73 protein-coding genes and 12 pseudogenes (1 of these 85 cut by a window edge) are annotated in these 96,186 nt (G+C 49.4%); 63 read left to right on the forward strand and 22 right to left on the reverse strand.

Going from position 1 to position 96,186, the window contains the following annotated elements; genetic code table 11:
- The 4 genes and pseudogenes from JCM10914_RS13680 to tetB(58) form a co-directional block, all read left to right on the forward strand.
- A protein-coding gene (locus JCM10914_RS13680; RefSeq protein WP_023961808.1) for a family 43 glycosylhydrolase crosses the window boundary here: on the forward strand, positions 1–852 show its 3' portion. 546 nt of this gene lie to the left of the window's left edge; the window shows 852 of its 1,398 coding nt (coding positions 547–1,398); its start codon lies off the left edge, out of view; the stop codon is at positions 850–852.
- A gap of 183 nt (positions 853–1,035) precedes the next feature.
- Positions 1,036–1,982 (forward strand): annotated as a pseudogene (locus tag JCM10914_RS13685) (ArsR/SmtB family transcription factor).
- Between the two features lie 155 nt (positions 1,983–2,137).
- A complete protein-coding gene (locus JCM10914_RS13690) occupies positions 2,138–3,169 on the forward strand; it encodes a daunorubicin resistance protein DrrA family ABC transporter ATP-binding protein (RefSeq protein WP_023961812.1) in 1,032 nt (343 codons plus the stop codon).
- A complete protein-coding gene (gene tetB(58) / locus JCM10914_RS13695) occupies positions 3,166–3,978 on the forward strand; it encodes a tetracycline efflux ABC transporter Tet(58) subunit B (protein ID WP_023961814.1) in 813 nt (270 codons plus the stop codon). Before JCM10914_RS13690 ends, tetB(58) begins: the two co-directional genes overlap by 4 nt.
- A gap of 315 nt (positions 3,979–4,293) precedes the next feature.
- On the opposite strand, the gene JCM10914_RS13700 is transcribed toward tetB(58), so the two are convergent.
- The 4 genes from JCM10914_RS13700 to JCM10914_RS13710 form a co-directional block, all read right to left on the reverse strand.
- Positions 4,294–4,941: a hypothetical protein gene (locus JCM10914_RS13700; protein WP_023961816.1), complete on the reverse strand. Its 648-nt coding sequence runs from the start codon at positions 4,939–4,941 to the stop codon at positions 4,294–4,296.
- 436 nt (positions 4,942–5,377) lie between these two features.
- Positions 5,378–5,446 carry a helix-turn-helix domain-containing protein gene (locus tag JCM10914_RS30305; protein ID WP_370570249.1) on the reverse strand — a complete coding sequence of 23 codons (69 nt, stop codon included), beginning with the start codon at positions 5,444–5,446 and terminating at the stop codon, positions 5,378–5,380.
- 2 nt (positions 5,447–5,448) lie between these two features.
- Complete coding sequence (locus JCM10914_RS13705) at positions 5,449–7,131, reverse strand: sigma-54-dependent Fis family transcriptional regulator (RefSeq protein WP_023961818.1); 1,683 nt, start codon at positions 7,129–7,131, stop codon at positions 5,449–5,451.
- A gap of 91 nt (positions 7,132–7,222) precedes the next feature.
- Positions 7,223–8,143: a proline dehydrogenase family protein gene (locus tag JCM10914_RS13710; RefSeq protein WP_023961820.1), complete on the reverse strand. Its 921-nt coding sequence runs from the start codon at positions 8,141–8,143 to the stop codon at positions 7,223–7,225.
- A gap of 179 nt (positions 8,144–8,322) precedes the next feature.
- Here JCM10914_RS13710 and pruA point away from each other — a divergent pair, with 179 nt between their 5' ends.
- Together pruA and rpoN are read left to right on the forward strand one after the other, a co-directional pair.
- Complete coding sequence (gene pruA / locus JCM10914_RS13715) at positions 8,323–9,870, forward strand: L-glutamate gamma-semialdehyde dehydrogenase (RefSeq protein ID WP_023961822.1); 1,548 nt, start codon at positions 8,323–8,325, stop codon at positions 9,868–9,870.
- 114 nt (positions 9,871–9,984) lie between these two features.
- On the forward strand, positions 9,985–11,298 hold the full coding sequence (gene rpoN / locus JCM10914_RS13720) for an RNA polymerase factor sigma-54 (RefSeq protein ID WP_023961824.1): 1,314 nt from the start codon (positions 9,985–9,987) through the stop codon (positions 11,296–11,298).
- Positions 11,299–11,319: 21 nt separating this feature from the next.
- On the opposite strand, the gene JCM10914_RS13725 is transcribed toward rpoN, so the two are convergent.
- Positions 11,320–12,357, reverse strand: coding sequence for a lyase family protein (locus JCM10914_RS13725; protein ID WP_081739790.1), 1,038 nt, complete (start codon positions 12,355–12,357; stop codon positions 11,320–11,322).
- A 203-nt stretch (positions 12,358–12,560) separates the two neighbouring features.
- Here JCM10914_RS13725 and JCM10914_RS13730 point away from each other — a divergent pair, with 203 nt between their 5' ends.
- The 8 genes and pseudogenes from JCM10914_RS13730 to JCM10914_RS13770 all read left to right on the forward strand — a co-directional run bounded on the left by JCM10914_RS13730 (position 12,561) and on the right by JCM10914_RS13770 (position 21,296).
- A complete protein-coding gene (locus JCM10914_RS13730) occupies positions 12,561–12,779 on the forward strand; it encodes a hypothetical protein (protein WP_023961826.1) in 219 nt (72 codons plus the stop codon).
- A 105-nt stretch (positions 12,780–12,884) separates the two neighbouring features.
- Positions 12,885–13,652 (forward strand): peptidylprolyl isomerase, encoded by a 768-nt coding sequence (locus tag JCM10914_RS13735; protein WP_023961827.1) that lies wholly within the window; start codon positions 12,885–12,887, stop codon positions 13,650–13,652.
- 131 nt (positions 13,653–13,783) lie between these two features.
- Positions 13,784–16,764 (forward strand): annotated as a pseudogene (locus JCM10914_RS13740) (peptidase domain-containing ABC transporter).
- Between the two features lie 87 nt (positions 16,765–16,851).
- Complete coding sequence (locus JCM10914_RS13750; protein WP_023961831.1) at positions 16,852–17,373, forward strand: GNAT family N-acetyltransferase; 522 nt, start codon at positions 16,852–16,854, stop codon at positions 17,371–17,373.
- A 233-nt stretch (positions 17,374–17,606) separates the two neighbouring features.
- The gene (locus JCM10914_RS13755; RefSeq protein WP_023961833.1) at positions 17,607–20,006 is read left to right on the forward strand and encodes a tetratricopeptide repeat protein; all 2,400 of its coding nucleotides are present in this window, start codon (positions 17,607–17,609) and stop codon (positions 20,004–20,006) included.
- 31 nt (positions 20,007–20,037) lie between these two features.
- Complete coding sequence (locus JCM10914_RS29260; protein ID WP_158442470.1) at positions 20,038–20,223, forward strand: response regulator transcription factor; 186 nt, start codon at positions 20,038–20,040, stop codon at positions 20,221–20,223.
- A 160-nt stretch (positions 20,224–20,383) separates the two neighbouring features.
- Complete coding sequence (locus JCM10914_RS13765) at positions 20,384–20,668, forward strand: autorepressor SdpR family transcription factor (RefSeq protein WP_023961837.1); 285 nt, start codon at positions 20,384–20,386, stop codon at positions 20,666–20,668.
- On the forward strand, positions 20,652–21,296 hold the full coding sequence (locus tag JCM10914_RS13770) for an SdpI family protein (protein WP_023961838.1): 645 nt from the start codon (positions 20,652–20,654) through the stop codon (positions 21,294–21,296). The genes JCM10914_RS13765 and JCM10914_RS13770 overlap by 17 nt, the downstream gene beginning before the upstream one ends.
- A 1,033-nt stretch (positions 21,297–22,329) precedes the next feature.
- Here the strand turns inward: JCM10914_RS13770 and JCM10914_RS13775 are convergent.
- From JCM10914_RS13775 to mgtE, 5 genes are all read right to left on the reverse strand, one after another.
- Positions 22,330–23,004, reverse strand: coding sequence for a DUF559 domain-containing protein (locus JCM10914_RS13775; RefSeq protein ID WP_023961841.1), 675 nt, complete (start codon positions 23,002–23,004; stop codon positions 22,330–22,332).
- A gap of 145 nt (positions 23,005–23,149) precedes the next feature.
- Positions 23,150–23,821 carry a YitT family protein gene (locus JCM10914_RS13780; protein ID WP_023961843.1) on the reverse strand — a complete coding sequence of 224 codons (672 nt, stop codon included), beginning with the start codon at positions 23,819–23,821 and terminating at the stop codon, positions 23,150–23,152.
- A 166-nt stretch (positions 23,822–23,987) separates the two neighbouring features.
- Entirely contained in the window at positions 23,988–24,971 is a 984-nt protein-coding gene (locus JCM10914_RS13785) for a glycoside hydrolase family 43 protein (protein ID WP_023961844.1), read from the reverse strand.
- Positions 24,972–25,148: 177 nt separating this feature from the next.
- Complete coding sequence (locus JCM10914_RS13790; protein ID WP_023961845.1) at positions 25,149–25,679, reverse strand: hypothetical protein; 531 nt, start codon at positions 25,677–25,679, stop codon at positions 25,149–25,151.
- Between the two features lie 479 nt (positions 25,680–26,158).
- A complete protein-coding gene (gene mgtE, locus JCM10914_RS13795) occupies positions 26,159–27,514 on the reverse strand; it encodes a magnesium transporter (RefSeq protein ID WP_023961846.1) in 1,356 nt (451 codons plus the stop codon).
- 177 nt (positions 27,515–27,691) lie between these two features.
- On the opposite strand from mgtE, the gene JCM10914_RS13800 reads away from it, so the two are divergent.
- Together JCM10914_RS13800 and JCM10914_RS13805 are read left to right on the forward strand one after the other, a co-directional pair.
- Positions 27,692–28,606: an aldo/keto reductase gene (locus JCM10914_RS13800; protein ID WP_023961847.1), complete on the forward strand. Its 915-nt coding sequence runs from the start codon at positions 27,692–27,694 to the stop codon at positions 28,604–28,606.
- Positions 28,607–28,781: 175 nt separating this feature from the next.
- Positions 28,782–29,738, forward strand: coding sequence for a 3'-5' exoribonuclease YhaM family protein (locus tag JCM10914_RS13805; RefSeq protein WP_023961848.1), 957 nt, complete (start codon positions 28,782–28,784; stop codon positions 29,736–29,738).
- A gap of 47 nt (positions 29,739–29,785) precedes the next feature.
- Here JCM10914_RS13805 and JCM10914_RS13810 read toward each other — a convergent pair whose 3' ends face one another.
- Positions 29,786–31,285, reverse strand: coding sequence for a cell wall metabolism sensor histidine kinase WalK (locus JCM10914_RS13810; protein ID WP_052019781.1), 1,500 nt, complete (start codon positions 31,283–31,285; stop codon positions 29,786–29,788).
- Positions 31,282–31,971 carry a response regulator transcription factor gene (locus JCM10914_RS13815; protein ID WP_023961854.1) on the reverse strand — a complete coding sequence of 230 codons (690 nt, stop codon included), beginning with the start codon at positions 31,969–31,971 and terminating at the stop codon, positions 31,282–31,284. The genes JCM10914_RS13810 and JCM10914_RS13815 overlap by 4 nt, the downstream gene beginning before the upstream one ends.
- A 194-nt stretch (positions 31,972–32,165) precedes the next feature.
- Between JCM10914_RS13815 and JCM10914_RS13820 the strand changes: the two genes are divergently transcribed.
- The 6 genes and pseudogenes from JCM10914_RS13820 to JCM10914_RS13845 all read left to right on the forward strand — a co-directional run bounded on the left by JCM10914_RS13820 (position 32,166) and on the right by JCM10914_RS13845 (position 39,929).
- Entirely contained in the window at positions 32,166–33,371 is a 1,206-nt protein-coding gene (locus JCM10914_RS13820; RefSeq protein WP_023961856.1) for a DUF418 domain-containing protein, read from the forward strand.
- 439 nt (positions 33,372–33,810) lie between these two features.
- A pseudogene (locus tag JCM10914_RS13825) lies at positions 33,811–34,880 on the forward strand (bifunctional 3-deoxy-7-phosphoheptulonate synthase/chorismate mutase).
- Positions 34,881–34,950: 70 nt separating this feature from the next.
- Positions 34,951–35,823, forward strand: coding sequence for a LysR family transcriptional regulator (locus tag JCM10914_RS13830; protein ID WP_023961862.1), 873 nt, complete (start codon positions 34,951–34,953; stop codon positions 35,821–35,823).
- 104 nt (positions 35,824–35,927) lie between these two features.
- The gene (locus JCM10914_RS13835; RefSeq protein WP_023961863.1) at positions 35,928–36,827 is read left to right on the forward strand and encodes an NAD-dependent epimerase/dehydratase family protein; all 900 of its coding nucleotides are present in this window, start codon (positions 35,928–35,930) and stop codon (positions 36,825–36,827) included.
- A 309-nt stretch (positions 36,828–37,136) separates the two neighbouring features.
- Positions 37,137–38,695 (forward strand): annotated as a pseudogene (locus JCM10914_RS13840) (ABC transporter substrate-binding protein).
- Between the two features lie 28 nt (positions 38,696–38,723).
- Positions 38,724–39,929: a hypothetical protein gene (locus tag JCM10914_RS13845; protein WP_023961866.1), complete on the forward strand. Its 1,206-nt coding sequence runs from the start codon at positions 38,724–38,726 to the stop codon at positions 39,927–39,929.
- Between the two features lie 134 nt (positions 39,930–40,063).
- Here the strand turns inward: JCM10914_RS13845 and JCM10914_RS13850 are convergent, their stop codons facing one another.
- Complete coding sequence (locus tag JCM10914_RS13850; protein ID WP_023961867.1) at positions 40,064–40,540, reverse strand: hypothetical protein; 477 nt, start codon at positions 40,538–40,540, stop codon at positions 40,064–40,066.
- Between the two features lie 364 nt (positions 40,541–40,904).
- Between JCM10914_RS13850 and JCM10914_RS29265 the strand changes: the two are divergent.
- Positions 40,905–42,665, forward strand: a pseudogene (locus JCM10914_RS29265) (ABC transporter ATP-binding protein); the annotation flags it as partial.
- A 195-nt stretch (positions 42,666–42,860) separates the two neighbouring features.
- Positions 42,861–44,515, forward strand: a pseudogene (locus JCM10914_RS31850) (ABC transporter ATP-binding protein); the annotation flags it as partial.
- Between the two features lie 97 nt (positions 44,516–44,612).
- On the opposite strand, the pseudogene JCM10914_RS13865 reads toward JCM10914_RS31850, so the two are convergent.
- Positions 44,613–45,490 (reverse strand): annotated as a pseudogene (locus tag JCM10914_RS13865) (LysR family transcriptional regulator).
- Positions 45,491–45,616: 126 nt separating this feature from the next.
- On the opposite strand from JCM10914_RS13865, the gene JCM10914_RS13870 reads away from it, so the two are divergent.
- Both JCM10914_RS13870 and JCM10914_RS13875 read left to right on the forward strand, forming a co-directional pair.
- The gene (locus JCM10914_RS13870) at positions 45,617–46,312 is read left to right on the forward strand and encodes an ankyrin repeat domain-containing protein (protein ID WP_023961874.1); all 696 of its coding nucleotides are present in this window, start codon (positions 45,617–45,619) and stop codon (positions 46,310–46,312) included.
- Positions 46,309–47,538 carry an amidohydrolase gene (locus tag JCM10914_RS13875; RefSeq protein ID WP_023961875.1) on the forward strand — a complete coding sequence of 410 codons (1,230 nt, stop codon included), beginning with the start codon at positions 46,309–46,311 and terminating at the stop codon, positions 47,536–47,538. Before JCM10914_RS13870 ends, JCM10914_RS13875 begins: the two co-directional genes overlap by 4 nt.
- A 95-nt stretch (positions 47,539–47,633) precedes the next feature.
- On the opposite strand, the gene JCM10914_RS13880 is transcribed toward JCM10914_RS13875, so the two are convergent.
- A complete protein-coding gene (locus JCM10914_RS13880; protein ID WP_036718189.1) occupies positions 47,634–48,323 on the reverse strand; it encodes a G1 family glutamic endopeptidase in 690 nt (229 codons plus the stop codon).
- A 69-nt stretch (positions 48,324–48,392) separates the two neighbouring features.
- Positions 48,393–49,262: an Hsp33 family molecular chaperone HslO gene (locus JCM10914_RS13885; RefSeq protein WP_023961876.1), complete on the reverse strand. Its 870-nt coding sequence runs from the start codon at positions 49,260–49,262 to the stop codon at positions 48,393–48,395.
- 134 nt (positions 49,263–49,396) lie between these two features.
- Between JCM10914_RS13885 and JCM10914_RS13890 the strand changes: the two genes are divergently transcribed.
- Positions 49,397–50,161, forward strand: a complete 765-nt coding sequence (locus JCM10914_RS13890) for a MerR family transcriptional regulator (protein ID WP_052019785.1) — start codon at positions 49,397–49,399, stop codon at positions 50,159–50,161.
- 8 nt (positions 50,162–50,169) lie between these two features.
- Here the strand turns inward: JCM10914_RS13890 and JCM10914_RS13895 are convergent, their stop codons facing one another.
- A complete protein-coding gene (locus JCM10914_RS13895; protein ID WP_023961879.1) occupies positions 50,170–50,652 on the reverse strand; it encodes a DUF1772 domain-containing protein in 483 nt (160 codons plus the stop codon).
- A gap of 243 nt (positions 50,653–50,895) precedes the next feature.
- Here JCM10914_RS13895 and JCM10914_RS13900 point away from each other — a divergent pair, with 243 nt between their 5' ends.
- The 4 genes from JCM10914_RS13900 (at position 50,896) to JCM10914_RS13915 (ending at position 54,698) form a co-directional block, all read left to right on the forward strand.
- The gene (locus JCM10914_RS13900; protein WP_023961882.1) at positions 50,896–52,293 is read left to right on the forward strand and encodes an ABC transporter substrate-binding protein; all 1,398 of its coding nucleotides are present in this window, start codon (positions 50,896–50,898) and stop codon (positions 52,291–52,293) included.
- A gap of 98 nt (positions 52,294–52,391) precedes the next feature.
- Complete coding sequence (locus tag JCM10914_RS13905; RefSeq protein WP_023961884.1) at positions 52,392–53,282, forward strand: carbohydrate ABC transporter permease; 891 nt, start codon at positions 52,392–52,394, stop codon at positions 53,280–53,282.
- A gap of 22 nt (positions 53,283–53,304) precedes the next feature.
- Positions 53,305–54,138, forward strand: a complete 834-nt coding sequence (locus tag JCM10914_RS13910; RefSeq protein ID WP_023961886.1) for a carbohydrate ABC transporter permease — start codon at positions 53,305–53,307, stop codon at positions 54,136–54,138.
- Positions 54,139–54,338: 200 nt separating this feature from the next.
- The gene (locus JCM10914_RS13915) at positions 54,339–54,698 is read left to right on the forward strand and encodes a VOC family protein (protein ID WP_023961889.1); all 360 of its coding nucleotides are present in this window, start codon (positions 54,339–54,341) and stop codon (positions 54,696–54,698) included.
- 356 nt (positions 54,699–55,054) lie between these two features.
- Here the strand turns inward: JCM10914_RS13915 and JCM10914_RS13920 are convergent, their stop codons facing one another.
- Positions 55,055–56,404, reverse strand: a complete 1,350-nt coding sequence (locus JCM10914_RS13920) for an alpha-L-fucosidase (protein WP_023961891.1) — start codon at positions 56,402–56,404, stop codon at positions 55,055–55,057.
- Positions 56,405–56,521: 117 nt separating this feature from the next.
- Between JCM10914_RS13920 and JCM10914_RS13925 the strand changes: the two genes are divergently transcribed.
- The 9 genes and pseudogenes from JCM10914_RS13925 to JCM10914_RS13960 all read left to right on the forward strand — a co-directional run bounded on the left by JCM10914_RS13925 (position 56,522) and on the right by JCM10914_RS13960 (position 64,420).
- Complete coding sequence (locus JCM10914_RS13925) at positions 56,522–57,349, forward strand: AraC family transcriptional regulator (RefSeq protein WP_023961893.1); 828 nt, start codon at positions 56,522–56,524, stop codon at positions 57,347–57,349.
- Between the two features lie 429 nt (positions 57,350–57,778).
- Positions 57,779–58,210 (forward strand): phosphotransferase family protein, encoded by a 432-nt coding sequence (locus JCM10914_RS31855; RefSeq protein WP_370570250.1) that lies wholly within the window; start codon positions 57,779–57,781, stop codon positions 58,208–58,210.
- Positions 58,195–58,683 (forward strand): aminoglycoside phosphotransferase family protein, encoded by a 489-nt coding sequence (locus JCM10914_RS31860; protein ID WP_370570248.1) that lies wholly within the window; start codon positions 58,195–58,197, stop codon positions 58,681–58,683. The genes JCM10914_RS31855 and JCM10914_RS31860 overlap by 16 nt, the downstream gene beginning before the upstream one ends.
- A gap of 295 nt (positions 58,684–58,978) precedes the next feature.
- Positions 58,979–59,746, forward strand: a complete 768-nt coding sequence (locus JCM10914_RS13935; RefSeq protein ID WP_036718192.1) for an IclR family transcriptional regulator — start codon at positions 58,979–58,981, stop codon at positions 59,744–59,746.
- A gap of 207 nt (positions 59,747–59,953) precedes the next feature.
- Positions 59,954–60,744: pseudogene (locus tag JCM10914_RS13940) on the forward strand (tripartite tricarboxylate transporter substrate binding protein).
- Positions 60,745–60,811: 67 nt separating this feature from the next.
- Positions 60,812–61,258, forward strand: a complete 447-nt coding sequence (locus JCM10914_RS13945; RefSeq protein WP_023961906.1) for a tripartite tricarboxylate transporter TctB family protein — start codon at positions 60,812–60,814, stop codon at positions 61,256–61,258.
- Between the two features lie 36 nt (positions 61,259–61,294).
- Positions 61,295–62,775 (forward strand): annotated as a pseudogene (locus JCM10914_RS13950) (tripartite tricarboxylate transporter permease).
- 33 nt (positions 62,776–62,808) lie between these two features.
- Complete coding sequence (locus tag JCM10914_RS13955) at positions 62,809–63,768, forward strand: sugar kinase (protein ID WP_023961912.1); 960 nt, start codon at positions 62,809–62,811, stop codon at positions 63,766–63,768.
- Positions 63,769–63,778: 10 nt separating this feature from the next.
- The gene (locus JCM10914_RS13960; protein ID WP_023961914.1) at positions 63,779–64,420 is read left to right on the forward strand and encodes a bifunctional 4-hydroxy-2-oxoglutarate aldolase/2-dehydro-3-deoxy-phosphogluconate aldolase; all 642 of its coding nucleotides are present in this window, start codon (positions 63,779–63,781) and stop codon (positions 64,418–64,420) included.
- Between the two features lie 56 nt (positions 64,421–64,476).
- Here the strand turns inward: JCM10914_RS13960 and JCM10914_RS13965 are convergent, their stop codons facing one another.
- Complete coding sequence (locus JCM10914_RS13965; protein ID WP_023961916.1) at positions 64,477–65,052, reverse strand: GNAT family N-acetyltransferase; 576 nt, start codon at positions 65,050–65,052, stop codon at positions 64,477–64,479.
- A 187-nt stretch (positions 65,053–65,239) separates the two neighbouring features.
- Between JCM10914_RS13965 and JCM10914_RS13970 the strand changes: the two genes are divergently transcribed.
- From JCM10914_RS13970 to JCM10914_RS14035, 15 genes and pseudogenes are all read left to right on the forward strand, one after another.
- Positions 65,240–68,242 (forward strand): extracellular solute-binding protein, encoded by a 3,003-nt coding sequence (locus tag JCM10914_RS13970; RefSeq protein WP_052019787.1) that lies wholly within the window; start codon positions 65,240–65,242, stop codon positions 68,240–68,242.
- On the forward strand, positions 68,239–69,207 hold the full coding sequence (locus tag JCM10914_RS13975; protein WP_023961920.1) for a carbohydrate ABC transporter permease: 969 nt from the start codon (positions 68,239–68,241) through the stop codon (positions 69,205–69,207). The genes JCM10914_RS13970 and JCM10914_RS13975 overlap by 4 nt, the downstream gene beginning before the upstream one ends.
- 7 nt (positions 69,208–69,214) lie before the next feature.
- A complete protein-coding gene (locus JCM10914_RS13980; RefSeq protein ID WP_023961923.1) occupies positions 69,215–70,069 on the forward strand; it encodes a carbohydrate ABC transporter permease in 855 nt (284 codons plus the stop codon).
- 10 nt (positions 70,070–70,079) lie between these two features.
- Positions 70,080–70,262, forward strand: a complete 183-nt coding sequence (locus JCM10914_RS13985) for a hypothetical protein (RefSeq protein WP_023961925.1) — start codon at positions 70,080–70,082, stop codon at positions 70,260–70,262.
- Complete coding sequence (locus JCM10914_RS13990; protein ID WP_023961927.1) at positions 70,259–71,584, forward strand: hypothetical protein; 1,326 nt, start codon at positions 70,259–70,261, stop codon at positions 71,582–71,584. Before JCM10914_RS13985 ends, JCM10914_RS13990 begins: the two co-directional genes overlap by 4 nt.
- Positions 71,581–72,195 (forward strand): YIP1 family protein, encoded by a 615-nt coding sequence (locus JCM10914_RS13995; RefSeq protein WP_023961929.1) that lies wholly within the window; start codon positions 71,581–71,583, stop codon positions 72,193–72,195. Before JCM10914_RS13990 ends, JCM10914_RS13995 begins: the two co-directional genes overlap by 4 nt.
- Before the next feature lie 53 nt (positions 72,196–72,248).
- Positions 72,249–74,552 (forward strand): DUF5696 domain-containing protein, encoded by a 2,304-nt coding sequence (locus tag JCM10914_RS14000; RefSeq protein WP_023961931.1) that lies wholly within the window; start codon positions 72,249–72,251, stop codon positions 74,550–74,552.
- A complete protein-coding gene (locus JCM10914_RS14005; protein WP_023961933.1) occupies positions 74,549–75,427 on the forward strand; it encodes a carbohydrate ABC transporter permease in 879 nt (292 codons plus the stop codon). The genes JCM10914_RS14000 and JCM10914_RS14005 overlap by 4 nt, the downstream gene beginning before the upstream one ends.
- 7 nt (positions 75,428–75,434) lie before the next feature.
- Positions 75,435–76,424: a carbohydrate ABC transporter permease gene (locus JCM10914_RS14010; RefSeq protein WP_023961935.1), complete on the forward strand. Its 990-nt coding sequence runs from the start codon at positions 75,435–75,437 to the stop codon at positions 76,422–76,424.
- A gap of 132 nt (positions 76,425–76,556) precedes the next feature.
- Positions 76,557–77,948, forward strand: a complete 1,392-nt coding sequence (locus JCM10914_RS14015) for an ABC transporter substrate-binding protein (protein ID WP_023961937.1) — start codon at positions 76,557–76,559, stop codon at positions 77,946–77,948.
- Between the two features lie 369 nt (positions 77,949–78,317).
- A pseudogene (locus tag JCM10914_RS14020) lies at positions 78,318–79,802 on the forward strand (chitobiase/beta-hexosaminidase C-terminal domain-containing protein); the annotation flags it as partial.
- A gap of 83 nt (positions 79,803–79,885) precedes the next feature.
- Entirely contained in the window at positions 79,886–80,242 is a 357-nt protein-coding gene (locus JCM10914_RS31865; RefSeq protein ID WP_370570251.1) for a carbohydrate-binding protein, read from the forward strand.
- Between the two features lie 132 nt (positions 80,243–80,374).
- Positions 80,375–82,120, forward strand: coding sequence for a sensor histidine kinase (locus tag JCM10914_RS14025; protein WP_036718195.1), 1,746 nt, complete (start codon positions 80,375–80,377; stop codon positions 82,118–82,120).
- The gene (locus tag JCM10914_RS14030; RefSeq protein ID WP_023961943.1) at positions 82,113–83,762 is read left to right on the forward strand and encodes a response regulator; all 1,650 of its coding nucleotides are present in this window, start codon (positions 82,113–82,115) and stop codon (positions 83,760–83,762) included. Before JCM10914_RS14025 ends, JCM10914_RS14030 begins: the two co-directional genes overlap by 8 nt.
- A 6-nt stretch (positions 83,763–83,768) precedes the next feature.
- The gene (locus tag JCM10914_RS14035; protein WP_023961945.1) at positions 83,769–85,454 is read left to right on the forward strand and encodes an extracellular solute-binding protein; all 1,686 of its coding nucleotides are present in this window, start codon (positions 83,769–83,771) and stop codon (positions 85,452–85,454) included.
- 368 nt (positions 85,455–85,822) lie between these two features.
- Here JCM10914_RS14035 and JCM10914_RS14040 read toward each other — a convergent pair.
- Together JCM10914_RS14040 and JCM10914_RS14045 are read right to left on the reverse strand one after the other, a co-directional pair.
- Positions 85,823–87,177: pseudogene (locus JCM10914_RS14040) on the reverse strand (dipeptidase).
- A gap of 118 nt (positions 87,178–87,295) precedes the next feature.
- On the reverse strand, positions 87,296–88,204 hold the full coding sequence (locus JCM10914_RS14045) for a LysR family transcriptional regulator (protein WP_023961949.1): 909 nt from the start codon (positions 88,202–88,204) through the stop codon (positions 87,296–87,298).
- 163 nt (positions 88,205–88,367) lie between these two features.
- Between JCM10914_RS14045 and JCM10914_RS14050 the strand changes: the two genes are divergently transcribed.
- Genes JCM10914_RS14050 through JCM10914_RS14065 form a run of 6 tightly spaced genes read left to right on the forward strand, consistent with a single transcriptional unit; the run spans position 88,368 to position 93,011 of the window.
- Complete coding sequence (locus JCM10914_RS14050; RefSeq protein WP_023961951.1) at positions 88,368–89,492, forward strand: extracellular solute-binding protein; 1,125 nt, start codon at positions 88,368–88,370, stop codon at positions 89,490–89,492.
- Between the two features lie 10 nt (positions 89,493–89,502).
- The gene (locus JCM10914_RS30320; protein WP_231638647.1) at positions 89,503–90,039 is read left to right on the forward strand and encodes a hypothetical protein; all 537 of its coding nucleotides are present in this window, start codon (positions 89,503–89,505) and stop codon (positions 90,037–90,039) included.
- On the forward strand, positions 89,949–90,728 hold the full coding sequence (locus JCM10914_RS30325) for an iron ABC transporter permease (protein WP_231638648.1): 780 nt from the start codon (positions 89,949–89,951) through the stop codon (positions 90,726–90,728). Before JCM10914_RS30320 ends, JCM10914_RS30325 begins: the two co-directional genes overlap by 91 nt.
- Positions 90,677–91,213 (forward strand): ABC transporter permease subunit, encoded by a 537-nt coding sequence (locus tag JCM10914_RS30330; protein WP_231638649.1) that lies wholly within the window; start codon positions 90,677–90,679, stop codon positions 91,211–91,213. The genes JCM10914_RS30325 and JCM10914_RS30330 overlap by 52 nt, the downstream gene beginning before the upstream one ends.
- A 50-nt stretch (positions 91,214–91,263) precedes the next feature.
- Positions 91,264–92,343, forward strand: a complete 1,080-nt coding sequence (locus tag JCM10914_RS14060) for an ABC transporter ATP-binding protein (RefSeq protein WP_023961959.1) — start codon at positions 91,264–91,266, stop codon at positions 92,341–92,343.
- Complete coding sequence (locus JCM10914_RS14065; protein ID WP_023961961.1) at positions 92,340–93,011, forward strand: metallophosphoesterase; 672 nt, start codon at positions 92,340–92,342, stop codon at positions 93,009–93,011. The genes JCM10914_RS14060 and JCM10914_RS14065 overlap by 4 nt, the downstream gene beginning before the upstream one ends.
- 276 nt (positions 93,012–93,287) lie before the next feature.
- Here JCM10914_RS14065 and JCM10914_RS14070 read toward each other — a convergent pair whose 3' ends face one another.
- Positions 93,288–94,154 (reverse strand): cupin domain-containing protein, encoded by an 867-nt coding sequence (locus JCM10914_RS14070; RefSeq protein WP_036718201.1) that lies wholly within the window; start codon positions 94,152–94,154, stop codon positions 93,288–93,290.
- A 442-nt stretch (positions 94,155–94,596) separates the two neighbouring features.
- Between JCM10914_RS14070 and JCM10914_RS14075 the strand changes: the two genes are divergently transcribed.
- Positions 94,597–95,358: a DUF899 domain-containing protein gene (locus JCM10914_RS14075; RefSeq protein ID WP_023961965.1), complete on the forward strand. Its 762-nt coding sequence runs from the start codon at positions 94,597–94,599 to the stop codon at positions 95,356–95,358.
- 409 nt (positions 95,359–95,767) lie between these two features.
- A pseudogene (locus tag JCM10914_RS14080) lies at positions 95,768–96,186 on the forward strand (PD40 domain-containing protein); the annotation flags it as partial.

The following is a 96,186-nucleotide window of genomic DNA, read 5'->3' on the forward strand; positions in this document are numbered from 1 at the left end:
AGCAATCCATGGACGATCAGCTCGAATCGGGTGGAGATCGCCAGGCCGACTTTTGCCTGGGAGACGAATCACTCGCCTCACGTTAATGAAGGTCCTCAGGTGATTGTGCGAAACGGGGTCATTAGCCTCGTATACTCCGCTAGTGGTAGTTGGACCAATGACTACAGTCTGGGCTTGATCACAGCCAGCACGACCAGCGATTTGCTGAACCCGGCTTCTTGGAGCAAACGCAGCCAGCCGATATTCAAATCCGGCAACGGACTGTACGGGCCCGGCCACCATTCGTTTACGAAGTCTCCTGATGGGACCGAGGACTGGATGCTCTATCACGTTGCGAAATACAATAACGCCGGCTGGAATCGCGAAGTCCGCATGCAGAAGTTCACTTGGCATACGGATAATACACCGAATCTTGGCGTTCCGGTGAATCCCAATGCCCCGATAACCTTGCCTTCCGGTGAGCCGGCGCATACTCGATACGAAGGAGAAGAAGGAAGCTTTGGCGGTGCTGCTTATGCATCGGACAGCCCGAATGGATCGGGCGGCAAGAAAGCAGGGCATATCGACACACCGGAGAGCTATGTGCAATTCTCGGTTCATGCTCCCTCGACTGGGGAGTATACATTGCTGGCCAGGACAGCAAACGGAACGGCAGGAGGCAACTGGTCCCATCTGATGTTGAGCGTCAACGAAGGTACGCCAAGTCCATTCCATATCACGAATAAGGGATGGGAGAACTGGGGGTTGTCCACCGCGCGAATTCAGTTGAAGGCTGGCGCGAATACGATACGTTTCACCAAAGGCGAAGGCTACGGAGAGATTGATTTTTTCGACATCAAGCCGGCTACTTAAGTCCGAACTAAAGGTTGAAAATGAACAGATCGCTTGTAAATGGCTTCCGGGGCTCCGGGAGCCATTTCTGGCTCACAACCCAATGGGGTGAGATTGTAAGAAAGCCTTTACAAGGTTGATTGTTTTTCGTTTCGTGAAGAAGTAAGATGATGATAGTGAATATGTTAAAAGGGGAGCAGACTCGTGCTGGAACTTAGTTTTAACGACCCGGAAAGAATGGTCACGGTAACCCATGCCTTGTCAACACGTTCACGGTTGATATTCTAAGGCTCTTAAATTCCAAGAACTTAAATATTATTGAGATTGCCGAGAAGCTGAAACTTCCCGTATCTACCGTAGCCAGCAATATCAAGGTGCTGGAGGCTGCTGAATTAATCAATACGGAACTGCTCCCGGCGTCGCGCGGGGCGATGAAGGTCTGCAGCCGCAATTATGACGATATCCATATCGCTTTGAATCTGAAGAATTCCGTACCCAAAGGCGTAACGCATGTGTATGAGGTTGAGATGCCCATCGGTCATTATAGTGATTGTGAAGTAGCGCCTACGTGCGGAATGGCTAATGGCGAAGGTTATATTATTAAGGAAGACGAGCCGGCGAGCTTCTACCATCCGAAGCATGTCAACGCCCAGATCATATGGTTGCGCAAGGGATATTTGGAATATTTGCTGCCGATGGACATACCAGCTGGAGCTCGGATCGAATCGCTGGGCCTGTCGATGGAGATGTGTTCGGAAGCGCCGAACTATGATCATGATTGGCCATCCAATATCTCGGTCTGGATTAATGGTGTGGAAATCGGGATGTGGATGAGTCCGGGAGATTTCGGAGACCGCCGCGGCAAGTTGAATCCGAACTGGTGGTATGACTGGGCTACCCAATACGGTTTTCTCAAAATGTGGCGTGTGGACCATGAGAAGACGACGCTCGATATGGAGAAAGTATCTGATATCGCCTTGGATGATCTTCGTATTACGGAGAGCCCGAAGCTGCGCCTGCGCATCGGCATCAAACCTGATGCCGTCAACCAAGGAGGGCTGAACTTGTTCGGCCGCCAATTTGGTGACCATGAACAACATATTATGATGCAAATTAAATACACGATGGATCAAGACGGGGAAGACACGTAGAGGTTCTGTTCGTTGTGCAATCGTGTAATCCGGGAATGGCAGTGCAGAGATTTTTCTGCACTGCCATTTATTTTGGGCTGAGGTTGGTTTACATTCCGTTTAAATACGGATGTTACAATCCATTCATCACCCATACGGGATTGGAGGAAATCACAATGGAGCAATTATATAGAAAGCACAAAGAACCGAAGTCAGGCGAGTTGGCGGTTGAAGCACACGGCCTTATCAAGACGTTCGGGGATAACCGGGCCGTAGACGGCGTGAATCTGAACGTGCGCGCCGGGACGATTTACGGTGTATTGGGACCCAATGGTGCAGGCAAGACGACCACGATTCGGATGCTGGCTACCTTACTTCGGCCGGATGCTGGATCGGCTCGCATCTTTGGTCATGATGTAACGAAGGAATCACAGATCGTACGGCAATTGATCGGGGTTACCGGTCAATATGCCTCGGTTGACGAATCGCTTAGCGCGACTGAGAACCTGATCATCTTTTCTCGTCTGCTCGGGTTAGGCCGAGCAGAAGCACGACGTAAAGCAGAGGAATTGCTGGAAGAATTCGGGTTATCGGAAGCGGCCAAGCGGCCTTTGAAGCATTTCTCCGGCGGGATGCGCCGCCGACTGGATCTGGCGGCAAGTCTCATTGCTCAGCCACCGCTGATCTTTCTGGATGAACCGACGACCGGACTCGATCCGCGCACCCGTTCGCAGATGTGGGATACGATTCGTCGTTTGGTGGATACGGGTTCCACGGTATTGCTAACCACGCAGTATCTCGAAGAGGCGGATCAACTGGCTGACCGGATTGCCGTTATCGATTACGGCCGGGTTGTGGCGGAAGGAACGGCGGATGAACTGAAAATGTCGATCGGGACGTCATCGCTACATTTGACGGTAAAGCACCAGCAGGATATGGAGCGTGCCCGTCTCGCCATTGAACAGGTGCTGAAGGTGCAGGTTAACGTATCGGCTGAAGCGGGAAAGCTTACGGCACCGATGGCTGATGCCGACCTCGTGACAGACCTGCTCATTCAGCTTCGGTCGGCGGGGATTGCGCTGTCCGAGATGAGCGTACAGAAGCCCACCCTGGATGAGGTGTTTCTAACGATTACCGGTCATAACGTGAAGGAAGAGACGTCACGGACGTCGCATGAATCTAACAAAACCGAGGTGACAAGCGCATGAGCACTTTGATTAAACCCGCCAAGGAACGTCAGTTGAAGAACCATACGAGTATTGGTCAGACACTCCGCAACTCGCTGACGATGGCTTATCGGGGGCTGCTGAAACTTCGGCGCACACCTGAGCAATTATTTGACGTGACGTTTCAACCGATTATCTTCACGCTGATGTTTACTTATATATTCGGCGGAGCGATCTCAGGCGATGTCGTGAGTTATTTGCCGGTGATCATTCCGGGTATTCTTGTTCAGACGGTGATCACCACCTCGGTTGTCACCGGGGTCCAATTGCGGGAGGATATGGACAAAGGCGTGTTCGATCGCTTTAAATCCCTGCCGATTGCAAGGATTGCACCGCTTGCAGGCGCACTCCTCGCAGACACGGTTCGATACACGATTGCAACGGTGCTAACCTTTACGATGGGATATCTAATGGGGTATCGGCCGGAGGGTGGTTTAGGCTACGTGGCACTCGCAGGACTGATGGTCATTTTATGTTCGTGGGCGATTAGCTGGATATTCGCGTTCTTTGGTGTGATCGCGAGGTCTGCTTCCGGCGTACAGGGCATTTCGATGATTGTGTTGTTCCCACTGACGTTCCTCTCCAATGCGTTCGTGCCGGTGGATACGATGCCGGGCTGGCTGCAATGGTTCGTGAACATCAATCCGATCTCGCACCTCGTGACGGCTGTTCGCGATTTAACCAACTCCGGTACCGTCGGTTGGGATCTCATCATATCCCTGATTGGTGCCGCGGTGATCGTGGCTATCTTCGCTCCAATCACGGTGCGTGCCTACATGCGGCGTACGTAATGTTTGAACGAAATGAAACAACGTGCCAAGAGACATCGGGCGCGTTGTTATTTGTTATTTGTTATTTGTTATTTGAATTGCGCTGCACTTGGCCTGGGATGCGCTTTGGAGGACTGAGGTTCCGCTATGATGATGATAGTAGCAACATAAGGCCCGTTCGAGGACATCAGATCCGTTATTCCTAAGAAAATCGCGATAATTGGTAGTGTTTTAAGTAAATAAGTGATCCTGAGTCCGCAAATACGTATAAATAGGAAGGTTTTTCTGAAATAACGGATTCTGTGTCCGCTTAGGCAATATGGGGGTCAACCGCAGTCATAAACGGAGTTTATAAGTACGGACGCGCTGTTCTCCGCTTGCGATGTCTAGTATTTGGAGCTCGACTAGCTTATGCAATAATCTTCGCGTATGTCGATCACTCACCCGAAGATGGACTGCAAGTTCCAACGGTGTTATCGGACGCAGAAGTCTTCGCGCAAACCGGACAGTTTCCGCTTCGAGCCAAGACAACGATGCGGGCACATCTGAGGCAATAAATCGACCGACAAAAGACAGTACGAGCTGTTGACACTGTTTTGGCTCATCCACGATAGACGGGTAGGCAATCGGAAGAAAGGTCCAGCCATCCAACGCCAATAAGCAGTGACGGCGGCATAAATCCTTAAATCTTCTGACGTCAAGATCACGGGCATGCGGTCCATATCCTTGTATTTCAATTCCTCCTCTTGCACCGCCAGGCATATAAGCCAAATCCAAATAACGATAACCGTTGCTGAAATCTCGTACTTCCCATTCTGGGTGTAAATCGTTGAAATTACCGATTGCCGGAAACCAGACCGAGCGCAGAAATTCGATGGTTCCATGACCTAATCCTCTATTGAGAATTTCGAGTCGGCGTGGATTTTGTTCGTTAAGTATATTCGCCTCTACCCAAAGCTCATATTGCTGATCAAACCGTGACATGAATCGCTATACCTCCTCGTGACACCATGGCCGCTATAAACACAACATAAAACAACATAAAAAACCGCTCCAACGATGCAGCCCTTTGACTTTATCAGGGAAACATCGTATGGCAGCGGCGTGTTCTTCACGTCCACATTACGGGTATTATAAATCGTGATTTAGAGATTTAGCAACAGTTTTAGAGCTTCGGCTCAAAACTTCTCAAACTCAGTACGATGTGTGTCAACAATGCTGATAGTTGTTGGGCGAACTTATATATGACGTCATATACGACAAGGATAACTGATAATGGATGATGATTAACCGATTGTAACTAGCGTTGCAAATACATAAAGACAAGCCGCCCCCCCTGCAGGGACCGGCTTGTCTTTATGTAGAGAAGATAGTGTCTAATGATTTGGACATTGGGAAAGGGAGTGTCTAAATTGTTAGATTATGATAGGTTTAACCGCTTGAGTTTGTTGTACAGCGTTGCTCTTGAAATGCCAAGCTGCTTGGCCAGCGTTAGCTATTGCCGTTAACTGCAGCCAACGCTCTGGACAACATGTTGCGTTCGAAATTGTCGAGCTCTGTCTGAAACGCCGCACCGTCGATCGGGATATCGTTCTGCTTACAGAGATCGGAAGTATCCGCTGTTAATTGTTTGTCTCCCGAATAGATGTTATCCGGCAAATACTCGCGCTTAATCTCCCCATCCGTAGAGAAAATAACGAGCCGCTCAATCGTATTGCGAAGCTCTCTAATATTGCCCGGCCAGTCGTAATGCAGCAAGTCTTCCAGCACATCAGGTGCAATCGACTGAATATGACGGCCGTATATCAGTGCGAATTCATGCAGGAAGGATTGTATTAATTCATAGATATCTTCCTTGCGTTCGCGCAGGGAAGGAATCTCAAAGGAGACGACGTTTAAGCGATAATATAGATCCTCACGGAAGGTAGCCTCGGATATCATCTGCTCCAGATCTCGGTTGGTTGCCGCAATGATCCGGCAGTCTACCTTCTTCAATTGAGTACCGCCAACCGGAAAATAGCTTCGCTCCTCCAGTACGCGCAGCAGCTTGACTTGCATCTCAAGCGGCATTTCTCCGATCTCATCCAGAAAGAGTGTGCCTCCGCTGGCGAGCTCGAACTTTCCTTTTTTTCCTTTGGGGTCAGCCCCGGAGAATGCACCTCGCTCATAACCGAACAATTCGCTCTCGAACAAGGCAGCAGGGATAGCTCCGCAGTTAATGGCAATATACGGCGCGCCGCTCCCCTCACGGGCATCGTGGATCGCTTTGGCAAACAATTCCTTGCCGGTACCGCTTTTTCCTTGAATGAGGACGGTTGCTTTGGTTGTGCTGATCTTGCGAATGGTCTCGATGCTGTTCTTGATGCTGCGGCTGTTTCCTTTGATATGCTGATAAGGATCGCTGGAGGGACTAAGCATAGCGACTTCCTTCTGTAAGTGATGAACCTTGTTCGTCATCTGAAGCAGTTCTTGATGGAGTCTCATTTGTGTTGTCAGATCAGATTCGGCCGCAACGGCACCGATGATCTGGTGATCCAGTGAGATAGGGTTGGAGTTAATGAGGACAAACATGTCCTGGCGTGGGCGATGCTGCATACGGTGGGCGGATTCTCCGGTTTTGAGTGTGCGCAGCGACTGTAATCGGTCCACTTGAAAAAAATCCGAGGCAGGCTTACCCATAATCTCATCTTTCTGGATGGAGAAGATCTGCTCTGCGCCGGAAGTCCAGACCGCCACATGGCCTTCCTCGTTGATCAAGGTAATGGCTACGTCTGGGTTAAGCGTTTGCAAGGTTGTGGAGAAATACGCCTCCAGATGCCGGTGCGCCTGGATAGTCCCCTCAATTATCACCTGAGAGGTGACATAACCAACCGGGATGTCGTCACGTTTCACTAAGGCGTAGGGAGCAAGTGCGAATCCAGCAGCGACTTCAGTCAACGAAGATTCAATATCAACGATTGTGACTTCCAGAGCGTATGGTTGAACCGCCTGAGCGTGAAGATCGGAACCTGGAGGAGAACACAGCAAGTAATAACGTCCCTGGTCCGTGCATACAAAAATAGGCAGTTCGTCTTCGACAGCCGCGAGGTTGTTAAGGTCCGACAGGTCAGGCAGATGAAGCATATGGTAATCCGTACGGACAAGGCGTTCCAGACTAGGCAATACGTGTTTCATACCGGTGTGCCCCCTACTAGGATGAATGTAAACGCACAGACGCTTCTAATTATTAGGGCCATTATACCTAGCCTGTTTTGCCGTGTAAATATTATTTGAACATGTTGCTGAGTACCATCCACAGATTCGCGGGCTTTTCGGCTAGGCGACGAGTGTAGTATGGGTACCACATCGTACCATATGGCATATAACAACGAATACGAAATCCCTCTTTCGCCAGATCAGCCTGATCATTCATTCTTAAACCGTAAAGCATTTGGAATTCGAAGGCATCCTTCGTGATGCCGTTCTCCCCTGCATAAGATTTGACCCAATTGATGATGCGATCATCGTGAGATGCAATTGCTGTGTAGACGCCCTTATCCAGGTGCAGCTGGATCACGCGCTTATAGTTCTCGATGACTTCGCTCATCTGCTGGTATGCTACGGATGACGGTTCTTTATATGCCCCTTTGACCAATCGCAGATTGACCTGGGCTTCGATCAACTGCTTCACATCTTCTTCCGTGCGATGCAGGTAGGCCTGAATGACGGTGCCGACGTTGGTCAGACCTTCTGCATGAAGACGGAGCACGATATCGATCGTGGCCTGGGTGAAGGGAGAATCCTCCATATCGATCCGCACAAAATTGTGATGCTTCTGGGCCTGCACGACAATCGCGCGGATATTGTTATAGCAAACTTTCTTATCCAGCGCTAATCCCATCTGCGTAGGCTTCAGCGATACGTTGGAGCTGACTTTCCGTTCTGCGATCCCGTCAACGAGCCGGAGATATTCTTCCCGATATGCCGCAGCCTCATTTAAATGAAGAATGCCCTCTCCCAAATGATCCAGCGTAACCATAATTCCCTTATCATTCAGGCGCTCGATCTCGTCCAGTGCCTCATTTAGCGTGTGGCCTGCGATGAACTTGCCTGCAAATTTCTTGCCGTATTTAAGGGCAAGCTTCTCCACGATTTGATTACCTGAAATCGACAATAGCGTTTTGCGGTACAGTTCAATGTGATCCAAGTGGATTTCCCCTTTCAGAAGGCTTAATTATTGGAATGAAAGATACGCACGCAGCATATATTCTTTAGCAAAATTTGTGCCAACGACAATATCTTGTTGTCGTTGGCACGATAATTGCTACATATTTTGGGGAGATCACTGCACATTTAGAAATTAGATGAGAGGATGGTTGTTCGCACATGAGAACCGAGTTTAAGAATGAGGTGTTTGTGGACTTCAAACAGGAAAGCAATCACGAATTATATGAGCAGGCATTGAAAAAAGTCGAGACCGAGCTGGGCAAGCAGTTTCCGCTTATCATTGGCGGTGAGAGAATCATGACCGAGCACACCGCCGTTTCTATAAATCCAGCGAATCATGCACAAGTGATCGGCATTGTCGCACAAGCCGATGCGAAGCTGGCTGAGAAAGCGATTCAGGTAGCAGCCGCGACATTTGAGACGTGGAAGCATACCGATCCGAACGAGCGGGCTCGCTATTTGTACCGCGCTGCGGCTATTCTGCGCAGACGTAAGCATGAATTCTCGGCATTGATGACGTATGAGGCGGGCAAGACTCGCGTGGAAGCGGATGTTGAAACTGCGGAAGCGATTGATTTCCTGGAATTCTATGCGCGTGAAATGCAGCGGCTTAACCAGCCGCAACCGCTGACGGCAAGCGTTGAAGAAGAGAATGAGCTGTACTATATTCCGCTCGGGGTTGGCGTCGTGATTCCGCCGTGGAATTTTCCGTTGGCCATAATGGCAGGGATGACAACGGCTGCATTGGTCACCGGGAATACAGTTGTGTTGAAGCCAGCAAGCACAACCCCGATTATCGCAGCCCAATTCATGGCATTGCTCGAAGAGGTGGGACTACCGGCTGGCGTGGTTAATTTCCTTCCAGGTCCGGGTGGAGAAGTTGGTGATTATCTGGTTGATCATCCGCTCACTCGATTCATCAGCTTTACCGGCTCTCGCGATGTCGGTCTGCGTATCAACGAACGCGCGGCCAAGGCGAATCCGGGGCAGAAATGGATCAAGCGTGTCGTGGCCGAGATGGGCGGCAAAGACGCGATTGTGGTAGACCGTGAGGCCGATCTGGAGCTGGCAGCAGAGATGATTACCGTGTCTGCATTCGGATTCTCTGGTCAGAAGTGCTCTGCGTGCTCGCGGGCGATCATTCATGAAGATGTGTATGATACGGTGCTGGAGCGGGTTGTGGAGCGAACAAAACAGCTGCGCATGACGAGCCCGGCCGATGCATCGGCTAATCTAGGTCCAGTGATCGATGAGAAGGCATATCGTAAGATTCTCGAATATATTGAAATGGGTAAGCAAGAGGGCCGACTCGTGCTAGGTGGGGGGACGGGTGATTCGAACGGATATTTCATCGAGCCTACGATCTTCGCGGATGTCGATGCCAATGCGCGGATTTCCCAAGAGGAAATTTTCGGTCCGGTTGTAGCCTTTACGAAGGCATCGTCGTTTGACGAGGCGGTTCAGTTTGCGAACGGCACCGATTATGGTCTGACGGGGGCCGTCATCTCCAGCAATGGAGCCAATCTGGAGAAAGCCAGACGGGAATTCCATGTCGGGAATCTGTATTTTAACCGGAAGTGTACGGGGGCTTTGGTGGGAACGCATCCGTTCGGGGGCTTTAACATGTCGGGAACCGATTCCAAGGCAGGCGGCCGCGATTATCTGCTCCTGTTTACCCAAGGTAAGCTTGTATGCGAACGTTACTAAGGCGTTGAATCATCATTACAATGAGATGGTGTGCATCACCCTCATGATTAAGTATAGTAGGAGTAGATCGTAACACTCTAGGATCAGATAACCCGGGCGGAAGGGGGAGATCGGTTGATAGGTCATTATTTGGTGCAAGATCAACGCTCAACATTGACCATTACACCGGAATGGAAGCAGTCCATTCACATGTTATCCTTGTCAGGCTACGAGCTTGCGCAATATCTGCAGGAGCAGGCGTTGGAGAATCCGGTATTGGAGCTGGATTATAACTGGGGGCGTAAGGCCAACAGCAGGAAGTACCGAAGCGGCACTGATCGAAGCGATGTGACCCAAGACCCTATGTTGAATGTGAGAGCGATGCAAGATTCTCTCGAGGCTCAGCTGTTGCATCAGCTACGCCTTCTCTCCCTTCCGGCTGAAGTGTTCCGTATTAGTGCTTTTCTCGCTGGTAATCTTGACGATGCCGGTTATCTGGATATCGAATGTGCTGACGTTTGTGAAATGATGAATGTATCCGAACCAGTGGTCGACCATGCACTCAAGGTACTGCAGTCTCTGGAGCCGGCAGGCATTGGCTGTCGCGATTTGCGAGAATGCCTGCTGCTGCAGATTGCTAGGGACCGTGCCGCTGCTCGCTATGCATGCGATATCGTGGCAAATTATTTGCCGCTCTTGGCGAATGGATCGATAGATCGGATCGCGTATGCACTATGTGCACCAAGTGAAGGAGTAAGTCAGGCAGCTTCGTATATACGTAACCTGAACCCCCGACCAGGATTAGGTGTAACAGCTGCGGCTCGGCATTACATCATACCGGATGCTGTTGTACACATCTCTGGGGAGGACGTTACGGTTGCACTGCATTCAGCTAGTCATCCTTCGGTCATGGTGAACCAGGATTGCCGGGAATGGGTGAAGCTGCGCCAATCGAAGGAAGCCACCACGTATGTAAATGATTGCTTCCGATCGGCGCAATGGATCGTACGTTGCATGGAGATGCGGAGACTTACACTCTCAAGAGTCGTATCGGCTATGATGAATGAGCAGCGGGGCTTTCTGGAACGAGGAATTCAAGGACTCCGTCCGATGAACCTCTGCACGATAGCCAGTGTGCTGGATATGCATGAATCGACCGTCAGTCGGGCGATTCATCATAAGTTCGTACAGACACCACACGGTACGTTTCCCTTAAAGTTCTTCTTTGCAGCAAGTCTCCCGACAGCTGACGGCAGCGGCATATCCTCCAGGAGGGTAAAGACACGAATCAAGGAATTCGTGGTTGCCGAGGATCGGAACCGCCCGTACTCTGATCAACAACTCGTCAACCTGTTGCGGGCGGAGGGAGTGCGTCTGTCGCGGAGAACCGTTACGAAATATCGGGAAGAGCTGAGGATTCCCTCGTCCACAAGGCGTAAACACAATTAAACTACGAAGGGGCTACACCGACTATAAAGTCGTTGCAGCCCCTTCTTTGCTATGGCTGATGAAGGAGGAGACCCCTTGCACGAGCAAGTATAACGATTCCAGCAGATTGTAGGCGATTAGAGGCGGTGTAGTGGTTTGATCGTTTAATTCTGCTTCAGCAGCCAGGCTGATCCCATGGTTGAATCCGATGACCTGAAATGCGATTTGATTGAGGGCATTAATCTTTTCAGGTTTAGTATGGAGTGTCAAGCCTGAACGGGGTGTCGTACCATCTTGACGGACTTCCGTACATAATCTCGATAATGCTGTAGCGATGTTTTTCAGAGAAGAAGATAATTGGGTGAATATGCTCATATTGATTTGAGGATATTGATTTCGCTCCAGCTGCAGCTCCATTCCGGTTAGCTGGCTTAAGTAGAGAATCGTTCGTTCCGCAAACTCCGATTGCGTGTGCGCGTCGTCTTCAGCAGTTGCTTCAAGCCGAATGGTCTGCAGATTCGAGACGGCATGTCGGAGCTGCTTCATCTCATCCTTCATCGTTAAGAGCGCATCCGTTATGAATAGGGACATATTATGCATCAAAGCCTGTGCAAGCCGGCAGCATGCAATCTGCAGGGAAGCGGTAAAGATTGGGCCGGGGGATTGCGATAAGTTGACGTGATGATCCGGATGAATGACGGCGTAATTGCCCTTGTCCTCCAGCATCAGATCAAGCGAGCGATTGGCGAGCACTTCGTTCATATTGGTGTTTAAGGAATGGCTCGCCCCACCCTGGATATAATCCACGATGAAATGATGGCTGTGCTTGCCGCTGATTATCTCATCGGCTGCCTTGATGATAAACTTGCCGATCGGGGCCGGGATGAGGCCCCGATCTAGATTTGCATGGACGGCAGCCTGCTTAACCATCGCCATGGCGATAATCATCTCATCGTGGACGGGCGAACCTTTATAGTTCGGGAAGTTCTTGGTCACCCGCAAAGTTTGAATGCCGTAATAAGCGTACGAGGCACTTCGAGGGTGCCAATAGCGTCTTGTTCGATTCGATTCACTAAGAATCCCTCCAACCTATGGATATTAATCTACGATTTAGCGGTGACGTACTGATATACATTACTAGCAATTATCGTGCCAATATGAAATCATCCGTTCTCTATTGAGCTTAGCAATACAACGCAATACAACTTTAGTTGCTTGATCGATCGGTAGCGCTAATGTAGTCTAATAGAAATCATCAGAACAAAACCTTGGAGGTGAATGAGATGACTAAGAACAACCAAGTCCAACCCAAAGCGAAGCTTCGTCTGGAAGAATTGAAGGAAGAGGGCAAAGTACTGGCGGAGTGCGAAATGAAGCAAGTAACTGGCGGCGCAGGTCCGAACAGAACCAACGTTATCGCACCGCCGAACTTGAATCGGATTCAGAGCGGCAACGGAGCGGGCTCGAGCGTGCTTCAGAGCGGTAAAGGATTCAGTATGTGATGCATAGCCTTTGAATATTTGTCATGGCATCACCTCGGTGACCTGAACCATAGGTCATAGAGGTGATTCTTTCTATATAGCACACTGCAAAAGGGGTTAAGAGATATGTCCTTGCTAGAAGCAAATGCGCTGGTAATAGACGGTGAGGCGGTTGAGTTTCGGGAGGTGCTTCGTTTTGCCAAACATCCTCATCTAGCCCATATCCTGCAGCTGAAGGCCAGACAGAAGGTCATTGAGCGTTACGCTTTAGAAGCTGGAATAAGCGTTGCGGGGGAGGAACTCCAACTCGGTGTGGATCGGTTCCGGCGAGAGAACGATCTGCTCCGGGTTGCGGATGTAAACGAATGGCTGGAGCGGCATTACATGACGCTTGACGATCTGGCAGACCGTGTCCATGCTGAATTAATTGAAGCGAAAGTGGCGGCGCACGTCTCTTTGCCGCTGATCGAGCCTTATTTTTACGAGCATCGCTTGTCTTTCGATTCGGCCGTCATCTCCAGAATCGTGATGAAGGAGTACGGTGCGTCGAGAGAGTTGTTATTTCGAATCGAAGAGGGCGATGATTTCTACACGCTGGCGCGTCGTTATTCGGTGGAAGAAGAGACGAAAGCAGCCGGCGGTTACGTCGGAGAGGTCACGCGCGTGGATTTGACTCCGGCAGTCAGTGCCGCTGTATTCGGTGCAACGATGGGTGAGATTCTAGGCCCCATTGAGACCAAGCAAGGATTCCTGCTGGTTAAGGTCGAGGCTATTGCGAGCGCGCAGCTTAACGAATCGGTGCGGGAGCAGATTCAATCGATTGTATTTGAACAATGGGTCGATGCGAAGTGGACGGCTGCAGGTTTTGAATACCCGATCATGGAACAGATATAGATTCCGGATATCAATATTGATGGATGTGAAGCAGGTTGGAATCGCTATTAAACCGCGTAACGCTATTTGATGTGATGAACGAGCAGGAGCGGGCATTATTGTCATCAAGACTCGTTCCTGAGCAATATGAGATGGGGCAGACAATCGTTTGGTCAGGCAAGCCGATGGAAGCCTTTTATATTATCGCCGGCGGGAAGGCAAGAAGAATCATGGAACGGAAGGACGGCACCGAGAAAAATCTGGGGCTGCTTCAGCCCGGCGAGCATTTCGGCGAAAGTGGCTTGCTTGGGAAGAAGATCTCGGACATGACCATTCGCGCCTCGACCGAATTATGGTTGTGGAAGCTGTCCAAGGAGGACTTTTCCGAACTGCTGTTAACTCAGCCCAAGCTTGAAGGCTATATGAACAGCTATATTGCGGCAGATGCCAAGCTGACTTTTTTGCAGGCTACACCGATCGGTTCGCATGTGGAACCAAGCGTGCTTCATTCCCTGCTCGATCAATTCACCATGCACCGTTATGAGGCGGGAGTGAACGTCGTGACGGAAGGAGAAGCGGGCGATGCCTTCTATATCCTGCGTTCAGGAAAGGTCGAAGTTATATCGGTCATATCCGGGGAGACGATGAAGCAGCTGGATGAAGGTGACTTCTTTGGCGATATGGCACAGCTTACCGGTAAAGTATGGGGAGCGGCATACCGTACAACCGAAGAGGTTACGTTGTTTCGGCTTCCCAAGGAAGCGTTTGACGTCCTTCTCCGAACTTATCCTGCCATTCAAGACGAGATTGTCCAGATCGCTTCGACGTATCAACCTGGAGCTGATACATATGTCCGGGGCATGCTGGAGATGGTTGACGTTGAGGAACCTCGGGCTGAGCATGCGCCTTTCCATTTAGTAGAGAAGATCATGCAAGAAGAGGAACTGTTAACGGCGTCCACCGATTATACGGATCGGGTACCCAAGCGGCGTCGATTAAGAAAATTTCCGATGGTGCTGCAGCAAAGCGAGATGGATTGCGGTCCTGCTTGCTTGAGCATGATCAGCAGATTTTACGGCACCACTATTCCGATAAATGCGATTAAATCGATTGCGCGTACATCCCAATCTGGAACGACTCTTCAGCAACTGCTGGAGACCGCACAATGGATCGGATTCGAAGGGCAGGGGATTCGTACCGATCTAACGGATCTTTCCCGGGGGCAGCTGCCGGCGGTTGCCCATTGGAGGGGTAATCACTATGTCGTGGTGTATGAAGTGACAGATCAGCATGTCTACATTGCCGACCCTGCTATCGGGCTCGATAAATTGACCCGGGAGCAATTCGCCAGCGATTGGAACGGGCTGCTGCTTTTGTTAAATCCAACTTCGAATTTGAAGACGATGAGTTCGGGAGGCTCTACGCTCCAGCGTTATGCCTCATTCTTGAAACCCCACTCACGGATGCTGGCCCTCATTTTGACTTTATCGGTTGTGATCCAAGTTCTGTCCTTATCTTTGCCTGTATTTACGCAGACCGTGATTGATACGGTATTAGTTGAACGCAACGAGAGTCTCCTGCTTGTGCTGCTGCTCGGCATGCTTGCCATTTCCATGGCGAACACGTTATTCATCTTCATCAGGCAATGGATCGTGTCCCAAACCGCACTGAAGATCGATATGAACATGATCCATGCTTTTTACAAGCAAGTGCTTCGATTGCCGCTGTCCTTCTTTGACAATCGAACGGTCGGCGATATGCTGGCACGGGTTAATGAGAATGAGAAGATACGGAGTATCTTGACGAATAGCGCAGCCGGCTTGATTCTGGATATCATTACGATGATCGTTTACGGTTCGTTAATGCTGTATTATAACGCCAAGTTGTTCATGATTGCGGCGATTATTTTCCCCTTGTACGCGCTGGTGATTTATGTGATCTCCCCACGGATGCGGATGAACAGCCGCAAGCAGTTCCTGGCTCAAGCGGATTCGGACTCTACCATGGTGGAGGCTGTTCATCATATAGCTTCAGTCAAGGCGCTTACGGCTGAACAGAAAATGTTTAACCAGTTGCAGGGGAAATTCAAGAAGGCGATGGACTTGCGTTTAAAAGGCATCTTTCTCTGGGTATCCGCCGAGACGGCCGGGGAGTGGATCCGTACACTGGGCACGATCATCGTCTTATTCTTCGGCTCCCGGTATGTTCTTCAAGGCGAGATGAGTACTGGTGAGCTTGTCGCGTTCACCGTGCTGTTGACAACCGTCACGCAGTCGATCTCCTTTCTCATTCAAATGCTGGATGATCTTATGGAAGCGCGGATCTCCATGGAGCGGCTCGATGACGTATTTGAAGTAGCGCCTGAACAAACAAATGAGGGCACGTTGCGCAAGCTGGCTAAAGTAAAGGGGCATATGCTCTTCAAAAACGTGACGTTCCGTTATGAGGAGGAGGGACAGAACGTACTTCAGAACGTTCAGTTCGAGATGCGGCCGGGGCAGAGCGTGGCTTTGATCGGTCGGAGCGGGTCGGGCAAATCGACACTGGCTAATCTGATGATGAAGTTGTATCAGCCGGTCAATGGCATGATTACATTAGACGGATATGATCTGCGAGAGCTTGATGCTGGCTTCCTGCGGCGGCATATTGGGTGGTACAGCAGGAAACGGCCATGTTTCGCGGAACCATCCGTGATAATATCGGGTTCCGATTGCCGGAAGCTGCGGAAACTGATATCGAGTCGGCGGCGAGGCTGGCGGGGGCGCATGATTTTATCCATTCGCTTCCGCTCGGGTATGAGACGATGATTGGTGAGGGCGGCATGAAGCTGTCGGGGGGACAGAGTCAACGAATTGCCATCGCCAGAGCGATCCTCGGCAATCCGCCTGTGCTTATCTTTGATGAAGCAACGAGTGCGCTGGATACTGAGTCGGAACGGATCATTCAGCAGAATATGAAGGTTATCCTGAAGAACCGGACAACTCTCATTATCGCCCATCGGCTGAGCACGGTCCGTAATGCCGATTGCATCGTTGTACTAGACCAAGGCACCGTAGCGGAGATGGGAACGCATGATGAACTGATGCAGGTACGGGGATTGTATTATTACCTGGTAAACCAACAAATGGAGTAAGGGAAGTTACCGTATCGTCTGCTATCGAATTGCTATTTCCACAGTAGATTTAGTAAACTGGTCTAAAACATTATAGTAGGTGCAGCGATGAATATTGTCATTCGATCAGGACGAAGCGAGGAGCTTCCAGAAATTATGGAGATGATCGCCCGATGTGTTGCCGTAATGCAGGCAGGCGGCAGTGATCAATGGGATAGTCAATACCCGAATCGGGATGTCATTAGTGAGGATATAAAACAGGGGACGTTGTTTGTAGCCGAAAGCGAAGGTCGTATACGAGGAATGATCGTGCTGGACGAGAATCAGGATGATCAATATGAGACGATCCATTGGAAAGAAGACGATGGTCCTCATCTGATGATGCATCGACTCGCGGTTGATCCGGAAGCACAAGGCCAGGGCATTGCACGCAAAATGGTTGAATTCACAGAGGAAAAGGCTGTCTCCGACGGATACCGCAGTATTCGACTCGATACCTATGCCAAGAACGCAGCAGCGCTCAGATTGTATCATGGCTTAGGCTACGATCTGCGTGGCGAAGTGAATTTTCCAGGCAAGTTGGCCGCATTTCCCGTGTTCGAGAAAGTGATCAACGCAAATTCGTTATGAAGTGGTTTTACCTAAAGGCTATTAAGTTTCAAGCAAAATACCGATGATTACCTGTAAGGTGATTAATCGGTATTTTTTGCGTATCCGAAGATGCTGGTTGACGATCTACTGCATTAAAAAGGCAGGCATTGACACGAGGAAACTTAATTTATTAGGATTAAAGTACTAGAAAAGGGCATTTTGCCTTGCTCCTTTCTGTATAAATTAATGAATGAGTGAGGACTTTGTAAACTATGATGTCATCGTTAAGCGGTCCCATGTCGGAGAGTCACCACAAGTTCGTAATATCCACCAAAGCTTCGCTTCCACCGTTATCGGAGCATGACGTTATACGAAATCGCTTAATGGAGCGATTGGATGAAAGCGTTAACTCCAAACTCACATTAATCAGTGCACCGGCCGGTTTTGGCAAGACCACTCTGGCGAGCCACTGGATTCATCTTCGTCATGTTCGCGCGGCCTGGGTTTCCTTGGATGAAGGAGACAATCAGTTCCTCCGCTTCTGGGGTTATCTTATTGAGTCGGTAGGACGATGTCATTCCAGTTTTGACCAAGTCACTTCACGCGAATTGCTAGCGTCACCGGGTACTTCGATGGAAACGCTAATGTCTTTTATACTTAATGAATTAAGTCAAATATCTACGCCGGTCGTGATCGTATTGGATGATTACCATGTCATAACCGATGCGGCTGTCCATGATAGCCTGGCCTTTCTTTTGCAGCATCTTCCTTCAATGTCTCGATTGATGATTCTAAGTCGAACCCTTCCTCCCCTTCCTTTATCGCGATGGAGGGTGCGCAAGCAGCTGCTACAGATCGAAGCGAGCGAGTTGCGCTTTACGATGGATGAGATCGAAGCGCTTCAGGAAAAATCGTCTGAGCAGACGCTTTTGACAGAGGATCTGATCCTGCTGGAACAGAAGACGGAAGGATGGGTTGCCGGTCTGATTCTGGCATTCCTTTCGATAGATGATCGAGAGGACGTATCTTCATTCCTGAGTACATTTTCCGGTAGTCATCACTTCGTTTTTGATTATTTAATGGAAGAAGTATTACTTCGACAATCGGAAGAATTACAATCGTTTCTATTACAAACATCGATCCTGGATCGAATGAATGCGCCGCTGGCGGAGGCCGTTTCTGGCCATCTGAATGCCTCGGAAATGTTTCATATATTGGAGAAGTCGCATATGTTCCTTATTCCGCTGGATGATACACGTACCTGGTTCCGTTATCATCATCTGTTCTCCGATATGTTGAACAATCGTTTGACAACGAAGTCGAGTGCGGATGCAAGAGAAGAACTGCACCGGCGGGCCTATGTGTGGTATGAAGAGAACGGACTGATCATCGAAGCTATCGAACACATGATGCAGGCGGGTGATCATGATAAGGCTGCGGAGTGCATGGAACAGCATCTTTCTGAAATCATGAAGAATGGGCATGAGTCAGCTCTGAAGAATTGGCTTCAGAAGCTGCCGCTGCAGCGCTTGATCTGCCAACCGGATTTGTTTTATTATCGAGCGGGCTCCATGGCTTTATCGGGCCATGTTGAGGAAACTCAGAATTTATTGGAACGAACGCTAGAATTGGTCAATCATGATGAAAGCTTATTTCCCGCCGAGAAGCGTAATGAGCTAGAGATGAGAGTCGGATTGTATCGCGCCTCTATTGCTTTTTACCAAGGCGATATTGATACGTTTATTGAGTTGTTGGATACGCATCGCGAAGGCTTGCAGCGGTTTGCCACGATTGTGAAGGTAGTCAATCTTGGGGAAGCCTTGCTACACCGGGGACCGATTGGTTTTGGCGGGAGATTGAAGAAAATGGCTTACTTGGCCTCCAAGGTATCCGAGTCTCCAGAGAGGAGGGCCGCCGTTCAATATGCTCTTCAAGGTCACGGTTTTGTGTTCCTGGCAGATTTGCATTATGAATCGAATCGAGTGAACGAGGCACGAGCGATTCTGGAGGAAGCGATTGGTGTGCAGGGAGCCTCCCAAAATTTGGGCGTTCTTACTCCAGGAGTTATTTTACTGTCTAAAATTCAACAAGCTCAAGGAGATTGGGAAGCTGCGGTTACCACACTGGAGCAAGCGATCAAATATACGCAAAGTGTGAACTCTCCGCATTGGCAACAATTGCTGGAAGCCCGCCTGATTAGGCTCCAATTATTACAAGGAACCACGGCAGGAGCTTTGATATGGGCTGAACGTCGACATCTGCACGTAACCGATCGGACAAGTATTAGCCGAGAATACGAGAACCTGACTTTGGTCCGGTTGTTAATGAGTGTCAACGAAACAGAAGACGCCCTTTCATTGCTGAAAAACCTGGAGACGGATGCCTGGCAGGCAGACCGCCTTGGAAGCCAGATCGAAATTCAGTTATTGCTAGCGCTTGCCTGTCATGATCTGAAGAGACCTGTACAAGCGGTCCAGTCTTTGGAGAAAGCATTGTTCCTGGCTGAGTCGGAGGGATATGTTCGTATCTTTCTGGACGAAGGATCAAGATTATTCGAGCTGCTTACGAGTTATGTGACACAATGCTCCGATCCGGTACCAAATGAAGCAAGTTTCGCCTATGCCAAAGTGCTGCTTGCCTTATATGAGGGACGGGATTCATGCTCCAATTGATAAGGATTCACGGGAAACGTCTAACGTTACATTGACGAATCGTGAGCAGCAAATTCTGCAGTTGATAGCTGCGGGCCGATCCAATGAAGATATCGCCAAGCAGTTATTCTTATCCCAGGGCACAATTAAACGGTATACGCATAATCTGTACCAGAAGCTGGAGGTCAAGAGTCGGGTGCAAGCGGTAGCGCGAGCTCAGGAATTGAACTTATTGTAGCCGTGAAGAGGACCAGCAAAACCACATCTAGCTGGGTTGGATGTGGTTTTTTAAATCGGGTCTATTTAGAAATTCTTCAAAATAGGTCTTGCATAATATCCGTGTTATAGTGGATAATGTATTTAGATGAAATTCTAAATAGAAATTAGGTGGGGATAGATTGGGGTTTCCGGATACATTCAAGGCGTTATCAGATCCGGTAAGGCGGGAAATACTCGTTATGCTGAAGCGTGGGAGAATGTCGGCTGGCGAGATCGGACAACATTTTGATATGACGGGGGCTTCCATTTCGTATCATTTATCTCAATTGAAGAAGGCGGGCCTTATCTTCGAGAGCAAGTATAAGAACTTTATCTATTATGAGATTAATGTATCGGTGATGGAAGAAATCATGCTGTGGTTCACACAGTTTAACGGAGGGAAACAAGATGGAGACAAACAATAAGTCCAAATCAATCCTGATCATAACGACACTGGTGTGCTTATTGCCGATTATTCTATCATTGTCCATGTATGATCGGTTGCCTGATCAGGTCGCGGTCCATTGGGATATTGCCGGTAACCCGGACAATTTCATGCCTAAAGCGGTTGCCGCGTTTGTACTGCCGGTATCGATGGCCGTGTTAAATCTCGTCGTTTATGTGCTGATCAGCCTGGATCCCAAGAGAAACAATGCTGCGCCGGTACTCCGGATGATTGCTCATTGGGCGATTGCTGCCCTGTCGGTCGTAATTATGCCGATTACGCTGTTCAAGGCGACGGGGGCGGATATCCGGATTGAGACCGTGGTACCGGCGCTGGTGGGTGTGCTGATACTCGTGATAGGTAACTACTTACCGAAGAGCAAGCAGAATTACACGATCGGCATTAAACTGCCATGGACGCTCCACAGTGAAGACAACTGGAACAAGACGCATCGTTTTGCAGGTTATCTCTGGATGGTCGGAGGATTGCTTATGGTTATCCTTGCGTTCCTGAACACGCAGGCATTCTGGGGAATGATCATTATGATATTGGTGCTGGTCGCGGCGCCTACCATCTATTCGCTGTCCCTCTACAAAAAAGGTGTGTAATTACCCAAAGAAGCTGGCTCCATCGACGTGAGATGGGGTCAGCTTTTCTGTATGGGTTGGTTTAGATGACCTTGGAACTAAAGTTGGTGCAGGGAATCGTGAGGGGGATAGAGCTTGGGGGCATAGAGAGACACGAGTCCAGAAATGGGTGAACCACGAGCGTAGTTAAGGTGCGAAAGGAGCAACGAGCGCAGTTAAGGGCGTGAAGAGAGCCACGAGCGTAGAAAAGGACGCAAAGGTAGACCCAATGAAATACCTGCAAAAGTGCAGGTATTTCAGGGCTAGTGGCCGATATTTAGGAGAAGCCTGCAAAAATGCATCTTTTGATGCTCCAATTGCGCTGTTTGCGCTAAACTAGCGGAAAAAACTGCAGAAATGCATCTTTTTCCCCCTGAACGCGTAAATTTCGGCCGAAAGCCTGCATATATGCATCTTTTTGTTCCTTTAATGCTGTTGCTGGGGTAAGCCGTAAAGATTTTTTGGATGCAGCACTGAGGAAGCGCTGATTTGTTTAAAGTGGGTAGCATGGCGAGGTGCTAATCCAGCCAGGATCACCACGCCCTAAACGAGCCACGAGTTGTGGAAATACCTGCAAAAGTGCAGGTATTTCCATGCTTAGTACCCGATATTTAGGAAAAGCCTGCAAAAATGCATCTTTTGATGCTCCAATTGCGCTGTTTGCGCTAAACTAGCGAAAAAAACTGCAGAAATGCATCTTTTTCCACCTGAACGCGTAAATTTCGGCCGAAAGCCTGCATATATGCATTTTTTCTTGACTGAAGCCTCTGGTGCCTAACTAGTTCTACCATGCAACCTAAGCGCCCTTCGCAGCACCCGATGCTGCGGGCCCCAAAGCAGGTTCCCCTTGCGAAGTCAACACCATAAGAGAATGTCCGTCTATCGCATATTCCTCCAACACCGCGTCCCTACTGAATCCCTACTGCTCCTCAACCGCATCGCAACCGCATCCCAGCCATGTCGTAACCGCATCTCAGCCGTGTCGCAACCACATCTCAACCGCATCCCTACCCCCTTACCACAACCCCTGCGACGCTTGCGGACGGAGTGCGTATTTGACGACATGCTTATCTTCTGCGCCCGCAATCGGCAACAATATGCCTCGATCGCACAGTCCTTGCAGCAGGCGTACGGCCGTGCGGTGGTTGATGCTCAGGTGGGTTTTGACATCGATGGGCCGGATCGGCCGAGCCAGCGTATAGGCTAAGCGGAGAATTTCCCGCTCGCTAACCTTAAGCCGCGATTCCCCGGACAATTCATTCGGTTGGTAATGGTTCAGAACCATTCGTAGCAAGGTGATACACAGGTCAGCACGCTGAGAAACGTCGTCGTATGCAAAAGAGATTACCCGATAGCCCATTGCCGTAAGAAACGTCTCGCGATTTAATTCATTGCAATACTTCTGCCTGTCCATATCGGTCACATGCGGACCAAAACCTTTGATCTCGATCATCAACCTCAAATTCGGCGTCAGATAAGCGAAGTCGCAAAAATACGATCGTCCCCGCCAATCCAGCACTTCGAATTCCGGATGCAAATCGTCAAATTTCCCATTCAATGGCCACCAGACTTTCCGGCAAAAGAGTTTCTCGGCTTCCCGGTGCCCGCGTTCCAATCGTCCTCTACGCTCACCGCTCCTGCGATTCAGATGTAAATGGATAAACTCGTCATGTGCATGTTCGAATTCCATCGTCCATTGCCCCTCCTTCATGCAAAAAACGTCCCGACATCTCCCATCACGGGAGTTGCAGGACGTTCTTCGTCAGTATCTCTTCCATACGCATATTATAAGCCGAGGCTAGCCGCTTGGCCATACCATACCAATGGAGAACATATCAAGAAGAGTGGGTAGTCGCGGTCGCTGTTTGAGGTTCCTTTCTACTTCGCACGCGAAACACAATTCTGCGCAGCAGCTTGATGAAATAACCGACCAGAAATGCCGAGATGATCGTACCTTCGCGTACGCCCTCAATAGAATGAAAGGCGATCAGAGAGATCGCAACACCGATGGAAACCAGCGTCCAGTCGAACATAATCTTGATATTGCCGAAATCGCCGCCCAGCTTCTCGGCAATGACCTTCACGATGCCTTCACCGGGATTCAGAATGGTGTTGGCGACGATCTGAAGATATATGCCCACCGCCAGAATGAGGCATCCCGCCAATAAACCCAGGATCTTTATGAAATATTGCTCGATGTGAACAGAATCAATGATCCATGCACCCAAGTCGAGAAATATGCCGAACAACACGCCGACCAGCAACTGGAGGTACTGGATTTTGGGGAAGTGTTTGCCGAGGAGCAACACCTGAATGACCACGAACAGACAGCAGATCAAGATCGTCATGACACCCATGGATACAGGGAAAATCAAACTTAACACATAAGGCACGCTAGCAATGGGGGAGGTGCCGATATTAACTTTGGTTACGAGTGCAGTTCCCAGCCCCATGAGGAAAAGTCCCGCGATCAGAATCAGGTACCGTTTCAAAAGTTGCGTTGTCATGTATGCATTCCTTCTTTAACTATGATATATGTCGCTCAACCACTCATATTTATTAAATGATAGCTGCTATCATTATATCACTAATAAAAGCATGAGCTTATGTAAATTTTATGCTATCAAAAAAGACTGAATCCCATTTCTCATGGAATTCAGTCTGCTGATCATTTTATTTGCCGTACGGATCGATTGTCTGGATCGTACCATCCTCGTTGTATTTCAGCTCTGCGAACTTCACGCTGCGCTTGTTGTCGGCTCCGCCGGAGAGGGAGCTGTCATGATAGAACAGATACCATTTATCCTGGAATTCCACGATGGAATGATGCGTGGTCCATCCAAGAACAGGCGTCAGTATCGTGCCTTTATACGCGAATGGGCCGGTTGGGCTTTGGCTGGTTCCGTATACGATTTTGTGCGTGGAACCGGTGGAGTACGACAGATAGTACGTACTGTTATACTTATGAACCCATGGTCCTTCAAAATAGCGGCGTTCCTCGTCACCAGCTACGATCGGCTCTCCATGCTCGTCGACGATGGATATTTCCTGAGGCTGGTCCTTGAACGTCAACATGTCGTTGCTCAGTTCCGCCACGATCGGTCCGAGTGCTGGCGCGTTGTCTGCAGGTCCTTCGGCATCGGCTATGAAGCTGCCGGTCTGCCATTTCTCCAGTTGCCCACCCCAGAGTCCGCCGAAATAAATATAAGCCCGGTTATCGTCGTCGATAAATACTGCAGGATCGATGCTGAAGCTGCCCGGAATGTAATCGGGTTCTGCGGCGAAAGGTCCGGACGGTGAGGAACTGGTAGCCACACCGAGACGGAAGATGTCGTCATGATCTCTTGCCGGAAAGAAAAGATAGTATTTGCCGTTCTTGAAAGCAGCGTCGGGAGCCCACATCTGTTTTTTTGCCCAGGGTACATCTTTGACATGAAGCGCTTCTCCGTGGTCTACGCAAGATCCATCCACGCCATCCATGGAAAGAACGTGGTAATCTTCCATATCATATTGATCGCCGTTATCGTTCGAAGTATTCTCATGATCCAGGTCATGGGACGGATAGATATAAAGTTTCCCCTCAAATACGTGCGCAGAAGGATCTGCGGTATAGATGTGGGTCACGATAGGTTCATTGGGTTGCACCGGTTTGGTCATGATATATCCTCCTTGGTTTATTGCATTTGTAAGCGTTATATTTTTATTCTATCAAACGTCCACATCCCATAAAACCTAATAAAATTAGGGATTATACCTAAAAATTTTAGATATTTTCCCTTCGTTGCCCTATATACGATAAAAAAAGCCCCGATGAGGGACTTTTTCTGCGGCAATTCAAGCCAATAAGAATCGCAACAAACCGAGCACGGCAAAAGCAAATAACACGGTGCCAGAGCCGATCCCGGTAATGGCACTATTCGCTACCTGCAGCTTAGGCGCAACGAATAGGGAGATCACGGACACGGTTACCAGCAGGGCAGCCAGTACATACAGACTAGGATCTTCAAACACACCGGCGAGTCCAATAAAATGAATGCCGACGATAAAGGCAATCCATGGTGCTACATAGTCCTTGCGCTTTTTTCGAATCAAGACAAAAGCTCCAACACCTGCCAAGATAAATTCAACATATACCGAGATCAGATAATTGCTGAAGTTTGTCTGATCTGACAAAGCCGTTGGCGCATCCCAGTTCATCATGCTGAAATAGACGCCCAGCAAGCAGACCAATAGCGCGAAGCCCGATGCGATGCCCAGGTATTTGCGCCAAGGATCCCGGGGCCGCTCTTGCGCCCATCCGAACCAACTCATGCTGAACATACCGAATATGGCCGCATACATCGCATAATCCCGTATATATTCCATGCCGTCCCTCCAGTATTAAGGAAAAATTTCCATATCGACTGCTCTAATAATATATCATGGAGGATTCGAGGTAGAATCTTGCCTATACATAATATGGGGTAAACATGATTAGTGGAAGGAAATGAGTAGCTCCTATGGCAAGCTGCCGCTAGTTTTGCGCGGAATACGGGGCAGAGGAATCGGAATATTTTATATGACGCACAAACGGCAAGATTCAACTGCTCATCGTATGAGCAGCTCTGGCCGAACGTTGATGTGATACGGTCCAAGCCGCATCGGATGGTGCGTACACCATAGGTTTCGAAGTGAAGGATCATTATGACGGAAGTCTCCCTCTGGTCATCGATCCGGTCGTATTGTACTCGACTTTCCTGGGAGGCGGCAGTTTTGAGGTAAGACAGGGCTTGAAATTATAAGGGATCGCCAAATACCAGCAAGCAGCCGTCAACGGCGGGTGCTTGCTGGTATTCATAATCAAACTAAATATAAGACAGAAACAGGGTGGCGATTCCAAAGTAAATCACAAGCGACAGGATATCGTTAATTGTGGTGATCAGCGGTCCGGAGGCTACCGCGGGGTCGACCTTCAATCTGGATAGTACCAAGGGAATGATGGTGCCAGCCATCGTCCCGACAATGAGTGTAGCGATCAGGGATATGCCGACGACCAAGCCCAGATAGAGGTTACCTTGCCAGAAGTAGGCGATGAGTGAGATCAGGATGCCACAGACCACGCCGATGATGACCCCGACCTTTAATTCTCGGGCTAGAAGTCTGTATACTAATGATTTGTCCATCTGTTTGGTCGTTAATCCACGGACAATAACGGCAAGGGACTGCGTACCCGTATTACCGGTCATCCCTGCGATCATCGGCATGAAGAAGGCAAGCGCGACAACCTGTGCCAAGGTTTCTTCGAACTGGGAGATGATGCTCCCGGAGATGAGGCCGATGAACAGAAGCAGAATCAGCCACGGCAATCTGCGATAAGCTGCGACAGTTGCCTTCGTATTGAAATCAATCGTTTTGCCGCTGGTGGCATTCATTTTACGGAAATCCTCATCCGCTTCCTGGATGACGACATCGAGTATATCATCGACGGTAATGATGCCGACCAGCTTGTTGTCTTGTTCGACCACAGGAATCGCAACGAAATCGTATTGCTGAATGATCCGCGCGACTTCTTCCTGGTCTGCGTCCACCGGTACGGCATGGACCCGAGTATGCATGATGTCCACAATCGCAGCATCAGGCTCGGCCAGAATTAAACCGCGGAATGAGACAACGCCAATGAGTTGTTTGTCGTCATCAACGACATATAAATAGTTGATCGTCTCTGTGATGGACACATACGTCTTGAGTTTCTGGACAACCTCTGTAACGGTATAATGCTGCGGGATCCACACATATCGATTGGTCATGATCCGCCCGGCGGTTTCCGGAGGATATTTCATCATGTTCCGAATAAAACGAGACTCTTCCGCACTCATTCCTCTGATTAATGCATCCTTCTGTTCCGGTGACAATTCCTCCAGAAGAATAGCCAGATCATCATTGTCCATTAGGTTGATGATAACGGTGGTTCGGTCCTTGCTTAGCTTAGCGAGAATCTCGATCTGGAGCGGATAGTCCATTTCCTGCATCATATCGGCAAGCTGTTCGTCATTGAGCAGCTCAAGCAGTTGGTTTTGTTCGATATCGCTTAGGAGATTATGTATTCTTGCGAGATCATAAGGCTGAAATTCATCGATGACCAGTTGGAACTCGGAAGCATGATTCGTCTGCAGCGTTTTTTTAATATCCGGTAGTATTTGTTCCAAGGTTTGCGTCTTCAAGACAGAGCCTCCTTTCTGTGTTCGCGTTTCATGTAAATAGGTGTATTATAGGGTTCACCATAACTGCTGATTATTAAACAATCTTCACCGTCATACATCCAATTGCAAAAGATGGAAGTTTCCCATAAAATAAAGGCGCATTACATGATACATCATATCATGAATAGGGGTGAGCGTATGAAATATAGACGGCTTGGCAAAACGGATCTGAAAGTATCGGTTGTGGGCGTGGGAACATGGCAGTTCGGAGGGGACTGGGGCAAGGATTTCAATCAACCGGAAGTGGATCGAATTCTTAACCGTGCGAAGGAACTCGGCATCAATTTACTGGATACGGCCGAATGCTACGGGCCTCACCATATGTCTGAGAACTTCATTGGGAATTTCTTGTCTCGCGACCGCCGCGAAGATTGGATTATCGCCTCCAAGTTCGGACATCATTGGGAAGATCAATGGCAGAATGCCTGGGATACGAAGCAGGTGAGGCTGCAACTTGAAGAGTCGCTGAAGGCATTGCGGACGGACTACATTGATCTCTATCAATTCCATTCCGGCTCGGACGAAGTGTTCAACAATGACGATATGTGGACGATGCTGGACAAGCAGGTTCAAGCAGGAACCATACGCCATCTCGGTATTTCCATTGGAAGCAACAAGAATATATATCAGACGAATAGAGCTTCGGAATTGAATGCGAAGGCAATTCAGGTCGTGTACAATCGCTTGGAACAGGAGCCTGAAGCGGAAGTGCTCCCATCGTGCATGGAACAGGATCTGGGCGTGCTCGCAAGAGTGCCGCTGGCTAGCGGGTTCCTAAGCGGGAAGTACAAGCCCGGTACCGTATTCACGGACAACGTACGTAAAAATCGCGACCGCGAGGAGAATGAGGCAAAGCTGCGATTGGTGGAAGAAATTCAGCGGACTGAGGTTCCGGCGGGCGCCAATATGGCGGAATGGGCACTGGCCTGGTGCCTGCAGCATCCGGCCGTCAGCTGCGTTATTCCGGGCTGCAAATCCGTAGAACAGGTGGAGGCGAACGCTAAGGCGGTGGATCTCGTGCGCGTGGATCATCCTGGTACTTGGAGAAATTAATTCGATATTAGCAAAGAAACCGTTCTAAATCGTAAATGGTCTGGGCTTTACCTCCATTTTACCCAAGAACGGTTTTTTTGCGTCGAACAGCAGAGCTTCTGAGAAGCAAAATAATGATGCCAAGTCCAAAATATGATAGAGTCATTCTAGTAGAATCCATCATAGGAGGGATCAGATGAAGCCCATCAATAAACTGAACATCCAGGACGACTTCGTCGGCTTTTACTTGCTTAAAGAACTGAATATGAGACAGACCAGCAGCACCCCGCCCAAAGATTATTTCGATATTGTGCTCTCGGATGCGAGCGGTCAAATCTCCGCCAAGTACTGGGATGTGACCATTCATGATAAAGAAACGTTCTTACCCATGCAACTAGTCAAAATCCAGGGGACCGTGCTAAGCTACCGCGATCAGCCGCAAGTCAAAATCAGCCGAATGCGCAAAGCCACCGAAGAGGATGGCGTCTCCTTGACGGATTACGTCAGAGCCGCGCCGATTCGTCCCGTTGATCTGGTACATACGATCAAGCTCACGATGAACGAGATCGCAGATCCCGAAATCCGGAGCATCGTGCATTACTGCGTGTCGAAGGTTGAAGAGAAGCTGATGCATTATCCGGCAGCCAAAACCTATCATCATGCCTATTTCGCCGGGCTTGCCTATCATATCGTGCGCATGCTGGAGATTGGCGATTTCATCTGCAAGCAGCGGCCGTTTCTGAAGCCGGATTTGATCAAGGCGGGCATTATTCTGCACGATATAGCGAAGCCGGAAGAGATGATTGCGCAGATGGGGATCGTGACGGATTACAGCAATCAAGGAAAACTGATCGGACATATCGCCCTTGCGTCAGCCTGGATCGTCGAGGCAGCTCTTCAGAATGACATACCGCTCGAATCCGAAGTAGTTCTCGGGTTACAGCATATGGTCCTGTCCCATCATAATCTGGGAGAGTGGGGAAGTCCGGTCCAGCCGCAGACAGCGGAAGCTGTCGCACTGCATCATATCGACTTACTGGATGCCAAGCTGCAGATGGTCGAGGATGCGCTGGATACGACGCTTGAGACGGAACCGTGGACATCGATGATTCGCGGGCTTGATAATAAGGCGATATATCGATTGAAGGTATAATAATCGTTGTTCCTTTATATGAGCAAATAACAGAGGCATCTCCAGGATCAACAGGATCTTGGGGATGCCATTGTTATATTCTCGCAGCCTAATGTTTCTTGAATGGGGATGGTGAACTTCACCGTTGCCCCCACCTGGGGGTTGTTCGCGGCAGCAATCTTACCTCCATGGCGTTGAACCAGCAGTTGCGCAATGTACAAACCGAGACCCGAATGCCCTTTCTGTCGAACGGAACGGCTCCCTCCCTGATAAAACGGCTGAAATACTCGTTCGATGTGCGGTTTGTCAAAACCGCTCCCGTTGTCCTGTACAGCCATCATGACCTGCTGGTCAGTGATTTCAATGACCCATATTATTTGGCCAGCATCAGGCGTATAACGAATACTGTTGGAGACAAGGTTATCCAGAACCTGAATGATTCGATAAGGATCGAAGACAACGGGCTGGTCAGACACGCTGCGGTCATCTTTGTACTCGGTAAGAAAAGTTATACTCCGATCCCGGCACAGTGCTGTATACTCCATCGCCTTGTCTTCGATGAACTCTGCTATATCCACAGGAAGCGGCCGAAGGCGGAAGGATACTTTTTCAATCTCCGCGATCATGTTCATATCTTGGAGTAAGTTCGAGGCACGGGCGGTGTTGCGTTTGATTACCTGGAGATATTGGATATACTTACTCTCTGCATGATCCCCGTGCATGTGCTCCAGACCCTCTACGTGTCCTTGTATGATCGTCAGCGGTGTCCGCAGATCGTGAGCCAACGCCGCAAACATGGTGCTTCGTTCCTGCTCAAGCCCCCACTCCCGTTTCATCGAATGCTCCAGTTCCCGGCGCATGTCCTCAAAAGCATGCGTAAGTTGATCCACCTCCGCTATCGCGCCGCTCTCTGTGAGGGAGAACTGCAGATCCCGATCCTTAATCCGCTCGGCTCCATACAATAACTGCTGTAATGGGGCACTGATCTTCCGACTGAACCTTCTTCCAAACAGGAAAGTGAACAAGACGATATATAGAAACGGCGTCAGCAAAAAGGGAAGGAAGCCGTAGCTTACCCACGGGTCGAAAGCCGGGTTGGCGGATCTCACCTTCAGGTTATATCCTAACAACAGAGCTCCGAGCAGATCACCATCGCCAGAAATAACCGGAAGGTATTTAATAATTTGATTCATACCCGGATAGGATTGATTCAAGCGTTCCAGAATTTCAGCTTTGTTCGGAGGTGAGGGCAGCTCCAGATCCCCGTACAGTTTGTCGCCGGATAACGAGATAACGTGATAAGACATGCCCTCTGATGGGATCATCTTCTCAAGCGCTGCTTGTCCCCGATGGCTGATAACGGAATCCCCCTGCGTACGAACATACTCTGAGATGACAGGAATATGGCCTTCATAATGATTAGCCGGGAGCACAATATCCCGCTGCAGAAGATAGTTTAGCAGCATGAACAGAAGTCCCCAAGTGACGAGCGTCGCGAGTAAACTGCATACCAGAATCCAGACGAAGTGACGGGCAAAAGCGTTTTTGATCGAGCGCGGTTTGTTCATTTCACGTCCCATTTGTAGCCAATGCCCCAGACCGTCTGAATATAGGTGCGCTCTTGTACGAAGTCGCTCAATTTGGCCCGGATTTTCTTGATATGTTCGGTGATGGTAGCGTCGTCACCTTCCGCATCGAGCCCCCATAGTTTCTCGTAGATCTGTTCGCGTGAAAATACTTGACCCTGATGCAAAGCGAGTAGTTCAACGATCATAAACTCCTTGTTGGTCAATGAAATGTCCTGACCGTTAATGCTTACGGTACGTCCCTTGCAATCAATGGTCAGCGACTGGAAGCAAAGCTCGCCTCGTTCCCGCTGGGAGCGAATTCTCGTCTCTCGGCGCAGATGGGCGTGAATTCTGGCTTTTAACTCTTCCAGGCTGAAAGGCTTGAGCAAATAATCATCCCCACCCGCAGCCAACCCTCTAATCCGGTCTACCTCACTCTGACAAGCACTTAAGAACACAATGGGACACGGTGTCGATTCTCGCAACTGCTCACACACTTCAAATCCGCTCATTTCCGGCATCATCACATCAAGGATGATTAATGACGGCTGGTGCTTGCTCTGTGTTAATGCTTCCAGCCCACTTCGTGCGGTCAGCACACGGTAACCTTCAAGCTCCAGTGCATCTTGTATAAAAGCAATGATTTCTTCCTCATCATCAACCAATAGGATCGTTTCGTTTGCCATCTTACTCAAATCCTCCAGTCTAACAATTTAAACAGGTATATCCAGTAAGTGTACACGTCATTTCTAAAGAAAGGATAAAGTATACTCCTCCCCGCATGCGTCATGATGCTTAGGCCACGGTATTTTCAGCAAACTTTATACATTCTTTATTATTGTACCTTAACCTGTAGGCAACATGATAAGGAGGTACGGTTATGGCAAGTGATCCGCAGGCAAGAATAACGATGATTGATAGCTTAAGAGGATTTGCACTATTCGGCATTTTTCTAGTCAATATTAGTTTTTTTACAACATCGCTCCAGACCATTTCTTTCGGAGCTGAGTTATGGTCAGGCTGGCACAATGAATTACTAATGCTGTTGCGAGGAGTTCTGATCGATGGAAAATTCATTCTGATTTTTTCTTTTCTATTTGGTTTTGGGATGGTTCTGCTACAGGAGAGCAGTCTGGCCAAGGGGAGGAGTTTCACCCGCATCTATGTTCGAAGGCTAACCGCATTGCTTCTAATCGGATTGGTTCATGGCATCTTGATCTGGTTCGGGGATATTCTGATTCATTACGCTATACTTGGCTTGCTACTGCTATTATTTCAACGCTGCAAACCGCTAACACTCCTGATCTGGTCCATCATACTGTTGCTCCTTGTTCCGGTGCTATTTGCTGGTTTCAGTCTGCTCGGTCCTTCTGGATCAAATGCATATGAAGCACTAAGCAAAGAAGACGTTCACCAGATGGGCGTATTCTACCAGGAGCGGGATGCTGCTATTTACGGGGAGGGGACCATCGGTCAAATTATCGTCCAGCGACTGAATGATTTCATCAGCTCCTTGTTTAACATGCTGGTTTTTTATCCGCAAATATTGGGGATGTTCTTGCTGGGGGCTTATTTCTGCAAGCAACGTATGCTGCATGAGGTTCAGAAGAACCGCAAGCGCCTTGTGAGTCTTGTCCTGCTTGGGGGTAGCGTTGGTCTGGCACTTCAACTGGTGATGTCACTATCGGATGGACTTCCATCCTGGGCGGAGGCGGTTACCTTGTTCGTAGGTGCGCCGCTCCTGACCATCGCTTACATCGGAGGGTTTGCACTTTTATACTATAATAAATCCTGGCACAGGGTGATGTATTGGCTATGCTATCCAGGGAAAATGGCCTTCACCAACTATTTGCTTCAATCGATTCTGTGTGGACTGCTCTTCTACAGTTATGGTCTGGGATGGTATGGAACCATTGAACCGTTGGGACAGGCGCTGATTGTCTTTGTTATTTTTGCAATGCAAGTTATGTTTAGTAGACTGTGGCTGAAGCGTCTTCCCATCGGCCCCTTTGAATATTGCTGGCGTCTGTTCACGTATTGGGGGAAGCCGGTGAAATCCGGACAGAAGGTGAATATCCGCTCCTGATCGGAGACAGTGCTCATTCATATCTTTATTACATCAAAGCACGCAAGCTTTAAATAAAATGGTTGCAATTTCGTTTGCGAATGTAATACAATGCTTCTTAATTGATCGAGCACGATATATTCCAACAAGCGATGATGGAAAGAGTAAGCGATAGAACGTTCCTGACAGGAAAGGGTGGCCACCGACTGAGAGCGCCCGGGCGAAGGTTCTTCTGCTGAAGTTCATTCCGGAGCTGGTATGCTGATCGTTTGCATGTTGATGCAGACTGTAGGTTTACCCGTTATCCTTGCGTTAAAAGGCTCAAGTGAGATGTGTTTACGTATTGCGTATTTAATTGGCATATCTAATAAGGGTGGTACCACGACTCCTCGTCCCTTTCCGGGCGGGGGGTCTTTTTTGTTTTTATATACTAGATGACAAGGTGAAGGAGAGATTCTGTATGAGTCAAGGACGTTTAGAAGAATTAAGAACGGGGCTGGATTCCGTTAACCTGGAGCTGTTGAAGCTATTGTCGGAGCGCGCTCGCATCGTTCAGGAGATCGGTCAGGAGAAAGAGAAGCAAGGGGTGCCCGATTTCGATCCGGTACGTGAGAAGAAGATGCTGGATGCCTTGATTGAGAACAACCAAGGACCTTTTGATAATGAAACGGTACGGCATTTGTTTAAACAGATTTTTCAAGCGTCACTGAAGCTGCAGCAGGTGGATCATAAGAAGCATTTGCTGGTCAGCCGGAAGAAGAAGCAGGAGGATACGCTGATTCAGCTTGGAAACACGGTAATTGGCGGCGCTACGCCGGTGATGATTGCGGGACCCTGTTCGGTGGAAAGCTATGAGCAAGTGCGCCAGGTGGCGGCAGCTCTGAAGGAAGCGGGCATTACCGTGATGCGCGGAGGCGCGTTCAAGCCGAGAACCTCGCCTTACGATTTTCAGGGATTGGGTGTCGAAGGTTGAAGATCCTGAAGGAAGTGGCATCCGAGTTCGGGCTGAAGACCATCAGCGAAATTGTGGACCCTGCCCATATCGAGCTGGCATGCGAATATATCGACGTCATTCAGATCGGCGCGCGGAATATGCAGAACTTTGAACTGTTAAAAGCCGCGGGCGACGTGAAGACGCCGGTTCTTCTGAAACGCGGGCTTGCGGCGACGATCGATGAGTTCGTGCACGCTGCCGAATACATCGTATCCCGTGGCAATACGCAGGTCATGCTGATCGAACGCGGGATTCGGACGTATGAGAAGGCCACAAGAAACACGCTGGACATCTCGGCCGTGCCGATTCTGAAGCAGGAGACCCATCTGCCGGTACTGGTCGATGTGACCCACTCCACCGGACGGAAAGACATTCTGGCACCTTGTGCCAGAGCAGCACTGGCGGCTGGTGCCGACGGCGTGATGGTGGAGGTTCATCCCGATCCCGCCACCGCATTGTCCGATGCGGCGCAGCAGCTGAACATTCCGGAATTCCATGATTTCCTGGCGAATGTGAAGAAGTCCGGGTTGATGTAACGAACTGGGGGAGGCCGTTTCGGCCTCTTTTTCCGAGCAGCTTCAAATGAGGAAACAGGAGGGGGTTGTCATGGCGGATTTTGAATGGTATAGAAGTTTCTGCGCTATCTATAGGTTTAATTCGGTTTCCGAAGCGGCAAAGGCCCGTATGATGACGCAGCCGGCGATGAGTCAGCATTTGGCTGCGTTGGAGGCCGAGGTAGGAGAGCCGCTGTTTACTCGCACGACCAGGAGCATGGTGCCGACCGAACGGGGCAAGGAGTTGTATTCGCAGCTCGCTCCCTTGATCGAGTCTTTGGAAGAGACAACGATGCGTTTTCAATCGGCCGCGACGCCTTCGCCTACCATGATCAAGATCGGAGCCGCACACGAGTTTTTTGCTGAAAAAATCCTTCCTCAGCTCCATGCACTAGACATCTGTACGCTCTCGCAATTGGGCACGGCGGACCAACTGCTGGAATGGTTGAAGGGAGACGCATTAGATCTTATCGTGACCTCCCAAAGGGTTCATAGTGCAGGAATCGAATACGTGAAGTTGATGGAGGAAGAGTTTGTGCTGGTTGCACCGAGTCAGCTTCAAGTACCTCCGCTTACGGACGCTAAGCAGAAAGAGGAATGGCTGTCGGCCCAGAGTTGGATTAGCTACGGATTGGAATTGCCCATTATTCGGCGAATATGGAGAGAACATTTCAAGAAACGTCCGTTGCTCAGACCCGTTCATATAATTCCGAATTTACACATGATTCTGAGGGCGGTTGAGCAAGGTGCAGGACTGAGTGTAGTCCCAACTTATCTGATTGGCAGCTCTGTAACGGAAGGTAGATCCCAATTGATATTCGAGGAGTTGAAGGTGAGTAACGAAATCTTTATGGCATATCAAACCAAACACAAACATCTGCCTTCGCTTCACACGATGATGACCCGACTACGAGAAAATATATAAATAAATTTATAAATTAATGGTTATTTCATAATTTGTTTTATGTATGGAGCTACCATTAGAATGGGGGTGAGTCATTTAAGTTAAACATGAGGAGGAGTTCACATATGAAGGTGTTTGTTACAGGTGCAACCGGATATATCGGCGGCTCAGTCGCGAAGATGCTGCTGGACTCAGGTCATATCGTGTATGGCTTGGTGCGCAATCCGGACAAAATAGATGCGCTTAAGGAGCTTGGCATCGAGCCTGTCCTTGGAACGCTGGAGGATACGGACATGCTGACTCAGTACGCTCAAATCAGCGATGCGGTCGTTCATACGGCAGACTCGGATCATCGCATGGCAGTGGAGACGTTCATTGCGGCTTTACGCGGCAGCGGTAAACCGTTCTTGCATACCTCCGGTTCCAGCGTGGTTGGTGATGATGCAAGAGGAGACATTGTCAGCCAGCAAATTTATGATGAAGAGACCCCGTTCACCCCGATGGATATTCGGGAAGATCGGGTTGCTATCAATAACCGGGTGCGCAGGGCAGGGATTGATGATGGGGTCCGAAGCGTTGTGATGGTTCCTTCCATGATTTATGGCGATGCGCTTGGTTTACCCACGGACAGTGATCAATTGCCCCAGATTATACGGAAGTCCCGCGAGATGGGGGCAGGCGTTCATGTAGGAACAGGAGTCAATCGCTGGTCGAACGTTCACATACGGGACTTGGCAAAGCTATATGTGCTGGCTCTGGAGAAGGCACCGTCGGCTTCTTACTTCTTTGCTGAAAACGGCGAGGAATCCTACGGAGATATTGCAAGGTCCGTCAGCTGGGCCCTTGGATTTGAAGGGAGAACGCACTCCTGGCCGGCAGAGGATGCGATAGCTGAGCTAGGAGATTGGGCACGGTTCGCCATTGCTTCCAACAGTCGAGTGCGCGCAGTTCACGCCCGGAATCTGCTCGGCTGGCAGCCTGTAGAAGAATCATTGCCGGACTGGATCAGAACACATCTGAAATAGGTTTTGAGGCCGTCCCATGGCCATTCGTGTCGCTTCAATAGAACAATGTTTGAAATCAAGTCAAAGCGGTGATCAGGATATTATTCCTGCACCGCTTTGACTTTGGTTTGCTTAAACAGCAGGGCATCAGTACAACGTAGTGTTGAGGAACATGTACTACAGGGAGCGGCAGCGTAGGAAAACACATGCGATCTGAAAAAACCGCATGTAAACCAAAGCGGATTCATTGTATTATGAAAGCGCTTTACGGTATTGGACCTAAAGCATCTTGGCTAGTGATCCTCAAGTATATGGAAGGAAGCGATGTCGATGAGAACAAAATGGGGTTTGGTTTTGATAAGTGCGCTGATTGCTGTTACGGCGGTTGGCTGCGGTTCGAAGACGAGTGATGATGGGGCCGCCGGCGCTGCGGCCGACGGAAAGCTGTCCTTCACGATGTCGATGGCGACGAGCGGCAACAAACATGCAGAACGCTCGAAAGACGTGAATGAGGAGAAGTGGGTCAAGGAACTGGAGACTTTAACGAATACGGATATTCAGCTCACGATGTTTCCACTCAAAGACTTTGATAGCAAAATGACGTTGATGTTTGCCTCCAATGACATTCCGGACGTGGTTCAGAATGTTGGCGGAGCCACAAGCAGAGGGATGTCCGGATCTGTTGAAGCAGGCGTCTTCATGCCGCTCGATGACCTGCTGAAGGAGCATGCGCCCAATTTGATGAGCGCTGTACCTGAAGCCGCATGGCAGGAAACGAGTGTCGATGGCAAAATCTACGGTATCCCGGCATGGTTGTCAAACCCATCGAGACGAGCCTTGTTCGTTCGTACCGATCTGTTGGAGAAGACGGGGTTGTCCGCGCCCCAGACCGTGGAAGAATTTCTGGACGTGATGCGCGCGATGAAGAAGGAAGGCGTTGAATTCCCTTACCAGATGCGGGAGAATTTTAAGTATGCGGATACGATACTGGGTGCATTCGATGTATTGCCGTCACAGTTCGAGCTGCAAAACGGAGAGGTCGTGCCCAAGTTCTTCGACGTAGAGAATATGACGAAAGCGCTGGAGACGTATAAGACGATGTATGATGAAGGCCTGATTCCCAAGGATTTTGCTACACTGACTTCGAGCGACTATGGCAAAAATATCGAGAGCGGCAAGTCCGGCATGTGGTCGGCCAATGCCCAGGCGCTCGCGGATTTCCGCGGCAAGATGAGAAACGCCATCCCTGAAGCTCAGGTCGACATTATCGCCTCGCCCAAAGGGCCGGAGAATGTGGGAGGTCATCTCTTGTATTCCAGCATCAATACCTCGTACTACATCAACAACAAGGTATCGGAAGAGAAGGCGATCGGCATCATTAAGTTCTTTGACTGGATGTTGACGCCGGAAGCAGAGACGTACTTCTCGTTCGGTCTCGAAGGGGAAACCTATACGAAGGAGAACGGTGAGATCAAGTACGAAGTGCCGACGACGTCCGAAGGCATGGATGAGGATCGGTTCCGCGCTATGTTCTGGTTTGTCCATGATATGGTATATAACAAGGCACGAGAAGGATTGACGGAAGACGGGCAGGCCATGATGGCATTTATGGATGACGTTGTTTTTAAAGAAGGCCTGGGCTCCATTCGCTTCTCCCCGGCGCTGGATGCCTACGCGAAATACCCGGATGCAGCACCACAGGGCGATGATGTCGGACCGAAATTGATTCTCGATCATATGATCAAGATGATCTATGGCAGGGAACCGATCTCGGATTGGCCGAAAGTAATTGAAGAGTATAAGAGCAAGGGCGGAGAGAGATCATCAAGGAAGCTACGGCGCGTTATAACGAAGGAACAGGCGCCGTTGTTACAGAGAATCTGAAGTAATGGCATTTTCAGTGGAGGAGATGTGGACATGATCCTGCAAGGAAGCCGCGAAGACGCTATCCATTTCTTCAATCGTATCATGGAGCAGCCTGTTTTCGACACACATACGCATCTGGTAGGTGATCGACTGGCCGCTCGCGATTTCTGGGAGATTGCGCATTACTTCTGGCTGAATCGGGAGCTGCAGGCCGGAGGTTATCCGGCAGATGCCGAGAAGCTATCTGAAGCAGAGCGGATTGCTGCTTTCCTAGAGGCATATCAGTCTACGAGAAGCACGCTGATGAATGGGGTGTTCACTTCCATTATGCGTGAGTTATACAATATCGAGATGAAGGATGAGGCTTCTGTCCGCGAAGCGATTGCGGCAGTTAAGCATTCCTCTGACGATGAGGGATGGGCGCAGAGAGTGGCTGACCGGATGAATATCCGCCGGTTTGTCGTGAACCATCCCGAACATGCCGCTTTTCAGGGAATGCGTGAGGATGCCGTGCTGATTCCACGGATAGACGGCATCCTCAATCCATGGGTGGATCGCGTGATGAAGTCGGGGGACCGTGCGAAGGCGTTCTCCGAGGTAAGGGATGAGATAGACCGGAAGCTCGGCGAGTATAAAGCAGCCGGACGGCCGGGGATTATGACAACGCTGCCGCGATACGAAGCGAGTGCGCATATCCGCCGTGAGATTGACGTTACAAGCGATCGCGATCAGGTATTGATGGAACTGCTTCATGCGATCTGTACCGCTGCCGAGCGAAATGGTCTGTTGGTTCAATTCTTCCTCGGCGTGGAGCGTTCATGGTGCGGCACGGCGGTACCGGTCAATGACACGGAGCGGATCCTGAAGCTGGCCGGTTTGTTCGAGACGTACCGCTGTTCATTCGAACTGGTCCTGGCATCGGAGTTGAACAATCTGGACGCGGTGCAGGCGGCCTGGAATTTTCCAAACGTTCATGTCGGCGGCATGTGGTGGTTCAATTTCCGGGCGAGCACATACAGGGACAGCATGCAGTACCGTCTGGAAGCACTACCGGCAAGCAAGAGCTCGGTTATCGTCTCCGATGCCCGCTGCATGGAGTGGAGTTACGGCAAGATCCTGCTCGTGAAGAAGCTGGCGGCCGAGTTCCTGTGGGAGCGAATGAACGCAGGTTGGATTGACGAGGACACGGCGCTCCATACCGCGAGCGAGTGGTTCTATGCGAGTGCGATGAGACGGTATGGCGTGGAAGAAAGTTGAAGGTACACGATGTAATGATTTCACTATGTGAAAAATTCATATTGGATTGAAAGATAAGAAAGAGCCGTGATCTAACGATCAGCGGCTCTTTCTTATCGTAAACCAGATTAATGGGCAAGCCAATCGCCTAAGGATTAACGCTTGAAGGCATCGGTTCGAGCAACCAGGGCATACTCCTGCGTGCGGTCCTTCCAGTTACATATGATTTTGAATCCTCTTAGGGTTGCACCGGTCTCATAGTCTCTGAATTGTGAGCTTAAACTTACAGCCCAGTTCTCATCAAGCACGAAACTTCCGCGCCCGTTAAGGATTTCGATATCGACATCGGTTATGGTATTTCGGTACTTGAGCGTTCCATCTACTCCCAGTAGATAATCCGTAATCTCGCAGGTTGTCGGTGTATGGTTCCCGAAATCGAGCTCGATCGTGTCACCGAGTCTAATATACGGGATGGCATGTTCGGACTCCTTGAGCAACGATTGGAATAATGCGGTGTCCTCTGGTCCGATACGCTCATCAACGAGTCTTGAAGCAACCGGTATTTCAGTTTCATGATGCGTGGCGTCGAGAGGTATGGGTGTGACTTCTTCCGTACTGCAAGCCGAGCACAAGAGAAAGGTGCAGCAGATGAATATAAGCAGGCCACTCGTTATTTTGGTGATAACAACGGAAAGGATAAGTCAGGTTCCAACATGCACTTAGGATGTACAAGGAATTCTTCTCACCATTCCAAATCGGAAATGTTCATCATGAAAGCAAGAAACGATTGAGTATGCTGACATTTTTTCTTGCGGCTTTTTTTATTTAGGATATTATATTTTCTTATGTCAACTTTTGAATAAATGATGTTGCTATTGAAGAAGGAGGACTAATTTTTTTATAGAAACTAATAAGATGGGAGTATCACAGCAAAGGATGGAAGGGGGAAGTAGTTGGCAGAGAACCTAACAATTAGACAGGAAGTGATATGGGACATTGGACTCTCATCGAATACTTTCAGACTTTTTTAAGAAGACGTGGCTATTTTATGTATTGTCGATCAGCTGTCATTTCGTAGCGAATATCATCCATGTGAATTTTCCGAGGGTACTTGGCAATTTCACAGATGAATTGAAAGACGGGCTGTTATCATTCGAGGGTATTGCAAGGTACAGTTGGACCTTGCTTGGAATTGGTGTCGGATTTGCCGTCTTGGGCGGCATTGGACAATATTTGGTGATGTATACGGGGCGTTATTTTGAATTCATGAATCGGCGCAGGTTGTTCGTTCACTTTACAGGACTTAGCGAGAAATTTTATTCCAAGAATGGTGTGGGCAAGCTGCTGAGTTACTTCATGAATGATGTGACGACCGTGCGGGAGTCGATCTCCATGGGGGTTAACCAGACGGCGAACGCGACCATGCTGCTCGTCTCAACGATTGTCATGCTGCTGATCACGAATGTTCCATTCTATCTAGTGGCGGCAAGCATTGCACCCTTGCTGTTCATTCCGGTTATCGTCGTGTGGCTTGGCCCGATGATTCGAAGAAGATCGCTGCAAGTGCAGGAAGCCCTTGGCGTCATGACAGAATCGGCGGAAGAACAGTTTGGCGGCATGCGTGTAACGAAGAAGTTTGCAGTGGAAGAGACCATGAAGGGGCGCTTTGGCGCGACGGTTGACAGCATCCGGAACAAGCAGCTTCGCCTTATACGCGTGTCTTCCCTCTTTCAATCGATCATTCCGTTTCTAGGCGCTTCCTCTCTAATTATCGCTCTTTCTCTCGGCGGGTATCTGACCATTATGGGACGCATTACGGTTGGTAACTTTGTTGCATTGACGCTGTACATCCGCATGCTCATGAATCCGCTGCAACAGATCGGAAACGTCATTAACGTCGTCCAGAGGGCAAGAGCGTCACTGGACCGACTGAATGATCTGCTTGGTAAGCAAGCCGACATTAAGGAAGTACCGGATGCCAAGGAGCTTGATCTGGAGAATGCCAAAATTGAGGTAAGGGGGCTGTCGTTCTCCTATGACGAGCTGATCCCGAGTAAGGTGGAGCGCGCAAGAGATATATTTCATCGTATTGATCTGGACGTACCCGCCGGGTCGACGCTAGGCATCATTGGCCGGACGGGCAGCGGCAAGACGACGCTCATGAAGCTGCTGCTGCGCACGTACGATCCTCCTCCGGGAACCGTCTTGATCGGTGGCGTGGATATTCGAAATCTCACACTTAAAAGCTTGCGTGAAGGTATCGCCTATGTGCCGCAAGACGGTTTTCTGTTCAGTTCAACGATACGTGAGAATATTGCGTTTTATAATCGGGACACCGACACCGCTGATGTGGAAGAAGCCGCACGAAAAGCGAGAGTATATGATAATATCGCGGAATTTCCGGATCAATTCGAGACAAGGCTCGGTGAACGCGGCTTAACGCTGTCAGGCGGACAGCGCCAGCGGACAAGTCTTGCACGGGGAATCATCAAGCAGGCACCGATCCTCATTTTGGATGACAGCGTAAGTGCAGTTGATGCTGTGACGGAAACGGAGATCATGGAAACGATTCGTGACATCCGTCAAGGGAAGACCACGATCATCATTGCCCATAGAATTAGTGCGCTTAAGCATGCCGACGAGATCATCGTTCTTGACCAAGGGAAGATTGTGCAGCGCGGTACTCATGCAGAACTACTGCAAGGGGATGGGTTATACCGGACGCTGCATGACATTCAGGAAGAGGGGATGAGACATCATGCACAGGCCATTAACAATTGGCAGATGGATCAGAAGGCGGACCTGAATGCACCGCAGCCGAAGCCCAATATATCCACATTCAAGGCGCTGTCCGGTTATATGAAGGAGCATCGGCTGACTTTTGCCGGGTTTATCGGATGTACCTTGATTGCCATATCGGCGGAGCTTCTGCAGCCGTATCTAATGAAGATTGCGATCGATGATAATCTGATGGTCGGAAAGAACGATTTCCGGGGATTGATGATCATATGCGGCATTTACTTCATGCTGTCGCTGCTCAGTATGGTGTTTACCTATCTGCAGAACAACCTGCTGCAAAAGGCGGGGCAAAGCATTGTGGCGAGCATCCGCAAACGGCTGTTTGCTCATATCTCCAAGCTGTCGATGTCCTATTTTGATAAGGTGCCGAGCGGGAGCCTGATTACGCATGTATCCAGTGATACGGAAGCGATCAATCAGTTCTTCAATCAGGTGCTGCTAAGCCTGTTCCGGGATGGCTTCACCTTGGTGTTCATCCTGTTTATGATGTTTCAGCTTGATGTCACCCTGACACTGTACTGTCTGATTCTGCTGCCGATCATTGCAGGGATCGCGATTGCGTTCCGGCGGTATATGCGCCACACCTACCAGATGGCCAGAACGCGGTTGTCCCGGTTGGTGGCATTTGTAGCGAGAATCTCGCGGGCATGAACCTGATTCAAGTGTTTCATCAACAGAAGGAGCAGGAGAAACAGTTTAATGAACGGAACGATTCCTACTTCAAGGCTAACATTCGGGAGATCCGAACGAACGTGCTGTTCAACCGTTCCTATGAAATCTTGAATAATCTGGCTATTGCCTTTGTAACATGGCTGGGCGGACGAGCTGTACTCGGTACGGATTTGGAGTTTGGCGTGTTGTATGCATTTATCACGTATATTCGCATGTTCTTCCAACCGATCAATACGATTACGCAACAATGGAATACCTTGCAGTCCGCTTCGGTGGCGATTAATCGCGTATGGGGAATCTTCGCCATCAAGCCTGAGATTCAGGACCAACCACAAACCGTGGAGGTCGTTAAAGCCAGCGTCGAAGGCCGAATCGATTTCAATCAGATCACTTTCGGTTACGAAGGCGGCGATCCGGTCATCAAGGGCTTGGACCTACATGTCAAAGCGGGTGAAATGATTGGCATTGTCGGTACGACAGGAGCTGGTAAAAGCTCGCTGATCAGTCTGCTATGCCGCTTCTATGACGTAAACGAAGGTAGCATTCAGATCGATGGACATGACATTAGAACGCTGGCCCAGTCTGACCTGCACCGGATGGTTGGTCTTGTACAGCAGGAGCCATACTTGTATTCCGGAACCGTGCTGGATAATGTACGGCTGTTCGATGAGACGATATCGAGGGAACGGGTGGTCGAGGCCTGCCGCTTTATCGGCGCCGATTCGATCATTATGCGAATGAAGGAAGGCTATGACACCCGGTTGTCGGAGCGGGGCAGCGGGTTGTCCGCCGGAGAACGACAACTGATCTCCTTCGCCAGAATCATCGTCTTTGCGCCCAAAATCCTCATCCTGGATGAGGCAACGGCCAATCTCGATTCGCATACGGAGCAACTGATACAGGATGCGCTGCATCTGGTTGCGCAAGGACGGACGACACTCGTCATCGCTCATCGATTATCCACGATCATGGGAGCGGATCGGATTCTCGTGATGAGCAAGGGGCAGATCGTCGAGCAGGGAACACATCAGCAATTGCTGGACGCGCATGGCTATTATGAGGAGCTATATCTCCATTCTCAAGGCCAGAAGCAGGTACGAGAAGATGCGGTGAGTACATTATATCGAGGGAGATAGCCCGGAACGACGGGATTATTCGATCTCCGAGTGACAGAGAACAGAGCTCTTGCGGCTGTGTTCTCTTTTTTTGGGGGGCAGTGCCGTATTTAAGCTTTCATCGGGTGTTTGTCAGCAGGTTGATAAAGTTGATGGCTGTTCTGGAGATATGCTGATCCTTCAACCAGATGAGGGCGGTCGACGCTGTGGCTGGGATGTCTTTAATGCGAATGGCCTGGATGTGTTCGGGCAAGAAGGGATGCTTGACCAGCGTCTCCGGAACGATAGCCACGCCGAAATGGGAAGCTACCAATCGGAGCAGCAATGTAATATCCGAGCATTCGGCTACAACATGCGGCTCCATATTTTGTTCGGAGAAAGCCATCTGAATCGTATAATGGACGCCTAAGCCTCGGTGCTGGGCAGAATTAGCGGATATGGCTTCATATCGACCAGGGATATGCTTGGTTTACGAGCGAGTTGTTGATCGGAGGTTAGTATATAGTAAGGCTCTGTCTGCAAGTGAAGTACCGAGAAATCCTCGAGTTCCAGCGGCAGGCGGACGATAGCTAATTCCAGCTTCCTGCTGCGTACGAGCCCGCAGAGCTGAAACGACTCGTTTTGCTGGATTTTATACGTGACATGAGGATAGGCTGCTCTAAATGCGGCAAGCCAGGATGGCAGCTCCAACGAAGAAAGGGTGTTCACGCCGAGACTTAACGTCCCCTTGTCGCCATTTCCAACTTCCTGTACTTCGGCTTTGGCCTCATCCATGAGCTGGGTCATCTGCAGGGCATATTTGTACAGCGTCTTACCGGATTCGGTCATTTCCAGCCGCTTGCCTCTGCGGTAGACCAAGGGAGAACCGAGTTCCTCCTCCATTGCTTTCAGTTGCTGGCTAAGCGGGGGTTGCGTGATATGAAGCCGATGGGCAGCGAGTGTAATGGTTCCTTCCTCCACGATCGCGATGAAATATCGCAACTGTCGAATATCCAGCATGTTAAGCTTAACCTCCATGTATATGAAAAACATTGGTGAAATTAATTTTTTATGTATTTTTCATATGATATGCTCTCATGTTAGCATACGAATATACACGATTGAAAGTAAAGGAGGCCCCGCGTGTTTCGTTTAACCATTTTAGCTTTGTTCGTATTCTTGACAGCATGTCAGCCTAATTCCAGTCCCAATCACAATGAAGAGGTGAAGCAAATGGAACATCCACTTATCGAATACGCTGCACAGGGAAATACAGAACAAGTGAAACGGCTTCTTCAATCGGGAGCTGATATCAATGCAACAGATGAACGGGGAAGAACGGCCGTCATGGCAGCTACTTATGAGCAACATGCAGATACGGTAGCGGCGCTGATTGAGGCCGGTGCCGATATCAACCTTCGTGACGATAACTTGAATAATGTGTTTTTATATGCGGGTGCCGAAGGACTACCTGAGATTTTGAGACTGGCCATTGATGCCGGCGCAGACGTAACGCTAACGAATCGTTATGGGGGTACGGCTTTGATCCCGGCTGCTGATCGCGGCCATGTAGACATCGTGGAAGAACTGTTAACCCGAACGGATGTCGATGTCAATCATATTAATAATCTGAACTGGACCGCGTTGCTGGAAGCGATTATTCTTGGCGACGGCGGGGAGAACCATCAGCGAATCGTGAAGCTGTTATTGGATCATGGTGCGGATGTTCATCTTGCGGATGGAGAAGGCGTGACTCCTTTGCAGCATGCCAAGGCGCGCGGTTATAAGGAAATCGAACGGATGTTATTGGCGGCTGCCGATGAAGGTATAACATCATGAATCAATCCCTGTTTTCATATTGGCTGCTGAATGTTCGTCTCGAGACAAGTTACCGCTTCGATGACGGGATCGTCACCGGAACCGAGACGGGTCTGTTTCATGTGAGAATAGAGAATGGAGTATTCGCCGAGATACGCGCGGCAGACGACGCTCCGGATACAACATTGCCCACGCGGGATGCACAAGGAGATCTGCTGCTGCCTTCGCTTCGAGATATGCATATTCATCTGGATAAAACCTACTATGGGGGGCCATGGAAAGCACCTGTTCGAATGTCGAACGGGATCTTCAGTCGAATCGAGGAGGAGCAGAAACTGCTACCGCAGCTTCTTCCCACCGCCAAGCAAAGAGCTGAAGGTCTGATGGAGTTGTTAATCCGATACGGTTCCACTCATATTCGAGCCCATTGCAATGTGGATCCGGTTATCGGGCTTCAAAATCTGGAGGCGACGCTGCAGGTGGTTGAAGCGTACCGGGAGAAAGCTTACGTCGAGCTGGTTGCCTTTCCCCAACACGGATTGCTTCGCAGCCAATCCGTCTCGCTTGTAAGGGAAGCGCTTCGAAATGGAGCGACCATTGTAGGTGGGCTGGATCCCGCTACGGTGGACGAGAACATGGAGAAATCACTGAACGCGACTATGGAGTTGGCCGTCGAGGGAAATGCCGGCATTGATATCCATTTACACGAACCGTCCCATATCGGTCTAAACACCGTTAAACGACTGGCTGACCTTACGGAAGAAGCTGGTTGGCAGGGCAGGGTTGCACTCAGCCATGCTTTTACCTTCGCCGATGTCTCATCAAGTGAAGTGGAAGAAGTGGCGGCTCGTTTAGCTCATTTGGGCATTTCGGTGGTTTCTTCTCTATCGCTTAGCCGAACGATTCCGATTCCGCAGTTGCAACGTCTCGGGGTAAACGTCTCGCTTGGGCAGGATAGTATCACGGATCACTGGTCTCCTTTTGGTAATGGGGACAATCTCGATAAAGTGGGAACGCTAGCCGAACGCTTCAACCTGTGGGACGAACGTTCACTCGGTCAGACGCTAGGGTACGTCACCGGTGGAATTACGCCGTTAGACCCGGATGGTCAGTACGCATGGCCGCAGGTAGGGGATGCAGCCAATGCGCTTCTTGTGAAAGCGAGCTGCTCTGCGGAAGCCGTAGCGAGAAGATCGCAGCGCTCTGTCGTACTCTATAAGGGTACCCCGGTTTACGGTACGCTCTAATAATAATAGCCGCAGCACCACTTTGTTAAAAAGGGGGCGGCGGCTGTTTTTCGTTGAAGTCGATCATCGTCATTCAGGAATTCATGCATGCTCTGCTATTCATTAGAATCGCTTCTGACAACAAAGCGGTCTCCGGCCCGGTACGGTTTAGAGGGGCTCGAGGTGATCAACATGTTCTGAATCATCACTCCCCCATCCGAAGGTTTTAATCTTGGACTCCTACCGTTTACGCGGCAGCAAGCAAAGACGACAGGAGATAAGCGAGTCATCTGCGCAAGCTCTCCATTGATTTGAGGTGCCTCAACGATCCATTCCGCCGAGGTTTGTGGCCCGGTATATCGTTGCACGGTTCGAAAGGTCCAGTTCCGCGTCGTGTTTCGCAAGCAGATTAACCATTTGGAACCGCTGCGTCTGACAATGAGGGCATGCATCCGATCGCCTGGATGAACGGGCAAGGGAATAACCGTAACGGAGGCTGGGAGGATCTCCCACCAAGCGTAATAATAGGCTTTTCCATCAACATAATCATGGCCAGTCCCGGTTTGGATCAGGTCGGTGTTGCCATAACCATCGATTCCGATCCAAGCCGAGGAGTAAGACGAGCCTTGACTTGGCCGTACGAGTGGTACGTTCCATTTGGCCGAAATTCGTTTGAAAGTCCCTTTGCTTCCTGTAACGCTGTATCCACTCCAATTGCTAGAGACCCATCCAATATTGCGGCGCGGCTTGGCCGATGCTTCCAGTTGGCATGTATGATTCCATCGAGCTGCCTTAAATATCCCCATGTCTCCACCGCCTTACTAGATTGATAGTATATCTAATGAAGAACCGGTAGAGAAGGTATGGGTATTCTGTTAGAAAGTTTGCACAAGCCTCATGATATCCACGTGATCGAATCTGTATTTTCTCCCGCATGTATGACACATCAGTTCTATGGCTTCTTGATTCGAAATAGCCAAGAGAAGCTCGTCTTTATTAAGGGAGTACAGCATCGGGTACAACGTATTTCTGGAGCATTCACAGTGATGCTGGATCTTGATGGTGTCCATAATCTTAATATCCGGGAACATCGTCGTTGCACTTTCCATAAGCCCGTGATGGATGAAGCAGTCCTCGTGCTGATGATATCTCTTACTAATGTCATCCATTAAATAAGCAGGAGCTCCAGGCAGCGGCTGGGCCATTATTCCTTTGCTTCGGCAAATTTCGTTACGTTCATTGAATTGGATCGTATGGTAGAAGGCGGTTGGCGTTTGTTCGCTCTGTTGATAAAAATAAGCAATGTCATCAGTTATATTCTGATAAGGCATATCGGTGATCCCTGTGAAATTGCCATACATTCCGATATCCTTGATGATTCGAATGCTGCCATGTTTACCTATCATTTCGTTTAAACCGTAAGGTTTGCCGTCTCTCCGGTTCTTGGATTCAAACAACAACTCGTCACTAATATAACCGCGTATGTTACCATTAGAGTCTACATCGATATATAGATAATGGTCGGGATGGCTGAATTTGATTTTCATACTGAGCCGTTGTCGATCTTTTAAAGTAGCTGTTATGAGGCTGGCAGCGGATAAGGCGCGTCCCAATGCGGTATTAACAACAAGAGGTGCGCTGGAATTGCATATCTCTTGCAGCAGCGCAGTGTTATCCACGAGAAATACTCGAACGGAGCTGTTGAGCGCCAACGTTCTGATTACAATATTGCTGGTTTGTTTCATTAATTGAAAGCTCCTTTCTTATTTGTAGGAGAAGTATAATTCCTGACGCCGCGTTAGGTTCAAGTCTTTTTTTGGCAGCCTTAGGTTCGGTTGTTATATGGGGTGCTATCCGTTTTAATAATGAGAAGAACAGTTTGCCTAAAGGCGAGGGAGGCGTGGTTACGATCAGGAAGCACTGGAAGGTTGGGGAACTTGCCACACGCATGGGGGTCACGGTGCGGACGCTGCATCATTATGATCAGATTGGATTGTTCACGCCATCGGAAGCCACCGAATCCGGGCACCGACTATATACGGAAGCGGATGTGGCGAAGCTGCGCGATATCATGACCTTGCGGCAACTGGGCTTCTCGCTCGCTGAGATCAGAACTGCATTGGATCGTCCGGAGGATTCGTTGAGGGATATGCTGCATGCGCAGCTTGGTCGATTGGATCAGCAGATCGGGATGCTGCACGATCTGCGCAACCGTATCGCAGAGATAGATGATCTTCTTCATGCAGGCGAATTGGTCTCGAGAGAGCGATTGACGATGGTCATTCAATATATGAAGATGGCAGAAAGCGGGTATTTTCACGCGGAGCAGGGGAAGGAACTGAAGGAGCTTATCAAGGAGCTGTTACCCCGTGATATGGAAGAGCAGAAGGAAGCGGGGGAGAAGCTAATCACGCAATTTCGAGTTTCGCATCTGAAGGGAATAGCGGTCGACGATCCTGTGGTCCAAGACTTGGCCAAAGCATGGTACCACACCATGTTATCCATGCGTCATGCAGACCAGGCGTTCATCCAGTCTGCTGAGCAATACTATGCTCAGCATCCGGACGAAGCTCTTGCTTATGGAATGGACGGAGACCTATATCGATATATCAGACAAGCGGTGGCTGTCATCACGGGAGAATAGGCAAAGTGTCACAGTTCGCGTATCGCTAGGATAAACAAGATAAGGGATGCGACCGAACAAAAAGTTCGGACATGATTCCAAGCGGTCCATGTGACAAGATAGGTCTTCCATACCCGGTTGCCGGCGTCGCTGCCGGGCTCTGCTGCCGCTAGGGCGTCGTTTAGCGGTATGTTGAAAGCCATGGTCACGATGACGCCTCCAAGATAGAGCAGGCAAGCGGCCAGCAAATAACCGGAACCAGGCATTCCCCAGCGCATGAAGGAGACGATGGTCAGTACGATGCTGGTTAGGGCTGTTCCCATGAAGAGCAGTCCGAATACAGGAGTAAGGATGTTCGTATTAATTGATTGCATCGTACTCATGCCGTGTTCATTAGGGATTCGAGACAAGGCGGTCATTATGAAGGTGGAGAACGCGAAGAACAGCCCGGCAATGAGGCCGGCGCCAACGGCTGACCATAAGGTAAGAATCATCAAGATTCGTTCATTCATCCTAACACATCCGTTTCATGATAATTGTTTGTACATACAAATATAAATATATACCAATAACCATCAAATGTAAACCGAGAATTTTCCTGGATGTGTCAGCCGGGAATCTTCTTTGCGTCGTTCAAAAAGATAGAATATCCAGGCTATTTCGGAAATAGAGATGAGGTATACACGCTCGTAAGCGTATACAAATTATGGAAGCGAGATTCCAGATCTTTTTGCAGCCAAAAGGGAGGGGAAAGTATGAAGTCAGGCAAGAGAGGTTTTTGGCTAGTTGCAACGGCAGTATTGAGTCTGTCCTTGTTGTTTGGTTGTACGGGAGGCAAGACGACTCCTGAATCCGGCGGTGCGGGCAATGGTGGTGGAGAGACGACGGAGAAGAAGATTATCAACGTCACGTTCCGCGATGATGGGATTGGCGAGAATGGGGCGATCTATAAATGGATCAAGGAACTATCCGCGAGCTATCCGGATAAGAGCGTAGAGATCAGGCCGGCGCCGATTCAGGCTTCTGAAGGTGATTACTTTGCCAAAATTGCGCTTGCACTTAAATCGAAGGATACCGCGCCAGATATCGTAACGGAGGACACGTTCATTCTCAATTCGGATGCCAGTGCAGGCTTTCTGGAGCCGCTGGACGATAAGCTTGCCGGTTGGGAGGATTGGAGCAACGGATCGTTCATCGAGGCGTTGAAGAAAGGGGTCACTGCCAGCGACGGCAAAGTGTATGGCGTGCCGTATAATACAGATTCCAGGGGACTCTGGTATAACAAGGAAATCTTCAAGCAAGCCGGCCTTCCCGAGGAGTGGCAGCCGCAGACATGGGATGACGTACTGAATGCCGCCCGTACGATTAAGGAAAAGGCGCCGGACGTTGTGCCGATCTGGATGAACATGGGCAAGGCGACGGGTGAAGCTACGTCCATGCAGACGTATGAAATGCTGCTCTATGGAACCGGTGAACGGTTGTATGATGATGCCAGCGGCAAATGGATCACGAAGAGCCAGGGAATTCTGGATGCTTTAAGCTTTGTGGAGACGGTGAACAAAGAGAAGCTGGGACCGCCGCTGTCCAAAGTATTGAACGGGCAGGCTGGCAATACGGCTTCACGGGAGTATATGCCGCAAGGCAAACTGGCCATTCAACTTGACGGCTCCTGGATCACAAGCAACTATCTAGAGACGGGTGCTTCGCCGTGGCCGGAATACAAGGACGTGCTGGGATTAGCGCCGATGCCGACCAGTCAAGGGCAAGCGCCTGGTTCCATTACCCTTGCCGGAGGCTGGGCGCTATCCATTCCCAGCAACTCCAAGAACAAAGATGAGGCATGGGAATTTATTAAATACGCGTTGAACAAGGAAAATACACAGAAACTCATTATGTATTCAGGCAGCATTACCGTTCGTGCGGACGTAGGAAAAGATCCGGAATATACGAGCATGCCGTTCAAGGAGATTTCGACCGAATATTTGCAAAACGCCGAATTTCGTCCTTCTCAGGAGAAGTATCCTGAGGTTTCCACGCAAATCCAGACGATGGTCGAGTCAGTGGCAACGGGAACATCTCCGGCGGATGCGATGAACAAGTATGCCCAGGATGTGACGCGAATTGTCGGTGCGGAGAACATCGTAGAGAAGTAAACCACGGTTAGCCTTATCCAGTCTGCCCAAGTCCCCGCGAATACCGGGTGGCTTGGGCAGACTTGAATTCAGATCTTCTGCAAGGAAGGAGAACGGTCATGAGCAGTCTGACATTGGACAGGGTTGACAAGCGAAGAAAATCGTACACATGGCTTTTCTTTTTATTGCCATCCATTGTGATTATGCTGATTTTTTTCATTTATCCGATCCTGTTAACCTTTTTCTATTCGTTTACGAATTTAGCACTGACCGGGGAAGCAGCCAGGGAGCTTAAATTCGTCGGGTTCGATAATTATACGCGGATGTTCCAGGATCCTACCGTGAGGATCAGCATCTGGAACACCTTGGTCTTTCTCATCGGTTCCGCGGTCATTGGACAGCAGGTGCTTGGATTTCTGATCGCACTGCTCATGAAGCAGCGCAACAAAACCTTTCGCCGCGTCATTGGAACGATTGTGCTCGCGGGATGGGTGACGCCTGAGATCGTATGCGCACTTTGCCTGTACAGTTTTTTTGGCGATGACGGGACGCTGAACGCCATCATAACGTTCTTTGGATTCTCGGAAGTGACGTGGCTGTTTACCGTACCGATGCTGACGATCATTCTGGCGAACATCTGGCATGGCACGGCGTTCTCCATGCTCGTGTTTCAGGCTGCATTAGACGATGTCCCCAATGAAATTGAGGAAGCGGCGGTCGTGGACGGAGCGTCCAAGTGGAAAATATTCACCCGCATTATTATTCCGTACATCAAGGGTACGATCACCACCAATATGATGCTCGTAACGCTGCAGACGCTGGGGGTATTCGGTCTTATCTATGCCATGACCGGCGGCGGCCCCGGGAACTCGACAACGACCCTGCCGATTTTCATGTATAATCAAGCATTCGTTAATTACCAGCTTGGATACGGCACGGCGATATCGCTCTTGCTGCTCTTGATCGGGATTGTATTAAGCCTGCTCTACATTCGCTCAATGAAAGAGTAACTGTAACCAGAGGTGAACTCATATGAATGCCAAACAACGGAAGTTAATCTATCGGATTCTCCCCTATTCCATACTCGCAGGTATCGGTATCTGTTTCATATTGCCACTGTTATGGGTGCTGGTAGCTTCGGTTGATCCCAATGCCATGCAATCCTTAAAGATGCCAAGCCGTTTTACCGGGGCGAATTACATCGAGGTTCTCACGAGTAAAGAAAATCAGCGAGCTTACTTGATCGGGCTGGTGATGTCGCTGGGGCAGGCTGTGTTGGTTGTCATGCTGGGACTGCTTGCCGCATACCCGCTATCCCGTTACCAAATGAAATACAAGAAACCGTTCATGCTGACGATTTTGTTTATGACCTCGCTGCCGATTACGGCCGTTATGGTACCGGTGTATCAACTGTTTCTCGGCCTGAAGCTGTACGATAGCATTATCGGCGTAATCCTGTTCTACGTTGCGTCATCGATGCCGTACGGTATTTGGATGATGAAGAATTTCATGGACTCTGTACCAAGCGATCTGGAGGAAGCGGCGTGGGTGGACGGTGCATCGGTATTTACCGGCATGCGTAAGGTAGTCGCTCCGCTGATGGTGCCCGGCATATGTACCGTGGCGATCTTTACCTTCTCGGGCAGTTGGGGCAATTTCTTTGTACCCTACATTCTGCTTCAATCTCCGGAGAAGTTTCCGGCTTCACTCAAGCTGTACCAGTTCTTTGGCCAATACGGAATGGTGGATTACGGAAGTCTGGCCGCCTTTTCGGTCTTATATGCGATACCGGCTATCATCCTGTATATTCTATCGCAGCAGTTTATGTCCAAGGGCTTCGGACTGCAAGGTGGGACGAAGGGTTAGGTTGAATGATTAAATGCAGGGCGCTTACGCGTATATTGATGAAAACGGCAGAAATGCCGTTTTTTTATGTTTTGGAGAATCTGCCATCAGCGAGTCTATATTTAATTGGGAGGATTTGTTATGTTTTAGGCATGGCGTCACCTAGAAGGTTATTTCGTAGTTGCAGTCATATCTCAGCGTTGAGAGTTTGGAGGGAGAACATGAGGGTCAAACGAATTGTTGCTAATATTGATACGAAGGAAATCGCGGCTGCCAAGAGGTTCTACCAAGAGGTGTTAGGCCTGGATTTGCTAATGGATCTTGGCTGGATTGCGACCTACGGGTCGCAGGAAATGATGAGCGTTCAACTCAGCTTTGCTTCGGAGGGAGGCGGCGGCACTCCCGTGCCGGACTTGTCGATCGAGGTGGATGATTTAGAGTCAGTGTTGGATGACATGAAGGGGGCGGGCTTCACCATCGAATATGGACCTGTTGACGAGCCTTGGGGAGTCCGGCGGTTTTTTGTCAGGGACCCGTACGGCAAATTAGTCAATATCTTGGTTCATCATTCGCTCCAGTAGATTCCCTTAGAAGAATTCCTGCAAAGATGCAGGTATTTCCGGGATAACGCTGAAATATTGGTCAAAAACCTGCAAATGTGCAGGCTTTTGGCTCATGTCAGAGCGAATCGGACCAATGAGCGTCAAATGCCTGCATATTTGCAACCTTTTCTGCTGGAGAGGCGGGTGCGGATGAAAATGCCTGCACTTACGCATCTTTTTTGTGTAACACGGATAGAGTATGTATTTTTTCGGACATTGATCGAGCGGGAGAACATGATTTGGAGGATTTGGGATATCGTTATTGATCCGTCCACAAGTCGAACAAGCGGTGCCGAAACCATTTCCCGGCACCGCTCTCATGTTTTTAAGCCCTGTTAGGATGGATCATTCTCGCTGTACAGCTCCAGCTCAATCACCGTATTGCGCTTGTCCGGGAGCGGGAATGTGAAGTGTTCGGGCCTCGCAAAGTTTACGAATGCGTCTTCCACGAATTCCGCGGCGCTCCACGGTCGACTGAGGAACAGTTCGTAACCGTCGGATAACAAGCGGGCTTTCTTCACCTTGCCAGCCATGCCGATCAGGTTGATCGGACCGATCGATTCCTCGAAGACATGGGCGTATAGTTTATTGCCTTTTTGCGTATAGCGTCCCCATTCCGGCTTCGGAAAGTCTGCCGCCGCGCAGCCATAGATGCTGTCGCTGTTCTTGCTCATCCAATCGCCGATCTCCTCCAGAATCTCCAGGCTCTCGCGCGGAATGGAGCCTTTCGCGTCCGGACCGACGTTCAGCAGCATATTGCCGTTCTTGCTTACGCATTCCACCAGCTTGCGGATAATGGTCGTGGGCAATTTATAATTTCGGTCGGCGGCAGCGTAGCCCCAGTTGTTGTTCAGGGTGATACATGCTTCCCATGGGATCGGAGCGCCGGTCTCATCCACTACACCGTGAGGCGGAATGATCTGTTCAGGCGATGCGAAGTCTCCGCTATATACGGACGGATCGGTTGTATATATGCTACCGCCGCTCTCGCCGCTACCTTCCAGGCGGTTATCGATGATGATGTGCGGCTGAATCTCGCGAATCATTGTCATGAGCTCGGTTGCGCGCCACACTTCGTTTTTCATCGTATCGTAGGAGAAGTCGAACCACATGATGTCCAGCTTGCCATAGCCTGTCAGCAGTTCGCGCACTTGACCGTGCATATAGTCCAGATAACGGTCGAAGTTCGCCGGATCGCGTTTAAAATCCTCGTTCTCTCTCATCGGATGGATACGGTCACCGTACGCTGGATAATCTTCGTGATGCCAATCGATCAGTGAGAAATAGAGGCCGACCTTCAGGCCTTCTTCACGGAAAGCGTCGAGAAATTCTTGGACAAGATCTCGTCCTGCTTTCGTATTCGTAGATTTATATTCGGTTAGCTTGCTATCGTATAAACAGAAGCCGTCATGATGCTTGGCTGTCAACACCGCATATTTCATGCCTGCTTTCTTGGCAGCTTTCGCCCATTCCCGGGGATTATAATCCACAGGATCAAACTCATCAAAATAGGTTTGGTAGTCTTCGATGCTCATCTTCTCCGAGCTGCGGAGCCATTCACCCCGTGCGGGGATGGAATAGAGTCCCCAATGAATAAACATGCCGAACCGATCCTTCTGGAACCACTTGACGCGCTCCGTGCGTTCTTGGATGACTGGATGGGTAGAAATATTAGTATTCGTCATGGATTCAAACCTCCGGTTTATGGAATTGTCGAGTTTGATTTTAGCAAGAATATGATAGTATGAATAGATAATTACTTAACTCTGACGGGTATAATAATAACTTTTGAGGATATGAACATGAAGAATGAAGCGAGTGAATACGAAGCGATCCAGCAGATGCTCTTGAATGTAGGGGTTCAGATCTATGAGGCGGAGAAGACGCAATGCTGGTTGGACTGGAAGGAATTCGATTATACGCTATCATACAACAAACTCTATTTTATTCTGGATGGAGAAGGATGGCTGAAGATCGGGGACGTGGAATGGTATCCGACGCCGGGGCAGTTGATCCTGATGCCGGCTCGTACGAAGCAGTCCTATTCCGTCATTAGCAACCGACCGTACCTTAAGTATTGGTCTCATTTCTCGGCCACGGTAGGCGATACGGATGTGTTTGCATGGCTGGATGTTCCCTGCTGCTACACTATTGCTGATACGGATGCTATGACGAAACTCTTTCAAGAGCTGGTAGATACTCATCACACGAATTCGCTGGCTGCACGGCTGAGAGAGAAGTCGATTATGCTGGATATTTTGTCTCGTATTTTGGATGATAGCGAGCCCCAGATCCATTCGGATAAAAAAGAGGACATGGGCAGACTTCATATTGTACAGCAGTATATTAAAGATCATTTGCACGAAGAGATCACACTGGAACAACTAGCAGGCACGGTACATCTGCATCCGAACTATTTCATTAAGTATTTCAAGCGGCATTTCGGCATCACGCCGCAAAAATATCTAAGCTTCAAGCGGATGGAGCGAGCGAAACTGCTCCTGAGGACGACGCAGTCCAGTATCAAGGAAATCGCCGACGCTACCGGCTTCGAATCGGCTAATTATTTCTCCAAGACGTTCCGTAAAGAAGTCGGATACAGTCCGTCGGAGTACCGTAACAATATTTAGATCGGAAGCAAATATTAGGCTACCCTGCATAAATGGCAGGGTAGCCTTAAACATTGGAGTCCGTTAGCCATAGCACATGGTTGCCGACATCCTGTAGTGTCTTGAATGACACGGTCAAGGCAGCCCGCCTTAATCTTCATGTGATGATTGAGCAGCATCTTAGCATAATGCTCGGCCATATCTTGAGCTACTTGTGACAGTCTTGTAATCAGCCGCTCAGGTTCAAGGATGGTCAATGCTTTGCCATATGGAAGCTCGTTCCGTGATTTGGGCTTCTTTGGTCCACTCGCTGGCAAAATCATCAATTTTAATGAACATGTAAATGACCTCGCTTTATAATGGGATAAACCGCTCTCTTAGACTAAGTATATGGATGAATCACTGACAACTACGGTCAGTCATTGTAAAGGAGTGAGAGATTTGCGTGAAATGATACGAAATATTCCGGGTTCTGATGGCTGGATAACCATTAAGGAGTTGAACAAGGGGTGGTCTAGGGATCGCAAGTATTATGTACAGGATACCGAGCACAATGAGTGGCTGTTAAGATTATCTGATATATCGCAGCATGAGCGGAAGCAATGGGAGTTCGAGCACATGAAGCAACTGGACGCCAACAAGCTGCGAATTCCGAGGCCGGTTGCTTTCGGTGTATGCGATGCTGGTGAGCAGGTCTATACATTGCTCTCATGGGTTCACGGGGAGGATATACGAGATGTGCTTCCTTCATTAAACCAAAAGGACCAATACCAATTAGGCATTCAAGCAGGCCAATCGTTAAGAGCTATGCATGAGATTCCTGCTCCGTCAGGTCTGAGCCATGGTCAGATCACTATGAAGCCAAAATGGACAAGTACATAAGAAATTACAAGGCATGTGGAATTGAACTTAAGGGTGCAGAACTGATGATTCAGTACATGGAGGATTACAGGTACTTACTAAAATCGAGACCGCGCACCTTTCAACATGGGGATTATCATGTTGGCAATTTGGTTGTGTCATCGGTTGGCCAACTGGGCGTTATTGATTTCAACCGTGGCGATTACGGAGATCCATGGGAAGAATTTAACCGTATTACATGGGATGCGGGGCTGAGTCCATCCTTCGCTTCTGGTCGAATTCACGGATATTTCAACGGAGAAGAGGTACCGGAATCGTTCTTTAGATTAATGGCACTGTACATCGCAAGCAATCAGATTTCATCAATTCATTGGGCAATTCCATTCGGTGATCAAGAGGTCCAAGGGATGCTGGAGCGCGCTCGTGAGGTCCTGGGGTGGTATGATGGTTTCCGTAGCTGTATCCCCAATTGGTACCAACCGGTAACGGATTGAACAATTGATAATAAACTAGGAGAAATCGAATATCCGATCCAGACAGCTACGATAATACTAGTTAAAAACCAAGCCTTCCTGACCTAGCTTAATGCTTACGTCATGGGGATTCGCTTGGTTTTATTTCGTTTAATTAGGAATTGAATGAGGGGTGCCAGGGCATTATTTCTTTAAGGATGGTATTTATTTCAAGTAAAAGTTCGTTGACAGCGTTTTCAGATTGTTTATATAATAGCAGTATCACATTAAGGAATGCCGTTCCGTAATACGGAACGTTTGAAGGGGGGATAATATATTGATCCAGTCGGTAACCAGAGCATTGGAAATACTTGAATTCCTAAAATCAAACCCTCGGGGATTGGGTGTTACAGAAATAGCGCATAAGTTGGATGTTGCTAAGAGCACCGCGCATCGGTTGTTAATGTCGCTTGAAGAACATGATTATGTTCAAAAGTCAGGCAAGGATAGCATTTATAGTTTGGGATTGAAGTTTATTCAAATGGCTGAGGTTGTTACCGAGAACCTAGAGATTGTAGATATAGCCAGACCATGGATTGAAAGACTAAGCCGGGATACCGGAGAAATCGTTCACCTTGTGATGCTGGAAGGGAATGAAGTTCTGTACATCGATAAAGTTGAGAATACTTCCACGATCCGAATTTATTCCCAGATCGGAAAGAGGGGACCGCTTTATTGCACCGGAGTAGGTAAAGCCATTCTCGCCCATTTGGCTGATGAAGAAGTCGAGAGGCTGCTGTCGGGCGTAACGATGCAGCAATTTACAGAGTTTACGTTCACCACACTAGAGGACTTGAAGCAAGAACTTCAAACGATTCGTACGAATCAATTCGCTTACGATAATGAAGAACACGAACGAGGGATACGCTGCGTGGCAGCTCCCATCTTCGATCACACACAGAGAGCAAGGTACGCCATTAGTATTACAGGTCCGATTACGCGCATGTCAGATGACATTCTGAGTGAATATATACCGAGGATCAAAGAAACGGCTCAAGCCGTATCCGTTAAGATGGGCTACAATCCGAACAAAATAAACGAGTAAACAAAAGGGGTTTTAACCAACATGAAAAAATTCAAACTGAGTATTCTTCTTCTTTCATTGGTTGTTGTATTAAGCGCATGTGGTGGCGGCGCATCCAATGGGTCGGGTGAAAACGCAGGAACCAACTTCCCAACCAAACCAGTTGAACTTATCGTTCCTTACGCTGTTGGTGGCGGTACAGATACCGTAGCTCGTCAATTTGCAGATATGGCAAGAGAAGATCTTGGTCAAGCCGTTGCGGTAGTGAATTTGGAAGGCGGCGGTGGAGCCGTCGGTATGCAAAACGGTGCCAAAGCGAAAGCAGACGGTTACAAAGTAACGATGGTAACGGTTGAATTATTGTCTTTGCCACATACAGGTCTTGCACAATTCTCGCATACTGATTTCAAACCGATTGCATTGTTGAATGAAGACTCAGCAGCCATCACCGTCAAAGCAGATGCTCCATGGAATACAGTGGAGGAATTTATTGAAGCTACCAAGGAAAAAAGATTGAAAGTTGGTAATTCAGGCACAGGTGCCATCTGGCATATGGCAGCTGCAGCGTTTGAGAATGAAACCGGCGCACAGTTTAACCATGTTCCATTTGAAGGAGCTGCTCCAGCCGTAACTGCCTTATGGGTGGACATGTTGATGCGGTTTCTGTTAGTCCTGCTGAAGTCGTGAACCAAGTACAAGCAGGGGAACTGAAAGTATTAGGTGTAATGGCTGATGAGCGTGTAGAGTCCCTGCCAGAAGTACCAACGCTGAAAGAATCCGGTATTGAGCTCTCCATTGGTACTTGGCGTGGACTGGCTGTTCCAAAGGATACTCCGGAAGAAGTAGCTGCTATTCTGGAGGAATCTTTTGGAAAGACGATCCAAAGCGATAAGTTTAAAGAGCAGATCCAAAAGATGAACCTTGGCTACCGTTATGAGAACGGCGAAGGCTTCATGAATCTAATGGAAGGACAGGATCAGTTGTTTGCAGAGCTGGTACCTACCTTGAAGTTGAACTAAGCGATAGATCTTCCAGTAAAGGGCTGGTGCATACCAGCCCTTTACGAAATTATGAGGAGGTGCAGCTATGACAATGGCAAACCGGGTGATCGGGTTTGGTTTGTTGGTTTTTTCTATATACGCTTGGTTAAGCGCGAATGCATTCCCAGCATCGAACGGTCTGGGACCCGGACCGGATTACATTCCTAAATTAGCTGCCGGCATTCTGGCCGTGTTGTCCATTTTTCTAATCTTCAAGAAGGAAGAGCAGGAAGAAGAGATTTACGGTTTATCTGGAAAAAATAATATTGTGTTGTTCATCATTGGAGCCGTTGTGATGGTTGTATACATCATTCTAGTGCAATGGCTGGGATTCTCAATTTCATCCGCATTATTCGCCGCCGCTTGGATGTTTCTCATGGGAATCCGGAAGTGGACAACGCTGGTTATCGTATCCGTCTTGATCAGTGCGGGAATAACGTATGTATTTGAATACCTACTGAGCGTTCCGATTCCGCACGGTATTTTGTATTAAAGGAGGGCTTAGTCTATGGATGCATTGATTCAAGGGATGGGGCATGTATTTCAGCCGGAAGTTATCATACTTCTGATCGGTGGCGTTCTTCTCGGAATTATAATCGGAGCCCTTCCTGGCCTGACGGCTACGATGGGGGTTGCGCTGTTTCTGCCTGTCACATTCGGCATGGAAGCCGTTAGCGGGATATTGCTCTTGGTTGGGATATATTTCGGATCCATCTTCGGGGGCTCGATTGCGGCGATTCTGCTAAACACCCCGGGTACGCCCGCCTCCGCCGCCTCCACGCTTGATGGGTATGCGATGACCAAGCAAGGAAAAGCAGGAAAAGCGTTGGGATATGCTGCAGTAGCATCCGGCGTGGGCGGAACCATCAGTGTCATTATGCTGATTCTGATTGCGCCGCAGCTAGCCAGTGTTGCACTCAATTTCAGTGCGCCTGAAATGTTTGGTCTCGCCTTGTTCGGTCTCAGTATCATCTCGAGTATCTCGGGTGGATCCGTTATTAAAGGACTAATCGCAGGTGTATTCGGGATTCTGATCTCTACGGTGGGGATGGACCCGATGACAAGTTATCCGCGGTTCACGTTCGATCAACTTTCCTTGTTAAACGGATTATCCTTCATCCCGGTTATGATCGGTCTGTTTGCAGTCTCTGAAGCGCTCGTCATTATGGAGGAGGAGCTCAGCGGAGGAGACAAAATCAAGAAGATTGTCGCGAACTATGTACTGCCTAAATGGAATGAATTTAAGAAGGTCTGGATTTCCATGATCCGCTCAGGTTTTATCGGAACTTTCATTGGTATCATACCGGGTGCGGGAGCAGATATTGCCGCTTTCGTATCCTATAACGAAGGCAGACGCTTCGCTAGTAAAGAAGATAAGAAAACCTTTGGTAAGGGTAATCCGAAAGGAATTGTCTCTGCTGAAGCTGCCAATAACGGCGTGACAGGGGGCTCCATGATCCCGCTGCTGACGCTGGGCATACCAGGTGATGCCGTTACGGCGATTATGCTGGGAGCGCTTGTGGTTCAAGGCATTCAGCCGGGGCCGCAGTTGTTCACGAACAGCGCCGAGCTTGTGTACACCCTATTCGCAGGATGATTATTGCTAATATTCTGATGACGATATTCGGGATCACAGGTATTCGGTTGTTCGTCAAGATCTTATTGGTTCCTAAAAAGATACTCGCGCCACTGATCTTGATTCTTTCAACCGTTGGTGCTTATGCGATCAGCAACAACTTCTTCGATGTGTTTACAATGCTCGTTGCCGGTATCATCGGCTACTTCATGAAGAAATACGGTTTCCCGGCATCGCCAATCGTGTTGGCGCTTATTCTGGGGCCGATGGCTGAGAGTGAATTCAGACGTTCGCTTGTCATGTCCGAAGGAAGCTACACCATCTTCCTTGAAAGACCGATCGCACTCGGATTTATTATCGTATCAATCCTGTCTCTTGTCCTGCCGCTGGTTTGGGGTAAGTGGAAGAAAAAGAAAAATATAGAGACGGCATAAGTAATCATTACATCAGGAGTGGAGGTCTATATTGTGTATCCTGAACTTGTCACAATCGGTGAAACGATGGTTGTATTTGAGGCAGCTGCCGATGGCCCTCTAAGATATACAACTCAGTTTAACAAGCGTCACGGGGGAGCAGAATCAAATGTAGCTATTGGTGCAGCAAGATTAGGGAGAACTGCCGGCTGGATAAGCAAGGTGGGGGATGAGGAACTGGGCAAATACCTCGTATCTTCCATTCGTGGAGAAGGGGTAGATACCTCACGTGTCATCTACGACTCACATGCTGCAACGGGACTATTTATCAAAGAGAAGATCCGGGAGGGCTCAACCCAGGTCTATTATTACCGCAGCGGATCTGCGGCCAGTAGAATGACCCTTGAAGAGATTGATTGGCATTACGTCAAGCAAGCGAAAATCCTTCATTTGACCGGCATCACACCTTTCTTGAGTTCGAACTGCCTGGAGATCGTGCACGAAGCGATTCGGATCGCCAAGGAGAACGGAATTCTATTCTCCTTTGACCCCAATCTTCGCTTCAAGCTCATGGAGAAAGTACCTGACGCCAAGGAAATATTGCTGGATATCGCGAAGCAAGCCGATATTCTGATGCCTGGCCTCGATGAGGCCGAGTATCTGCTCGGAACGGACAACTATGATGAGATTGCTGCTTATTTCTTGAATGCGGGGATATCCAAGATCGCGATTAAGAATGGAAGCGTGGGCACTTATTATCATGCTAAAGATGAAGGTCACGGATTTGTTCCCAGCCAGAAGGTTGAACGTGTTACAGATCCAGTGGGAGCGGGAGACGGGTTTGCTGCGGGTCTGCTGACCGGACTGCTTGAGAATAAATCACTTAAAGAAGCGGTCGAGCTCGGTTCGATTGTCGGTGCGATGGTCGTAACGGTTAAGGGAGACGTTGAGGGTCTGCCTGACCGTGCGTCTATCGAAAGTTTCAGTCATCGTCATCGTGATATTCTAAGATAGGAGTGAGAAGATGGGACAAGATCAATTGAAGCGACTCCTGGAGTCAGGTATTATCGCTGTTGTTCGACGTATTGATGAAGATAAGGTGATGCATGTCATCGGTGCCTTGGTTGAAGGTGGGGTGACCGGGATCGAAATGACCATGGATTCCCCGAATGTGCTGCAAGTGATCCAGGAAGCGAAGAAGAAGTACGGGGATAAGGCAGTCATTGGTGCCGGAACGGTACTGGATGCGGAAGCTGCGGTTGCGGCCATTCAGGCAGGCGCCGAGTTTCTGTTCGCTCCAACCTTGAGCCAAGACACGATCAAGGTCGCTAAGCGCTATGGCAAGATTGTCATTCCAGGCGTGTTCACGCCTACGGAAATGCTGCAAGCGCAAGAATGGGGAGCGGATGTCGTCAAGCTGTTCCCCGCTTCGGTATTAGGTCCGAAGTTTATCAAAGACGTGCGGGGGCCTCTGGGTCATATCAAAATGATGCCTACGGGCGGTATTGATATCGACAATATTGCCGACTACATTCAGGCTGGAGCCGTTGCAGCCGGCGTCGGCGGGTCTTTAATGAAGAAAGACTTGATCGAGCAAGGCAAGTGGGATGAATTAGCTGCACTTGCCAAAGCGTTTACAACGAAAGTAGCGCAAGCCAGAGCGTAATCATGAACGGATCGATAACGAGCAAGCCTGAAGCAGGCTTGCTCGTTATTTTTGTATTAACTTAGACGATGCCCAATCATGGTTTCGCGTGATATGCGCATGAGTTGATTATCCACATACACGCCATCGAACCATTCATGTTCGGGCAGCACCTTTACTTTGGTAAACCCGCATTTTTCGTAGCTATGAATCGCTCTGGTATTCGCTGTTTGCGGCTCGATGTAAATATCCGCTGCACTCTTCTTTGTGAATAGATAATGAATGATGGAGCGTACGGCAGTCGTTCCAACCCCTTGGTTCCAATACTCGGGTTCTCCGATGAAGATATCCATTCCGAATTGCGGCAGGTTGGGTCTAGCCCCGTACGCTACGATGTCGTCTGCTTGTAACGGGTAGAATTGGAGATAACCGACCGTTATTTGGTCGCACTCAATCATGCACGGCGTAACGTAATGCTCGCCCCTCGCTCGAGGTCCATATTTCCTAGTGATCTGATCGTATGTAAATGTTGCGCTCGGTCCCTCAATATAACGAAGCACTCTTTCATCATTTAACCATTTATATAGAAGAGAGAAATCCTCTTCACTGGCTTTCATGTTTCGTATGGCAACCCTTCCGTTCACGATTAACATGACTCCGAACCACCTCTTTTATTTTTAATGATACATCAACCTCTCTTCAAGAAAACACCGAATTCAATCTCATGCCGACTCAATTGCTTAATAAAAGACTATAACCCTAATAAAGTGCGATATAACGAAGGCAATGCCCCTGATAAAATTTGGTTAATCTTAGCCAAGAGACAGGGGGAACAGATGCGTGCTTCTTAGGGTTGCGAAGGTGATACGTAAGTATATGGTTAGTCTGATCGTCATCGCGGTGCTTGCGTTGTCGGTCCTGTATTGGAACAGCACGCGCGGATTTGACGATCTGGCCATGGCCGATATACCGACATACGCGGATGTGGATGAACAGTCGATTCTGGCAGATCAAGATATTAAGAGCAAGCGCGAGCCGTCCTATCTCAAATATTTGGAGGCGCATAAACAGGATGGAGCTCAGGATACCAGCGGTTTCAAGCTGTCGGTCGCTTCCTTGGATTATGCTGCGATCAGCCCGGAAGGGACTTCCACGGTGACTAACCTTGGTGAACGAAGCGGTTCTTTCCTCGTGCTGGAGGAAGAAGACAGCTGGGTGGAATACAAGGTCCAAGTGCCTGAGGATGGTTTCTACCAGTTGGCGATGAGTTATTACGCCATGCCGGGTAAACGGTCGGCCATCGTGCGAAATATTCAGATTGATGGTGAATTTCCGTTCTATCAAGCGAAGAAGATCGAGTTCCAACGGATGTGGATAGAGTCGGGTCCGACCACCAAGGACAGGCTGGGAAATGAGTTTAACCCTCGCAGGGAAGAGGTGAGTTCCTGGCAGTATCGCGAATTTCGTGATGCCGAAGGCAAGGTATCCGAGCCATTCCGCTACTATTTGACCGCAGGCAGTCACACCATACGCATCAACGCGATGAGGGAACCAGCGGCCATTGGTGAGCTGGAAGTGCTGTCACCGATTCAGATTCCGAACTATGCACAACTGCAGCAAGAATATGAGGCACAAGGGTACAAGGAGACGAGCGGTCATCTGATCAAGATCCAGGCGGAAGAATCCACACTCCGTTCTGATCCGACACTACGGCGGGTAGAGGATAGGGAACCGGCCACCGAACCTTTCAATTCGAAAGCGATTACATTGAACAGTTTCGGTGGGGATGCCTGGAAGAAAGGCGGCCAATGGGCAGAGTGGGAGTTCGAAGTACCGGAGAGCGGGCTTTATAACATCGGTGCGCGCTTTGGCAGCTGGTTCCTGAATGGCATTCCGATTGAACGAATGGTCATGATTGACGGTAAGATCCCTTTCCAGGAAATGAACCACGCTGTCTTCCCATTCAAACAAGGATGGCAACTGCGCGGCTTGTCGGACCGGAATGAGGAATATCTCTTCTATCTGGAGCAAGGCAAGCACACCCTTCGGATGGAGGTCCAGGTAGGTTCACTTGGTGAAGTGTTCGAGAATGTGCTAGATACAACGAACAAGATGTCGCTGTTGTCGCGCGAAATCATTCAGGTTACGGGAACCAATCCAGATTCGAACCGGGATTGGAAGCTGGACAACTACATACCGAATCTCGTACCGCGGCTTCATCTGATGGCGAGATCGATCGATGATGCGATGAACATGCTCTATGATCTTGGGGTTCCCAAGGGATCATCCGAGATCAGTACACTGGGTGAAGCGCGTGATCAATTGTTATCCATGGCTGAGGATACCGAGACGATTCCCGGGCGGATTGCTTCGATGACGGACACGCAATCATCGCTTGGACTTTGGGTCAACGGACTTAGCACCCAGAGCATGATTATTGATTACTTTGTCATCAAGTCACCTGACCAGGCATGGCCTAAGGCAGAGGCTCCCGTCTTGACTCGAGTGGGCACAACGGTAAGCGATTTCCTCTATTCCTTTACCAGGGACTACACGGGCATCGGGGATGTATACGACGATGAGGAAGTGATCGATGTATGGGTTGCAAGGGGACGTGACTGGGTGCAGATCATCAAGCAGATGGTAGACGAGGATTTTACGCCGGAAACCGGTATTAAAGTGAATGTGAACGTCATTCCAGCTGGGGGCATGCAGCTCTTGCTGCTTGCGCAAACCTCGGGTTTGGCGCCGGACGTAGCGCTTGGGGTCGAGGGCGAAGTGCCGATCGATTTTGCGGTGCGCGGCGGCTTGGTCAATCTGTCCGATTTCAGCGATTACGATCATGTATCCTCCAGGTTCCGGCCAGGTGCGCTCATTCCTTATCGGTATGACGGAGGGAACTATGCACTGCCGGAGACGCAGAACTTCTCGATGCTGTTCTACCGAACCGACATTATGGAGGAGCTCGGTGTGACCGAAGCCGACATCCCTGAAACATGGGAAGAAGTGATGGATCTGATACCGCTGCTCCAGCAAAACGGTATGGATTTCTTCTACCCGCATGCGGCGAATGCACCGAATAATGCGGTGAACGAATTTGCGCCATTCCTGTTCCAGCGCAATGGCGATTTGTACAAGGAGGACGGCAAGTTCTCCAATCTGGATTCCTTTGAAGCGCTTGAGGCGGTGAAGATGTGGACCGGTTTGTACACGAACTACAAGATTGAGAAACAAGCCGACTTCTACAACCGTTTCCGTACAGGCGAGATGCCGATCGGAGTAGCGGATTATACGACTTATGTCATGCTCTCGACGGCTGCACCTGAACTTACGGGTTGGTGGAAAATGAAGCCGATTCCGGGCATTAAACAGGCGGATGGACAGATCAATCGCTCCACGGGCGGACTCGGTCAGACGGCCGTTATGTTCAACAGTACGGAGAATAAGGATGCTGCCTGGGAGTTTATGAAATGGTGGACCGATGCGGATGCCCAGGAGCGGTTCGGCTCCGAGCTGGAATCGTTGTTAGGTGTTGAAGCACGTTGGAACACCGCTAACGTTGAAGCGTTAACCCGCTTACCGTGGCAGACGGAGGATATTAATGCGGTATTGGAGCAATGGGAATGGTTCCGTGAACGCGAAGTCGTGCTGGGCGGGTATTACACCACGAGACATATCGCGAATATCTGGAATGAGATCGTGCTCAACGGCGTCATTCCGCGTGAAGCTGTAGAGAACGGCGTGAGAGAGATCAACAAGGAGCTGCGGAAGAAGCGCGAGGAATTCGGTGACGAGTCCTACAGCGGCCAAGACTTGAAAGGGGAAGGAGGGGCGGTCAAATGAGCAGTGTCATGACAAATACCGAACGGCCGAGCCAAGAACCAGAGCTTCGACCCGCTCCCCCGCCCGGCAAACTGAAGAGATTGTGGATCGATATGAAACGGCACAAAATATCTTATTTGTTCCTGGCGCCGTTTCTGCTCTTGTTCACTTTCTTTACCATCGTACCGATCTTTACATCGATCGGCCTGAGCATGACCTATTACAACATGATTGAGAGCCCGCGTTTTATCGGGTTGTCCAACTACCGTCTATTGTTTGTGGATGACGACATTTTTCTTAAGGCGATCGGGATTACATTTCAATTTGCCATTATTACCGGACCTATAGGATATATATTGGCGTTCTTCTTAGCATGGCTGATCAGCCAAATCCCGATCAAATACCGATTCTTCTATACGCTCTGCTTCTATACTCCCTCGATAACAAGCGCGACCGCAATGTCGGTTGTATGGCTGTATTTGTTCGCAGGGGATCGCAAGGGATTGATTAACTACTGGGCGCTGAAGCTCGGCCTGATTCACGAGCCTTATCTGTTCTTGCAAAATGTCAACTCCATCGTACCCGTCATCATCATCGTATCCCTCTGGATGAGCATGGGGATTGGATTCCTCGCATTTCTGGCAGGTCTGCAGAATGTACCGAAGGAGCTGTATGAAGCGGGTGCGATTGATGGCATCAAGTATCGTCTGCATGAGCTGTGGTACATTACACTGCCGTCCGTGAAGCCGCAACTGTTATTCGGCGCGGTGCTGCAGGTGGTGTTCTCCCTTCAGGTATTCGATGTCAGCGTTCAACTCGTCGGGATACCGAGTCCGCTCTATGCGGGCCATACCATACTGACGCATTTGTTTGACTATGCATTTATCAAATTCGAGATGGGTTATGCATCGGCTATCGCAGTCGTGCTGTTCGTGATCATGCTCGGACTGAACCGACTTATTTTCAGATGGCTGGGGAGGGAGTAATCACACCATGGTAAAAGGAATGAAATTCGACTTTGGCAGGCTCATATTTTACCTGTTGCTGACCGCCTTTGGTCTCTTGATGCTCGCCCCGTTGGTATATATGGCATCAACGGCGTTTAAACCGACAGCGGAGCTGTTCCTGTTCCCGCCTCGCTTCTTCTTCATTAATCCGACGTGGAACAACTTCTATCAGCTGCTCCTGGTGACGGGAACGTCCTTCGTTCCGTTCACCCGCTACATCTTCAACAGCCTGATTGTAACGTTATGCGTCGTAGGGGGAGGCGTGTTAATCTCCGCAATGGCGGCTTATCCATTAGCGAAACATAATATGCCGTTTCGCAGCACGATCTTCAATCTGATCGTATTCTCGCTGATGTTCTCGCCAATGGTATTGCAGATCCCGCAATATCTGGTGATTAGTAAGATCGGTCTCATGAACACCTACATTGCGCAGATCATTCCATCACTGGCTTCACCTGTTGGCATGTTCTTGATGGTTCAGTTTGCGAAGCAAATTCCGGAGCCGCTACTTGAGGCGGCACGAATCGATGGAGCCGGAGAGTGGAGAATATTCCGCACGATCATATTGCCGATGCTCAAACCCGCCATCGCGACGTTTGCACTCTTCAGCTTCATCTCAGCATGGAATGATCCTTATCCGGCGATGGTCTACGCGACGCAGGAGGACATGAAGTCACTGCCCATTGCGATTCAGACGATCAGCGGCGGGGCAGGCGTTGTAGCAAGGGTAGGAACCTTTGCTGCAGCAAGTTTCTTGATGATTATCCCAACCATTCTGGTCTTCATCATAACTCAGCGGATGGTGCTGCAGACGATGGCCCATTCGGGTCTGAAGGAATAGGGGGAGCGATATGATTCGAGTGAAATGGCGCAAGCATGTCGCTTCTTGGCTGGTATGTTCCTTCCTCTTCTTAACGGTACAGGGGACGGTGGCTGCAGATAGCCTTATGCAGGCTATATCTGGAATTCCAGATCTGATGCTCCTTCCATTAACGGATATCTATATAAGGATTCCATTGACGGATATGATTTGAGCTCCGGGCCCTTTAAGGCGCCAGAGGATATCTTCATCAACGACAATGATTCGATTTACATCGTGGACAGCGGTAGTAACCGGGTCGTCCTGCTCGATAAGGATCACCAGTTGATCCGAGTGATTGGCGATGAGGAAGGCCCAGGACAATTAAACGGACCCAAGGGTGTATTTGTCAAAGATGACGGGACGGTATATGTGGCTGATACACAGAATCGGAGGATTGCGATCTTCGATCATGACGGTACATTTGTTCAAGAGATTGCGTCACTCAGCAGCCCGCTGCTCGGCAGCAACTTCTTGTTCTCTCCGGCGAAGCTGGTTGTTGATAAGCGCGATTATATGATTGTCGCCAATGACGGAACCAGCTCTGGACTGCTCCAGATTGATCCTTCTGGTAATTTCAAAGGATACTTTGGAGCGAACATGGTGGAATTTAGTTGGTCGCGCTTCTTCATCCGCTTGTTTGCAACAGATGAACAAAAGGCGCAGCTGGCGAGTGTAAGACCACAGGAATTCTCGAACCTGCATCAGGATACGGAAGGCTTTATCTGGACGACCACACTTGGTGTTGAATACAACCAAATCAAACGTCTAAGCGCCGTCGGGGTAGATACGTATAATCCGGATTGGACGCAAGAGCATAATCGTAAAAAATTCGGCGACACCTTCTCCGTAGGATCCTTTGACGCTGCATCATTCGTGGATATCTCCGTTGATGATAAAGGGGTGGTGACGGGCTTGGATCTCTCGACGGGCAAGGCGTTCCAATATGACAAAGTACGAAGCCTGCTCTTTGTTTTTGGCGGTATCGGCGATCAGAACGGGTTGTTCAAAACGCCGGTAGCTATTGACCAAACGTCGGACGGGAGCATTTACATCGTGGATAAGACCCGTAACCGGATCGACCGCTTTCGCACGACACCGTTCGGGGACCTCGTGCATGAAGCGTCTGCACTATTCGTGGATGGAAGATATCAAGAAGCGAAGGAACCGTGGGGGAGAGTGCTTGAGCTGAACAGCAACTACGATCTGGCCTACAGCGGGATCGGCAAAGCGCTTGAGAAGGAAGAACGTTGGAAGGAAGCGATGGAATACCACAAGCTGTCGCGGGTTCAGTACAACTATTCGCAAGCGTTGAAGGAATACCGCAAAGAGTGGCTGCGAGAGAATTTTCAATATGTATTCTTCGGCATTATCGGTTTGTTTGTCGTGTTTAAGTTCGGAGGACCGTTCATTCGGAGATTATGGAACCGATCAAGCGTTGCAAAGCGTTCCAGCGTTTCAGAGCATGTCACGCATAAGGGAGGATCAATGGAATGAACTTGCTCAGCAATTCGCGCAAGGTGCTGCGTCATCCTCTGGATTTCTTCCATGATATACAGCTGCAAGGGAGGGCCAAATGGAGCCACGCCGTTATTCTCTTGCTGTTGATGGTGTGCGTGCATCTGTTGAAGCTGTCATGGACCGGCTACTCGTTTGAAGGCAGGGAGGCCTATCAGATTTCTTTTGTCTTTGAATCATTTTGGATTATCGTGCCGTGGATCACCTGGTGTGTATCGAACTGGGCGGTCAGCGCTATTATGGATGGCGAAGGTAAATTCAAAGACATTGTGGTCTCATCGGCCTATGCGCTGGTTCCTTATATCGTGTTGTCACTACCGCTTGCACTGCTGTCGCAGATATTGACGCAAGGAGAATATTACACCTATTGGGGTTTAATTTATTTCATTAATGCATGGGTGATGTTTTTGTTTCTGGTCAAGGTCAAAACGCTTCACGATTTTGAACTGGGCAAGATGCTGTGGATTATTGTGCTGACGATCGTGGGAATGCTCGTCATTTGGTTTGTCGGTTTTCTTATATTCGGCTTGGTAAACCAGGCGATTGAGTTTGTAATCGGAGTCGTGAAAGAAATCCAATTCCGTTTATAGTCACGCTACAACATGCATCTCCCTTGTTGAGATGCTTGAGGAGGAAGCTTAGCTTGAGCAGACATAGAAAATGGAAAGCGGTCTTCGCCGTTGTGGTCCTTCTGATCATCCTTGCTGGAGCGATATACCTCAGTCAGGACAAAGATAACACAGCGCCGCAGGCGGTGGAAGAGACTGCGGAAGCCGCGGAGGAGACGGTGGAAGTCGTCGAGGATTTCGTGCTGCCTGTGGCCGAGGCCCCCGATGCCAATGAAGCGAAGACGCTTGTCGCAGAGAATGGCAGTTATCGAATGTATGTGAATGAGGAGATCGGGAATGTGCGTATAGAAGAGATCTCCTCCGGTCGGGAATGGTTCAGTGCCCCGCCTGTTGATCCAGCCATGCCGTCTAACAACCGAGATTTTATCCAGGCGCCAGTACATGTGCGGTATACCCAGGGCGTGAGTCCTTCACAGACCTACCCGAAAAAAGACATGGCCGTGGTTGAGATGGAGAAGATCGAAGGTGGGGTACGCTTTGCGTTTGATTTTGATAACGCATCGCTGCTGTTCGGCTTCCAGGTGGAATACCGCCTGACGGAGCAAGGCTTTGAAGCTACCGTGCCAGATGCATCCATATATGAACAAGGCCGCTCGAAAATTACAAGCATCGAAGTCCTCCCTTTCTTTGGCGCCGAGAACAAGCAAGAGAAAGGGGCGGTATTTATTCCGGATGGTTCAGGAGCATTAATTCAATTCAAAGAGGTTCATCCTCAGTACTTTGAGAACTACTCCGAATTTGTATATGGCGGTGACCCCGCCTTTAAGAAAGAGATTAATGACCTGATTTCCGAAATATTTGTCCGTAAGCCGAACGTGAAGCAATATGCCGCTCTCCCGGTTTACGGAATCTACCGTGAGAATCAAGGTTTCCTGGCGATCATAACCGAAGGCGATTATGATGCCAAGATCAATGCGACCTTGCCGGGTACGAGAAACATCGACATGTACCGTGCTTCCGCAGAATTTATGTATCGTCATGACGACATCATCTTCATTGGCAATTCCGGTGAGATTCCACTGTTTCAAGGTAACCGGGTGCAGGGAGACCGGTCGGTACGCTATGTGTTGTTGACGGATGAGCAGGCAGGTTACGTCGGAATGGCCCATGCCTATCGCGATTATCTGGAGAAAGACATCGGAGTGGCTCCGACGGTTCATACAAAGGCTTCATTGCAAGTAAGGCTGCTCGGCGGCGTGCTGCGTGATGAGATCATTGGCACGACGTATATCGATATGACCACGTTTCAGCAGGCACAGCGCATTATTGACGATTTCATAGCCCTTGGCATGACCGAGCTTGAGTTGACGATAGACGGCTGGTCGAAGGATGGGGTTTATGGGAATCAGCCTGCACATTTCCCAGTCACGAAGAAGCTGGGCGGCAAGAAGGAATTGGCCCGTCTAGCCGATTACGCCAAGGCTCAAGGGATTGACTTATATTTGAAGACAAACTATGTCCGCCCTTACGAACAAAGTGACTCTTTTAAAGCCTCCAGGGATTCGATCCGAGGCATCGACCGGGAAGTCCGGAAGATTCCGAATTATTATATCAGTACTCGCTTCTCGGATTGGGATGAAGTGTTCTATCTGTTGAAGCCGGATCGAGTGCTCAATAAACATGTCGTCAAGGAACTTCATCAATTCGCCGAACTCGGCGTCAGTGGCGTTCATCTGCAATATATGGGCGACACGCTGTATTCCGATCATGATCCGAAGAATTTGACGGATCGCAGCGTAACAGCAGGGATCTGGAAGGATTCACTGCAGAAGTTCAGAGAGACGGTAGGCAGAACGGCTGTTGATTACGGCTTTGCTTACACGCTCGGCCATGTAGACCGGATCGATAACATCCCGGTGAACTCGAGCCAGTTCACCTATGAGGATACAGCAATACCTTTTTATCAGATTGCCATTCATGGTCTTGTTCCTTATACCGTCAGTCCATCCAATCTGCGGGATGACCCGGAGACCGAATTTCTAAGAGCGCTGGAGTACGGGGCTTTGCCAAGTTATGAACTGACCTATGCACCAACAACCCATCTGGCGAGAACGATGATGGAACGGGTATTCAGCGGACAATATGAGACTTGGCTGAGTGAAGCGGCTCGCGAGTATGAGGTGTTTACGGATTTGAAGGCTCATGTAGGCGGAATGAAGATGACCAATCACGAACAGCTTGCTGCACAAGTGTACCGGACTACCTACGAAGATGGAAGCTACGTGATTGTTAACTACGGTGATACATCGGCATTAGCTGGAAATCATACGATTGCGGCCAGAGATTACCTCGTGGTGAAGGGAGGGGATGACCAGTGAAGAAACAGATGAGAATGACGATCCGCATACGCAATGTACTGGAGGCTTATTCCTTTCTCTCCCTGTGGCTGATCGGATTTGCCATGTTCATGGCCATCCCGCTGGCCAGGTCGTTGTTTTATTCCTTCAATGAAATGAAGGTTTCGAGCAGCGGACTCGTAGCAGACTGGATCGGCATGCTTAACTTTCGCCGGGCGTTCTCAACGGATGTCAATTTTCTGCCTCTACTCAAGGATTCATTCCTTAGCCTGTTGATTCATGTGCCGTTGATTCTGATCTTTGCTATGTTTGCCGCGCTGCTGCTCAACCGTCCGATGTTCGGGCGAACTTTCTTTCGCGGGGTATTCTTCCTCCCGGTTATCATCGCATCCGGCGCCGTGCTGGCAGAAATGCTGGAGCTTGGCGCCCAGCGGATGCCGTTATTTACTTCATCGAGCCTGTTTCTGGCGCTATCCGATGTCATTCCAGGCGATATATTGGAGCCGCTGCTCATTCTCGCGGATCAGTTAACTCTGGTTATGTGGGATTCGGGGGTTCAGATTCTGATCTTCTTGGCAGGACTGCAGACCATTTCGTCTTCTTTGTATGAGGCGGCGAATATGGACGGGGCAACCAAGTGGGAGAGTTTCTGGAAAATTACGTTCCCGATGATGGCACCGATGATTCTAGTCAATACGCTGTTCACGATTGTTAACTCCTTCACTTCGCCTAGTAACGAGATGATGGGCTACATTCGGACCGTCGTATTCAGCCAGAATGATTATGGTTATGGAGCTGCCATCGGATGGGTTTACTTTATCTTGATTTTTCTGATCATAGCGCTCGTATTTCTGATCTTCCGCAAGAATTTGGCCAATACGGACGGAAGGAGATGATTAACCCATGAACAAAATTGTAATCCGTACCGTATCGCAACTGGAAAAGAAGGAATGGCCGATAACGTTGAAGAAAAAAGCGCTGCTTATTTTTAATCGGTTGGCCTTGTACGTCGTATTGCTCTCATTATCTTTTGTATTCGTGTATCCGCTCCTGTTCATTCTGTCGCAATCGATGATGCTGCCGTCCGACATTTCAGATTCCACCGTGCAGTGGATCCCGCAACAGCTCTCGTTCATCAATTACTCGGACGCCTTTCTCGCGTTGGGCGGCGCACAGAACCGTACATACTGGGACGCCTTTCTCTACAGCTTTATCATCTCGTTTGGCAGTGCGGCTCTTCAGGTATTCAGCTGCGCATTGGCTGGATATGCACTGGGTCGATACCGCTTTCCGGGATACATGCTGTGTATGTCGCTCGTATTGTTTACGTTCCTTGTACCTCCTCAAACCATCGTCGTTCCGCTGTTTCGACTGTTCTCGGATTTGGGGTGGATCAACACGTTCTGGCCCTTTATCGTTCCGAGTGCTACCGGCCATGGTTTGAAGGGTGCGCTATTCGTTCTAATCTTCATTCAATTCTTTCATCGACTGCCATCGGTGCTTGAAGAGGCTGCGAGAATCGATGGGGCGAGCGCATTCCGAACCTATTGGACGATTATGCTGCCGCTCGCGCGGCCGGCCATGCTGGTCGTGTTTCTATTCTCTGTGGTATGGCACTGGAATGATCTATTTGAACCGAATCTTTACCTGCGGATTCCTAATTTCTACAACCTGTCGCAGACGCTCGGCATATTTAACGGTGTCGGTTCCGCTCAGATGGACGCAGCGACTTCCGGTCTGACGGCTGCGCAGACCATCGGCGCGGCACCAACGATCATGAACAAAATTATGGCTGCGGCCATGCTGACCGTGCTTCCGATGCTTGTGCTGTATTTGTTCACGCAGCGTTATTTCGTGGAGAGCGTCGAGAGAGCGGGAATTGCCGGTGAGTAAGTGAACATTGCTCTAAAGGAGGTGGTCGGCCCCCGATGTGAGGGTCAACGAAACACGGTTCATGAGAATGTGAGCAAGAATGGAAATATGTAATACAGGGCGGTTATCATAAAAATTGGAGGAAGATCTTTGATGAGAAAAACAACGTTACTTCTGTTTGTTCTGATGTTTTCTCTTTCTGTACTGCTGGCCGCGTGCAGCGGCGGAGGCGGCGCTACAACAGCCGACCCGAAGCCTGGGAATGAAGCCAATGTTGAGACGCCGAAGCAAGATGATGCACAGCAGGAGGAAGCAACCGTTCCCGAAGAACCCGTTAAAGATCTAAGCGGTGAGCTCGAGCTGTGGTCATTCGATCCTGAAATGTTCCCTGAAGCTGTTGAAGCATTCCAGGCCAAGTATCCGAAGGTCAAGGTCAATGTGGTTAACATGGAAAAGGATGAAATGCATGACAAGGCGTTAACTGCCATTGCGGCCGGAACCGGCGGACCGGATGTGCTGTTCCTTGAAGGCGGTTACTTTAAACGTTTTACCTCAATTGAAGGGTTGGAGGATTTACTGGCAGCCCCTTATGACGCTGGGCAGTTCCAAGGCGAGTTTACGGAAGCGAACTGGAAGCGCTGGATGTCGATCGACGGTAAGCGGTTGATCGGTATGCCGTGGGATATGCCGCCTGCTGTCACTTATTACCGGGCTGATATTTTAGAAGAGAATGGCTTCCCGACAGATCCTGCAGAGTTAATGCAGTACATTATGAATTCTGACAATTTCATGAATATGGCGAGAACGCTGAAGCAAAAAGGAGTCTACCTGCTGGAATGGCGTGATCAGCCTGTAGGTTTGATGAATAGCGGCATCTCCTTCTTTGACAGTGATTTGAATTATCGCCGTAACGCCGACGGATTTGTAAAAGGGCTCGATATTTCCAAGCAAATTGCGCAGGAAGAGCTTTACTTAGGTCAATCGATCTGGTCTGAAGAAGGCCAGCAGGCGATTAAGAACGGAAAATTAGCCTTTGTGTACATGGGTTCATGGGGTGATAACATTATCGAATCCTGGGCTGGCGAGGATCAAGCCGGCAAGTGGCGTGCTACCGGTCTACCGTTCGGTGCGTATGGAGGCCAAGGCGGATCCGTGCTGTCCATCCTGTCCCAGAGCAAGAACAAAGAACTGGCTTGGGAATTCATCAAATTCAACCTTGCTTCAGCTGAGGGGCAACTCGTATGGACGAAAAAAGGAATTATGCCAGGCTGGAAACCGGCTTGGGAGTTCCCGGAGTTCAAGAATGTGAAAGATCCTTACTTTGGCGATCAGAATACGAATCAGTTATATGCTGCCTTGCTCGACAAAGTACCAGCCTCTGTGGAGACACCGCTGGATGATAAAGCGAGTGAAGTGTGGGGACCAGGCATTGCCGAGGTTATGGAGAAGAATCTGGACTCCAAAGCTGCTCTGCAAAAGATAGAGGATGATATTATGGCCGCGGTTGCAGCCGATCGGCAAAAGCTGCTCGACGCGCGAAAGTAAGTCATCATATTCGCGATGCAACAACTTAAAAAAGTGCGCCCATTGCTGTCCACCGTCTGATTCGGGGGACAGCAATGGGTTTTATTAGAACATCCAGAAGGAGTGTGGGGGTTGGTTAAACAGAGAATTTGGCTGATAGCCGGTATTGTCATTATTATCGTTGCAGGTGTCACTGCTTATATGATGATGTATGCGGCAGATGGAGAGGCAAAGGAGGAAACAGATGTGAAGGTATGGTTATCTTCAGCAGATGGATTATTTACGCTGGATCCACAGGAGGATGTCGTATTTGGGCAGGCGGGCAGCACAAGCCCGGATATGAGAACCTTTCTGCTGGATGATGCGGTAACCTATCAGCCCTATTTCGGCATGGGGTCCTCCCTGGAGGAATCTACGGTGTACAATCTGATGAGGATGAGTGAGAATCACCGGGAAAGCGTAATGAAAGTCCTGTTTGATCCTAAGGAAGGGTTGGGCTGGAACTTGATGAGAATTACGCTTGGAACATCGGACTTTACAGGAAGAGAGTGGTATAGCTATAACGATAATCCTCCAGGTGGAAGCGATCCGGAGATGACGCATTTCTCTATTCAGAAAGACCTGGATTATCATATTATCCCTATCATCAAGCAGGCACTTTCCTATAATCCGGAGATGAAGATTATTGCCTCGGCTTGGAGCGTACCAGCCTGGATGAAGGACAGCGGGAGACTGGATGGCGGCCCAGCCAAGAGCGGGAAGATGAAGAGCGAGTATCTGCCTGCACTGGCCCTGTATTACCGGAAAACGATCGAGGCTTACGCTGAACAGGGGATTCCGATTTATGCGATCAGCCTTCATAATGAACCTGGTATCCACGTGGATTACCCTATGACGGAATTCTCCCTAAGCCAGCAGATCGAGCTTCTAAAACAGTTGAAGCAAGAATTTAGCAGCACAGAGCATGGCGAGATCATTGATACCGAAGTATGGGTCAATGAATTCAATATTTACGATTGGGAACAGCAGAACAAACGAATATATGATGATCCGGAAGCCTATGCGCTGTCGGATGGCACGGCTTTTCACGATTACTGGGGACATCTGAGCAGTATGTCCGACGCGCATGAAGCGCATCCCGACAAACCGATCTATATGACAGAACGATCCGTATGGGGAACCAAGGGAGCGGACCGGATCATCCAGTATTTCCGAAATTACGCCAGGAGTTATAATGCTTGGGTAACTCTGCTCGATAATCAAGGACAGCCTAATGTATCCAGTACCGGTGCCGGACGCACGCTGGTTACGATCGATTCGAAGGATCCGGATCAATATGCCATCAATTTTGAAGCCTACATGATGGGGCATTTCTCCAAGTATTTGGAACGGGGTGCGCTACGGCTTGACAGCAATTATTATGATGATAACTATGATACGCATATCTCCCAGATGAACGGTGAAGAAGAGGTCAGACCAGAGCTATCCAACATCGCCTTTCAGAATCCGGACGGTACGATTGTGATGATCGTTGTCAATAACAGCAGTATGGCGCAAGATTTCAGACTGTTGTACAAGGATAAGGAGTTCTCTGCCACACTTCCCGCGAAGTCGCTTGCCACGTATCAGTGGTCAGCATGGCCGGATGGAGATCAGACTCAGGAAAGAGTGAAGACGCCTGTCATCGCGCCTGTTGGAGGACGCGTATTCGGTGTTCAGTCGGTCATCATCACTACATCTACCGAGGAGGCCCAGATCCGCTATACGCTAGATGGCAGTATCCCGGATGGGAATTCGCCACTCTACAGCGGGCCGATTCCATTAGAAGGAACCAATGAAACGGTTGTGGTCAAAGCCATCGCCTTTAAAGAGGGAGCTTTGGATTCTGTGCTGAAATCGGCAGCCTATGAGTTTGTGATTCCTTCTATCATCCGGGACAGATTGAAGCGGAAGCTTATTTGGACACTAATGACGGTCAGACCGAGCCTAGTTCGGAAGGCGGATTCAATATCGGCTGGATTGATCCCGGTGATTGGTTGGATTATCCGGTGGAGGTCAAGGAGAGTGGATTATACAAGGTCTCCTATCGGATTGCCGGACCGAACGCTCAAGGAACCATTGAACTCCGAGCACAGGATTCAACGCTTGTGTCAACCAGCATGCAGAGCACGGGGGATTGGCAGGAATGGAGCACGGTGGAGAGCGAGCCGTTCACATTGGAGGCGGGAAGCAAGTTGCTGCGGGTCTACTTCAACGGTTCCGGTTTCAATCTGAATTGGATCAGGTTTGAGCACGTTCAGGCGAAGGAAGAGTAATGTATCCCTCTCCAGGTTGTCGAGATTAAATATTTAGGAGCCTATTGTTCCAATCTGCATGTATAATGAGGGGAAAACAGTACTCAACTTGGATCATCATGCTAAAGAACATGTGGGATGGGGATTTACTTGATGTTTAGACAGACCATTTTTACAAGAATGATTATGGTGATTCTCTTATTTCTGGTTCCAGCATTGCTGTTGTATGCCTACAGTAACCGGACGAGTGTAAGCGTAGTAGAGAAGCTGATTCATGATTCCACATCCAAACAACTGACTTTCTTCTCTGGGCAAGTGGAGAATGCCGTAAACCGGTTGTCGGACTTCACTGTCAACATGACCCAGGATCCGAATGTCAGGGAGTTTATGGGTTACTCCTTCATCCGGACGGATTATGAGGAGGTCAGGCTGCAGGCATCCATTCTGGAGAAGCTGGAGTTGAACAACATAGCATCGACCTGGCCCAGCTTGACAACCGTGTACTCCCTGTTGGAGAACAAGGCGTTAACCGGATCATCCATCACCTCATTCAATCCGTCCCAGTTAAAGGGCCTGGTAACGAATAATGACTGGGTCATGCGTTACGACTACGATAATAACAGAAACTACTTTTATTACTATTCCACCATACCGGCGGTTTACGATAAGTTTGAGGATCTTCACGCTGTAATCGAAGTGAAATTTGCACAGGACAATATTGAGAACATGCTCGATCAGTTCGAATCAGCCAGCAACGGGCAGGTATTCTTGTATTCCGCAGAGACCGGTAGAATGATTGCAGCCAAGAAGGGCAGCTCCAGCGAGGCAGAGAACCTTAAGCAGCAGCTCTATCAGCGAGGCATCGATGATAACGGCAAAATCCGCGTTAACCTGAATCATGCTTCTTATGAGCTTTACTATGAACAGGTGCCAAGCCTCGGCTGGTACGTTGTTGAGTATGTGCCAGTCGAGAATATATTGCAGCCCATCCGCAGCAATCAGAGTCAATTTTTTGCCACAATGTTTCTGCTGCTGGCTGTTGCAATCGTCCTGGCACTACTACTCTATCGCACCGTCCAGCAGCCGATACTGAAGCTGATCCGCAATATTGAGCGGGTGAAGCAGGGGAACTATGTGGTAACCACACTTCATGGGAGACGGAATGATGAATTCCAGTACTTATTTGACCGTTTCAACGAGATGACGCTGGAGATCCGGCAGTTGATTGAGAAAGTCTATGAAGAACAATTAAGATCACGGGATGCCACATTAAAGCAGCTGCAATCCCAGATTAATCCGCACTTTCTTTATAATTGTCTCGGTTTTATTATGAATATGACCAAGCTGAAAAAGCATGAAGATGTGGAGATGATGACCTATCATCTCAGTCAGTATTACCGCTACGTTACCCGCTTGGAGACCAAGACCGTCCCGGTGTCTACCGAGATGGAGTTTACCCGGCATTATTTGAAAATCACACAGCTTCGATTTGTAAAGATTCATATGGAATACGATATTCCTGATGATGTAAAAAGCCTGATGATTCCCAAACTACTCATTCAGCCCATCATCGAGAATGCGATTAAACACGGAATTGAAGCGACAGGCGAGCCTGTGTGCTTATGGATCAGAGCAACGCACCATAACGGCGAAATCCAGATTATGATTGAAGATAACGGTGTAGGCATTACGGCTGACAAGATTGAGGCCATTATGGAGCGAATGCAGCAACCGCTATCGAATGATGTTGGGACAGGGTTATGGAACATCAATCAGCGATTGATCATGCATTTTGGCGAAGGGGCAGGGATTGAATTGTTTGAATCGAAGGCCTTGGGTGGATTACAAGTTGTTCTTCGTTGGAAGGACACTGGAAGCGAGGCGGACAACCATGTGTGAATTGATGATCGTTGACGATGAACCGCATTCCGTTGACAGTCTGGCGGACACCATTGATTGGAAGTCGATCGGTATCTGTAATGTCTACAAGGCTTACTCGGCGATGGAAGCACTCGATCGGCTGAAAGTCAGACCGGTGGATATTATGATTACGGATATCCATATGCCCAAGATGAACGGGCTTGAATTAATCGAAGAGGTCCGTAAGGTCTGGCCGAGAACGAAGTGTCTGATCCTCTCGGGTTATGCCGAATTCGAATTCGCTCAGAAAGCGATACAACTGAATACGGTAGAGTATCTTCTCAAACCCGTGCTCAATGATGAGATGATCGAGAAGGTGAGCGTGCTTGTAGAACAGCTTCAATCGGAATGGTCGGATATTACCTCGAAAGAGCAGGCCGTAAAGGCCATTCAGGAGAATTTGCCGTTATTACGAGGTAATCTTCTGCACGAATTTCTGCAGGGACGCCAGCATAGTAGAGCGTTGTGGGAACGTAGATTAGAGCTATTGCAGCTGCCTTTTCACTATGGCAACCGATATATGATATTTGTACTTCGGATTGAAGAAGGCTTTCATTCTTTTGATACGGACAATCGACCACTGCTCGAATATGCCGTCTATAACATTGTGGAAGAGATCGTAGGCATGATGTTCGATGTCTGGTACTGCAAGGATGCTTATGATTATCATATCTTTCTAATTCAATGGAAGTGTAGTCAGGAAGAGCGGGACGACTATTTATCAGCACTTCATATGAAGGAGTCTGAGTATATTGATGTGCTGTACTCACGCGTCCAGCATAATGTAAGGGTTTTCTTGAAAGGTCATATATCCATTCTGTCTAGTGAATGGGATTGGTTTCCCCGTTCGCTATCTACCGTGTATTATGAGATGCTTACGGTCTTCCGGCAGCAGATCGGCAAGGATAACAGCTTCTGCCTGAAGCTTTCGAATTACGCGAAGCCGAAGCATATCCACACCTTGACTACCCTGCATGAGCCCCCTGTCCTTGCGCAGCTACTGGAGACCGGCCGCTGGGATGAAGCGGAGCGGAAGCTGGGTCTCGTCTTCGAACAGATGATTGGCAATGGCAAATATGAATCACGGGATAATTTAATCGAGGTATACTTCCATATCTATAATGCGTTCACTTATATCCTGCACCGGAATGGAAGGAAAATATCGGACTTTCTCGGGCGCAGTCTGGAACAACTGATTGACGGCAATGCCTATCATCATGCGGGGCAATTGTTTGAACGCACCATAAGCATGCTGCATCAACTTCGCGACGAGTCGCTGCTGGAGCAAAGGGATAACCGACTTAAGATCATTCAGGATGTTCAGCGCTACATCGAGCAGCATTTATCCGGTGACGTCTCTTTGCAGCGACTCTCCGAGCATGTCTTTATGCACCCTACCTATCTATCCAAAATCTACAAAGTGGAAACCGGGGAAGGTATTAACCACTACATTCAGAGATTGCGTAAAGATAAAGCGTTGCAGTTGCTTAAACATACGGATTATAAAGTTTATGAGATTGGCAATCTGGTTGGCCTATCCAACACCACATACTTCATTAAACAATTTCGCAAGGATACCGGCATGACACCTCAGGAATTCCGGGATTCGCTTAAGGGGTGATTGGGTTTGAATAAGAAAACGACTGCTGCCATAATCGTGATCTTGATCGCTGCGGCGGTGCTCATCTACCGGTATAACAGTGAACTCACCATTAAGGATGCGGAACCAGCAGTCTCTGGAAATACGGAGAGCGTCTGGAGCAACGGGAAATACGATCCGCCGATTACGATAACAAGAATCATGAAGCATAATACCTATTCCACGAAATTCCGCGAGGGTGAGGATTGGGATCATAACATTTTTTCGAGGTGGCTTGAAGGTTCGCTTGGGATGAAGGTCAGAACGTTGTGGGTTGTCTCTGAAGAGAATGATGCCTTCTCCAAAAAGCTGATGCTGTCCATTACCAGGGGTGAGGAGCTGCCTGACATCGTCGCCTTTCGCGGCTCCTATGATACACTCGTTCAACTGATTGATTCCGGTCACTTCATGCCTGTTGACGAGCTCTTTGATGAATATGCGGGCGACATCTGGAAGGAAGTGGCCGCGCAGTATCCTTCGATGTGGATTAGCGTCACGCGGAACGGCAATCGGTATGCGCTGCCTTTACTCGAGTATTCCATGAATACGGAGCCGGTTCTATGGATCCGGCAGGATTGGATGGAGAAGTTCAATCTGAAGGCACCCGAAACGATGGAGGATTTGGAAGCCATTATGGAAGTATTCACGAATGAGGACCCGGACGGTAACGGCATCGACGACACGTATGGCATGGCCGTCACCCTGCGCGCAAGTCTGAACACGTGGATGACCGATTTAAGCTGGGTGTTCGGTGCGTACGGCGCGGTGAATTCACAATGGAATCTGAATGCTGAGGGAGAACTTGCGTATGGATCAATCCAGCCGGGAGCCAAGCAGGCGCTTGCCCAACTGAACCGGTGGATGGAGAAGGGCTACATCGCGCGGGAGTCGAGCACTTGGGATGAAGTGAAGGCGTCGGAGCTGTTTACATCCGGCAAAGCCGGCATTATCGCCGGTCCGCATTGGATGCCGGATTGGCCGCTGTTCAAACTTCAGGACTCAGTACCCGAGGCGAAGTATAAAGCCTATGCGGTTCCAGCTGGCCCTGACGGTGTTCGTGGCGTCCGCGCTGGGGGACCAGCCCCAGTGAACGGCGTGGTGCTGATTAACAAGGACAGCAAACACCCAGAGGCATTTCTTCGGTATTACAATTATCTGCTGGAACACTACGCTAATCCATCGGAAGGCTCTTCCTTCGAGTACGGCTTTGCCGAAGGCTATGATTATTTGCTGGATGACGGGGAATTGGTTAAGAACAATCCGGATTTTGTGAGTCCGATGGATTATTCATTAAGTTACGAGGGTGCACGAATACCGGATCTGATGATCAATACATTGGTGAAGTTATCGTCCAAGCCGCCCGAAACGCCCTTCGAACGTCAAGTCTATTGGAAGCGAAGTCTTGAGGAGATCGAAGCTGCTTCCATTGTGATGGACTATGAACGTCAGGGGGTGCGCCACGTGAACTGGTTTGAGGGAAGCGAGTCTGGCACGGCCAAGAGCCGCAGCGAATTGCTGTTCCAGATGGAGCGAGAGGCGTTTACTAAGATGATTTACGGACAGCTGCCGGTCGAAGCGTTCGATGAATTCGTCGCCCAGTGGCGAAGCGGCGGTGGCGACCAGATGACAGCCGAGGTAAATGAGGTGTTTAAGCAGTTTCACGAGGGACGGTGAGGAACTGGATATACAAGCGCTGACCGATTACATGTGCTGTCTGTAAGTAGGCGCGATGGCGTTTCATTTGGAAAAGGATGCGTAGATGCAGGTTTTGATCGCCATTTTAGTCAGATTTGCTCTGATAGGGCTTAAAATCCTGCACTTTTGCAAGTATTTCGTAAAACTGATACGTTTCACCCACGAATTCCTGCATATTTGCAGGGATTTTTTTCTTCAGCAAACCAAGCTCCGATGACAGGGGCGATTCGTACACAGGACGTCTTCGGACAGCAAAAAAGGGCAGCTCGCAAGATCTAGGATCTATGGAGACAGCCCTATTAAGCTTCCGTTGGCTGAGTCTGCCAGATTTAATCAGGTTGTATGGCTCAAACCAGCTTCAAATACTCCACCAGCGTCAACAATCCCTTATCGAAATTCTCCAGGTTAAAATGCTCGTTCGGCGCATGCAGATTCTCATCCGGCAAGCCGAAACCCATCATAACAGCCGGTGCGTTCAGCGTACTGGACAGCTTCTCAACGATCGGAATGGAACCGCCGTCCTTGGTGAACAATGCGCGTGTACCGTAGACGTTCTCGAATGCGTCAGCGGCTTTTTGCAGCATGGCATGGGAAGGGTCGATATTGAAAGCGAACGCTTTTTCCTTCGGCGTGAAGGTCAGCTTCGAGCCCACTGGCGTATGTGCGTGCAAGTGTGCTTCAATCGCGTTCAGTACGGCCTGTGGGTCCTGCTCGGCTACCAGGCGGCAAGTGATTTTGGCATGGGCTTCCTTCGGGATAACGGTCTTGCTCCCTTCTCCCTGAAAACCGCCGTATACACCGTTCAGTTCCAGCGTTGGGCGAGCGCCTACGCGTTCCACGAAAGAGAAACCTTCTTCGCCATACAGCGAATCCAGTCCAAGATCCTGCTTCAGCTTGTCCTCATCGAATTGCTGCTTGGCAAATTCCTCACGCATTTCCGGTGACAGCTCAAGCACTCCGTCATAGAATCCGTCGACCGCTACACGGCCCTGGTCGTCATGTAATGAGGACAGCAAGGATACGATGGCATGCAGCGCGTTGGGCACGCCGCCGCCGTATGTACCGGAGTGCAGATCGGTGTTTGCCGTTTCCATGGTCAATTCCAGAGAGCACAATCCGCGCAGTCCTGTTGAAATTGCAGGTTTGCCCGGGGCGAGCAGTGACGTGTCCGAGATCAGGATCGCATCAGCAGCCAACTGCTCTTTATTCTGTTCAAGATAAAGCGGCAGGTTGGGGCTCGATACTTCTTCTTCGCCCTCAATGCAGAACTTCACATTAACCGGAAGCTCCTTCTCTTGCTTCAGAATAGCTTCAACGGCCTTCACATGCAGGAAGAGTTGTCCTTTATCGTCGGTGGCGCCGCGCGCGTATAATTTGCCATTGCGCTCCGTAGGCTCGAACGGCGGAGTTTCCCACAGATGAAGCGGGTCGACGGGCTGAACGTCGTAATGACCGTAAATCAGCACGGTCGGTTTGCCTTCGGCATGCAGGTAATCGGCCGTAATAATCGGGTGTCCCGCCGTCTGGTGGATCTCTACATGCTCCAGACCTGCCTCGTTCAGCTTGTCTGCCAGCACTGCGCTGCCTGGGCAACGTCTCCTTTATGCTCCGACAGTGCGGAGATGCTAGGAATGGCCAACCATTCCTTCAATTCGTTCAAGTGGGTTTCACGATGCTCAGCAAAATATGCTTTATAATCGATGCTCATAAGGATGATCCTCCTTCAATATACTTGGGCACGTGGTGCGATGCCGTACCTAACTATTCTACCCTTTTTTAGAGGAATACGAAATATGGTGCTGGTTCAGCAATGGTATGGATTAATAAGGGGGTGCTGAAGATTCAAAATTGTCCAGCAGATTCCGCCAAAACATGCGCAGCGCCGGGCTGATTAGCTTATTGTGGTGGCGAACGGCATAGATTTGACGTTCCGGGAGCCAGGCTGGAATGGACCGAGATTTCAATTTCCCCTCGCCAAGATCCTCCTGGATAGCGGCTTCTGCGATCATCCCGTATCCGAGTCGATGCCGCACCGCTGATTTCAAGGCCTCTGTACCCGAGATCTCCATCGAAACGGGAAGCTCTAATTGATGCTGATCGGCCCAGCGATCGATCAGTTGTCTGCTAATCGAACCCGGTTCATGCGAGACGAAAGGATGCTCTGCCAGGTCCCCTGGATATAAATGTTCAATCTCTGCGAAGGGATGGTCCGGCGCGAATATCAGTACCAGATCATCATGAAGCAGAGGATGGGCGATGAATTCCGGGTCTTCCACATGCGTGTGCGAGATGATACCGATATCGAGCTCATATTTTTTGATTTTGTCCAAGATGTAGGCTGCGGGGCGCACGTCCAGGATGATGGACAGACCGGGATAATTATGCTTCAACTGCTGTAAGAGCGGGGGCAACAGATAGGTGGCCGGCGTATGGGTGCTGCCAATAGCCAGTGTCCCAGCCGCCGTACCGCGGTAAATATCCATCGTGGATTCGGCTTCCTCAGACAGGGAATGAATTTGTGCTGCGTAATGGTAAAAGGCTTGCCCAGCTTCCGTTAGTTTGATGACATGATAGGACTTGGTGTGAAACAGCGCTAGCCCGAGTTCTTCCTGCAGCTTGTTCAGGTGGAAGGTAACGGTGGGTTGGGTGATACCCAACTCCTGAGCGACAAGATAGAGTTTCTTCAATTCCACAGTCAGCACGAAAACCTTTAATTGTTGTAAGTTCATGTTCCTCATCCTTTACTTCGTTCATCATAGATCATATAAATCTTATCCTTCATTTGATAGATATTATTTAATTGTTTGTTAACGCAGCGATAATTTTTATATGAATGTTGGAGGTTACGATGAAATGGAGTTAAGAACGTCAATACAAAATCAGGAGGGTGACATGAACCAAAAGCGAGGAATTAAATATGTGTCATGGATTGCTATATTAGCCATGGTGCTGCTGTTATCGGCATGTGCGCAATCGAATGGGCAGCAGACGGTTGGAGCGGGAGAGAATGATGGGCCTATTACCAACGGAAGCGGAGCTGCTTCGGAACCATCCGGGGCGGCCACGGGTAACGACAAGGGAGAAGACACGGGAGAAACGATCTATTTATACGGCAATGATTTTGTTGATTTCATAGCGCCGAAGTTTACCGAAGATACGGGCTTCAAGCTGGAAGCCGTTCATTATGGTGGTGGAGAGGCCTTGGCCAAAATCGAGGCTGAACAGGGCAACCCCCAGTGGGATGTGCTGATGATGGATGGTCACGGATCGGTGCAGAGTTTGGCAGATCGCGATTTTTTAATGAAGAATCTTGAGCCGACGAACCTGGAGTATTTGTCTGAGGTTGGTAAAGATTATTTGCCAGAGGATCACGCTTATTTTCCAGTTGGCATTCATGCCGCTGGCGTGATTGCTTATAACACGACCAAGGTTTCATCCGAGGATGCGCCAACAACGTGGGAACAATTTTTCGACTATGACGGTCCCGTTGGACATGCCGATCCAGCCGTGGCAGCACCGGCTTATCCGCTCGTCTCCGCGTTTTTCGATCAATGGGGCGTAGAAGGGGGCAAGCAGAAATACGTGGAGCGCTTTGCGAAGGGACTTCATGTATACCCTAAGAATGGTCCGGTGGGGAAAGCGCTGCTTAGCGGTGAGATCGAAGTTGCGGCATTGCAGGAACACAACGCGTACGAATTGAAGCTGGCAGGTGAGCCGATTGAGGTGATCTGGCCTGAGGAAGGGGCGCCGGGCAGCTTGCGCGTCGTTGCGATCAGCAAGGATACCAAGAATCCGGCGGCAGCCAAGGCGTTCGTGGAGTATATGCTGAAGCCGGAGACGCAGCAGATGTTGACCATGCTGGATTCGTCCGACAGCTTTTTTACCCCCTTGGCTGAAGGAGTAGCAACGCGAACCGAACGTGAACCCAACGGGATCTTCCTGCTGCCGTCTGCCATGTGGGCATCGGAGCATGAGATGGAGATCAAGACCTGGTTTGCGGATCAAAACGTAAAGTAGGACACAAGAGATGAATCAATCGGAAACTCGCTATGGAGGCGGGGTGACCCTCCTCCTCTTTATATTTATTTTTCTGCCGCTGCTTGCGGTGTTAATCAACGTGATTTTTCCTGGGCTTTTTTTCGGGCAAGTCAAGAGCAGCAGTCTGGGCTTGATCGGCGATATCTTTCACCGACCGTTATGGAAGCAGTCCCTTCTGAATTCAGTCACGTTGGCTCTGGGGACAGCTACGCTGGGCACGATGATTGGGGGGATCCTTGCAACTATACGGGCAAGATGGGATTTTGTCGCGGCCAGATGGCTGGATATGACGGCTTGGGTATTGCTGATCGCGCCGTCCTTTATGATTGCACAGGGCTGGGTATTGTTCGCCAGTGCGGATGGACTCGTCCACCAGTGGCTCGGCTTGACATGGGTCACCTCGTTTATCTTCTCTCCCACCGGCTCGTATTTGTTATGTCGCTTAGTAAATTTCCGCTTGCTTATCTGGCGATTATGGCCGCATCGGAGTGGAATATTCGGCAGTTTGGGTATGCGGCAAGATTGAATGGGGCGAAGCCTTTCACGGTATGGAGAACCATTGAGCTGCCGTTGGCGTTACCGTCTTATATAGCGGGCTGGACCTTGGTGTTTATGGATACCATCGGGGATTTCGGGTTACCTGCGGCCTTGGCAACCGTCTATCGATTCCCGACGCTGACCTACTCCATTTACTCGGCCATTTATCAATCGCCTGTCCGGTTTGATATGGCGGGAGTGCTGGCCTTTTATCTAGTCTTGATCTTGGTGCTGGCGATGGCTTTGCTGCTGCTGACCCTTCGCCAATCGAGATTCGACTTTCTAAATGCGCGGGCGGTCAAGCTTGAGAAGGTAAAGCCGCGTTATGCGTGGCTGTACAATATATTCGTCACCGTCTTCCTGTTGGTAAGCCTCGGTATTCCGATTGGCACAAGTGCGGCTGTGTCTCTGCTTAAACAGGCGGGTGGCGGTCTGCATTGGGACAATCTTACCCTTGATCATTATCGCGAACTATTTGCAGGCGCAGTAGGGGATCATCGTTTGTTGGGTTACCTCGAAGGATTGTATCATTCGCTTGCAATTGCAGCTACAGCTGCAGGATTCAGCATGCTGATCGGTTTTGTTGTTGCCTATATGCTGACGTTCACGGAATCCAGCTTAAGCCATTGCTTCATTTGTTCTCTATTATATCGCTCGCCGTACCGGGCGTCGTTCTAGGAATCGGCTATATATTTATATGGAACCAGAAATGGCTCGAACCGCTCGGATTGCATTTATACGGTACGCCGTCGCTGCTAGTGATTGCCGGCATTGCTGGGGCGATCCCCTATGCCGTCAGGGTACAGCTTGGAGCGTTTGGGAATTTGTCCGGCACGATGCTGAAGGCCGCGGCGATACAGGGCGCAACGATCTTCGAGCGGATGCGGGATATCGTGCTTCCTCTGGTAAGACAGTCCCTGCTCATCGCGATTCTGGCCTCGTTCGGTACAAGCGTGTTTGATTTAGCCCTGGCCTCGATGTTGAGGCCAGCTAATTACTCATTGATGCCGCTCGTTATTGACAGGGCCTTCGAATTCTCACGTTACGGTTATGCCACGGCCGCTACCGTCGTAAGCTGCGGCATCGTAGTCGTGATTATCATCGTGATGCAAGCATCAGGAAGACTATGGTTTCGTTGGCTGGACCGCAACCGGTCACGGTAGGTCGGCATTGCGATAGCGAGTGATCAATTCTAGAAGGGATGGGGAGTGGAATGATCTTAAAGGTCAAAGACGTATCGAAGTCATTCGGCTCGCAGCAAGTATTGAAGCCGATCACATTCGAAGTGGGGGAAGGTGAGCGAATCTGCATTCTCGGTCCATCAGGCTGCGGCAAGTCGACGTTGCTTCAGATGGTAGCTGGGCTGCAGCGCATCGATTCCGGGGAAGTGGAGATGGCTGGAATTACCGTCGAACGGGGAAGGCACTATGTGCCTCCCGAGAATAGGCCCATTAATATGGTCTTTCAAGATTACGCATTGTGGCCGCATATGACAGTTAAGCAGAACATGGAGTATGGCATGAAGCGCCGAAAGTTAGATAGTAAAGCCAGGACGCATACTCTGGAACGGCTTCAATCTCTTCTGAAACTGGAGGGGCTGTTAGAACGCCTGCCCGCCCAGCTGTCAGGAGGGCAGCAGCAACGGGTCGGCATTGCCAGGGCGCTGGCAACGGAGCCTAAGCTGTTGTTGATGGACGAGCCGTTATCGAATCTCGACGTCAAGCTTAGAACAGATATGCGCGGCGAACTGGCCAGACTGCTCGGGGAACTGTCCATTGCCTCTCTATATGTAACACATGATCGCATGGAGGCATTTACGGTGGCTGATCGGATTCTGATATTGCGTGAAGGTGGAATCGATCAATTCGGCGAGCCAAGGACGCTGTTTGAGCAGCCCGCTAGCCCTTGGGTTGCCCAGCTGATGGGGTACCACAACCTGCTTAGTGCCAGCTGGGCTCACTCGGGACAGCCTGTAGTCATGCTGGCCGGAAGTCCGATCAGCGGGCGCCGCTTCAGAGCGGATCAAGACGGTGGACAGGCAGTGATGATGCTCCACCCCGAATCCATCCGAATATGCAGCCGTGAAGATATGGCGATCGGGAACGATTTAAAGGTAACGGTAGCCCAGACGGTGTATGAAGGCACAAGGTGGAGGATTATCGTCGAAACGGCAGACCGCCAACCCATTCATCTATTTCATGATGACCGCGTGGATGTGGGCAGCGAAATCGGGATCCAATTCTCATCGGAACACACGATGCTGTATGCTGACGGCGGTATATCGTCGCTATGAGCCAGATTTATGCGGTGTCGGATATTCATGGTTACGGTCATTTGCTGGAAGCTCTCCTTCAGCATGTCCGTTATCGTCCAGAGAATGACCGCCTGTTCTTGCTGGGGGACTATGTGAATAAGGGACCGGATTCAGGTGGAACGCTGGATTACGTTATGAAGTTATGTGACGCTGGTGCAATCGCGTTGCAAGGAAACAATGAGCGTAAATGGCTGCATCTACGACCGGAACAAGCGGGGCTGTCTGCTTCAAATTTTAAGAAGTATCAGGAATTCATTGCAACATTACCGTTATGGACGGAGTACGAACATTATTTATTTGTTCATGCAGGTATTCGGCCGAACGTATCCATACATGATCAGAAGCCCGAGGATCTTACGGAGATACGAGAGCCGTTTCATCAAGCTCCCCGTGTCTTCGGGCACACCATCGTGTTTGGTCATACATCTACATTTCGCTTAGGCGCTGCGCCGGATGAACTCTGGTATGGTGATGGCAAGCTGGGAATTGATACGGGTGCCGGACACGGATATTATATAAGTCTCGTTAATTTGACTGCTGGTATACAGACATTTATATCGGTCCAGCAGCCGGAACGAATCATGAATCGCAAGATGAGCATAAAGGCGCCTGTTAACTTGCCTATTAGCAGAAGGCCGCGTTCATGATAAATGAGGGTGTCCCACAAGATCTTAACTGATGGGAACTAGTTAAAGAAATTCCTGCAAATATGCAGGAATTCGTGGACCGAAGTTACTATATTTACAAAAAGCCTGCACATGTGCAGGCTTTTAGCTCAACTTAGGGCTAATCGGTCGAATAGGTGATTAAAAGCCTGCATATACGCAACCTTTTCTGCTCAAGGGATCGATTTTGATGAAAAAGCCTGCACATATGCATCTTTTTACAAGTAGAATGTGATTTCCATTTGGGTTAGCGATCGATCAGAATTGATCCCAGCCATTACCTATGAGCTGCCGCTGCAAGAATGGAAGGCGCTGCTGTTGCTCAATGAACTCCTGTCGTTGCTGCTGTGCACGGGATTGTTCCTGTGATTGAACTTGTGATGGCTGTGGTTCCGTGGCATACGCACCGTGTTGCGGTTGATCCTGGGCCAGGAATTGCTGCTGGAACAACTGTTGCTGCTGTTGGAACTGCAATTGCTGTTGCTGCTGCAGCAGCTCGTAATCGCGGTTGTAAGGTTTGCCTTGTTGATAATGGGACGGGTGCTGTTGGGGTGGCTGGTGATGCATTTGTCCTTGAACCTGACCTTGCGGCATACAGTTCTTTGGCGGTCCAATAACCACCGTATCGGTGATGGGTGCCAACGTTTCCTTCACCTTAGCTTCGTTCAGACAATACGTGTGCGCAAAGACCTTAGCGGGTGTCAATCTAAGCATATCCGACCCTGCAATGAATTCTGGTACAGGTGCGTCGAAGATCGCTAACAGATGCGTATTGTCGACTGTTGCCATTTCATAATGCCACCAGCCTTGAGGCACAATTGCCACTTGACCTGGCGTAATCGGGAAGTTCAACAGCTCCTTCGTGAACGGATTAATGATGGATACTACGGCTGCACCGGAAATAACATAGACTAATTCTGTGGCATTCTGATGCGTATGCGGCTCCACCACATTTCCTGTGCTGAGGTAAATATCCAGCAATGAGGCATTGCCAAGTGTATTTAATTGTTGCACGGAAAGGGAATTGATATAGTTCTGATTGTCTTTTTTGAAAATCTGGTTCTTGCTTACGTCGTAAGTATAACGAACCGATGGGGATGTAAAATCCATGTATGAAACCGCCACAATGTTTTCCTGCCCTTCGTCTTGTATCTTGTAGTAGGCATTGACCTATACGATACGTTATTCGACTGGGCGAATATCCGTGCGCCCAATTTGTAGGATCGAGCACTCGATAGAGTGGGCACTTGAAGCGTTGAATGTCGTCTAAATTTATTTTCTTTCCGCTGAAAATCTCGTATTCATCAGTCGACTGTTCAAGCAGCGTTACGGTGAGACCCCGTCCTGATACCTGGAACGTCAGACTGTGATCGGCCAGGATTAACCTAACATGAAATTCTGGAGTAACGAACAGGTTATCAGGTTATCCATGAGCGGAGTCACTCTCGTGGGTAACCTTTCTGTTTATGTTGCGCAGATTCTCAAGACAGCAATCCATGATAAATGCCCAACTACTATATGTGATAGTATCAAGATTATCCAAGTGTAGGGCGAAAGGAGAATCAGGATGATGGACAGAAGCAGCAGGGAATTGCCAAGCATCGTGACACGAGAGGAGTGGCTGGCAGCACGGAAAGCGCTGATGATCATGGAAAAGGAGGCGACCCGAGCACGTGATGCGCTGAATGCCGATCGTAGAAGATTACCTATGGTGAAGATCGAGAAGGAATACGTGTTCGAGGGTCCGGACGGCCAAGCTGCTTTGCTTGATCTGTTTGAGGGTCGCAGCCAGCTTATCATCGGTCACTTTATGTTCGATCCGAACTGGGAGCAGGGCTGTTCCAGCTGCTCGGCGGGGGCCGATGAGCTATCTCCGGGCCATCTCCAGCATCTTCATGCCCGGGATACATCCTTTGCCTACATTTCACGAGCCCCGCTGTCGAAGATCGAGCGATATAAGAGGGGGAAAGGCTGGACATTCCCTTGGTATTCTTCGTACGGCAGTGACTTTAACTACGACTTCCATGTTACGCTGGATGAGTCGGTTGCTCCGATCATGTACAACTATCGCACCAAGGAGGAGTTTCTTCAGGCTGGTGACACGATGTTTGAAGGTAAGTCATCCATGGAGATGCCGGGCCGTAGCTGCTTCCTGCGTGATCAGGATACGATCTATCACACGTATTCCGTCTATGCCAGAGGATTAGAGCAGGCTGGCGGCTCGTATTACTATCTTGATGAGACAGCGCTCGGTCGGCAGGAACTGTGGGAGGAGCCGAAGGGACGAGCTGCCGCACCTCGGGGCGCAGTTCCTAACTTTTCGGAATAGTCCGATTTCATCCTGTTCACGGTAAGACCCCCATCCTTGGTTATTGGTTGGGGGTCTTTGGCATTCGGAATAGTAAGTAGGTCGCCTTGGTGAGGGGTGATATTACTAGGGCAACGGTCGACAAGTTCACATCCGGCGAATTGGGTGAGAAGTCCGACTATAGGGACGGCTTTTTTGCATGCGGCATCCGCCAGCCACTATTGGTTGCCCCGTAAATCCGTCAATGGAGTCTTTTATTATGATTAGTCGAATCGCACAGCACAAAGAGGCTGGCTAAGCGTTGGCGACTGATATAAAATACGGAAAAGAAATGTAAATACTTATTGCTTGTCCGTTATTATGAAAGCGCTATCTAAAAGCATACAGCAGTTAAATAACATTTATATTAAATATAAAGTGAGGAATTTCAATGAAAGTAACGAAGATTCTAAATGAACTTCTGGAGGTAAAAGAACCAGCGGACCGTGTGCATATGTCTTTATCGGCTGACCATAAGTGGTTGGCATTTTGCTTGAACGGTTCAGAAGGCACGTCTAGCGGGATATCGGCGGGAGTGTCATTGGCCGTGTCAGGGTTCCAACAATGGGTGTGTGAGCTTGATACCGGGAAATTAATTCAAGTTGCACCTGATGCTATGAGTAGTTGGGCAGGTGTATGGTCGCCGGATGGTAATACGCTTGCGTTCTACGCCGATATGGATGGAGCGGCAAAATTGTGGGGGTGGTCTCCTAAAGATTACAATGTAAAACTATTATCGGAGATAACCGTACGTCCTTTTTTCGGTTTTGAGAAACCGATTTGGACGAAAGACGGACGTCATATTATCGT

This window comes from Paenibacillus sp. JCM 10914 (assembly GCF_001315105.1).
Taxonomy (GTDB): Bacteria; Bacillota; Bacilli; order Paenibacillales; family Paenibacillaceae; genus Paenibacillus_AQ.

Bases quoted from the DNA above. Each gene is read 5' to 3' on its own strand.
- JCM10914_RS13790 (WP_023961845.1), bottom strand. From the start codon at position 25,679: ATGGAATATATACGGGATTATGCGATGTATGCGGCCATATTCGGTATG.
- JCM10914_RS13885 (WP_023961876.1), bottom strand. From the start codon at position 49,262: ATGAAACAAACCAGCAATATTGTAATCAGAACGTTGGCGCTCAACAGC.
- JCM10914_RS14065 (WP_023961961.1), top strand. From the start codon at position 92,340: ATGAGCCAGATTTATGCGGTGTCGGATATTCATGGTTACGGTCATTTG.
- JCM10914_RS13915 (WP_023961889.1), top strand. From the start codon at position 54,339: ATGAGGGTCAAACGAATTGTTGCTAATATTGATACGAAGGAAATCGCG.
- JCM10914_RS14045 (WP_023961949.1), bottom strand. From the start codon at position 88,204: ATGAACTTACAACAATTAAAGGTTTTCGTGCTGACTGTGGAATTGAAG.
- JCM10914_RS13820 (WP_023961856.1), top strand. From the start codon at position 32,166: ATGGCAAGTGATCCGCAGGCAAGAATAACGATGATTGATAGCTTAAGA.
- JCM10914_RS14060 (WP_023961959.1), top strand. From the start codon at position 91,264: ATGATCTTAAAGGTCAAAGACGTATCGAAGTCATTCGGCTCGCAGCAA.
- JCM10914_RS13830 (WP_023961862.1), top strand. From the start codon at position 34,951: ATGGCGGATTTTGAATGGTATAGAAGTTTCTGCGCTATCTATAGGTTT.
- JCM10914_RS13905 (WP_023961884.1), top strand. From the start codon at position 52,392: ATGAGCAGTCTGACATTGGACAGGGTTGACAAGCGAAGAAAATCGTAC.
- JCM10914_RS13730 (WP_023961826.1), top strand. From the start codon at position 12,561: ATGACTAAGAACAACCAAGTCCAACCCAAAGCGAAGCTTCGTCTGGAA.
- JCM10914_RS13925 (WP_023961893.1), top strand. From the start codon at position 56,522: ATGAAGAATGAAGCGAGTGAATACGAAGCGATCCAGCAGATGCTCTTG.
- JCM10914_RS13815 (WP_023961854.1), bottom strand. From the start codon at position 31,971: ATGGCAAACGAAACGATCCTATTGGTTGATGATGAGGAAGAAATCATT.
- JCM10914_RS14030 (WP_023961943.1), top strand. From the start codon at position 82,113: ATGTGTGAATTGATGATCGTTGACGATGAACCGCATTCCGTTGACAGT.
- pruA (WP_023961822.1), top strand. From the start codon at position 8,323: ATGAGAACCGAGTTTAAGAATGAGGTGTTTGTGGACTTCAAACAGGAA.
- JCM10914_RS13945 (WP_023961906.1), top strand. From the start codon at position 60,812: ATGACAATGGCAAACCGGGTGATCGGGTTTGGTTTGTTGGTTTTTTCT.
- JCM10914_RS13900 (WP_023961882.1), top strand. From the start codon at position 50,896: ATGAAGTCAGGCAAGAGAGGTTTTTGGCTAGTTGCAACGGCAGTATTG.
- JCM10914_RS13750 (WP_023961831.1), top strand. From the start codon at position 16,852: ATGAATATTGTCATTCGATCAGGACGAAGCGAGGAGCTTCCAGAAATT.
- JCM10914_RS13895 (WP_023961879.1), bottom strand. From the start codon at position 50,652: ATGAATGAACGAATCTTGATGATTCTTACCTTATGGTCAGCCGTTGGC.
- JCM10914_RS13875 (WP_023961875.1), top strand. From the start codon at position 46,309: ATGAATCAATCCCTGTTTTCATATTGGCTGCTGAATGTTCGTCTCGAG.
- JCM10914_RS13995 (WP_023961929.1), top strand. From the start codon at position 71,581: ATGAACTTGCTCAGCAATTCGCGCAAGGTGCTGCGTCATCCTCTGGAT.
- JCM10914_RS13920 (WP_023961891.1), bottom strand. From the start codon at position 56,404: ATGACGAATACTAATATTTCTACCCATCCAGTCATCCAAGAACGCACG.
- JCM10914_RS31855 (WP_370570250.1), top strand. From the start codon at position 57,779: ATGATACGAAATATTCCGGGTTCTGATGGCTGGATAACCATTAAGGAG.
- JCM10914_RS13880 (WP_036718189.1), bottom strand. From the start codon at position 48,323: ATGGGGATATTTAAGGCAGCTCGATGGAATCATACATGCCAACTGGAA.
- JCM10914_RS13960 (WP_023961914.1), top strand. From the start codon at position 63,779: ATGGGACAAGATCAATTGAAGCGACTCCTGGAGTCAGGTATTATCGCT.
- JCM10914_RS13700 (WP_023961816.1), bottom strand. From the start codon at position 4,941: ATGTCACGGTTTGATCAGCAATATGAGCTTTGGGTAGAGGCGAATATA.
- JCM10914_RS13835 (WP_023961863.1), top strand. From the start codon at position 35,928: ATGAAGGTGTTTGTTACAGGTGCAACCGGATATATCGGCGGCTCAGTC.
- JCM10914_RS13705 (WP_023961818.1), bottom strand. From the start codon at position 7,131: ATGAAACACGTATTGCCTAGTCTGGAACGCCTTGTCCGTACGGATTAC.
- JCM10914_RS13975 (WP_023961920.1), top strand. From the start codon at position 68,239: ATGAGCAGTGTCATGACAAATACCGAACGGCCGAGCCAAGAACCAGAG.
- JCM10914_RS13810 (WP_052019781.1), bottom strand. From the start codon at position 31,285: ATGAACAAACCGCGCTCGATCAAAAACGCTTTTGCCCGTCACTTCGTC.
- JCM10914_RS13780 (WP_023961843.1), bottom strand. From the start codon at position 23,821: ATGACAACGCAACTTTTGAAACGGTACCTGATTCTGATCGCGGGACTT.
- JCM10914_RS13770 (WP_023961838.1), top strand. From the start codon at position 20,652: ATGGAGACAAACAATAAGTCCAAATCAATCCTGATCATAACGACACTG.
- JCM10914_RS31860 (WP_370570248.1), top strand. From the start codon at position 58,195: ATGGACAAGTACATAAGAAATTACAAGGCATGTGGAATTGAACTTAAG.
- JCM10914_RS30325 (WP_231638648.1), top strand. From the start codon at position 89,949: ATGTCGCTTAGTAAATTTCCGCTTGCTTATCTGGCGATTATGGCCGCA.
- JCM10914_RS13800 (WP_023961847.1), top strand. From the start codon at position 27,692: ATGAAATATAGACGGCTTGGCAAAACGGATCTGAAAGTATCGGTTGTG.
- JCM10914_RS13910 (WP_023961886.1), top strand. From the start codon at position 53,305: ATGAATGCCAAACAACGGAAGTTAATCTATCGGATTCTCCCCTATTCC.
- JCM10914_RS13755 (WP_023961833.1), top strand. From the start codon at position 17,607: ATGATGTCATCGTTAAGCGGTCCCATGTCGGAGAGTCACCACAAGTTC.
- JCM10914_RS13690 (WP_023961812.1), top strand. From the start codon at position 2,138: ATGGAGCAATTATATAGAAAGCACAAAGAACCGAAGTCAGGCGAGTTG.
- JCM10914_RS30320 (WP_231638647.1), top strand. From the start codon at position 89,503: ATGAATCAATCGGAAACTCGCTATGGAGGCGGGGTGACCCTCCTCCTC.
- JCM10914_RS13735 (WP_023961827.1), top strand. From the start codon at position 12,885: ATGTCCTTGCTAGAAGCAAATGCGCTGGTAATAGACGGTGAGGCGGTT.
- JCM10914_RS14075 (WP_023961965.1), top strand. From the start codon at position 94,597: ATGATGGACAGAAGCAGCAGGGAATTGCCAAGCATCGTGACACGAGAG.
- JCM10914_RS14025 (WP_036718195.1), top strand. From the start codon at position 80,375: ATGTTTAGACAGACCATTTTTACAAGAATGATTATGGTGATTCTCTTA.
- JCM10914_RS14010 (WP_023961935.1), top strand. From the start codon at position 75,435: ATGAACAAAATTGTAATCCGTACCGTATCGCAACTGGAAAAGAAGGAA.
- JCM10914_RS13775 (WP_023961841.1), bottom strand. From the start codon at position 23,004: ATGGAATTCGAACATGCACATGACGAGTTTATCCATTTACATCTGAAT.
- JCM10914_RS13965 (WP_023961916.1), bottom strand. From the start codon at position 65,052: ATGTTAATCGTGAACGGAAGGGTTGCCATACGAAACATGAAAGCCAGT.
- JCM10914_RS13985 (WP_023961925.1), top strand. From the start codon at position 70,080: ATGATTCGAGTGAAATGGCGCAAGCATGTCGCTTCTTGGCTGGTATGT.
- JCM10914_RS14050 (WP_023961951.1), top strand. From the start codon at position 88,368: ATGAACCAAAAGCGAGGAATTAAATATGTGTCATGGATTGCTATATTA.
- JCM10914_RS13845 (WP_023961866.1), top strand. From the start codon at position 38,724: ATGATCCTGCAAGGAAGCCGCGAAGACGCTATCCATTTCTTCAATCGT.
- JCM10914_RS14015 (WP_023961937.1), top strand. From the start codon at position 76,557: ATGAGAAAAACAACGTTACTTCTGTTTGTTCTGATGTTTTCTCTTTCT.
- JCM10914_RS13785 (WP_023961844.1), bottom strand. From the start codon at position 24,971: ATGACCAAACCGGTGCAACCCAATGAACCTATCGTGACCCACATCTAT.
- JCM10914_RS13805 (WP_023961848.1), top strand. From the start codon at position 28,782: ATGAAGCCCATCAATAAACTGAACATCCAGGACGACTTCGTCGGCTTT.
- JCM10914_RS13980 (WP_023961923.1), top strand. From the start codon at position 69,215: ATGGTAAAAGGAATGAAATTCGACTTTGGCAGGCTCATATTTTACCTG.